Source organism: Leisingera aquaemixtae (genome assembly GCF_019801145.1).
GTDB lineage: Bacteria > Pseudomonadota > Alphaproteobacteria > Rhodobacterales > Rhodobacteraceae > Leisingera > Leisingera aquaemixtae_A.
The window spans coordinates 726,752-837,227 of the sequence record NZ_JAHVJQ010000001.1 but is presented as its reverse complement, the minus strand read 5'-3'; the positions used below and the strand labels follow the sequence as shown (position 1 = coordinate 837,227).

The 110,476-nt window shown below is 64.4% G+C and carries 109 protein-coding genes and 1 tRNA gene (2 of these 110 cut by a window edge); 66 read left to right on the top strand and 44 right to left on the bottom strand.

The genetic code is table 11. The features are described from left to right. From KUW17_RS04090 to KUW17_RS04060, 7 genes are all read left to right on the top strand, one after another. Window positions 1-1,041, top strand: partial view of a Zn-dependent hydrolase gene (locus KUW17_RS04090; RefSeq protein WP_222476114.1) — the 3' portion only. 210 nt of this gene lie to the left of the window's left edge; 1,041 of the gene's 1,251 nt are visible here — the last part of the coding sequence; its start codon lies beyond the left edge, outside the window; it ends in the stop codon at window positions 1,039-1,041. A gap of 108 nt (window positions 1,042-1,149) precedes the next feature. After that, window positions 1,150-2,604, top strand: coding sequence for a dihydropyrimidinase (gene hydA / locus KUW17_RS04085; RefSeq protein ID WP_222476112.1), 1,455 nt, complete (start codon window positions 1,150-1,152; stop codon window positions 2,602-2,604). 60 nt (window positions 2,605-2,664) lie between these two features. Beyond that, window positions 2,665-3,504: an ABC transporter ATP-binding protein gene (locus KUW17_RS04080; RefSeq protein ID WP_222476111.1), complete on the top strand. Its 840-nt coding sequence runs from the start codon at window positions 2,665-2,667 to the stop codon at window positions 3,502-3,504. A 99-nt stretch (window positions 3,505-3,603) separates the two neighbouring features. Next, window positions 3,604-4,521: an ABC transporter permease gene (locus tag KUW17_RS04075; RefSeq protein ID WP_222476110.1), complete on the top strand. Its 918-nt coding sequence runs from the start codon at window positions 3,604-3,606 to the stop codon at window positions 4,519-4,521. Continuing rightward, window positions 4,518-5,363: an ABC transporter permease gene (locus KUW17_RS04070; protein ID WP_222476109.1), complete on the top strand. Its 846-nt coding sequence runs from the start codon at window positions 4,518-4,520 to the stop codon at window positions 5,361-5,363. The genes KUW17_RS04075 and KUW17_RS04070 overlap by 4 nt, the downstream gene beginning before the upstream one ends. A gap of 146 nt (window positions 5,364-5,509) precedes the next feature. Further along, window positions 5,510-6,496 carry an ABC transporter substrate-binding protein gene (locus KUW17_RS04065; RefSeq protein WP_222476106.1) on the top strand — a complete coding sequence of 329 codons (987 nt, stop codon included), beginning with the start codon at window positions 5,510-5,512 and terminating at the stop codon, window positions 6,494-6,496. 328 nt (window positions 6,497-6,824) lie between these two features. Continuing rightward, the gene (locus tag KUW17_RS04060) at window positions 6,825-7,670 is read left to right on the top strand and encodes an ATP-binding protein (protein WP_261396964.1); all 846 of its coding nucleotides are present in this window, start codon (window positions 6,825-6,827) and stop codon (window positions 7,668-7,670) included. Here KUW17_RS04060 and KUW17_RS04055 read toward each other — a convergent pair. The 8 genes from KUW17_RS04055 to acs all read right to left on the bottom strand — a co-directional run bounded on the left by KUW17_RS04055 (window position 7,630) and on the right by acs (window position 17,045). Continuing rightward, window positions 7,630-8,130 (bottom strand): flavin reductase family protein, encoded by a 501-nt coding sequence (locus KUW17_RS04055; protein ID WP_222476103.1) that lies wholly within the window; start codon window positions 8,128-8,130, stop codon window positions 7,630-7,632. The genes KUW17_RS04060 and KUW17_RS04055 overlap by 41 nt on opposite strands. Window positions 8,131-8,190: 60 nt before the next feature. Next, window positions 8,191-9,600: a 3'-5' exonuclease gene (locus KUW17_RS04050; protein WP_222476100.1), complete on the bottom strand. Its 1,410-nt coding sequence runs from the start codon at window positions 9,598-9,600 to the stop codon at window positions 8,191-8,193. Window positions 9,601-9,602: 2 nt separating this feature from the next. Next, on the bottom strand, window positions 9,603-10,121 hold the full coding sequence (locus tag KUW17_RS04045; protein WP_222476097.1) for a hypothetical protein: 519 nt from the start codon (window positions 10,119-10,121) through the stop codon (window positions 9,603-9,605). A gap of 85 nt (window positions 10,122-10,206) precedes the next feature. Further along, window positions 10,207-12,030 (bottom strand): DUF294 nucleotidyltransferase-like domain-containing protein, encoded by a 1,824-nt coding sequence (locus tag KUW17_RS04040; RefSeq protein WP_222476094.1) that lies wholly within the window; start codon window positions 12,028-12,030, stop codon window positions 10,207-10,209. Between the two features lie 106 nt (window positions 12,031-12,136). After that, complete coding sequence (locus tag KUW17_RS04035) at window positions 12,137-13,921, bottom strand: sodium:solute symporter family protein (RefSeq protein WP_222476092.1); 1,785 nt, start codon at window positions 13,919-13,921, stop codon at window positions 12,137-12,139. 1 nt (window position 13,922) lies between these two features. Further along, a complete protein-coding gene (locus tag KUW17_RS04030) occupies window positions 13,923-14,207 on the bottom strand; it encodes a DUF4212 domain-containing protein (protein ID WP_222476310.1) in 285 nt (94 codons plus the stop codon). A 185-nt stretch (window positions 14,208-14,392) separates the two neighbouring features. Next, window positions 14,393-15,076, bottom strand: coding sequence for an adenylate kinase (locus KUW17_RS04025; RefSeq protein ID WP_222476089.1), 684 nt, complete (start codon window positions 15,074-15,076; stop codon window positions 14,393-14,395). A gap of 7 nt (window positions 15,077-15,083) precedes the next feature. Further along, the gene (gene acs / locus KUW17_RS04020; RefSeq protein ID WP_222476086.1) at window positions 15,084-17,045 is read right to left on the bottom strand and encodes an acetate--CoA ligase; all 1,962 of its coding nucleotides are present in this window, start codon (window positions 17,043-17,045) and stop codon (window positions 15,084-15,086) included. Window positions 17,046-17,547: 502 nt separating this feature from the next. Here acs and KUW17_RS04015 point away from each other — a divergent pair. The 7 genes from KUW17_RS04015 (at window position 17,548) to KUW17_RS03985 (ending at window position 24,545) form a co-directional block, all read left to right on the top strand. Further along, window positions 17,548-18,564 (top strand): C4-dicarboxylate TRAP transporter substrate-binding protein, encoded by a 1,017-nt coding sequence (locus KUW17_RS04015; RefSeq protein WP_222476084.1) that lies wholly within the window; start codon window positions 17,548-17,550, stop codon window positions 18,562-18,564. 82 nt (window positions 18,565-18,646) lie between these two features. Then, window positions 18,647-19,297 carry a TRAP transporter small permease subunit gene (locus KUW17_RS04010; RefSeq protein WP_222476081.1) on the top strand — a complete coding sequence of 217 codons (651 nt, stop codon included), beginning with the start codon at window positions 18,647-18,649 and terminating at the stop codon, window positions 19,295-19,297. Between the two features lie 5 nt (window positions 19,298-19,302). Further along, window positions 19,303-20,706 carry a TRAP transporter large permease gene (locus KUW17_RS04005; protein ID WP_222476079.1) on the top strand — a complete coding sequence of 468 codons (1,404 nt, stop codon included), beginning with the start codon at window positions 19,303-19,305 and terminating at the stop codon, window positions 20,704-20,706. 60 nt (window positions 20,707-20,766) lie between these two features. After that, on the top strand, window positions 20,767-21,768 hold the full coding sequence (gene dusA, locus KUW17_RS04000) for a tRNA dihydrouridine(20/20a) synthase DusA (protein WP_222476077.1): 1,002 nt from the start codon (window positions 20,767-20,769) through the stop codon (window positions 21,766-21,768). Between the two features lie 87 nt (window positions 21,769-21,855). Then, window positions 21,856-22,710, top strand: coding sequence for a sulfite exporter TauE/SafE family protein (locus KUW17_RS03995; RefSeq protein WP_222476075.1), 855 nt, complete (start codon window positions 21,856-21,858; stop codon window positions 22,708-22,710). A gap of 9 nt (window positions 22,711-22,719) precedes the next feature. Then, window positions 22,720-23,517, top strand: a complete 798-nt coding sequence (locus KUW17_RS03990; RefSeq protein ID WP_222476073.1) for a hypothetical protein — start codon at window positions 22,720-22,722, stop codon at window positions 23,515-23,517. A gap of 299 nt (window positions 23,518-23,816) precedes the next feature. Continuing rightward, entirely contained in the window at window positions 23,817-24,545 is a 729-nt protein-coding gene (locus KUW17_RS03985; RefSeq protein ID WP_222476071.1) for an STAS/SEC14 domain-containing protein, read from the top strand. Between the two features lie 15 nt (window positions 24,546-24,560). Here KUW17_RS03985 and KUW17_RS03980 read toward each other — a convergent pair whose 3' ends face one another. The 3 genes from KUW17_RS03980 to ccmI are packed head-to-tail and all read right to left on the bottom strand — an operon-like array spanning window position 24,561 to window position 26,506. Beyond that, the gene (locus KUW17_RS03980) at window positions 24,561-24,794 is read right to left on the bottom strand and encodes a DUF1289 domain-containing protein (protein ID WP_222476070.1); all 234 of its coding nucleotides are present in this window, start codon (window positions 24,792-24,794) and stop codon (window positions 24,561-24,563) included. Window positions 24,795-24,797: 3 nt separating this feature from the next. Continuing rightward, window positions 24,798-25,271 (bottom strand): Holliday junction resolvase RuvX, encoded by a 474-nt coding sequence (gene ruvX / locus KUW17_RS03975; protein WP_222476069.1) that lies wholly within the window; start codon window positions 25,269-25,271, stop codon window positions 24,798-24,800. Beyond that, window positions 25,268-26,506, bottom strand: a complete 1,239-nt coding sequence (gene ccmI, locus KUW17_RS03970) for a c-type cytochrome biogenesis protein CcmI (protein WP_222476068.1) — start codon at window positions 26,504-26,506, stop codon at window positions 25,268-25,270. Before ccmI ends, ruvX begins: the two co-directional genes overlap by 4 nt. A gap of 198 nt (window positions 26,507-26,704) precedes the next feature. On the opposite strand from ccmI, the gene KUW17_RS03965 reads away from it, so the two are divergent. From KUW17_RS03965 to rarD, 10 genes are all read left to right on the top strand, one after another. Continuing rightward, on the top strand, window positions 26,705-27,949 hold the full coding sequence (locus KUW17_RS03965; RefSeq protein WP_222476067.1) for a sarcosine oxidase subunit beta family protein: 1,245 nt from the start codon (window positions 26,705-26,707) through the stop codon (window positions 27,947-27,949). Between the two features lie 33 nt (window positions 27,950-27,982). Next, entirely contained in the window at window positions 27,983-28,324 is a 342-nt protein-coding gene (locus tag KUW17_RS03960) for a sarcosine oxidase subunit delta (protein WP_222476064.1), read from the top strand. Window positions 28,325-28,373: 49 nt separating this feature from the next. Then, window positions 28,374-31,406 (top strand): sarcosine oxidase subunit alpha family protein, encoded by a 3,033-nt coding sequence (locus tag KUW17_RS03955; RefSeq protein WP_222476062.1) that lies wholly within the window; start codon window positions 28,374-28,376, stop codon window positions 31,404-31,406. After that, window positions 31,399-31,965 carry a sarcosine oxidase subunit gamma gene (locus tag KUW17_RS03950; protein WP_222476060.1) on the top strand — a complete coding sequence of 189 codons (567 nt, stop codon included), beginning with the start codon at window positions 31,399-31,401 and terminating at the stop codon, window positions 31,963-31,965. Before KUW17_RS03955 ends, KUW17_RS03950 begins: the two co-directional genes overlap by 8 nt. Window positions 31,966-32,176: 211 nt before the next feature. Continuing rightward, window positions 32,177-32,611, top strand: coding sequence for a hypothetical protein (locus KUW17_RS03945; RefSeq protein ID WP_261396962.1), 435 nt, complete (start codon window positions 32,177-32,179; stop codon window positions 32,609-32,611). A 202-nt stretch (window positions 32,612-32,813) separates the two neighbouring features. Beyond that, window positions 32,814-33,248 carry a hypothetical protein gene (locus tag KUW17_RS03940; RefSeq protein WP_222476058.1) on the top strand — a complete coding sequence of 145 codons (435 nt, stop codon included), beginning with the start codon at window positions 32,814-32,816 and terminating at the stop codon, window positions 33,246-33,248. Between the two features lie 198 nt (window positions 33,249-33,446). Then, window positions 33,447-34,046 carry a superoxide dismutase gene (locus tag KUW17_RS03935; RefSeq protein WP_222476057.1) on the top strand — a complete coding sequence of 200 codons (600 nt, stop codon included), beginning with the start codon at window positions 33,447-33,449 and terminating at the stop codon, window positions 34,044-34,046. 146 nt (window positions 34,047-34,192) lie between these two features. After that, entirely contained in the window at window positions 34,193-34,393 is a 201-nt protein-coding gene (locus tag KUW17_RS03930; protein ID WP_222476056.1) for a hypothetical protein, read from the top strand. Next, the gene (locus KUW17_RS03925; protein ID WP_222476055.1) at window positions 34,393-34,848 is read left to right on the top strand and encodes a host attachment family protein; all 456 of its coding nucleotides are present in this window, start codon (window positions 34,393-34,395) and stop codon (window positions 34,846-34,848) included. Before KUW17_RS03930 ends, KUW17_RS03925 begins: the two co-directional genes overlap by 1 nt. 61 nt (window positions 34,849-34,909) lie before the next feature. Then, the gene (rarD, locus tag KUW17_RS03920) at window positions 34,910-35,821 is read left to right on the top strand and encodes an EamA family transporter RarD (RefSeq protein WP_222476054.1); all 912 of its coding nucleotides are present in this window, start codon (window positions 34,910-34,912) and stop codon (window positions 35,819-35,821) included. Here rarD and KUW17_RS03915 read toward each other — a convergent pair. Further along, entirely contained in the window at window positions 35,758-36,309 is a 552-nt protein-coding gene (locus KUW17_RS03915; RefSeq protein ID WP_222476053.1) for a TIGR00730 family Rossman fold protein, read from the bottom strand. The two genes, rarD and KUW17_RS03915, sit on opposite strands and share 64 nt — an antisense overlap. Window positions 36,310-36,433: 124 nt before the next feature. Here KUW17_RS03915 and KUW17_RS03910 point away from each other — a divergent pair, with 124 nt between their 5' ends. Together KUW17_RS03910 and KUW17_RS03905 are read left to right on the top strand one after the other, a co-directional pair. Next, entirely contained in the window at window positions 36,434-38,044 is a 1,611-nt protein-coding gene (locus tag KUW17_RS03910) for a LysM peptidoglycan-binding domain-containing protein (protein WP_222476052.1), read from the top strand. Between the two features lie 96 nt (window positions 38,045-38,140). Next, window positions 38,141-39,970: an ABCB family ABC transporter ATP-binding protein/permease gene (locus KUW17_RS03905; protein WP_222476051.1), complete on the top strand. Its 1,830-nt coding sequence runs from the start codon at window positions 38,141-38,143 to the stop codon at window positions 39,968-39,970. A 64-nt stretch (window positions 39,971-40,034) separates the two neighbouring features. Here the strand turns inward: KUW17_RS03905 and KUW17_RS03900 are convergent, their stop codons facing one another. After that, a complete protein-coding gene (locus KUW17_RS03900; RefSeq protein WP_222476050.1) occupies window positions 40,035-42,206 on the bottom strand; it encodes a methyl-accepting chemotaxis protein in 2,172 nt (723 codons plus the stop codon). A gap of 565 nt (window positions 42,207-42,771) precedes the next feature. Between KUW17_RS03900 and KUW17_RS03895 the strand changes: the two genes are divergently transcribed. Beyond that, window positions 42,772-43,101: a hypothetical protein gene (locus KUW17_RS03895; protein ID WP_222476049.1), complete on the top strand. Its 330-nt coding sequence runs from the start codon at window positions 42,772-42,774 to the stop codon at window positions 43,099-43,101. Window positions 43,102-43,177: 76 nt separating this feature from the next. Here the strand turns inward: KUW17_RS03895 and KUW17_RS03890 are convergent, their stop codons facing one another. Both KUW17_RS03890 and KUW17_RS03885 read right to left on the bottom strand, forming a co-directional pair. Next, on the bottom strand, window positions 43,178-47,008 hold the full coding sequence (locus KUW17_RS03890) for an efflux RND transporter permease subunit (protein ID WP_222476048.1): 3,831 nt from the start codon (window positions 47,006-47,008) through the stop codon (window positions 43,178-43,180). Further along, window positions 47,005-48,120 (bottom strand): efflux RND transporter periplasmic adaptor subunit, encoded by a 1,116-nt coding sequence (locus tag KUW17_RS03885; RefSeq protein ID WP_222476047.1) that lies wholly within the window; start codon window positions 48,118-48,120, stop codon window positions 47,005-47,007. The genes KUW17_RS03890 and KUW17_RS03885 overlap by 4 nt, the downstream gene beginning before the upstream one ends. 288 nt (window positions 48,121-48,408) lie before the next feature. Here KUW17_RS03885 and KUW17_RS03880 point away from each other — a divergent pair, with 288 nt between their 5' ends. The 5 genes from KUW17_RS03880 (at window position 48,409) to KUW17_RS03860 (ending at window position 53,827) form a co-directional block, all read left to right on the top strand. Then, entirely contained in the window at window positions 48,409-49,080 is a 672-nt protein-coding gene (locus KUW17_RS03880) for a hypothetical protein (RefSeq protein WP_222476046.1), read from the top strand. 53 nt (window positions 49,081-49,133) lie between these two features. Further along, on the top strand, window positions 49,134-50,456 hold the full coding sequence (locus KUW17_RS03875) for a PQQ-like beta-propeller repeat protein (RefSeq protein WP_222476045.1): 1,323 nt from the start codon (window positions 49,134-49,136) through the stop codon (window positions 50,454-50,456). An 86-nt stretch (window positions 50,457-50,542) separates the two neighbouring features. Continuing rightward, window positions 50,543-52,006 (top strand): ribosome biogenesis GTPase Der, encoded by a 1,464-nt coding sequence (der, locus tag KUW17_RS03870; RefSeq protein WP_222476044.1) that lies wholly within the window; start codon window positions 50,543-50,545, stop codon window positions 52,004-52,006. A 319-nt stretch (window positions 52,007-52,325) separates the two neighbouring features. Continuing rightward, window positions 52,326-53,279: a fatty acid desaturase gene (locus KUW17_RS03865; RefSeq protein WP_222476043.1), complete on the top strand. Its 954-nt coding sequence runs from the start codon at window positions 52,326-52,328 to the stop codon at window positions 53,277-53,279. A 65-nt stretch (window positions 53,280-53,344) separates the two neighbouring features. Next, window positions 53,345-53,827: a helix-hairpin-helix domain-containing protein gene (locus KUW17_RS03860; RefSeq protein WP_222476041.1), complete on the top strand. Its 483-nt coding sequence runs from the start codon at window positions 53,345-53,347 to the stop codon at window positions 53,825-53,827. Window positions 53,828-53,900: 73 nt separating this feature from the next. Here KUW17_RS03860 and serS read toward each other — a convergent pair whose 3' ends face one another. Further along, window positions 53,901-55,193 (bottom strand): serine--tRNA ligase, encoded by a 1,293-nt coding sequence (serS, locus tag KUW17_RS03855; RefSeq protein WP_222476039.1) that lies wholly within the window; start codon window positions 55,191-55,193, stop codon window positions 53,901-53,903. Window positions 55,194-55,365: 172 nt separating this feature from the next. Further along, window positions 55,366-55,782 (bottom strand): SET domain-containing protein, encoded by a 417-nt coding sequence (locus KUW17_RS03850; protein ID WP_222476037.1) that lies wholly within the window; start codon window positions 55,780-55,782, stop codon window positions 55,366-55,368. 312 nt (window positions 55,783-56,094) lie between these two features. On the opposite strand from KUW17_RS03850, the gene yajC reads away from it, so the two are divergent. The 10 genes from yajC to KUW17_RS03800 all read left to right on the top strand — a co-directional run bounded on the left by yajC (window position 56,095) and on the right by KUW17_RS03800 (window position 62,985). Beyond that, window positions 56,095-56,379, top strand: coding sequence for a preprotein translocase subunit YajC (gene yajC / locus KUW17_RS03845; protein WP_222476035.1), 285 nt, complete (start codon window positions 56,095-56,097; stop codon window positions 56,377-56,379). A gap of 33 nt (window positions 56,380-56,412) precedes the next feature. Continuing rightward, window positions 56,413-58,074, top strand: a complete 1,662-nt coding sequence (gene secD / locus KUW17_RS03840; RefSeq protein ID WP_222476034.1) for a protein translocase subunit SecD — start codon at window positions 56,413-56,415, stop codon at window positions 58,072-58,074. A gap of 1 nt (window position 58,075) precedes the next feature. Continuing rightward, window positions 58,076-59,044 (top strand): protein translocase subunit SecF, encoded by a 969-nt coding sequence (secF, locus tag KUW17_RS03835; protein WP_222476033.1) that lies wholly within the window; start codon window positions 58,076-58,078, stop codon window positions 59,042-59,044. After that, window positions 59,037-59,789 (top strand): TSUP family transporter, encoded by a 753-nt coding sequence (locus KUW17_RS03830; protein ID WP_222476032.1) that lies wholly within the window; start codon window positions 59,037-59,039, stop codon window positions 59,787-59,789. Before secF ends, KUW17_RS03830 begins: the two co-directional genes overlap by 8 nt. Window positions 59,790-59,801: 12 nt before the next feature. Beyond that, entirely contained in the window at window positions 59,802-60,155 is a 354-nt protein-coding gene (locus tag KUW17_RS03825; RefSeq protein WP_222476031.1) for an Mth938-like domain-containing protein, read from the top strand. An 87-nt stretch (window positions 60,156-60,242) separates the two neighbouring features. Further along, entirely contained in the window at window positions 60,243-60,857 is a 615-nt protein-coding gene (gene ccmA, locus KUW17_RS03820; protein ID WP_222476030.1) for a heme ABC exporter ATP-binding protein CcmA, read from the top strand. Continuing rightward, on the top strand, window positions 60,854-61,510 hold the full coding sequence (ccmB, locus tag KUW17_RS03815; protein ID WP_222476028.1) for a heme exporter protein CcmB: 657 nt from the start codon (window positions 60,854-60,856) through the stop codon (window positions 61,508-61,510). Before ccmA ends, ccmB begins: the two co-directional genes overlap by 4 nt. A gap of 56 nt (window positions 61,511-61,566) precedes the next feature. Further along, entirely contained in the window at window positions 61,567-62,298 is a 732-nt protein-coding gene (locus tag KUW17_RS03810) for a heme ABC transporter permease (RefSeq protein ID WP_222476027.1), read from the top strand. After that, window positions 62,298-62,453 (top strand): heme exporter protein CcmD, encoded by a 156-nt coding sequence (gene ccmD, locus KUW17_RS03805; RefSeq protein ID WP_222476026.1) that lies wholly within the window; start codon window positions 62,298-62,300, stop codon window positions 62,451-62,453. Before KUW17_RS03810 ends, ccmD begins: the two co-directional genes overlap by 1 nt. Beyond that, complete coding sequence (locus tag KUW17_RS03800) at window positions 62,446-62,985, top strand: DsbE family thiol:disulfide interchange protein (protein WP_222476025.1); 540 nt, start codon at window positions 62,446-62,448, stop codon at window positions 62,983-62,985. Before ccmD ends, KUW17_RS03800 begins: the two co-directional genes overlap by 8 nt. Before the next feature lie 13 nt (window positions 62,986-62,998). Here the strand turns inward: KUW17_RS03800 and KUW17_RS03795 are convergent, their stop codons facing one another. The 4 genes from KUW17_RS03795 to acnA form a co-directional block, all read right to left on the bottom strand. Continuing rightward, complete coding sequence (locus KUW17_RS03795; RefSeq protein WP_222476023.1) at window positions 62,999-63,292, bottom strand: putative quinol monooxygenase; 294 nt, start codon at window positions 63,290-63,292, stop codon at window positions 62,999-63,001. Between the two features lie 74 nt (window positions 63,293-63,366). Beyond that, window positions 63,367-63,705, bottom strand: a complete 339-nt coding sequence (locus KUW17_RS03790; RefSeq protein WP_222476022.1) for a DOPA 4,5-dioxygenase family protein — start codon at window positions 63,703-63,705, stop codon at window positions 63,367-63,369. 74 nt (window positions 63,706-63,779) lie between these two features. Continuing rightward, on the bottom strand, window positions 63,780-64,064 hold the full coding sequence (locus KUW17_RS03785) for an antibiotic biosynthesis monooxygenase (protein WP_222476021.1): 285 nt from the start codon (window positions 64,062-64,064) through the stop codon (window positions 63,780-63,782). A 249-nt stretch (window positions 64,065-64,313) separates the two neighbouring features. Further along, window positions 64,314-67,001 (bottom strand): aconitate hydratase AcnA, encoded by a 2,688-nt coding sequence (acnA, locus tag KUW17_RS03780; protein WP_222476019.1) that lies wholly within the window; start codon window positions 66,999-67,001, stop codon window positions 64,314-64,316. Window positions 67,002-67,224: 223 nt separating this feature from the next. Here acnA and KUW17_RS03775 point away from each other — a divergent pair, with 223 nt between their 5' ends. After that, window positions 67,225-67,926, top strand: a complete 702-nt coding sequence (locus KUW17_RS03775) for a DUF1223 domain-containing protein (protein ID WP_222476017.1) — start codon at window positions 67,225-67,227, stop codon at window positions 67,924-67,926. 3 nt (window positions 67,927-67,929) lie between these two features. Here KUW17_RS03775 and KUW17_RS03770 read toward each other — a convergent pair whose 3' ends face one another. From KUW17_RS03770 to purB, 4 genes are all read right to left on the bottom strand, one after another. Beyond that, window positions 67,930-68,868, bottom strand: a complete 939-nt coding sequence (locus KUW17_RS03770) for a lysophospholipid acyltransferase family protein (RefSeq protein WP_222476015.1) — start codon at window positions 68,866-68,868, stop codon at window positions 67,930-67,932. Window positions 68,869-69,016: 148 nt separating this feature from the next. Further along, a complete protein-coding gene (locus KUW17_RS03765) occupies window positions 69,017-70,189 on the bottom strand; it encodes a flagellar motor switch protein FliG (protein ID WP_222476013.1) in 1,173 nt (390 codons plus the stop codon). A gap of 75 nt (window positions 70,190-70,264) precedes the next feature. Further along, a complete protein-coding gene (locus KUW17_RS03760) occupies window positions 70,265-70,798 on the bottom strand; it encodes a tetratricopeptide repeat protein (protein WP_222476011.1) in 534 nt (177 codons plus the stop codon). Window positions 70,799-70,947: 149 nt separating this feature from the next. Next, window positions 70,948-72,252 carry an adenylosuccinate lyase gene (gene purB / locus KUW17_RS03755; RefSeq protein WP_222476008.1) on the bottom strand — a complete coding sequence of 435 codons (1,305 nt, stop codon included), beginning with the start codon at window positions 72,250-72,252 and terminating at the stop codon, window positions 70,948-70,950. Between the two features lie 86 nt (window positions 72,253-72,338). On the opposite strand from purB, the gene KUW17_RS03750 reads away from it, so the two are divergent. Further along, window positions 72,339-72,686 carry a hypothetical protein gene (locus KUW17_RS03750; RefSeq protein WP_222476005.1) on the top strand — a complete coding sequence of 116 codons (348 nt, stop codon included), beginning with the start codon at window positions 72,339-72,341 and terminating at the stop codon, window positions 72,684-72,686. A 73-nt stretch (window positions 72,687-72,759) separates the two neighbouring features. Here the strand turns inward: KUW17_RS03750 and KUW17_RS03745 are convergent, their stop codons facing one another. Together KUW17_RS03745 and KUW17_RS03740 are read right to left on the bottom strand one after the other, a co-directional pair. Further along, on the bottom strand, window positions 72,760-73,017 hold the full coding sequence (locus KUW17_RS03745) for a DUF6455 family protein (protein ID WP_222476003.1): 258 nt from the start codon (window positions 73,015-73,017) through the stop codon (window positions 72,760-72,762). A gap of 152 nt (window positions 73,018-73,169) precedes the next feature. Next, window positions 73,170-74,402 carry a bifunctional alpha/beta hydrolase/OsmC family protein gene (locus tag KUW17_RS03740; protein ID WP_222476002.1) on the bottom strand — a complete coding sequence of 411 codons (1,233 nt, stop codon included), beginning with the start codon at window positions 74,400-74,402 and terminating at the stop codon, window positions 73,170-73,172. Between the two features lie 95 nt (window positions 74,403-74,497). On the opposite strand from KUW17_RS03740, the gene KUW17_RS03735 reads away from it, so the two are divergent. Continuing rightward, window positions 74,498-75,046, top strand: a complete 549-nt coding sequence (locus KUW17_RS03735) for an NUDIX hydrolase (RefSeq protein ID WP_222476001.1) — start codon at window positions 74,498-74,500, stop codon at window positions 75,044-75,046. A 67-nt stretch (window positions 75,047-75,113) separates the two neighbouring features. Here the strand turns inward: KUW17_RS03735 and dddP are convergent, their stop codons facing one another. Beyond that, the gene (gene dddP / locus KUW17_RS03730; RefSeq protein WP_222476000.1) at window positions 75,114-76,457 is read right to left on the bottom strand and encodes a dimethylsulfonioproprionate lyase DddP; all 1,344 of its coding nucleotides are present in this window, start codon (window positions 76,455-76,457) and stop codon (window positions 75,114-75,116) included. A gap of 149 nt (window positions 76,458-76,606) precedes the next feature. Between dddP and KUW17_RS03725 the strand changes: the two genes are divergently transcribed. Next, window positions 76,607-77,395, top strand: coding sequence for a heme-dependent oxidative N-demethylase family protein (locus tag KUW17_RS03725; RefSeq protein ID WP_222475999.1), 789 nt, complete (start codon window positions 76,607-76,609; stop codon window positions 77,393-77,395). Here KUW17_RS03725 and KUW17_RS03720 read toward each other — a convergent pair. The 3 genes from KUW17_RS03720 to KUW17_RS03710 all read right to left on the bottom strand — a co-directional run bounded on the left by KUW17_RS03720 (window position 77,392) and on the right by KUW17_RS03710 (window position 80,704). Continuing rightward, entirely contained in the window at window positions 77,392-78,228 is an 837-nt protein-coding gene (locus KUW17_RS03720) for a hypothetical protein (protein WP_222475997.1), read from the bottom strand. The two genes, KUW17_RS03725 and KUW17_RS03720, sit on opposite strands and share 4 nt — an antisense overlap. A gap of 340 nt (window positions 78,229-78,568) precedes the next feature. Further along, complete coding sequence (locus tag KUW17_RS03715; protein WP_222475996.1) at window positions 78,569-79,363, bottom strand: lytic transglycosylase domain-containing protein; 795 nt, start codon at window positions 79,361-79,363, stop codon at window positions 78,569-78,571. A 93-nt stretch (window positions 79,364-79,456) separates the two neighbouring features. Then, window positions 79,457-80,704 (bottom strand): Hsp70 family protein, encoded by a 1,248-nt coding sequence (locus KUW17_RS03710; protein ID WP_222475995.1) that lies wholly within the window; start codon window positions 80,702-80,704, stop codon window positions 79,457-79,459. Between the two features lie 220 nt (window positions 80,705-80,924). Here KUW17_RS03710 and KUW17_RS03705 point away from each other — a divergent pair, with 220 nt between their 5' ends. Then, window positions 80,925-81,350 (top strand): nuclear transport factor 2 family protein, encoded by a 426-nt coding sequence (locus KUW17_RS03705; protein ID WP_222475994.1) that lies wholly within the window; start codon window positions 80,925-80,927, stop codon window positions 81,348-81,350. Window positions 81,351-81,506: 156 nt separating this feature from the next. Here KUW17_RS03705 and glnA read toward each other — a convergent pair whose 3' ends face one another. Together glnA and KUW17_RS03695 are read right to left on the bottom strand one after the other, a co-directional pair. Then, a complete protein-coding gene (gene glnA / locus KUW17_RS03700) occupies window positions 81,507-82,913 on the bottom strand; it encodes a type I glutamate--ammonia ligase (RefSeq protein ID WP_222475992.1) in 1,407 nt (468 codons plus the stop codon). 47 nt (window positions 82,914-82,960) lie between these two features. Further along, window positions 82,961-83,299: a P-II family nitrogen regulator gene (locus KUW17_RS03695; protein WP_008554830.1), complete on the bottom strand. Its 339-nt coding sequence runs from the start codon at window positions 83,297-83,299 to the stop codon at window positions 82,961-82,963. Window positions 83,300-83,470: 171 nt separating this feature from the next. Between KUW17_RS03695 and KUW17_RS03690 the strand changes: the two genes are divergently transcribed. After that, window positions 83,471-85,162 (top strand): NAD(P)H-hydrate dehydratase, encoded by a 1,692-nt coding sequence (locus KUW17_RS03690; RefSeq protein WP_222475990.1) that lies wholly within the window; start codon window positions 83,471-83,473, stop codon window positions 85,160-85,162. Between the two features lie 6 nt (window positions 85,163-85,168). Here KUW17_RS03690 and KUW17_RS03685 read toward each other — a convergent pair whose 3' ends face one another. Then, complete coding sequence (locus KUW17_RS03685; RefSeq protein ID WP_222475988.1) at window positions 85,169-85,696, bottom strand: Hint domain-containing protein; 528 nt, start codon at window positions 85,694-85,696, stop codon at window positions 85,169-85,171. A gap of 221 nt (window positions 85,697-85,917) precedes the next feature. Here KUW17_RS03685 and KUW17_RS03680 point away from each other — a divergent pair. The 4 genes from KUW17_RS03680 (at window position 85,918) to tig (ending at window position 90,303) form a co-directional block, all read left to right on the top strand. Beyond that, window positions 85,918-86,002: transfer RNA gene (locus tag KUW17_RS03680), tRNA-Leu, on the top strand. A gap of 176 nt (window positions 86,003-86,178) precedes the next feature. Beyond that, a complete protein-coding gene (locus KUW17_RS03675) occupies window positions 86,179-87,306 on the top strand; it encodes a porin (protein ID WP_222475986.1) in 1,128 nt (375 codons plus the stop codon). A gap of 350 nt (window positions 87,307-87,656) precedes the next feature. Then, complete coding sequence (locus tag KUW17_RS03670) at window positions 87,657-88,775, top strand: porin (RefSeq protein ID WP_222475985.1); 1,119 nt, start codon at window positions 87,657-87,659, stop codon at window positions 88,773-88,775. Between the two features lie 196 nt (window positions 88,776-88,971). Then, the gene (tig, locus tag KUW17_RS03665; RefSeq protein WP_222475983.1) at window positions 88,972-90,303 is read left to right on the top strand and encodes a trigger factor; all 1,332 of its coding nucleotides are present in this window, start codon (window positions 88,972-88,974) and stop codon (window positions 90,301-90,303) included. Between the two features lie 93 nt (window positions 90,304-90,396). On the opposite strand, the gene KUW17_RS03660 is transcribed toward tig, so the two are convergent. The 6 genes from KUW17_RS03660 to rpsF form a co-directional block, all read right to left on the bottom strand. Next, the gene (locus tag KUW17_RS03660) at window positions 90,397-90,840 is read right to left on the bottom strand and encodes a hypothetical protein (protein WP_261396956.1); all 444 of its coding nucleotides are present in this window, start codon (window positions 90,838-90,840) and stop codon (window positions 90,397-90,399) included. 244 nt (window positions 90,841-91,084) lie between these two features. Then, window positions 91,085-91,570, bottom strand: a complete 486-nt coding sequence (locus KUW17_RS03655) for a lytic transglycosylase domain-containing protein (protein ID WP_222475981.1) — start codon at window positions 91,568-91,570, stop codon at window positions 91,085-91,087. A gap of 440 nt (window positions 91,571-92,010) precedes the next feature. Then, window positions 92,011-92,202, bottom strand: coding sequence for a hypothetical protein (locus KUW17_RS03650; protein WP_222475979.1), 192 nt, complete (start codon window positions 92,200-92,202; stop codon window positions 92,011-92,013). Between the two features lie 181 nt (window positions 92,203-92,383). Continuing rightward, entirely contained in the window at window positions 92,384-92,995 is a 612-nt protein-coding gene (gene rplI, locus KUW17_RS03645; RefSeq protein WP_222475977.1) for a 50S ribosomal protein L9, read from the bottom strand. Between the two features lie 12 nt (window positions 92,996-93,007). Beyond that, window positions 93,008-93,235, bottom strand: a complete 228-nt coding sequence (gene rpsR, locus KUW17_RS03640) for a 30S ribosomal protein S18 (RefSeq protein WP_005608650.1) — start codon at window positions 93,233-93,235, stop codon at window positions 93,008-93,010. Between the two features lie 28 nt (window positions 93,236-93,263). After that, window positions 93,264-93,617 (bottom strand): 30S ribosomal protein S6, encoded by a 354-nt coding sequence (gene rpsF, locus KUW17_RS03635; protein WP_222475974.1) that lies wholly within the window; start codon window positions 93,615-93,617, stop codon window positions 93,264-93,266. Between the two features lie 302 nt (window positions 93,618-93,919). On the opposite strand from rpsF, the gene KUW17_RS03630 reads away from it, so the two are divergent. From KUW17_RS03630 to KUW17_RS03615, 4 genes are all read left to right on the top strand, one after another. Next, a complete protein-coding gene (locus KUW17_RS03630; protein WP_261396955.1) occupies window positions 93,920-94,453 on the top strand; it encodes a hypothetical protein in 534 nt (177 codons plus the stop codon). Between the two features lie 153 nt (window positions 94,454-94,606). After that, window positions 94,607-95,191: a YceI family protein gene (locus tag KUW17_RS03625; RefSeq protein ID WP_222475972.1), complete on the top strand. Its 585-nt coding sequence runs from the start codon at window positions 94,607-94,609 to the stop codon at window positions 95,189-95,191. A 170-nt stretch (window positions 95,192-95,361) separates the two neighbouring features. Continuing rightward, the gene (locus KUW17_RS03620; protein WP_222475970.1) at window positions 95,362-95,697 is read left to right on the top strand and encodes a hypothetical protein; all 336 of its coding nucleotides are present in this window, start codon (window positions 95,362-95,364) and stop codon (window positions 95,695-95,697) included. A 264-nt stretch (window positions 95,698-95,961) separates the two neighbouring features. Further along, window positions 95,962-96,312 carry a GNAT family N-acetyltransferase gene (locus KUW17_RS03615; protein WP_222475969.1) on the top strand — a complete coding sequence of 117 codons (351 nt, stop codon included), beginning with the start codon at window positions 95,962-95,964 and terminating at the stop codon, window positions 96,310-96,312. A gap of 84 nt (window positions 96,313-96,396) precedes the next feature. On the opposite strand, the gene KUW17_RS03610 is transcribed toward KUW17_RS03615, so the two are convergent. Beyond that, window positions 96,397-97,644, bottom strand: a complete 1,248-nt coding sequence (locus KUW17_RS03610; RefSeq protein WP_222475966.1) for a cytochrome b/b6 domain-containing protein — start codon at window positions 97,642-97,644, stop codon at window positions 96,397-96,399. Between the two features lie 167 nt (window positions 97,645-97,811). Between KUW17_RS03610 and fabD the strand changes: the two genes are divergently transcribed. The 5 genes from fabD (at window position 97,812) to KUW17_RS03585 (ending at window position 101,761) form a co-directional block, all read left to right on the top strand. Continuing rightward, window positions 97,812-98,744 (top strand): ACP S-malonyltransferase, encoded by a 933-nt coding sequence (fabD, locus tag KUW17_RS03605; protein ID WP_222475964.1) that lies wholly within the window; start codon window positions 97,812-97,814, stop codon window positions 98,742-98,744. A gap of 3 nt (window positions 98,745-98,747) precedes the next feature. After that, on the top strand, window positions 98,748-99,338 hold the full coding sequence (locus tag KUW17_RS03600; protein WP_222475962.1) for an alpha/beta hydrolase: 591 nt from the start codon (window positions 98,748-98,750) through the stop codon (window positions 99,336-99,338). A 22-nt stretch (window positions 99,339-99,360) separates the two neighbouring features. Then, window positions 99,361-100,098, top strand: coding sequence for a 3-oxoacyl-ACP reductase FabG (fabG, locus tag KUW17_RS03595; protein ID WP_222475960.1), 738 nt, complete (start codon window positions 99,361-99,363; stop codon window positions 100,096-100,098). A gap of 420 nt (window positions 100,099-100,518) precedes the next feature. Beyond that, on the top strand, window positions 100,519-100,752 hold the full coding sequence (locus tag KUW17_RS03590) for an acyl carrier protein (protein ID WP_005982462.1): 234 nt from the start codon (window positions 100,519-100,521) through the stop codon (window positions 100,750-100,752). A gap of 265 nt (window positions 100,753-101,017) precedes the next feature. Next, window positions 101,018-101,761 carry a HisA/HisF-related TIM barrel protein gene (locus tag KUW17_RS03585; protein ID WP_222475958.1) on the top strand — a complete coding sequence of 248 codons (744 nt, stop codon included), beginning with the start codon at window positions 101,018-101,020 and terminating at the stop codon, window positions 101,759-101,761. A gap of 131 nt (window positions 101,762-101,892) precedes the next feature. Here the strand turns inward: KUW17_RS03585 and KUW17_RS03580 are convergent, their stop codons facing one another. Continuing rightward, window positions 101,893-102,792, bottom strand: coding sequence for a PilZ domain-containing protein (locus tag KUW17_RS03580; protein WP_222475957.1), 900 nt, complete (start codon window positions 102,790-102,792; stop codon window positions 101,893-101,895). Between the two features lie 329 nt (window positions 102,793-103,121). After that, entirely contained in the window at window positions 103,122-103,994 is an 873-nt protein-coding gene (locus KUW17_RS03575; RefSeq protein WP_222475956.1) for a PilZ domain-containing protein, read from the bottom strand. Between the two features lie 524 nt (window positions 103,995-104,518). Here KUW17_RS03575 and fabF point away from each other — a divergent pair. Together fabF and mltG are read left to right on the top strand one after the other, a co-directional pair. Beyond that, entirely contained in the window at window positions 104,519-105,784 is a 1,266-nt protein-coding gene (gene fabF, locus KUW17_RS03570; RefSeq protein ID WP_222475955.1) for a beta-ketoacyl-ACP synthase II, read from the top strand. Then, entirely contained in the window at window positions 105,784-106,938 is a 1,155-nt protein-coding gene (gene mltG / locus KUW17_RS03565) for an endolytic transglycosylase MltG (RefSeq protein WP_222476304.1), read from the top strand. Before fabF ends, mltG begins: the two co-directional genes overlap by 1 nt. Before the next feature lie 83 nt (window positions 106,939-107,021). On the opposite strand, the gene KUW17_RS03560 is transcribed toward mltG, so the two are convergent. Further along, entirely contained in the window at window positions 107,022-107,795 is a 774-nt protein-coding gene (locus KUW17_RS03560; protein WP_222475954.1) for a TIGR01458 family HAD-type hydrolase, read from the bottom strand. Window positions 107,796-108,015: 220 nt separating this feature from the next. On the opposite strand from KUW17_RS03560, the gene KUW17_RS03555 reads away from it, so the two are divergent. The 3 genes from KUW17_RS03555 to KUW17_RS03545 form a co-directional block, all read left to right on the top strand. Then, window positions 108,016-108,384 (top strand): hypothetical protein, encoded by a 369-nt coding sequence (locus KUW17_RS03555; protein WP_222475953.1) that lies wholly within the window; start codon window positions 108,016-108,018, stop codon window positions 108,382-108,384. Next, the gene (locus tag KUW17_RS03550; RefSeq protein WP_222476303.1) at window positions 108,377-109,663 is read left to right on the top strand and encodes a DNA-packaging protein; all 1,287 of its coding nucleotides are present in this window, start codon (window positions 108,377-108,379) and stop codon (window positions 109,661-109,663) included. The genes KUW17_RS03555 and KUW17_RS03550 overlap by 8 nt, the downstream gene beginning before the upstream one ends. Before the next feature lie 322 nt (window positions 109,664-109,985). Then, a protein-coding gene (locus KUW17_RS03545) for a phage portal protein (protein ID WP_222475951.1) crosses the window boundary here: on the top strand, window positions 109,986-110,476 show its beginning. The gene runs 739 nt beyond the window's last position; only the first 491 of its 1,230 coding nucleotides appear in the window; its start codon is at window positions 109,986-109,988; its stop codon lies beyond the right edge, outside the window.

Genomic DNA, 110,476 nt, shown 5'->3' with positions numbered 1-110,476 from the left:
ATGCGCGAAGGCACCGACCCGGACGCGCTGCCGGTCTATGTCGGCTCGCATCTGGACACCCAGCCCACCGGCGGCAAATACGACGGGGTGCTGGGGGTGCTTGCGGGGCTGGAGCTGATCCGCTCGCTCAACGACATGAACATCAAAACCAAGCACCCGATCGTGGCCACCAACTTCACCAACGAGGAAGGCACCCGCTATGCGCCGGCCATGCTGTCGTCGGGCGTGTTTGCCGGCGTGCATACCCAAGACTGGGCCTACGACCGGGAAGACGCCGAGGGCAAGAAATTCGGCGATGAGCTGAAGCGCATCGGCTGGCGCGGCGAGGAGGAAACCGGCGCCCGCAAGATGCACGCCTTTTTCGAGCTGCACATCGAGCAGGGGCCGATCCTGGAGGCCGAGGGCAAGGACATCGGCGTCGTTACCCACGGCCAGGGCCTCAGCTGGACCCAGGTGACCATTACCGGCAAGGACGCCCATACCGGCTCCACGCCGATGCCGATGCGCCGCAATGCGGGCCTTGCGATGGCGCGGATCCTGGAGGAGGTGGACGGCATCGCCTGGAGCCATGCGCCCCATGCGGTCGGTGCCGCGGGCCATATCGATGTCTATCCGAATTCGCGCAACGTGATCCCGGGCAAGGTTGTCTTCACCGTCGATTTCCGCAGCCCGGAACTCGACGTGATCACCGACATGGAAAACCGCCTGCGCGAGAAGGGCACCCAGATTGCCGAGGCAATGGGGGTGGGGATCGAGTTCGAGAAGGTGGGCGGCTTTGACCCGGTGGCCTTTGATGAGGGCTGCGTCAGCGCAGTGCGCAATGCGGCGGACCGGCTGGGCTATTCGCATCTCGATATCATCTCCGGCGCGGGGCATGACGCCTGCTGGATCAACCGTGTGGCGCCCACGGCGATGGTGATGTGCCCCTGCGTTGACGGCCTCAGCCACAACGAGGCCGAGGAGATCAGCAAGGAATGGGCCGAGGCCGGCGCCAATGTGCTGTTCCACGCGGTGGTCGAAACAGCGGAGATCGTTGAATAGGGGGCGCTGCCCCCGCGGAGTATTCCGGGAAAGATGAAAAAGCTGCGAAAGGCAGCATCGAGACAAAAGGAGGCGTGAAAATGCGCCCCGATTCAGGGAGTTGTAACCATGAGTAAAGTCATCAGAAACGGCACCATCGTGACCGCCGATCTGACCTATAAGGCCGATGTGCTGATCGAAAACGGGGTCATCACCCAGATCGGCCCGAATCTGAAAGGCGACGAGGAGCTGGACGCCACCGGCTGCTACGTGATGCCGGGCGGGATCGACCCGCACACCCATCTGGAGATGCCCTTCATGGGCACATACAGTTCGGACGACTTCGAGAGCGGCACCCGCGCGGGGCTGGCGGGCGGCACCACCATGGTGGTGGATTTTGCGCTGCCCAATCCGGGCGAGAGCCTGCTGGACGCGCTGAAGCGCTGGGACAACAAGTCGACCCGCGCCAACTGTGACTATTCCTTCCACATGGCGGTCACCTGGTGGGGCGAGCAGGTCTTTGACGACATCAAGACCGTGATCCAGGAGCGCGGCATCAACACCTTCAAGCACTTCATGGCCTACAAGGGCGCGTTGATGGTGAATGATGACGAGCTTTATGCGTCCTTCAAGCGCCTGGCCGAACTGGGCGGCACCGCTCTGGTACATGCAGAAAACGGCGATGTGGTTGCCGAATTGCAATCCAAGCTGATGGCGGAGGGCAACACTGGCCCCGAAGCCCACGCCTATTCCCGCCCGCCGCAGGTGGAGGGCGAGGCGACCAACCGCGCGATCATGATTGCCGACATGGCGGGCGTGCCGCTGTATGTTGTGCATACCTCCTGCGAGGACAGCCACGAGGCCATCCGCCGCGCCCGGATGCAGGGCAAGCGCGTCTGGGGCGAGCCGTTGATCCAGCATCTGACCCTGGATGAGAGCGAATATTTCAACAAGGACTGGGACCACGCCGCCCGCCGTGTGATGTCGCCGCCGTTCCGCAATAAGCAGCATCAGGACTCCTTGTGGGCTGGTCTGCAGTCGGGGTCGCTGTCGGTGGTGGCGACGGACCATTGCGCCTTTACGACCGAGCAAAAGCGCTATGGCGTCGGCGATTTCACCAAGATCCCGAACGGCACCGGCGGCCTTGAGGACCGGATGCCGATGCTGTGGACCCACGGCGTTGAAACCGGCCGCCTGACCCCGAACGAGTTTGTGGCCGTTACGTCAACAAATATTGCCAAGATCCTGAATTGCTACCCGAAAAAGGGCGCGGTTCTGGTTGGCGCCGATGCCGACCTGGTGGTCTGGGACCCGGAAAAGCGCAAGACGATTTCCGCCGCCAGCCAGCAGTCCTCGATCGACTACAACGTGTTCGAAGGGCATGAGGTGAAGGGCCTGCCGCGCTTTACCCTGACCCGCGGCCATGTGGCGGTGCACGATGGGGAGATCCGCTGCCAGGAGGGCCACGGCGAATTCGTTGCCCGGGAGCCCAACACCACGGTGAACAAGGCGCTGTCGACCTGGAAGGAACTGACGGCGCCGCGCCCGGTGGAGCGCACCGGCATCCCGGCAACAGGCGTGTAAATCAGGAGCGGGCGGCCGGTATCGGCGGCCCGTTTTCCTGTGTGAAATCAAGGCGAAGATATGAATATGGAACCGACCACCCAGGCAATTCGACCCGAGGCCGCCGCTTCCGCTCCTGTCCCCGCGAACTGCGTGATCGAGGCCCGGAACCTGGACCTGACCTTCCAGACGAACGACGGCCCGGTGCATGCGCTGAAGGACGTGAGCCTGGAGATCAACAAGGGCGACTTTGTCTCCTTCATCGGCCCCTCAGGCTGCGGCAAGACCACCTTTCTGCGCTGTATCGCGGCGCTGGAAACACCGACCGGCGGCAGCCTGTCCGTCAACGGCATGACCCCGGATGAGGCGCGGCGCAACCGGGCTTATGGCTATGTGTTTCAGGCCGCGGGGCTGTACCCGTGGCGCACCATTTCCAAGAACATCAAACTGCCGCTGGAAATCATGGGATATTCCAAGGCGGAGCAGGAAAAACGCGTTAACCAAGTCTTGGAACTTGTTGAATTGTCAGGCTTTGGCGGTAAGTTTCCCTGGCAGCTGTCCGGCGGCATGCAGCAGCGGGCCAGCATCGCGCGGGCGCTGGCGTTTGATGCCGACATCCTCTTGATGGATGAACCCTTCGGGGCGCTGGATGAGATCGTGCGCGACCACCTGAACGAGCAGCTGCTGAAGCTCTGGGCGCGGACCAACAAGACCATCGGCTTTGTCACCCATTCGATCCCTGAGGCGGTGTATCTGTCCACCAAGATCGTGGTGATGTCGCCGCGGCCGGGCCGCATTCACGATGTGATTGACAGCACCTTGCCCAAAGAACGGCCGCTGGATATCCGCGACAGCCCGGAGTTCATCGAGATCGCTCACCGGGTGCGCGAGGGCCTGCGGGCGGGGCATGGCGATGACTGATATTGCCAGCACGACCCGCCGGAGCAGGGGGGTGTCCTGCGTGCACCCCTTGTGCACCGCCTGTGCACCGGGCGGCAGCCAAATGGGGAGGGCGCGGTCATGAAAAGCCTTGTTGCCGTCCTCACCGTGCTCGCCGCCATCATCGCCTTCTGGTACGCGGCCTGCGTGCCGATGAACATCAAGGGCGTGCTGGACCAGGCAGAGCGGGCGGGCATTGAAGTCACCCCCGCCACCGCCAAGGAACGCCGGGACAGGGGCGAGATCGGGCTGGTGGTGAACAACACATTTGCCATTGGCGAGACCTGGGTGCAGGAGCGCCCGCGGTTGCCCGCGCCGCATCAGGTGGCGGTGGAGCTGTGGGAGACCACGGTGGAGAAGAAAATCACCTCCAAGCGCAGCCTGATCTATCACGGTCAGGTGACGCTGAGCGCAACGCTGTTGGGGTTTGCCATCGGCACCGGGCTTGGCATTCTGCTGGCGGTTGGGATTGTGCATTCTCGCGTCATGGACATGTCGGTGATGCCCTGGGCGATTGTCAGCCAGACCATCCCGATCATTGCGCTGGCGCCGATGATCATCGTGGTGCTATATTCCATCGGGGTTCAGGGGATCATTCCAAAGGCGGTGATCTCGGCCTACCTCAGCTTCTTCCCGGTGATTGTCGGCATGGTGAAGGGGCTGCGGGCGCCGGATGCGATGCAGCTGGATTTGCTGAAAACCTACAACGCCAACACGAACCAGGGGTTCTGGAAGCTGCGGCTGCCGTCCTCGATGCCTTATCTGTTCGCGTCGCTGAAGATCGGCATCGCCGCCTCGCTGGTGGGGGCCATCGTCGGTGAGCTGCCGACCGGTGCGGTTGCGGGCCTTGGTGCGCGGCTGCTGGCGGGCAGCTATTACGGGCAGACCGTGCAGATCTGGTCGGCGCTGTTTGCCGCGGCCATTCTGGCGGCGGCACTGGTGGCGCTGTTGGGGCTGATTGAAAAGCTGGTGCTGAGCCGGATGGGGGTGCGGGCATGATACTGGTGATCCTTGCAATCCTTGTCTGGTGTCTGGGCTGGTGGCTGAACAGTCGGCTGGCGAACAGCCCGGCCTCGAAAACCCGCGCGGTGCAGCTGCTGGTGCCTGCGATCTTCGGCATCACTGTGCTGGTGGTCTGGGAGCTGCTGGTGCGCGGGCTGGAGGTTTCGCTGGTGATCCTGCCGGCACCGTCGGTGATCGCGGCGCGCTTTGCGTCCAGCCTTCCCATCCTGTGGGAGGACTTTGCCCAGACCATCCTGAAAGGCGCGCTTGGCGGCTATTTGATTGGCTGCGGCGCGGCCTTCCTGACCGCGATTCTGGTCGACCGCAGCGATTTCCTGCGCCGCGGGCTGCTGCCGGTGGGAAACTTCGTCGCGGCGCTGCCGATTGTCGGCACCGCACCGATCCTGGTGATGTGGTTCGGCTTCGACTGGCAGTCCAAGGCCGCGGTTGTCGTGGTCATGGTGTTCTTTCCGATGCTGGTGAACACTGTGGCGGGCCTGCGCGAGACCAGCCAGATGCAGCGCGACCTGATGAAGACCTATGCGGCGGGCTATTGGCAAAGCTTCTTCAAGCTGCGCCTGCCGGCGGCGCTGCCGTTTGTGTTCAACGGTCTCAAGATCTCCACCACCCTGGCGCTTATTGGCGCGATCGTGGCGGAGTTCTTTGGTTCGCCCACCGTCGGCATGGGGTTCCGCATTTCCACCAGCGTCGGCCAGCTGGCGCTGGATATGGTCTGGGCGGAAATCGTGGTGGCGGCGCTGGCCGGGTCGGCCTTCTACGGGCTGGTGGCGCTGATCGAGAAGAGCTTTACCTTCTGGCATCCGTCGCAGCGGGGCTGAGGGCTGTGCCGTCCCGCCATGCGGGGCGGTTTTTGCGGAAATCTTGCGCGGGGCGCCGTCAAAGGCAGGCCTCATAAAGAAAAAACTTTGAACGAATGGTCAAACCCGGGCAAGCTTCACATCATAATCAACAGGGAGAATAACACATGAAACAACTGATGACGGCGGCAGCGCTGGCGCTGGGGGCCGCAGGGGCGGCGCAGGCGGCGGATGACGTGACCCTGCAGCTGAAGTGGGTGACCCAGGCGCAGTTCGCGGGCTATTACGTGGCGCTGGACAAGGGGTTCTATGAGGAAGAGGACCTGAATGTCACCATCCTGCCGGGCGGCCCCGACATTGCGCCGACCCAGGTGATTGCAGGCGGCGGCGCCGATGTGACGGTGGAATGGATGCCGGCGGCGCTGGCGGCGCGCGAGAAGGGCCTGCCGCTGGTCAATATCGCGCAGCCGTTCAAATCCTCCGGTATGATGCTGACCTGCTGGAAGGATGCCGGCATCGAGAGCCCCGAGGATCTGAAGAACCGCACTCTGGGGGTCTGGTTCTTCGGCAACGAGTTCCCCTTCATGAGCTGGATGAGCCAGTTGGGCATCGACACCGATGGCAAGGACGAAAACGGTGTCGAGGTGCTGAAGCAGGGGTTCAACGTCGACCCGCTGCTGCAGCGGCAGGCGGACTGCATTTCGACCATGACCTACAACGAATACTGGCAGGTCATCGACGCGGGCGTCAGCCCGGATGAGCTGGTTACCTTCAAGTATGAGGACCAGGGCGTCGCGACGCTGGAGGACGGCCTGTACGTGCTGGAGGAAAACCTGGGCGACGAGGCTTTCGCGGACAAGATGCAGCGCTTTGTGCGCGCCTCGATGAAGGGCTGGAAATACGCGGAAGAGAACCCGGATGAGGCGGCGGAAATCGTGCTGGACAACGATGCCTCCGGTGCCCAGACCGAAGAGCACCAGAAGCGGATGATGGGCGAGATCGCCAAGCTGACCGCAGGCAGCAACGGCGCGCTGGATCCGGCGGATTACCAGCGCACGGTGTCCACCCTGATGGGCGGCGGCTCGGATCCGGTGATCACCAAGGAGCCGGAGGGCGCCTGGACCCACGCCATCACGGATGCGGCGCTGAAGTAAGACGGCCCCTGCCGAGGGTTGCCCCTGGAAGCCCGCCGGGTGATTGCCCCGGCGGGCTTTTGCGTGAAACCTCAGTGGATTGGTTAAAACTGCAACAAAAGGACGGTCTACAGAACAAACACGCTAAAGTTGTTTAAAAATGTGTTAACGTGACCTCATGGGAGAGGCATGCGGACATATCCTCGAACGGCAACAGCTGGCAGCCAGCCAGCCGCAGCAGCTGTGCCTTTGCCCTCCGCAGGAAGCCGAAGAATGCCGGTCCCGGTTTGCGGTCAAGGGGCGGCCGGCACTGCTGGACGTTGCCAGCAGAAGCAGCGCGCTGCCGCTGATGGCCCTGTGCCGGGAAGCGCATGAGCGCAAGTTTGAAACCGGCCGGGCGCAGATCCTGACGCTGTTCGAGATCGAGCCCGCCGGGCTGGCCGGGGCGGGAGCTCCGGGCAGCGACGTTGTTCCGGTTTCGGTCTGCAGCCTGGAGAAGATCACCCATGCGGACCTGCTGCATGCGCTGGCCTGCGGTTTCGATGTCATTTACCTGCAGGCCAGTCCCGGGCCGCAGGGGCGGGAGCAACAGCGTCAGGAGGTGGAGCTGGTGCGCGCCCTGGGCGGGCTGGGGCGTGTGCTGCTGTTTGATGGCGCAACAGGGCTGGACCGGCGGCTGGCAGCGCGGCTGCTGCCGTTCCCCTCGGTCGCGCCGGAGGTGCTGGCAATGGGCAGCCGCAGGGATACCGCACGCGCCAGCGCGGCGGCGCTGCTGCCGTCCGATACCAGCCAGGTGCCGCTGCCGGAGCAGGCGCCATACGGCTCTGTCAGCCTGGACGAAAGCCTGTGCAACAGCTGCAGCAGCTGCGTCTGGGTCTGCCCGTCGGATGCGCTGAGCCTGACCGAAAACGGCGGCGCGCTGAGCTTTGTGGAATCCCTTTGCACCCAGTGCGGCCTGTGCGTTTCGATCTGCCCGCAAAGGGCTCTCAGCATGACCCCCGGCATGGATCTGACCGCTTATGCGGTGCTGCCGTATCTGCTGGCCGGGCAGGGCGGGAATGCCGTCCCGGCACCGGGCAGTTTTGACGATGCCGGTGCCGTGGCTGATCCGTATCAGGATGCCGAGGCGGGGTTGCCCTTTGCAGAGGCCGTCATCAGCCCTGCTCCAGAAACCCGCCATACTGGCCGCGCTTGAAGATCAGCCCCTTGCCCGGACGGGTGGTGACGCGGGCCACTTCGCCGATGACGATGGTGTGGTCGCCTGCCGGATGCGAGGCATAGCGGCGGCAGTCGAAGCGGGCGATCACGCCCTCCAGCGCGGGCGCGCCCAGCTCGTTGGGCTGCCAGGCTGCGGTGCTGAAATCCTCGCCGAAGGCGGCGAAATGCTTGGCCAGGGGCAGCTGGTCTTCCGCCATCACGTGAATCGCGAAATTCTCAGCCGCAACAAAGGCATCATGGCGCAGCGAGGCCTTGGCCGGGCACCACAGCATCAGGGGCGGGTCCAGAGAAACGGAGGTGAAGCTGTTGACGGTAATGGCCAGCGGGCCGCGCGGCGTACCGGTCGTGACAACCGTCACCCCGGTGCCAAAGCAGCCAAGCGCATCGCGGTAGGCCCGGGCGGTCTCCGGCCCGGGAATAAAGCTGGTGTCGGCCATTTCGCGCGCCTTCTGTTCGTTCCGGGCAGTGACCTGCCACGCATGGCCCCGATTGTCTACCTAGTTCATGTCTTCAATGAGGCGGCTGTGCTTGCGGGTCTCCTGCAGCACCGCGCCAAAGGTGCCAATGCCGCGCGCTTCCAGCATCGGCAGCATCTTGCAGAACACCTCGGCTGTAGCGCGGGCGTCGCCCATGGCGGTATGGCGCAGCGCAGGCGGGATGGTGACATCCAGCCGTTCGCACAAGGCGTCCAGCGTGTGGCTCTGCGAGGCGCCGAACAGCACCGCGCTCAGCAGCACGGTATCCAGCACCGGCTGGTCCCAGATGACCCCGGTGCGTTTGGCGTGGCGGTGCAGGAAGGCCATGTCAAAGGGCGCGTTATGGGCCACGATCACCGCGTCGGACGCAAAGCGGTGGAAGTGGCGCGCGGCCTCGGTAATTTGCGGTGCGCCCTGCACCATGGCATCGCTGACCCCGTGCACCTTGGTAGAGGCTGCGGGGATCGGGCATCCCGGGTCGACCAGGGTTTCGAAAGTCTCGCTTTCGATGATCCGGCCGCGCACCACCCGCAGGGCGCCGATCTGCACGATCTCGTCCTTGTGCGGCAAAAGGCCGGTGGTCTCGGTGTCGAACACCACATAGCTGTGGCCGGCGAGATTGCGGTTCTCCAGCTCGGCGTGCTCTGCGTGCAGCAGGGCAAAGTCATAGACCAGCGGGCGGGCGTCGCCGGGGGCCAGGCCTGCGTGGCTGCCCTCGAACAGGATGATATAGCCGGGCGCGCCGCCCAGCGGTTTCAGGCGCAGGTCGTATACCTGGGCGCCGCTGGCGCTTTTCACCTCAGCCTGCACCTCCATGCCGGTGCGGATCAGGCGGCCGTAAGCGGCCTCCAGCCCGGTCAGGTCCAGGTAATCGGACAGCGGGGCGTTCAGACGCGGCGGCGCCTCCTCGGCCAGAACTGCGGCGGCCTGGCCGTCGTAAAGCACGATCTGGTGGGCGGGGCTGGCCATGACGGTTGCAATGGGGATGTCGGTCAGCAGTGCCGCCAGCCGCGCCTTCTCCGCCTCCAGATGCTCGGTCTCGCGGGCGATGGCCTCGGCCGCCGACAGCGCCGAGGCGCCCAGCTGCCCGGCCAGCCCCTGGGCGGCCGCGGCAAGGTCGCCGAGGTAGCGGGCGCCGTGGGTGTCCAGTTCCTTGTTCACCCCGGCATGGGCGCGGGCGCGCATGCCTGCCGCCAGCCGCTCGATCGGCTTGGCGACGTTTTCGTCAAACAGCAGCCAGATGCCGGCGCAAAGGCCCAGCATGGCAAACCCGCTCAGCAGGCCGGAAAACAGGAAAGCATCCGTCAGTTCCGGGTGGCCAGAGCGGCTGTAGCCGAGCCAGAGCGCACCGGTGGTGACGGCAATGCCGCCGAGGGCCAGCAGGCAGAAGAACAGAAAGATGCGGAGCCGCAGCGAAAGCCGTGTGTGCATGGCTACCCCTCGCAGGCTGCGGTCAGGAGGGCGTCGTCCGCTTCACCGGCGACCCAGTCCAATCCCTGGGGCAGGCCGCTGCCGGAAAACGCTGCGGTGCCGGTCGCCAGGGCCCGGCGCCATTTGCCGCAATCCAGCACTGCTGGCTGCTTGCTGACCGGCGCCCAGCGGCCGAAGAAATAGATGTCGGCCAGATAGACCTGAGGATGCGCCGCGTGGCTTTTCATCGTTGCGGTGTCAACAGCGGCAAAACGGTCCACATAAGGCACAACCTGCGTCCAGGGCCGGTAGAAGCTGCGGTTCTCGACGGTTTCCGCAACCACCAGCCCCTCGGGCAGGGCGGCCTTGGTGCGGCTGTACCAGCCGTACTCGGAGGCGATGGTGACACCGATCATCGCCAGCCCGGCCGCCACCGGCGCGAACCAGCGTGGCAGCCGGCCCTTGAGCGTCCGGTTCAGCAGCATCACCACGCCGGCCGCGGCAATGCCCGCAAAAATCACCGCAATCAGTTCCAGAAACATATGCTCTCCCCGCAGGCTTTCGGCCTGTTCATCTTTCTCAAAATACTCCCGCCGGAGGCTTCCGCATTCCCGGCAAGCGCAGCCGTCAGCTCAGCATGCCTTTGCCGTGGCCAACCGCCGATTGCATCGTCTTTACCACAACAAATGCGTCGCGCAGATGACTTCGCTCAAAATCAGACAGGTCCGAAGGCGCCAGGTAGTTGTCCGGCGCCTGGGTGCTGCGGATCTGTGCCGCCTGATGCTCCAGCCGGGTCTGGGCGATCAGGTCGTAGGCATCCAGCAGGTCCCGCGCGCCGGTGTGGCTGAGAACGCCCGCGGCCTCGGCCGCTTCCAGCCGCGCGCGGGTGTTCACCTCCGCCAGCTGCCCCTGCAAGGCGTAGATGCGGCCCAGGTCCACCACCGGCACCACGCCGTTATGCTTCATGTCCAGCGTGTTGCGGTGCTCGCCAGAGCGGATGGTGGCCAGCCCGCGCAACAGGCCCAGGGGCGGCGTGTGCTTCAGCGAGTTGGCGATCATATGGGCGGTGAAGATCGAATTGGCGCTGGCCGCACTCAGGGTCTCCTGCTGCAGGTCCGCAAACAGCGCGGTGTCGCCGCCGATCGGGCGCAGGTCGAACATCACAGAGGCTAGCATCTGCGCCTCCGGGTTCGGCTTGGCGATCCAGCCGCGGAAATAGTCGCGCCAGACGTGCAGCGGCTGCCGCCAGCGCGGGTTGGAGGCCATCATGTCGCCGGGGCAATAGACATAGCCGCAGGTGTTGAGCCCGTCGCAGACGAACCTTGCGAGCTGTTCGAAATAGGCCTCGTCGCCGGGGGCCAGATCGTCGGACAGGATCAGGCAGTTGTCCTGGTCGGACACCCCCGTCTGCTCGCGCCGCCCCTGCGAGCCGCAGGCCAGCCACAGGTATGGGACGGGCGGGGCGCCCAGCTGCTCCTCGGCCAAGGCCAGCAGGCGGCGGGTCGCGGTGTCGGCAATGTCGGTGATCAGTCGCGTGACCACCTCGTGGCGGTTGCCGCCCGCGGTCAGCTGCACCAGCAGGCGGGGAATTTCGGCGGTGACCTGGGCCATGTCTTTGGCGGATCCGGCGCGTGCGATGCTCGACACCATCTCGCCCGAGCTGACGGCCTGAAAGCGGGTGAGGTCGGTCTGGGTGACGATGCCGGCCAGTTTTCCGCCCTCGATCACCGGGATGTGGCCGATGCCGTGCTCCATCATCATGTGCAGCACGTCGGAGCCGATGGCGGCGGGCGCCAGGGTCAGCGGGTCCGGGGTCATCACCGCGCCAACCGGGGTGGAGATCGGTTTGCCCGCGGCGAGGATCTTGCCGGTCAGGTCGCGGTTGGTGAGAATGCCCTGCAGCGCATCTCCGTCGGTCACGCAGATCGACGAGATGCGGCGGTCCCGCATCAGCTGCGCCGCGCCCTGGCAGGTGAGGCCGCTGGAGCAGGTGACGGGATCGCGCGCCATGATGGTTGCCACCCGGGTGGTGGCAAGGCTGGAGGTGTCCTGGCTGCCGGGGCGGCGCCGGTCGAAGAATTTGGCCACCTTCGGCTGGCTTGCCATCAGGGTGCGGAATTCGGCCTTGGGCAGCAGCAGCAGCAGCGTGTCCTTGACTGCCCGGGCAGAGGTCAGCGCGCGGCCGCCGCGGGTCAGTCCGCGCTCGCCAAAGGAATTGCGGGGGCCGAGGATGGAGACCGGGATGCCGTTCTCGTCCGTTACCTCAACCTCGCCGGTGTGGACCAGATAGAGCCCTTCCAGCTCCTCGTTCAGCGCATAGACGGGATCGCCTGCGGCTGCGTCGATCAGGCGGAACTTCGGAGCCAGCTCCTGCAGCAGCGCCGGGTCAAGGCTGTCGTAAGGATGGACAGAGGTCAGAAACCGGAGCAGCGCAGCGTCAGATAAGGGCATGGGTATACCTGGGTGAAATCAGAAAAAAATGGTCCCGCCGATTGTGCACCGTGCGGGACCATGAGGAAAGAGGCGGGCTGCTGGGAGGCAGCCCGCCCAGGGGAGGTTAGTGGTCCTGTGCCGCTCCGGCGCCGCGCGGGATGCGGACGCTTTCCACCAGCTCTTCGATCTCGGCCGGGATGGCTTCGCTCGATTTCGACACCAGGAAGGCCACCGCAAAGTTCACCATCGCGCCAACCGCACCGAAGGAGGTGGATTTGATGGTGCCCAGCAGCGGGTCCGCATCGGTGAAGGAGTTGGTGCCCGGGATGAACAGCCAGCCCTTGTGCAGGAAGATGTAGACCAGGGTCACGATCAGGCCTGCCAGCATGCCGGCCACGGCGCCTTTGTTGTTCACCTTGGTGAAGATGCCCATCATCAGCGCCGGGAAGATCGAGGCAGCAGCCAGGCCGAAGGCCAGCGCCACGGTCTGCGCGGCAAAGCCCGGCGGGTTCAGACCCAGGTAGGTTGCCACACCGATGGCCACGGCCATGGCGATACGGGCCGACAGCAGCTCGCCTTTTTCCGAGATGTTCGGGTTGATCGAGCCCTTGATCAGGTCGTGCGACACAGCCGAGGAGATCGCCAGCAGCAGGCCCGCCGCGGTGGACAGGGCAGCCGCCAGGCCGCCTGCCGCCACCAGGCCGATCACCCAGCCCGGCAGGTTGGCGATTTCCGGGTTGGCCAGAACCAGGATGTCGCGGTTGAAGTTGGTCAGCTCATTGCCGGCCCAGCCGTTGGCTTCGGCCACGGCCTGCAGATCGGCGTTCTTGTCGTTGTAGTACTGGATCGCACCGTCGCCGTTCTTGTCTTCCCAGCCCAGGAGGCCGGTCTGCTGCCAGGTCGCCATCCAGTCGTACTGCGGATCGTTTTCGATCTGCTGCACGGTCACGGCGCCGCCTTCGATGCCGCCGTTCGGCCACATCATTTCGGTGATGTTCAGGCGGGCCATGGCGCCAACAGCCGGAGCGGTCAGATACAGCAGCGCGATGAACACCAGCGCCCAGCCGGCCGACCAGCGGGCATCAGCCACTTTCGGCACGGTGAAGAAGCGCATGATCACGTGCGGCAGGCCCGCGGTGCCGATCATCAGCGACAGGGTGAACAGCACCATGTTGAAGGTGTCGGCGTGATGCGCGGTGTACTCGTTGAAGCCCAGTTCGGTCACGATGGCGTCCAGCTTGGCCAGCAGCGGCTCGCCGGAGGCGGCGTGGTCGCCGAACAGGCCCAGGGCCGGGATCGGGTTGCCGGTCAGCTGCAGCGAGATGAAGATGGCCGGGATGGTGTAGGCCATGATCAGCACGCAGTACTGCGCCACCTGGGTGTAGGTCACGCCCTTCATGCCGCCGAACACGGCGTAGGCGAACACCACACAGGCGCCGATCAGCAGGCCCGCGGTGTTGGAGACCTCGAGGAAGCGGCCGAAGGCCACGCCGACGCCGGTCATCTGGCCGATCACGTAAGTGGTCGACGCCACGATCAGGCAGATCACCGCCACCACGCGCGCGGTCGGGGAGTAGAACCGGTCGCCGATGAACTCGGAGACGGTGAACTTGCCGAACTTGCGCAGGTAGGGGGCCAGCAGCAGCGCCAGCAGCACGTAGCCGCCGGTCCAGCCCATCAGGAAGGTGGAGTTGTCATAGCCGGTAAAGGCGATAAGGCCCGCCATCGAGATGAAGGAGGCCGCCGACATCCAGTCGGCCGCGGTGGCCATGCCGTTGGTCACGGGGTGAACGCCCCGGCCTGCGGCATAAAATTCAGATGTGGAGCCCGCGCGGGCCCAGATCGCGATGCCGATGTACAGCGCGAAAGATGCGCCCACAAACAGCAGGTTGATGGTAAACTGGTCCATCTTATTCTTCCTCCACGCCGTATTCGCGGTCCAGCTTGTTCATCCGGAACGCGTAGAAAAAGATCAGCCCCAGGAACACCAGGATCGAGCCTTGCTGGGCGAACCAGAAGCCCAGATCGCTGCCGCCGACCTTGATGCCCGAAAGCAGCGGGCGCAGCAGGATGCCGAAGCCGAATGAAACAACAGCCCAGATCACCAGGCTGACTAGAATGATGCGCACGTTCGCCGCCCAATAGCCCTTATCGGCTTCGGCGGTTTTTGCCGCATTTGTGGAATGGTCCGCCATCGCGGCTCCTCCTTTTTCCTCCATGTCTGCCTTGCGGGGGTGCATGGCAGACCTCCTCCGTTTGCCTGCTGCCGGGGGTGCGGCGCAGGCATGACTCCTCCGGTCTGCCAGGGCAGGTCCGATGGGCATTCCAATGTCCGGGGACGGGGTCCTGCCGGGTCAGGGCAGGCCCCGTTTCTTGGTTGTTAGCTGGTGGCCTTGGTCACAATGGCCGCCATATCCCGGGCGATGTCGTCGATACCGCCCATGGCATCTGTGGTCTGCAGCACACCCTTGCCGCCGTAGTAGGCGATCAGCGGCGCGGTCTGCGCGTGATAAGCCTCCAGCCGGCTGGCAACGGTTTCTGCGTTATCGTCGGCGCGGCGCTTCATCTCGGTGCCGCCGCATTTGTCGCATTTGCCTGCCTCGGCAGGCTGTTTGAAGCTGTCGTGGTAGCCCTCGCCGCAGCCTCCGCAGGTGTAACGGCCGGAGATCCGCTCGACCATCGCCGCGTCGTCCACCTCGAGGCTGATCGCGGCGTTGATCTTCTGGCCGGTTTCCGCCAGCAGGCCGTCCAGCGCCTCGGCCTGCACGGTGGTGCGGGGGAAGCCGTCGAGGATCACGCCCTTGGCGCAGTCCGGCTCTGCCAGCCGGTCGCGCAGGATGTTGATCACGATCTCGTCGCTGACCAGCTGGCCTGCTTCCATCACCGCCTTGGCCGCAAGGCCTGCAGGGGTGCCTGCGGTAACCGCCTCGCGCAGCAGGTCGCCGGTCGAGAGCTGCACATAGCCGAACTTCTCTTCCAGCATCCGTGCCTGGGTGCCCTTGCCGGCGCCGGGCGGGCCAAGCAGGATCAGAACGGCGGGGCGGGTCATTGTGTCCGTCGTCATCGCTCAATCACCCCTTGTTCGCACGGTTTTCGATCAGGTCTTCGACCACCGACGGATCGGCCAGCGTCGAGGTGTCGCCCAGGGAGCCGAAGTCGTTTTCGGCGATCTTGCGCAGGATGCGGCGCATGATCTTGCCGGAGCGGGTTTTCGGCAGGCCCGGCGCCCACTGGATCACGTCCGGCGAGGCAATCGGTCCGATCTCGGTGCGGACCCACTGGCGCAGCTCCTTCAGCAGCTCATCCGACGGCTCCCGGTCGTTCATCAGGGTCACGTAGCAATAGATGCCCTGGCCCTTGATCTCATGCGGGTAGCCGACCACGGCGGCCTCGGCCACGGCGGCATGGGCCACCAGCGCGCTTTCGACCTCGGCCGTGCCCATGCGGTGGCCGGAGACGTTGATCACGTCATCGACGCGGCCGGTGATCCAGTAATCTCCGTCCTCGTCGCGGCGGCAGCCGTCGCCGGTGAAGTAATAGCCCTTGTAGTCGGAGAAATAGGTTTTCTCGAAGCGCTCGTGGTCGCCCCAGACGGTGCGCATTTGGCCCGGCCAGCTGTCCTTGATGCACAGCACGCCTTCGACGCCGTTGCCCTCGATCTCGACGCCGGACTGCGGGTCCAGAACAACCGGCTGGATGCCGAAGAAGGGTTTCATCGCGGCGCCGGGTTTGAGCGTGTGCGCGCCCGGCAGCGGGGTCATCAGATGGCCGCCGGTTTCGGTCTGCCACCAGGTGTCGACGATTGGCACAGTGCCTTTGCCGATCACGTTGTGATACCACTCCCAGGCTTCCGGGTTGATCGGCTCACCCACGGTGCCCAGCACCTTGAGATCGCTCAGATCGCATTTCTCGACCCAGGAATCGCCCTGACCCATCAGTGCGCGCAGCGCGGTGGGGGCGGTGTAGAACTGGTTTACTTTATGCTTTTCGCAGACCTGCCAGAAGCGCGAGGCATCGGGGTAGGTCGGCACGCCTTCGAACATCAGCGTGGTGGCGCCATTGGCCAGCGGGCCGTAGACGATATAGCTGTGGCCGGTCACCCAGCCCACGTCCGCGGTGCACCAGTAGATGTCGCCGTCGTGGTAATCAAAGGTGATCTCATGGGTCATTGCGGCATAGGTCAGGTAGCCGCCGGTGGTGTGCACCACGCCCTTGGGCTGGCCGGTGGAACCGGAGGTGTAAAGGATGAACAGCGGATCCTCGGCGTTCATTTCCGCCGGGGCACAGTAGTCATCCGCTTCCAGCGCCATCTCGTTGTAGTCGTAGTCGCGGCCGTCCACCCAGGTGGTCTGGCCGCCGGTGCGCTTGACCACCAGGCATTTCACGCTGTCCTTGGTGTGCAGCAGGGCGGCGTCGGCGTTCGACTTCAGCGGGGTCTTGCGGCCGCCGCGGGGGGCCTCATCCGCGGTGATGATCACCTTGGCATCGCAGCCGTTGATCCGGGCCGCCAGTGCGTCGGGGGAGAAGCCGGCAAACACGATGGAATGAATGGCGCCGATGCGGGCGCAGGCCAGCATGGCATAGGCCGCTTCGGGGATCATCGGCAGGTAGATCACCACCCGGTCGCCCTTGCGCACGCCCATCGACTCCAGGATGTTGGCCATCCGGCAGGTGCGGCGGTGCAGCTCCTTGTAGGTGATGTGCTGGGCGTCCTCGTTCGGATCATCCGGTTCCCAGATGATCGCGGTCTGGTCGCCGCGGGTGTCCAGATGGCGGTCGATGCAGTTGGCGGAAACGTTCAGGGTGCCGTCGGCAAACCAATTGATCGAAACGTTGCCGAAGTTGTAGTTCACGTCCTTCACCTGGGTGAAGGGCTTGATCCAGTCGATGCGCTTGCCCTGTTCGCCCCAGAACCCTTCCGGATCCTTCAGCGAGGCCTCGTACATCTCCTGGTATTTGGCGGCATTCACATGCGCGCGGGCAACGGTTTCGTCCGACGGCGGATAGACAGCGTCTGCGTGCAGCGCGTTCATTCAGTTTCCTCCCAGAATTTTATTGGCAAGACAAACGACAACGCTGTGCCGTGGCTGTCAAACCGTTTCCTCCTGGGCACTGATAATACTGCAGGCTGAAAATTTGTGAATAACTGACGGGTTTTTAAGCATTTGCTTGTGAACGAATTTCCGGTCGTCTGTAAAATTTGTAAACATATAGGAATTTCCTATCTTCAGAGCAGGCAAAAACAAGGACTTGCCTGTAAACGGTTTTACACGGGTTTTGCCGGGGGTTTCAGCCTGCAGGGCGGCGCTGCGGCGCTGTTGGCGAAAACATGCTGCCGCAGCGCTGCGGCATATTGTGCCAGCCTGCGGGCCGGGCCGAATTTCAGCCCCGGTTGCGCGCCGGGCGCGAGTCGCTGCGTAACACTTCGGCCGCAGGGGTTGGCAGGGCGCGGGCAAGCGGCTAGCCTGACCGCCAAGCGCACCTCTCCGGTCCAATGCCGGGGCAAAAAGGGGCGCAATCCGGGAGAGTTACATCATGAAAAAAATTCTGACTGCCGCCGTGGCGGCTGCCGCTGGCTTTGCAATCGCCGGGGAGGCTGCGGCCACCGAGTGGAACGTGTCCCTGTGGGGCAAGCGCCGCGCCTTTACCGAGCATGTGGAGAAACTGGCCGAGCTTGTGAGCGAGAAAACCGGTGGCGAGTTCACCCTGAATATCAGCTATGGCGGTCTCAGCAAGAACAAGGAAAACCTCGACGGGATTTCCATCGGCGCCTTTGAGATGGCGCAGTTCTGCGCCGGCTACCACCGCGACAAAAACCCCTCGATCACCGTGCTGGAACTGCCGTTCCTGGGCGTGAACACGCTGGAGGAGGAAGTCGCTGTCAGCCACGCCGTCTATGGCCATCCGGCAGTGCAGGCGGATCTGGCGCGCTGGAACGCCAAGCTGCTGATGACCTCGCCGATGCCGCAGTACAATATCGTCGGCACCGGCGAGCCGCGGGATGAGCTGGCAGAGTTCAAGGACATGCGGGTGCGCGCCACCGGCGGCATCGGCCAGGCGTTTTCTGCCGTGGGCGCAGTGCCGACCTCGGTAACCGCAACCGAAGCCTACAACGCGATGGAGTCCGGTGTCGTGGACACCGTCGCTTTTGCCCAGCACGCGCATCTCAGCTTTGGCACCATCAACAAGGCCGACTGGTGGACCGCCAACCTGAACCCCGGCACCGTGAACTGCCCGGTGGTGGTCAACACCGATGCCTATGACGCGCTGAGCGATGCCGAGCGCGAGGCGCTGGACAGCTCGGTGGATGAAGCGATTGCCCATTACCTGGAGAACTACGGCGCGCTGCTGACCAAATGGGACGGTGTGCTGGAAGAGAAGGGCGTCGAGAAGGTGATGATCTCCGACGACCAGCTGGCCGAATTCCGCAAGGTGGCTGCCGATCCGATCCGCGAACAGTGGATCAAGGACATGAGCGCCCAGGGCCTGCCCGCGCAGGAGCTCTATGACCTGGTGCAGAAAACCCTGAGCGACGTGCGCTCGGGCAGCTGAGGCTGATAGAACTGGAAAGGGTCGGGCAGGATAGCACCGGCCCTTTCTGTCTTTGGCGATACGGAAATGACGGGGGCAGGGCATGGCAGGCAGCGCGGCGGTGCTGGAGGATGGCAGCCTGATCAGCAGGCTGGACAGGGGATTGCTGAAGGCGGAGCTGTTGCTGGCGCTGCTGAGCGGCATTGCGGTGTTCTCGCTGATGATCCTGGCGGTGGTCTCGGTTGGCGGGCGCAACGCGATCAACGCGCCCTTGCCCGGCTATGTCGACTGGATCGAACAGATCATGCCACTGATCGCCTTCATGGGCATTGCCTATGTGCAGCGCGTGGGCGGCCATATCCGCATGGATATCTTTATTGGCGCCCTGCGCGGCCGGGCGCTGTGGCTGTTCGAACTGGTTTCGGTTGTGCTGATCCTTCTTTTGATCCTGGCGCTGGTCTGGGGCAGCTGGTCGCATTTCCTGCGCTCCTTCGACTTCGCCGCGCCGCTGTGGAGCCGCGACAGCTCCATCGACATCGGCCTACCGATCTGGCCCGCCAAGCTGCTGGCGCCGGTGGCCTTTGCGGTGCTCGCCCTGCGGCTGCTGCTGCAGGTCTGGGGCTACGGCCGGGCGCTGGTGCTGGGGCTGGAAGCTCCGGTGGCGGTGCCGCTGATCCAGAGCGCGGCAGAACAGGCGGCGGCTGAAGCGGAACAGATGCAAGGCCATGACACAAATGGCAGCGGGCAGGGGTAAGGCAGATGGAACCGATTGAAATCGGCCTGTGGGTCACGGGCGGCCTGCTGGCCATGGTGGTCTTGGGGATGCGGGTGGCCTTTGCGGCCGGGCTTGCGGGGCTTGCGGGCCTCATCTGGATCTTCTGGGCCAAGTTCGGCTATGACCCGGCCCGGTTCGGCAAGGCGCTGACCATCGCGGTCAAGACCGCGGGGCAGGTGCCGCATTCCAAGGTTTCCAGCCAGGCGCTGAGCCTCATCCCGACCTTCATCCTGATCGGCTATCTCGCCTATTACGCAGGGCTGACCCGTGCGCTGTTCGTGGCCGCCAAGCGCTGGATCGCCTGGCTGCCGGGCGGGCTGGCGGTGTCTACCGTCTTTGCCACCGCGGGATTTGCCGCGGTTTCGGGGGCCTCCGTGGCCACCTCCGCCGTCTTTGCCCGCATCGCCATCCCGGAAATGCTGGAGATCGGCTATGACAAGCGCTTTGCCGCCGGGGTTGTTGCCGCCGGCGGCACGCTGGCGTCGCTGATCCCGCCCTCGGCCATTCTGGTGATCTATGCCATTATCGTTGAGCAGGACGTGGGCAAGCTGCTGCTGGCGGGTTTCATCCCGGGCGCCTTTTCGGCGGTGATCTATGGCCTGTTGATCGTTGGCATCGCGGTGGTCTTCAAAACCGTCGGCCCGCCGGTCAAGGGTTTCACCTGGGGGCAGCGGTTCGCCGCGCTGCCGGGTGCGCTGCCCATCGTGCTGGTGGTCGTGATCATCATCTGCTTTGTCTACAACCCCTTTGGCGGCGATGCCTGGGGCACCCCGACCGAAGGCGGTGCAATCGGCGCCTTCATCGTGTTCCTCTATGCGTTGAAGGAGGGCATGAAATGGGCGGAGCTGAAATCGGCGCTGCTGGAAACAGCCAAGCTGACGGTGATGATCTTCACCATCATCTGGGGTGTCCTGATCTATGTGCGGTTCCTCGGCTTTGCCGATCTGCCGGGGGCGTTCTCGGATTGGATCACCTCGCTGGAGATGAGCCCGATGCTGATCCTGATCTGCATCCTCTTGGCCTATGCGGTGCTGGGCATGTTCATGGATGCCATCGGCATGCTGCTGTTGACCCTGCCGGTGGTCTACCCGGCGGTGATGGCGCTGAACGGTGGTGAGAGCGTTGCCGCGGCGGACAGCGCCTTTGGCATGAGCGGCACCATGTGCGCGATCTGGTTTGGCATCCTGGTGGTGAAAATGGCCGAGTTCTGCCTGATCACCCCGCCGATCGGGCTGAACTGTTTCGTCGTCGCAGGCGTGCGCCCTGACCTGAGCGTGCAGGACGTGTTCCGCGGCGTGACGCCGTTCTTCATTGCCGATGCGGTGACAATCGCGTTGCTGGTCGCGTTCCCGGGGATCGTCCTTTACCTGCCTTCTCTGGCCGGCTAGCGGCGGGGAGCTGTGCGCTGCGGCTTGGCAGGCGGCGGCGCGTGGCCTATATGGCGCGGCATGACTGATTTCTCCCCCCTGCACCAGGCCGCGCGGTTGAGCGTTGCGCCGATGATAGATTGGACCGACCGGCACTGCCGCTATCTGCACCGGCTCTTGAGCCGGGAGGTGCTGCTGTACACCGAGATGGTGACGGCGCCGGCGCTGGTGCGCGGCGGGGCGTTGCATTTGCTGGAGTTCAATCCGCAAGAGCACCCGGTGGCGCTGCAGCTTGGCGGCTCCGATCCGCAGGAGCTGGCGGAGGCCGCGCGGCTGGGCGCCGAGGCAGGCTATGACGAGATCAATCTCAACTGCGGCTGTCCCAGCGACCGGGTGCAATCCGGTGCCTTTGGCGCGGTGCTGATGCAAACGCCGGAACTGGTGGCCGATTGTGTGGCTGCCATGCGCGAAGCGGTGGATGTGGAAGTCACCGTCAAATGCCGTATCGGCGTCGATGAGCAGGAGCCGCAACAGGTGCTGCCGGATTTCCTGGAGAAGATCCGCGCGGCGGGCTGCAAGCGGGTCACCATCCACGCGCGCAAGGCCTGGCTGCAGGGGCTGTCGCCCAAGGAGAACCGGGACATCCCGCCGCTCGATTACGATCTGGTGCACCGGATGAAGGCGGCGTTTCCGGACTTTCATGTCTCGATCAACGGCGGCATTGCAACGCTGGCTGAGGCCAAGGCGCATCTGGCGCGGGGCCTGGACGGGGTGATGGTGGGGCGTGCGGCCTATCACCAGCCTGCGGATGTTCTCTGTGCCGCCGATCCTGAGATTTACGGCACCGGCGCGGTGAGCGATGCGGGCGAGGCGGTGCGGCAGATGCTGCCCTATATCGAGGCGCGTCTGAGCGAAGGGGCCAAGCTGAACCAGATCACCCGGCATATGCTGGGTCTATTTGCGGGCAAGCCCGGGGCGCGGCAGTGGCGGCGGATGCTGTCCGAGGGCGCTTGCCGGGCAGGCGCCGGGCCGGACCTGGTGCTGAAAGCCCTGGCGCAGGTGGAGAGCCGCGCGGCGGCGTGACGCGGCGCCTCACGCGCTAGTGCCTTGTGCAAGCCGGGCACCGCGGCTAACCCTTTGCCGCGGACGCAAAAGCCTGAGGTGCCCCTGATGAACGATCCTGCCGTGACCGCTGCCTTGCTGGCGGAGCCTGCGCTGCTGATGCAGATGGCAGGGCTGCTGGTGGTGATTGGTGCTTTTGCGGGCGTGCTGGCCGGTCTTCTGGGGGTTGGCGGCGGCATCGTGCTGGTGCCGGCCTTCTTCTATGCCTTCCAGACCCTTGGCTATGGCGGCGACCAGCTGATGCAGATCTGTCTGGCGACCTCGCTGGCGACAATCATCGTGACCTCGCTGCGCTCTGTCATGAGCCACAACAAGAAGGGCGCGGTGGACTGGGAGATCCTGCGCACCTGGGGGATTGGCATTGCCCTTGGCGCCATTGTCGGCGTGCTGGCGGCCTCCGCCCTGCGCTCCACCGTGCTGCAAGGCGTCTTTGGCGGGCTGGCGCTGGTGATTGGCTGTTATCTGGGGCTGGGCCGGTCCGAGTGGCGGCTGGCTGAGGTGATGCCCAAGGGGGGCAAGCGGATGGCGCTGTCGCCTGCGGTCGGGTTCCTGTCGGTGCTGATGGGCATCGGCGGCGGCAGCTTCGGGGTGCCGCTGATGACGCTGCACGGGGTGGCGGTGCACCGGGCGGTGGCGACCGCCGCCGGGTTTGGCGTGATCATTGCGGTTCCTTCCGTGGCCGGCTTTCTGCTGCTCGAGATAGACCCGGCTGCGAGGCCGCCCTTCACCATCGGCGCGGTCAATCTGGTGGCGTTCTTTATCGTGATCGCCATGACGCTGATCACTGCGCCTTATGGCGTGAGGCTGGCCCATGCGATGGATCCGAAACCGCTGAAACGGGTGTTCGGGGCCTTCCTGGTGCTGGTGGCGCTGAACATGCTGCGCAAGGCTTTCGGTTACTAAGAGGACGACATGCTGGAACAGATCGAACAGTTTCAGGACAGGGGCTGGGTGCGCTTTGCCCAAGACCCGCAGGTCGCCGCCTGGGCGGCGGATGCCTTGCGCCACGGCATCTGGTCGCTGGACGATCCGGCCTGTGCCGAGTGGTTCCAGTGCGAGCGGACCTGGTTCATCGGCGTCGATGCGCTGCCGAATGATGCCTCAGGGCGTTTGCCAGAAGGGCCGCCGCTGGCGGGCGCGCCGGTTGATTTCATCACGCATCATCTTGGCCCCATCCCGGATCTGCACCGGGCGCAGGTGTCCTCGGTCTTCCCCGGCTACCCGCGTCCGCGGCCGGGCGAGGGCGAGGCTGCCTTCCGCTACCGCGTCAAACGCGACGCAGCGCATGTGGACGGGGTCAAGATGTACGGCGAGCACCGCCGCCGCAAGGTGGAGGAGCCGCATGCCTGGGTGCTGGGCATCCCGCTGAATGAAAGCAGCCCCGATGCTTCGCCGCTGGTGATCTGGGAGGGCAGCCACCGGATCATGCGCCGCGCCTTTGCCGCCGCGTTCGAGGGCGTGCCGCAGGCCGGCTGGGCGGATGTGGATGTGACCGATGCCTATAGCGCCGCCCGCGCCGAGGTGTTTGAGACCTGCCCGCGGATCACCGTGCCCGCCAAGCCCGGCGAGTCCTATCTGATGCACCGGCTGTGCCTGCACGGGGTTGCGCCCTGGGGCGAAGGGGCAAGCGCGCCGGAAGAGGGCCGCATGATCGCCTATTTCCGCCCGGAACTGGCGGATTGGACCAAAGGGTGGCTGGCGGAAGGGTAGACGCGCCACCAGCCTTTTTAAGTTTTTCCTTAGGCAGGCTTTAGCCAACGCTTCAAGTAGGATGGCGCACAAGCTGATGCCGCGTTTTGCGAATACGGACCAGGCAGGTAGCCTGCAGCCATAAGGTGATAGGTCAGCATTCAGTCCGCCTGGGGTTCATTTGGTTCCCGCAGCGTGCCGTGGTTGACAGAAGTAGAATGGAAAAGCCGGGCGCATAGCTGCCTTGCTGTCCTTTCCGTGGCCGGCGTCAGCAAATGGGTTTAAGATTCAGCCGTCAATGAGTGCGCGGGGTGATTGAAATGATCCAAGTCGAAACTCAAATGGGCGGCTCTCTGATTGAGGTGCGCCTGACGGGAAAAATCCGAGGCGAAGATTACGAAAAGCTGCTTGTGCCCGCGGTGGAGGCCGCGCTGAAGGAGCACGACCGGATCAGGGTGCTGGCAATTCTGGACCAGGGCTTTGGCGGCTATGACCTGTCCGCGGTGTGGGCCGATACCAAGCTGGGACTGGGGCATTGGAGCGGTTTTGACCGCTGCGCTGTGGCGGCGGATCAGGGGTGGGTGCAAACAGCCATCCGCGTGGCGGCGCCGCTGCTGCCGTGCCCGGTGCAAGTCTTTGGCCTTGATCAGGTGGAGGCGGCCCGTCGCTGGCTGCGGGAGTCCCTTGGCACGGTGCACATCATCGATCTGGGCGGGCCGTGCCTGCAGATCAAGCTGATGGGGCAGGTGGACCCCGAAGCCTACCAGCGGGCAGGGGGCGATCTGGATGCAAGGCTGCGGGAGCGGGAGGGGTTCCGCCTCTTGATCGACCTGACGGAGTTTGACGGCTGGCAAGGCCTGTCGGCCATGGCGGCGCATTTCAATCTGGCGCGGACCCATGTGCCGCTGCTGGACCGCGCAGCCGTGGTTGGTGACAAGGCTTGGCAGCACATGGCGCAACGGGTTGCGGCCCGGATTCTGAAGGCGGAAACCCGGTTCTTCCCAAGCGAAGAGATTGAGAATGCAAAAGCCTGGCTGACGGCGGGCTAAGACCGAGGGGCGGCGTCAGCCCCGGTTCAGCCGGGCGCCGCGGCCGCCGCGGCGCTTGACCAGTTTGCTGGCGCGGGCGGGCAGGGCGTTCATGATCTCCGCGCGCTCGTCGTTGGTCATTTTGGACCAGTCGCGGATTTCGTCGATGGAGCGGTAGCAGCCGGTGCAGATGCGGGCCTCAGGGTGGACGACGCAGATCTTGATGCAGGGGGACTGGATCTCGTCCCGTTTCCATACGTCGTCAGTCATCATTCACCCGTTCTTCAAATGCCGCATCCGGTCCAATGCGCCTTGGAGAATATAGGAGGCCGCGACGTGGTCGATAACCTCTGCGCGGCGTTTGCGTGTCGTATCTGCTTCAAGAAGCGCTTTTTCTGCCGCCACGGTGCTGAGGCGCTCGTCCCAGAATGAAATCGGGAGATCGGTCAATTGCATCAGGTTGCGGGCAAAGGCGCGGGTGGACTGGCAGCGCGGGCCCTCGGTGCCGTCCATGTTGCGCGGCAGGCCCAAAAGGATGCCGCTGATGTCGCGCTGCTTGACGATCTCCATGAGCCGCGCGGCGTCTGTTGAGAACTTCTTGCGCTTTACGGTTTCCAGCGGCGTCGCCACCGCGCCGATGCGGTCGGAGACGGCAACGCCGATCGTCTTGGTGCCCAGGTCCAGCCCCATCAGCGCGCTCATTGGCGGCAGGGCGGCGGCGAAATCTTCGAACGCGTCGTGGATCATTCGGCGAGTCCGGACTGGGCGGCGATGGTTTCCAGAAGCTCCAGCGAGTCGGCGTCCGCCTCAAAGGCGCCGCGGGCCTCGTCATAGACCGTGCGGGCGCGCTCGGTTTCGCCCAGAACCGAAAGGGCGCCGATCAGGCGGGCCCATTCCTCGGCCGAGCCGCCTTCGGTTGCCAGCCGGTCCGAGAGCCGGGTGACCATGCCGCGGATCATCTCCTGCTGCTCTTCCGGGCTGAGCTCGCTGGCAGAGGACATCTCCTCGGCGCTGGGGCCGGGCAGGGCGGGGGCTGCGCCGCCGCCGGGCATGACGGGCTGGTGCTTGACGCCGGCGCGGAAGGCCATTTCCTCGATCTGGCCCTCGATGCCGATGACCCAGGGCGAACCGGCGGGGCCGTCGCGCAGGGTTTCGGCCCATTCGCGGTAAGCGAGATCCGGGCGGCCGATCTGGCCCAGCATCAGGCCCCAGTAGTAGCGGGCAGGGCCGTGGCTGGGGTCAATCGCGCGGGCCTTTTGCAGGTCGGCCTGCGCCTCCGGCGAGACATAGCCGCCGGCGGCCATGATCTTGAGTTCCGCCAGCTCGGAGAAGTCGTTGGCGTTGACCATGCCCTCTGCGAGGCGGATGTAGTTGGCCTTGGCCTCATAGGCGGCTTTGAAATTGCCGAGATTTGCCTCGTGCTGCGCCAGCAGCGCCTGGCCGTTGGCATCGTCCTTGCGCTCGCCGGCGGTCTTGCGCAGCTGATCCACCAGCTTGGTGTAGCCCTCCTCGACCTGCGGCGGCGCCATGGGCTTAACCTCGGCTTCGGCCTCCGCCTGCGAGGGGCGGCTTTCGGCACGCTCGCCGGCCAGGCGGATGCGGTCCTGAAGGCCAAGGTCGCCGTACCCCGGGGCGCCCAGCTGCCAGTAGAGGCCCAGGGTGCCGCCAGTAATCAGCACTGCTGCGGCAACAGCGAAGCCAAGCGATAGGCCGCGCGGCTGGGAGCGGCCGGACTTGCGCTTTTGCAGCTGAGCGTCGGCGGCCAGGATGCGGCGGGAGATCTCGGTGCGGATACGCTCGGCGTCGGTGCCGTTGATGACGCCGCGGGCCAGATCCTTGTCCACTTCGCGCAGCTGCTGGCGGTAGACGCGCAGGTCGTAGGCCGCGGCTGGTTCGCCTTGCTCACGGGCGCGGATGATGATTATTGCCAGCAGCAGCGCTGCCGAAAATGCGATGAGGGCGGTGACTGTCCAGAAAACCATGATGTCTCCGAAGTTTGGTTTTCATCTATATGCGGGGAGCGGCGAACAAAAGAGCCAAACTGCCGCGCCATCCAGAGAGATGCTGCAATGCGTCATTGGGATATGTCGCAATAACGCAGAAACAGGGCGATAAACGGCACTGGTCAGCCATGCGTTTCGGGCATACCCGCTATCAGACACGAACCATCGGATTCGCTCATGAAACGCTATTCAGTCTTTGCTGTTGCGCGGGAAGCCCTGCGCTATCACACCGGATGGGAGCGCGCCTGGCGCTCGCCGGAACCCAAACGCCACTACGATGTCGTCATCGTCGGGGCGGGCGGGCATGGCCTCGCCACTGCCTACTACCTGGGTAAGAACTTCGGCATTACCAATGTCGCAATTATCGAGAAAGGCTGGCTGGGTGGCGGCAATACGGGCCGGAACACCACCATCATCCGCTCGAACTACCTGCAGGATCCCTCGGCTGCGATCTATGAAAAGGCGCGCAGCCTGTATGAGACCATGTCGCAGGACCTGAACTACAACGTCATGTTCAGCCCGCGCGGTGTGATCATGCTGGCCCAGACCGAGCATGAGATCCGCGGCTACAAGCGCACCGCGCATGCCAACCAGCAGCAGGGCGTTCAGACCGAGTGGATCACCCCGGAGCGGGTGAAAGAGATTGTGCCGATCATCAACCTGCACGGCCCCCGCTACCCGGTGCTGGGCGGCCTGTGGCAGGAACGCGGCGGCACCGCCCGCCACGACGCTGTGGCCTGGGCCTATGCCCGCGCGTGCTCCGACATGGGCATGGACATCATCCAGAAATGCGAAGTCACTGGCGTGCGCACCGAGAACGGCCGCACCGTGGGCGTCGACACCACCAAGGGTCCGATTGACTGCGACAAGATCGGCATGATCGTTGCGGGCAACGCCTCTGTGCTGTCGGAAATGGCGGGTTTCCGTCTGCCGATGGAATCGGTTGCGCTGCAGGCGATGGTATCCGAGCCGATCAAACCCTGCATGGACGTGGTTGTGATGGCCAACACCGTGCACGGCTACATGTCGCAGTCCGACAAGGGCGAGATGGTGATCGGCGGCGGTACCGACGGGTTCAACAACTACACCCAGCGCGGTTCGTTCCACCATATCGAGGAAACCGTCCGCGCCCTGGTCGAAACCTTCCCGATGGTCAGCCGCCTGAAGATGCTGCGCCAGTGGGGCGGCATCGTGGATGTGACCGGCGACCGTTCGCCGATCATCTCCAAGACCCCGGTGCAGAACTGCTTCATCAACTGCGGCTGGGGCACCGGCGGCTTTAAGTCGATCCCGGGTTCGGGCTGGGCGATGGCGGAACTGATGGCCACCGGCCACTCGCCGCTGACCGAGGAGTTCTCGATCAATCGCTTCAAAGAAGGCAAGTTCATCGACGAGAGCGTCGCCGCCGGTGTGGCGCACTAACGCCGCAAAATTCAATACTGTGGAGCAAGCACAATGCTGATCCTTGAATGCCCCTATTGCGGCGTCAAAGCCGAAGAAACCGAACTGGCCGCGGGCGGCGAAGCGCATCTGAAGCGCTACGGCCCCGGCTCCTCGGATGATGAGTTCCATGACTACCTGTTCATGCGCGAAAACCCCAAAGGCGTTCACTTCGAACGCTGGCGCCATGCTAACGGCTGCGGCAAGTGGTTCCACGCCGCCCGCTGCACCATGACGCTGGAGGTGTTCGGCACCTACACGGCACAGACCTCTGTGCCGACGCAGGAGATCCTGGACAAGATCGCTGCCAAACGCCCGGGCTGGACCTGGCGCGAATTTTCGGACGGTCAGAAATGATCCGCCGCCTGACTGAAACATCCGCTTTTCTCTTGAAAGGTCTGCGCACATGAGCACGCGTCTTGCCAAGCACGGCCGGCTGATCGACCGCTCCAAACAGATCGCCTTCACTTTCAACGGCAAGTCCATGAAGGGTTTCGCCGGTGATACGCTCGCATCCGCACTGCTGGCCAACGGCCAGGTGATGATGGGCCGCTCGTTCAAATACCACCGCCCGCGCGGCGTTGTCGCATCCGGCTCCGAAGAGCCCAACGCGCTGATGCAGCTGGGTGTGGGCGACCGTTACGAGCCGAACCAGCGCGCCACCACCACCGAGCTGTTCTCGGGCCTGACCGCGCAGTCGCAGAACCACTGGCCGAGCCTGGAGTTCGACGTTCTGGCGGTGAACAACAAGCTGAGCCGGTTCCTGACCGCCGGCTTCTACTACAAGATGTTCATCCACCCGCGCCCGCTGTGGAAACACGTCTATGAGCCGATCATCCGGAAGTCCGCAGGTCTGGGCGCAGCCCCCGACAAGGAACTGAAGGATGCCGACACTTACGAGCACTTCTACTTCTTCGCGGATGTGCTGGTCATCGGCGGCGGTGTTGCCGGCCTGCAGGCCGCCAAGGCAGCTGCAGCCTCCGGCGCCAAGGTTCTGGTGCTGGAGCAGAACAGCCACTGGGGCGGCCGCGCTCCGGTCGACGGCGGCACCATCGACGGCGAAGCGCCCGAGGTCTGGATCGAAAAGACCCTCGAAGAGCTGCGCGGCATGGACAACGTTACGCTCCGCGACCGCTGCATGGGCTCCGGCGTCTATGACCACGGCTATGCCCTGGGCTATGAGCGCCTGACCGACCACGCACCGGGCCAGGGCGGCCCGCGCCACCGTCTGTGGCGGATCCGTGCGAGCCAGATCGTCACCGCAACCGGTGCGATCGAGCGTCCGCTGTCCTTTGCAGGCAACGATGTTCCCGGCGTGATGCTGGCGGCCTCGATGCGCGACTATGTGGTGAACTGGGGCATCAACCCGGGCCAGAAGGTCGTGGTTGCCACCAACAACGACGATGCCTACCGCACCGCGCTGGTGCTGCATGACGCAGGCGTCGAAGTGGTCCGCGTGGTCGACACCCGCGAAACCGGCGGCGGCGCGCTGATGGAAGCGGTCCGCGAAAAGGGCATCCGGGTCGAACTGGGCCGCGCCATCGCCAAGGTGAAGGACGGCAAATGTGTGACCGAGGTCGCCATCTGCGCCCAGAACGGCGAAGGCGGTGCCCGCGAGACCGTGCAGGCTGACGCGGTTGCCATGTCCGGCGGCTGGTCGCCGGTGGTCCACCTGTGGTCCCACTGCGGCGGCAAGCTGATCTGGGACGAGGTGAACGCCAATTTCCGCCCCGATGCCTCCCGTCCGCCGCTGGGCCACGACGGCAACGGCTTTGTGGTTCCGGCAGGTGCCGCAAACGGCGAGTTCGGCCTGGGTGCGCTGCTGGAAGACGCAGCCGCGGCTGGTGCAAAAGCAGCCGAAGCGGCCGGCTTCCCGGCGAAATCCGTTGCGGCTGCCAAAGGCGAGTCCGAGGCGGAAGCGCAGATGGAAGCAGTGTGGCTGATGCCTGCCAAGGCGGACATCAAGCTGCGCATGAAGTCCTGGCTGGACTACCAGAACGACGTGAAAGTGTCGGACGTGCAGCTGGCTGCGCGCGAAGGCTACGAAAGCGTCGAGCACACCAAGCGTTACACCACGCTGGGCATGGCCACCGACCAGGGCAAACTCTCGAACATCAACGGCCTGGCCATTCTGGCCGACAGCCTGAACTCCGAAATCCCGCAGGTGGGCACCACCACCTTCCGTCCGCCGTACCATCCGATCTCGCTGGGCGCGATCGCTGGCGAGGCACGGGCCGAGATCTTCCAGCCGGTGCGCAAGACACCGATCTACGACTGGTTCGACAAGAACGGCGCGGATTGGGAACCGGTTGGCCAGTGGCGCCGTCCGTTTTCCATCAACAAACCGGGCGAGGACCGTCATGCCGCGGTGAACCGCGAAGTGAAGAACACCCGCGAGAACCTCGGCCTGCTGGACGCCTCGACGCTGGGCAAGCTGATCGTCAAAGGTCCCGACGCCGGCAAATTCCTGGACATGCTGTACACCAACATGATGTCCACGCTGAAGCCGGGCAAATGCCGCTACGGCTTGATGTGCACCGAGAACGGCTTCCTGATGGACGACGGCGTGGTTGCCCGCATCGACGAGGACACCTTCCTGTGCCATACCACCACCGGCGGTGCCGAGCGCATCCACGGCTGGATGGAAGAGTGGCTGCAGACCGAATGGTGGGACATGAAGGTCTACGTCGCCAACGTGACTGAGCAGTATGCCCAGATCGCCGTTGTCGGCCCCAACGCCCGCAAGGTGCTGGAAAAGCTGAACGCGGCCGCTGGCGGCGGCATGGATGTCTCGAAAGAGGCGCTGCCGTTCATGGAATGGCGTGACGGCAAGATCGGCGGGTTTGACGCCCGGGCTTACCGGATCTCCTTCTCGGGCGAACTGTCCTACGAGATCGCGGTTGCGGCCTCCGAAGGCCAGGCGTTCTGGGATGCCCTGATGGACGCAGGCAAGGAATTCGGCGTCATGCCTTACGGCACCGAGACCCTGCACATCCTGCGGGCCGAGAAGGGCTTCATCATGATCGGCGACGAGACCGACGGCACCGTGATCCCGCAGGATCTGGGGCTGCACTGGGCACTGTCCAAGAAGAAGGAAGACTATCTGGGCAAGCGCGCGCAGCAGCGTTCGCACATGGTCGATCCGGACCGCTGGCAGCTGGTTGGCCTGGAAACGGTCGACGGTTCGGTGCTGCCCGACGGCGCCTATGCGGTGGGTGAAGGCGTCAACGCCAACGGCCAGCGCAACATGATCGGCCGGGTGACCTCGACCTACCACTCCGCAACCCTGGGCCGCGGCATCGCCATGGGCCTGGTCAAGCACGGCCCCAAGCGGATGGGCGAAGTGATCGAGTTCCCGGGCACTGACGGCAAGACCTACAAAGCCAAGATCGTTGACCCGGTCTTCTACGATAAGGATGGAGAGAAGCAGAATGTCTAAGGCTGTTTCCGTACTGAACGGCGCCCGATTCTCGGGTCTGGCCACCGTCGAGGATGCCGGTCTGCAGGGCATGATCACCCTGCGCGGCGATCTGGGGTCCAAAGCGCTGAAGGCGGCTGTCAAAGCCGCCACCGGCGCCGAGGTTCCGGCACAGGGCTCCATCTCGGTTGCCGAAAACGGCGCCGCGGCCTGGATGTCCCCGGACGAACTGCTGCTGCTGGTTCCCTATGAGGACGCAGTTGCCAAGACCGCAGAAGTGTCTGAGGCGCTGAAGGGCGAGCACGCGCTGGCAGTGAACGTCTCCGACGCCCGTGCCTTCTTCCGCCTGTCGGGCGAGGGTGCGCGCGAGGTGCTGGGCAAGGTGAGCCCGGTGGACTTCGATGCCGCGGCCTTCAAGCCGGGCCAGTTCCGCCGCTCGCGGCTGGCGCAGGTGGCCGGCGCCTTCTGGTTGAACGACGACGGCAGCTTCTGCATCGTCTGCTTCCGCTCCGTCGGCGAGTATGTGTTCAAATTGCTAAGCGCAGCAGGGCATCCTCAAAGTAAAGTGGGTGTTTACTAAAATTTTTGCTCGCTTTCTGCTTGTGACGCCTTTACGCGTCATTTACGGTGCCCTGGAGACCCTCCGGGGCACCTGTTTTTTTAGGCCCCGTTCCTGGTTTCACCTTTTGCATTAAGTGCAAGTGGTTGAATTAAGGCTGTTTCCTGTGGGGGAGGTAGTGTTGTGAAGTTGTTTCAGGGAGCGGCTGATGAGTTTGCCGAAATGCGGAGCCTTGGCTTTTGTTTTTATGGTCGCCGGGGCCGCGGCCCTGGCCGGGACCACCTTTCACTGCAGCTTGAAACCGATTTCCGGCTCGGCCTGGATTCCCAGCCGGATCACCCTGCATTTCACTGATAACTTCCGCACCGCGCAGGTCACCGACCTGACGTTTGGCGTGGCGGTGCCGGCCAAGGTGGTGCAGCACAGCAAGACCTCTTACGCGCTGAGCTGGGCACTGACGGGCCTGGCCGTTTATTCCGAACCGGGAATTGCACGCCCGCGTTTCCGCGCGGTGCTGAACACGGCGAACCAGAAGATGAGCCTGCAGGCGGCCAAGAAAGGCGGCAATGCAAAACTGCCGCGCGGCAGGGGGTTTTGCGAAACGGAGAACAGCCTGTCGCTGCTGGCGCAGAACGAGGGAGATCTGCCGCAGCCAGCTGAATGGTGACAGACTAACCGTTTGCCAGAAATGTCTCGGTATCACCGCCGTTTGGGTTCCTGTGTCCAAGTTCTAATCGTTAGTCTCTCCTTCGATGTGGTTGCACATGATTGCTTATCCGTGAGGTTGAATTTTTTTCTCTCGCAGAAATTGAAGTCGCTGGCGGGTTCAAGTTAGAGCGGCAAGAAACTACTTAACAGAGTTTGGAACAATGAACATAAATCGACGGTCGGCAGCACTGGCATTTTGCGGTGCCGCTATCCTTTCTTTGCCTACTGCCGCCTTTGCTGCGCAGCCCGTTCAGAAGTATTTGTGCGATATTAGAACGTATGGGCAAGGTGGCTGGGTTCCGGAGGAAACGCTTCTGACGTTTCTCGATGATGGTAAGACGGTCGAAGTACTGGACCCTTTTATCTGGCATGTGGAAAGAGAGGCAGTTGTTACCAGCTACAAGGCGCTGAAGAATGGTAAGGAGCGCTTCAGCTGGGACATGACCTTGCCGGCACAAAGCGGCGTGAAATACCAGGCGACCTACCGGATTGATTTTACAGAAGCTGACCTTTCGGGTCGGATCAAGGCCAATATTTCAGGTATCCGAAACGGCCGTATGGGCGGCTTATTGAAATGCCGAAAGGAGCCTGACTAAACGTTATGAACAGGGCGAGAGCAGGCCTGGCCCTGATGGTGCACAGACCCGTGCGGCCTGACTAGGAACTTATCGGCGGCTGCCTGGTTTTCTACACACATACCTTGCGCGGAAATGCGGCGGTGGCCTCTTGACCTGATAGCGCGCACACCGCATGTATCTGCGCAGGAACGCAAACTTATTTCACAGGGGGCCCAGATGGCTTTTGAACTTCCCGATCTTCCTTATGCACATGACGCGCTGGCCGGCAAAGGCATGTCGGCTGAAACCCTGGAATACCACCACGACCTGCACCACAAGGCTTATGTCGACAACGGCAACAAGCTGATCGCCGGCACCGAGTGGGACGGCAAGTCGCTGGAAGAGATCATCAAGGGCACCTACGACGCGAGCGCAGTGGCCCAGAACGGCATCTTCAACAACATCTCCCAGCTGTGGAACCACAACCAGTTCTGGGAAATGATGGGGCCGGGCGAAAGCAAGATGCCGGGCGAGCTGGAAAAGGCGCTGGTGGACAGCTTCGGTTCCGTCGAAAAGTTCAAGGAAGAGTTCTCTGCCGCGGGCGCCGGCCAGTTCGGCTCCGGCTGGGCCTGGCTGGTCAAGGACACCGACGGCGGCCTGAAAGTCACCAAGACCGAGAACGGCGTGAACCCGCTGTGCTTCGGCCAGACCGCACTGCTGGGCTGCGACGTATGGGAGCACTCCTACTACATCGACTTCCGCAACAAGCGTCCGGCCTACCTGTCGAACTTCCTCGACAACCTGGTGAACTGGGAAAACGTCGCTTCGCGCATGTAAGGCGAGAGCCGCATATTGGCTTGCACGGGCCCGCCGGAGTTTTCCGGCGGGCTTTTTCGTGCGGCACGAATGCTGTTCTGCCGCGTTTCGCACGGAACGCCGGGCGGGATTCTGGCGTTGGTTCTGTGTACGAAAGGAGGACCACCATGGCTGAACGCAAGAGGTCCAAGGACGGACACCGCGAAACCAAGGACATTCTGGGCGAGGAGGGCAGTGCCGCACACGGCGGGCGCACTGGCGGCAGGCTGGCGCGGGAGATTGGCAGCGAGGATGAGGAAAAGCGCGCCAAGGAACGCCCGGCAGGTGCCACCCGGGTTCGAAAATCCAATGAGCAGGAGGTGAAGTGATGACCCGGCTTTCCCACGGCACCTATGTCCTGGTGGCTGACAGCGAAAAGGCGCTGTTTCTGGAGAACACCGTCGACGGGGACGATCCGTATCTGCAGGTGCGCCGCAAGGATGAGCAGGACAACCCGCCGGACCGGGAGCAGTCCGCCAACCGGCCAGGGCGGTTCAACGACGGCCCGAGCGTCCACCGGTCCGCTGTCGACGACACCGACTGGCACCAATTGGCCAAGGAGCGGTTTGCCAAGGACCTGTCGGACAAACTGTATGAGATGGCCCACCGCGGTGAATTCGAGAAACTGGTTCTGGTCGCCGCGCCGGAGGTCCTGGGGGAACTGCGCAAGACCCTCCGCAAGGAAGTCTCCGACCTCGTGGTCGCGGAGATCAGCAAGAACCTGACCGGTCACGAAATCACCAGGATCGAAGAATTGGTCAAAGACGCGCTGCGTCACGGCTGACCAGGGTTGACCTGCGCTTCTGCCCGGTGTCTGTGAAACGAAAGCCGGGCAGGAGCATGTTATGGGCGAGGCACAAAAAGGCGTTCTGGCACTTTGTGCCTCCTGCACCGTTTGGGGGCTTTCCGGCATATATTACAAGGCGCTGTCGCATGTTCCGCCGGAGCAGGTTCTGTCGCACCGGGCGCTGTGGTCATTTGTGTTTTTTGCCATCGTGCTGTTGTGCCAGGGCCGCATCGCCGAGCTGGGGGCGGCGCTTTCCACCCGCCGCAGCGCGCTCTTGCTGGCGTTTGCCTCGGCGATGATTTCGCTCAACTGGTTCATCTTCATTTCGGCTGTTCAACTGGGCTACGCGACTGAGGCAAGCCTTGGCTATTACGTCTTTCCGCTGCTGAGCGTGCTGCTGGGACGGCTCGCATTTGGCGAGCGGCTGGCAGCGGCGCAGGGCGTGGCGGTATGCCTGGCGGGCCTTGCCGTGGCGGTGCTGTCGTTCGGGCTGGGGGCCGCGCCCTGGATTCCGCTGGCGCTGAGCTTCAGCTTCGCGCTTTACGGTGTTGTTAAGAAACAATTGCCGCTGGGGCCGGTGGTTTCCGTCACGGCCGAGGTTGCGCTGCTGTTGCCGGTTGCGCTGACGATCATCTGGATGACCGGCGGCGCCGGTTTCCTGGGCGGCGTTGGCGATGCGCTGATGCTGATGTTTTCCGGCATCCTGACCGGCCTGCCGCTGATCCTGTTCGCCTACGCCGCCCGCAGGGTGCGGCTGGGCACCGTGGGCGTGCTGCAATACCTGAACCCGACGCTGCAGTTCCTGGTGGCGGTGCTGGTCTTTGCCGAGCCATTCACCCCCTGGCACGGCACCGCCTTTGCGCTGATCTGGAGCGCGGTTGCGGTGTTTTCCTTCTCGGCGCTGCGTCAGGAACGGGCATCGCGCAGGGCGGCGATGGCGGCCACAGGCGTGTCGGCCCAGATCAGGTAATCCGGGGTTTCCTGACTGGCGAAGCCCTGGCTCACCACTTGGTCCAGCAGGTCACGCAGCTTGTCCCAGTAGCCTTCGGTGTTGAGGATCACAATCGGATTGGAGTGCAGCCCCAGCTGGCGCCAGGTCAGCGCCTCGAACAGCTCATCCAGCGATCCGGCGCCGCCGGGCAGCACAACCACTGCATCGGCGTTCCACAGCATCACCTTCTTGCGTTCGTGCATGGTTTCCGTAACCACATAGGTGGTGAGGTCGGATTTCCCCACCTCGCGCCGCTCCAGGTGGCTGGGGATCACCCCGAAGGTTTCGCCGCCAGCCTTTTGCGCGGCGCGGGCAACTTCGCCCATCAGCCCGACATCGCCGGCGCCGTAAACCAGCCGCATCCCGTTTTCCGCCAGCGCGGTGCCGAAGGCGCGCGCCGCCTCGGCATAGGCGGGCAGCACCCCGGCGCGGGATCCGCAGTAGACACAGACGGATTTGATGCTCATCGGCCAGCCTTTCCGTGGAATATCAAGGTGAAAACCAATTGGTGTTTTGACCCGTGATAGCGGGGTTGTTAGATTCCCTCAACTAAGCGGAAGGTCACATTCCGCAAATGCCGAAGGGAATGAAATGGCGGAAGCATCTGGAAGCGGGGGTCTTGGGGCCCTCACACTTGGCGGTATTGCCGGCGTGGCCGTGGTCGTGGGCGGCGTGGTGCTGTACCAGCTCGGGGTGTTTGGCACGGTCGCGCCCGAAGGCGTGGTGGTGAGCGAAGAGACGGCAGGGCAGGCGGCAAACAGCAACAGCGCGTTTTCCGGAGAAGGCGGGGAGTCCGGCCAGCCGCTGCAAAACCGCGCAGCGCGGGACGCCGGAAGTGAACAGGCTGAAACGGCGGACGCCGGTCAGCAGGAGGACGTTGAGGCTCCGGAAACAACTGCCGGTGGGGAAGCCGCGGCTGAAGATCAAAGTCAGGCTGTAACTGCTGAAAATATAACAGAAGTAACCGCTGATGACACGGCCTCCGGCAGTGCCGTCGAAGTAGATCAGGAAGCAGGGGAAGGCACTGAGCTGGCGGCCCTGGAAGCGCCTGCGGATGCGGCGGCGGAGCCGCAGCCGGAACCGGAAACCGAAGCGCCGAAACAGGATATTTTTGTTCTGCAGGCGCCGGAGTTGGATCTGGTCCGTGTGGACAGCGATGGCGCCGCGGTGATTGCCGGCCGGGCGCAAGAGGGCGTGCAGATCACTGTGCTGCTGGACGGCGAAGTGCTGGAGCAGCTGGAGGTGCCTGCCGGGGGTGAATTCGTTTCGCTGACGTCCATTGCGCCCAGTGCGGATGCCCGGGTGGTGTCATTGCTGGCAGAGCATGACGGTGAACAGAGCGCATCCGGCGCGTCCTTCATCCTGGCGCCGGTCAGCCCGGTCGCCGCCGCGCCGGCGCAGAAGGCTGAAGAAATTGCAGAGGGGGCAGAGGACCAGGTTGCTGCACTTCCGGCCGGCGAGGCGCAGGAGGCCGCTCAGACACAAGCGGATGCCTCTGCGCCCGAGCCGGATGCTGCCAGCGGGGCAGCGCAGGCAGCAGATGCCGTTCAAGGAACGCAGGTTGAGGAAATAACCGCGGCAGCTGAGCCTGCGGCTGAAGACCCGGCGCCTGCCGCGGAGCCTGCCGCGCCGCAGCCGCAAGGCCAGTCCGTTGCGGTGCTCCGGGCCGATCAGGACGGGATCGAGGTGGTGCAGCCTGCTGTGCCTTCCGACCCGGAGCTGAGCGAAGAGGTGGCACTGGATTCCATCAGCTACAATGGCTCCGGCGGGGTGGACCTGTCAGGCCGGGCGCGCCCGCAATCGCGGGTGCGGATCTATGTCGACAACCGGCCGGTGGCCGAACTGGACGCCGCCCAGGACGGCCGCTGGACCGGGCGGCTGGCGGACGTGGCGCCGGGTGTCTACACCCTGCGGCTGGATGAGATCGAACCGGCCTCCGGCAGGGTGGTGAGCCGCCTGGAAACCCCGTTCAAGCGCGAAGCGCCGGAGCTGCTGCCCAAGCCGGAGCGCGATGCGGACCCGGATCAGCCGGTGCCGCTGGTGCGGGCGGTGACCGTGCAGAAGGGCGATACGCTCTGGGCAATTTCGCAGGACAAATACGGCAGCGGGTTCCTGTATGTGCGGGTGTTCGAAGCCAACAGGGGCGCAATCCGCAACCCGGACCTGATCTATCCGGGGCAGGTCTTCACCATTCCCGAATGACCATGGAAAACGCGCCCTTGCGGCGCGTTTTTTCTGTGCACCCCTCGCAAAACCGTGAACAGGTGAATATCTGGAGGTGTCTAGCCAGGAACCGCCATGACCCAGACAGACCAGGCCGCCGCGCCGCCGCAAGCAGACATCGCCCAGGACGAACGCCGCTCCGGCCTGCGCACGCTGCGCAAGGTTGGCCCGTATCTGTGGCCCGAGGGAAACCGCGGGGTGAAAGTCCGGGTGGTGCTGGCATTGGCGGTGCTGGTGCTGGCCAAGCTGATCGCGGTCTATACGCCGATGCTGTACAAGGGCGCGGTCGACAGCCTGGCGGGCGAGGGCGTGCCGCCGCTGGCGCTTGGCGCTGTGGGGCTGACGGTGGCCTACGGCATGGCGCGGATCCTCACCACCGGGTTCCAGCAACTGCGTGATGCGATCTTTGCCCCCGTCGGGCAGCGGGCGCTGCGGCGGCTGGCGCTGGAGACCTTCACCCATATCCACCGCCTGTCGATGCGCTATCACATCACCCGCAAGACAGGCGGTCTCAGCCGGATCATCGAGCGCGGGGTGAAGGGGGTCGAATTCCTGCTGCGCTTCATGCTGTTCTCGATCGGGCCGCTGATCCTGGAGCTGACGCTGGTTGCGGTGATCCTGACGGTGCTGTTCGACGCCTGGTACCTGGTTGTCGTGGCGGTCACCATCGGGCTTTACGTCTGGTTCACCTTTGCGGTCACCGAATGGCGGGTGAAGCTGCGCCGGGAGATGAACAAGCAGGACACCGATGCCAACCAGAAGGCCATCGACAGCCTGCTGAACTTCGAAACCGTCAAGTATTTCGTTGCCGAGGAGCGCGAGGCGGAACGCTATGACGGCGCCATGCGGGGCTATGCGCAGGCGGCGCTCAAGACCGCCTATTCGCTGGCGGCGCTGAATTTCGGCCAGAGCGTGATCATCACCGCGGGTCTGGTCGGGGTGATGGTGATGGCCGCCATCGGGGTGGAGCAGGGCAATCTGACCGTCGGCGACTTTGTCATGGTCAATGCCTACATGATCCAGATCACCGTGCCCTTGAACTTCCTGGGCACCGTCTACCGGGAGATCCGCCAGAGCCTGGTGGACATGGGAGAGATGTTCGACCTGCTGGAACAGCCAGCCGATGTGAGCGACAGGCCAGGCGCTGGCAAGCTGCAAGTCAATGGCGGCCGCATCACGCTGGAGAATGTGCGGTTCTCATACGATGCGGGGCGTGAGATCCTGAAGGGCATCTCGTTGGAGGCGGAGCCGGGCCAGACCGTGGCCATCGTCGGCTCCACCGGGTCAGGAAAATCGACCATCGGGCGGCTCTTGTTCCGGTTCTACGACGTCACCGGCGGGGCGCTGAAGATCGACGGCCAGGACGTGCGCGGCGTAACCCAGCAAAGCCTGCATCACGCCATCGGCGTGGTGCCGCAGGACACCGTGCTGTTCAACGACACCATCCGCTACAACATCGCCTATGGCCGCGACGGGGCCACGCAGGAAGAGGTGGAGCAGGCGGCCCGCGATGCCCAGATCCATGATTTCATCATGGCGCTGCCCGAAGGCTATGACACCCAGGTGGGTGAGCGCGGGCTGAAACTGTCGGGGGGCGAGAAGCAGCGGGTGGGGATTGCCCGGACGCTGTTGAAGAACCCGCCGGTGCTCTTGCTGGACGAGGCGACCTCGGCGCTGGACACCGACACCGAACAGGAAATCAAGGAGGCACTGGCGCGGGCCGGCCAGGGGCGTACGGTGATCACCATCGCCCACCGTCTGTCCACCATTGCCGAGGCTGACCGGGTCGTGGTGCTGGAACAGGGCGAGATTGCCGAGACCGGCACCCATGAGGAGCTGCTGGCCAAGGACGGCCGTTATGCCCGGCTGTGGCAGCGCCAACAGGCTGATCAGGACGCAGCCTGATCAGCCCAACAGAAAAGGCCGGCCACAGCGGGCCGGCCTTTGGTTCATTGATCCGGGGCAGGGTTCAGAAATCCTGCCAGGCGCCGCCGTTGGCGGCCTTGGCGGCCAGCGGCACGGCGATTGCAGGCTCGATGCCCGGTCCATGCGCACTGGGCACCGGAGGCTGCACGGCGCGGGGCGGCCGGGGCGCGGAGGCCTGGCTGCCGGAGATTTTGAATTCTCCCATCAGCTCCGCCAGCTTGCCGGCGTCGGAATGCAGCATATGCCCGGCGGCGGTCGCCTGTTCCACCATGGCGGCGTTCTGCTGCGTGACCTGATCCAGCTGCGTGACCCCGGTGTTGATCTCGCTCAGGCCGGTGGATTGCTCTGCCGCGCCGCTGGCGATGTCGGACACCAGTTTGGAGATGTGATTGACGCGGCCGACGATGCTCGCCAGCGCCTCGCCGGTTTCGCCAACCAGGTCGACGCCCTGGCTCACCTGCTTGGAGCTGTCGCCGATCAGCGCCTTGATCTCGGTCGCGGCATCGGCGGAACGCTGCGCCAGGGCGCGCACTTCGCTGGCGACCACGGCAAAGCCCTTGCCGGCCTCGCCGGCGCGGGCGGCCTCCACCCCGGCATTCAGCGCCAGCAGGTTGGTCTGGAAGGCGATGTCGTCGATCACGCCGATGATCTGCGAAATCTTGTTGGACGACTGTTCGATCCCGTTCATGGCTGCCACCGCCTTGCGCACCACTTCGCCGCTGGTTTCGGCTTCCTGGCGGGCTTCCTCCATAGTTTGCTCAACGTTATGCGCGCCTTCGGCAGCGGACCGCACCGAGGCCGTCAGCTGTTCCAGCGCGGCGGCGGTTTCTTCCAGCGTGGCGGCCTGGCTTTCGGTGCGGTTTGACAGATCGTCAGAGGCCTGGCTGATCTCGGTCGCACCGTTGTGGATGCTGCCGGCGGCTGAGATCACCTGCTCGATGGTGTCTTTCAGCGTCTGGACGGTTGCATTGAAGCTTTGGCGCAGCTCCTCGTATTCCTCGGGGAAGGCCTCTTCGATGGTGCAGTCCAGATCGCGCTGCGACAGCCGGGCCAGCTGCGCGTCCAGCTTGCCCACCACGGCACCGCGGTCAGCAATCCGGTTCGCTTCAATCGCAGCCAGCTTCTCCTCGGCCTCTTCCAGCGCTGCGCGGGTCTGTTCCATCGCCCGGCTGAGATGTCCGATCTCCGCCTTGGAGTCGAGATTTGCCGGTTTGAAGCTGAATTCCTTGCGGGCCAGTTTTTCCAGATCAGCCTGCAGGGCGCCGAACTGGCGGGTGAAGGCGGTGATCAGGCGCAGCCCGATGGCGGCGCTGACGGCGAGAGACAGGACAACTGCTGACAGAGTGATGATCAGCGCCTGCTGTGCCTGGGCCTGCTCATGGGTGGCCAGGCCGGTCATCGCGTCCGTCACGGTGATTTCCGCATCCCGCAGCGAACTGACCCACTGGGTTGCCCGGCCGAACCAGTCCGCGGCCTGGTATTCCGGCGCGGGATCGCCGGGGCGGGTTTCCAGAACCTGCTTGCGGATGGCGGGCAGCCCTGTGGGGGTCAGCCCCTTGCGCAGGTCCAGTCCAGGCTGCATCTGTGTGAAAGAAAGACCGGCAATGTCCAGCAGCTGATCTTCGATGGCGCCGGTGCGGGCAAACCAGCCAAAGATGTTCTGGCTGAAGCTGCCTTGGCCAAATCCCGTGGCGCCCGCGGCGCGCTGCTGGCCCGCGGCTTCCTTGGCGTAGGCGAGGCTTACGAGGCCTGAACTGAGCTGGGCAAGTTCGGCGTTCTTCTGATGCAGGAGCCGGGTGCTGACGTCCTCCAGGATACTGGCGATCGCGCCTGAATACCGCGCACCCATCTGGCCGGGCTTTATCTCCAGACCGCTGACCAGGCCGCGCGTGGCAGCCAGCTGATCCAGATGTGCCAGGGCGCCTGCCGCGGCAGGGGGCACCTCAGCGATGGCCGCGTCGACCTTTGCCCTTTCACCGTCGAGTTCTGCCGCGCCGGAAGCGCCGCCGGAAGACAGGAACACGGCGGACAGTCCGCGTTCGACCTGCAAGTGGTGGACCACCTTGGTCAAGGCAACGGAGGCCGCGGTTTCCGCCTGCGTTATCTTTGCATCTTTATACCGGTCCCAGTCATCCAGGGCCTTGAGACCGCCAATGCCCGACAGGGCTACGAAGGGGATCGCGATCAGAGTGAGGATTTGCGATCTTAGTGACATGATATTTTTCCCAACCAGAGAACACGTATAGCGGGATGTTTTCCGCTATCATCTCCCCTTTGCATGCAAGGAATAACATTCTGTGAACGTTGCCGGGCTTGGGCAGGCCGCGTCCGGAGGGGGCAAAAACCGGGCCGCGCCGGATGCGTCAGTTTCTCAGGGCCTTTGCCGCATTTGGGGGAAAAGATGAGTGAATCCTGCCAGTATTTGATGTTTCAAAATTCGAGTGATGGATTGAAAAGAGAAATAAAAACAATGGGTAATGCGCTGAAGTTGCGTGCGGGTCGGGATGGGGGTGCCGAGGGCGGTAAACCTAAAATGCGATGGATTAAACCGCGCAAAAACCGCTGCCTGCTTTGGTGTAGCGGGGCTGCGTCCGGCCGGCCGGTTGGTATCCGAACCAGAACTTCCGGCAAGAAAGGCGCAGGATTGCTGCGTGCGGATGGGCAGCAGGGGAAAACGCCGATTGCATTCCCATTGCAAGGCAGAGCGCGATACTTGTAGTACGCCCGCTCAGGGGCGTAGCGGCATTGGCGCCGGCTGGCCCGCACATAAGGATAAGTTTATGAAAACCATTTTCACCGCCGTCGCTGCTGCAGTTGCATTGCTGGCTGTTCAGGCACCGGCTTTTGCAGAGGATCTCGAGTTTCTGCTGGTCAATGAAAGCAGCGCCAATCTGGTTGAATTCAATGTGTCGCCTGCCTCTTCCGGGAATTGGGAAGAGAACCTGCTGGATGGCGGTGTTCTGGAATCCGGATATGAGGTCGGCGTTCTGATTGCGGACGGCGCAACCACCTGCGTCTATGACATCCGCGGCGGCTTTGCCGACGGTTCCGAAGCAGAGGACTACGGGCTCGACCTGTGTGAGCTGGGCGAATACTCTTTTATCGACTGATCCTGCAGGCCGCCGGGTGATCCGGCCAGCCGCAAAGAAAAAGCCCCGCCAATGCGGGGCTTTTTTGTTGGCCGGCCTATTCTGCGGCACGCAGCCTGCCGCGCGGGGCGGGCGGTTGCGGCTCGTCCTCGTCGGCTTCGGTTTCGCCGCTTTCGGGCGTCTCGTCTTCGACCCATTGGATTTCGGTGGTCGGCAGCTGCCGCGCTTTCTTGAACAGCTTGGAATCCTGCGCGATGCGGCTGGAGCGGCCGCGGGTGATCCGCGACAGCATCCGGCCCAGGGCCCGCATGTAGGTGGAGAACCAGACCCGGATCGACAAGAGCGAGGGTGTCACCACCAGGGTCAGCACGGTGGCGATGCCCAGGCCAAAGACCACGGCGGTTGCCAGCTGTTTCCACCACAGCGCGGTGGGGCTGTCGATGGAGTAGCCGCCGTTGATGAAGTCCAGGCTGACGCCGAACATCATCGGGGTGAGGCCGGCCATCGTGGTGATGGTGGTCAGCAGCACCGGGCGGATACGCGCCTCGGCGGTGCGGATGATCGCCTCGATCCGCGGCATCTGCTGGCTGAACTCCTGATAGGTGTCGATCAGCACGATGTTGTTGTTCACCACGATGCCCGCCAGCGCCACGATGCCGGTGCCGGTCATGATGATCGAGAACGGCTGCTGCATCACCATCATGCCAATCAGCACGCCAGTGGTGGACAGCACCACCGCCAGCAGCACCAGTACCGAGTTGTAGAAACTGTTGAACTGGGCCAGCAGGATCACGAACATCAGCGCCAGCGCGCCGGCAAAGGCCTTGGACAGGAAGGCGCCGGATTCCTCCTGCTCCTCCTGGTCGCCGGTCCATTCCCAGCTGATGCTGCGCGGCAGCGGGTCGCTCTCCAGCCACTCGGTGAGGACGGCAATCCGCTCGTTCGGGTTCACCGGGCTGATCTTGGCGCCATTGTCCAGCGCAGCCAGCACCGCGTCAAAGCTCTCGGCGCCGGTGAGCGCGGCCAGCTGCATCACCCGGCCGTTCGGTGCGGTGAGGGTTTCGCCGTTCGCCTCAGTGCCTTCCGGGACTTCCTTCAGCAGGGCGAGGCGGGTCATTTCCCCGCTGTCCGCATCCTCGATCAGCACCTTGTTCAGACCCGGCTCCACGTCGGCCTTGACGTCATAGAAGCGTTCCTGGCCGATGCGGTTGATCTGGGCGAGCTTCGGCACCGGCTGGCGGGTCACGAAGTTCGACAGAGGCACCAGCCCGTCCGAAGTGCGGACCTTGAGGTTGTCGAGTGTCGACAGCACCCGGTCCTGTTCCGGCAGGCGGACGCGGATCTCGATCTCCTCGTCGGAGCTGTCGACCCGCATGGTGTCCAGCAGGATGCCGCGGGTGACCAGCTGCACCATTGCGCCCACGGTCGCCACATCGGCGCCGTAGCGGCCGGCCTTCTCGACATCGACGTTGATCTGCCAGTCGATACCGGGCAGCGGCAGGCTGTCCTCGATCAGGATCAGCCCGGGGGTGTTTTCGAACTGCTCCCGCGCGGCCAGGGTCGCGGTTGTCAGATCCTCCCAGCCGTCGCCGCGCAGGCGCAGATGCACCGGCTTGCCGGAGGCGGGGCCTTGCGCCAGAGCGCGGACCTCGACCTCGAAACCGGGCAGCTTGCCGAGAATGGCGTTCAGCTCGTCAATCACGGTGTTGCCGTCGTATTCCTCGGCGATCACCTTCTTCTCAAAGCCGAGGTATTTGCTCAGCAGCCCGCCGAACCAGCCGTTCAGCGGCTCGCTCTCGGTGGGGCGCTCCTCCCACGGGATGATTTCGAACTGGACCTGGCCGATAGTGTCCGGCGGCAACTGCGCGCCGGAACTGTCGGTGTTGAGGCCGCCGTCGCCGGCAAAGGAGAACACGTTGATCACCGCGTGGTGGTCCAGGATGACCTCCTCGGCCGCGCGCACCATCTCGTCCTTTTCTTGCAGCGAAATGTTGCCGCGGGCGCGGATATAGGCGGTGGCCTGTTCCGGTTCCGAGTCGACGAAGAATTCGACGCCGTAGTTGTTTTCGCTGAACATCGAGAAGACGGTCATGATGGCGAAACCTACGGCGGCAATGGTCACCACCGGCATCACCGGGTTGCCCGCGATGAACTTGATCACATGGCCGAACGGGGTGTGGTGGTAGCCGGGGGCGACTTCCTGCTCTTCGCGCAGGGCCTTGACCGAGCTGAGCGTGATCGAGGCCGCAAAGGAGGCGAGGGTGAAGACCAGCCCGCCGAACAGCACGCCCGCCATCGGGGCGGTGCCCTCTGCCAGCAGGTAGGAGGGGTTCAGCATCTGCATGGCGCCCGCGAACATGCCCCACATGGAGACCGGCACCAGCACCGCACGCAGCCACCACGGCGCAATCATCCGCAGCGCGCGCGAGGCGCCTTCGAAGGTGCGGCTGATGCGGCCGGTGACGCCGCCCATGACGGGCAGGTAGATCAGCGCCACCACCAGCGAGGCCGACAGCACGAAGATCAGGGTCACGGGCAGCATGCCCATGAATTCACCCGGGACGCCGGGCCAGAACAGCATCGGCAGGAAGGCGCAGAGCGTGGTCGCAGTCGACGACACGATCGGCCAGAACATCCGCTGCGCCGCCTCGACATAGGCGTGCATGGGGCCGGTGCCTTCCTTGATCCGCTTGTCGGCGTATTCCACCACCACGATGGCGCCATCGACCAGCATCCCCACGGCGAGGATCAGGCCGAACATCACGATGTTGGAGATCGAGATGCCCATCAGCGCCAGCAGCGCAAAACACAGAAGGAACGACGTCGGGATCGCAAAACCCACCAGCAGCGCCGCCCGGCTGCCGAGCGCCGACAGCACCACGATCATCACCAGCGCGATGGCGGTCAGCACCGAGCCTTCCAGCTGGCTGACCATCGAGCCGACAACCCGGCTCTGGTCGTTGGAGGTGCCGACCTCGACCGCAGCCTGCAATTCCGCGGGCCATTTCGACTTGGACACCTCCAGGGTCTCTTTCACCAGGTTCACGGTGTCGATCAGGTTGTAGCCCTTGCGCTTCACCACCTGCAGGGCAACCGTGTCTTCGCCGTTGAAGCGGGCGGTGCCCTCGCGGTCCTCGAAGGTGAAGTTGATCTGTGCCAGCTCGCCCAGTTTGACCACCCGGTCTCCGTTGGTCTTGATCGGCAGCTGGTAGATGTCCTTCACATCGTCAAAGGAAGAGGGGATCTTGACCGAGAACGCGCCCTGGCTGGTTTCGACCTCACCGGCCGCAATCAGCTGGTTGTTGTTCTGCACGACATTGATCAGCTCCAGCGCGGTGACGTTGTAGGCTTCCAGCCTCAAGGGGTCGATCAGCACTTCGACCATTTCGTCGCGGTTGCCGGCGATCCCGGCCTCCAGAACCGCATCCAGCGCCTCAAGGTCGTCCTGCAAGTCCTTGGCGATACGCGCCATTGTCCGTTCCGGAACGGCGCCGGTCAGGTTCACGATGACAATCGGGAATTCGGAGAAGTTGATCTCGGTGATCGAGTATTTCTCGGCGCCTTCCGGGAATTCGGCCTCGGCCTTGTCCATGGCGTCGCGCACGTCGGCCATGATGGCGGTCTTGTCCCAGCCGAATTCGAACTCCAGCGCCACCCCGGCATAGCCCTCGGCGGCAGTGGAGGTCATCTTGTCGAGCCCGTCGAGGTCGGCAAGCTCGGTCTCCATCACCTTGACCATCAGGGATTCGGCGTCCTCGGCGGAGATGCCGGGGAAGGGGACAGAGATGAAGAGGGCCGGAATCTCGATGTCCGGCTCGCCCTCCTTGGGCAGCATCGAATAGGCGAAGCCGCCGACAAGCAGCGAAATTGCGATGAAGGCGAGGACCATCCGGGCGCGGCCGGCGGCCCAATCGACGATGCCAATCACTGTTCAGTCTCCCGGTAGGTGGCCGCCACGGCGACGCCTTCGGTCACGAAATCCTGTCCCACCACGATCACATCCGCGGTTTCGGGCAGGCCGCCCAGCCAGACGCCGTCCGCCTCATCCCGCAGAAGCTGCACGGGGTAGAATACCACGGTGCTGTCGGAACCGACAACGCGCACGCCCAGCCGGCCCTCGTTGTTCAGGGTCAGCGCCGATTGCGGCAGCCGGTGCGCCAGCGCGCCGGCCGAGGAAATGGCGATGTCCGCCGTCTGGCCGTCGCGGATGCTGAGATCCGGGTTCGGCACCGTGATCTCCACCTCGAAGGTGCGGGTGGTGGGGTCGGCAGACCGGCTGAGGAAGGTGACCTCGCCCTGGACCTGCTGGCCGGTGGACAGTTCCGCCTGCGCAATGGCGCCCAGGGCAACCTTGTTGACCTCGGCCTCCGGCACATAGCCGACCAGCTTGATGGTATTGAGCTGGATCACCGTGCCGCACAGGCTGCCGGGCTGCAGCAGGCTGCCGAGTTCCGCGGTGTCGCTCTCCAGAAGCCCGTCAAACGGCGCGGTGATGGTCAGATGCCCGATTTCCCGTTCCGCGGCCGCCACTGCGGCCTGCGCGGACCGCTCCGCAGCCTCGGCAGCCGCCAGGCGGGTTTCAGAAGCATAACCGCCTTCCGACAGTTTGGCGGCGGCGGTCAGGTTGATCTTGGCTTCCTTCAGCTGCGCCTGCGCCTGCAGCAGCGAAGCGTTGCGGGTGCCGGGATCCAGTTCGCACAGCAGGTCGCCCTTCTTGACATGGGCGCCCTTGCGCAGCGGTTCGGAAATCACAGTCGAGGTGGTTTCGGCCCGCACCTCCACCTGGCGGATGGCCTGGGTCTGGCCGCGCAGGATCACCGCGTTGCCGATGGTGCGCGCCTTGCTTTGAATGGCCACCACGCCAACACGTGCTTCTTCAGCCTGGGCCAGTTTTTCTCCAGCGGCGGGCGCGGCGCCTGCTTCGGCAGCTTCCGACGCATCCTCGCCGCGGGCAAAGGCCATCAGATCGTCGCGCTCGATAACCACCATATAAAGGCTGGCTGTCACCGCCACTGCGGTCAGTATCGGTACAATGCGCATGTCGGGCCTTTCCTGTTTTCTGTCTTTTCCACGTGCACAATACCCTTGTCCGTCGGCCGGCCGGTCCTGTTCACAGCGGAGTCGCGCGTATGTGATAGGCCTGATATAGGATATGTCCATTCTAAACTAAGTGGTTTAGTTCACATTTCTTGCTTTTCTGCCCTGAATGCATGTGTTTCTGGTGCAAACGGGCCACTTGGCTTGGCCATTGAGCCGGGGTAAGAGGGGCGCGACGCATTCAATACCGGCACCGGCGGAAGCCCGCGCCGCGCATATCAGGGGCTTTTCATGAGCGATACCGACAGCTTTATCGACGAAGTGACCGAAGAGGTCCGCCGCGACCGGCTTTTCCTGATGCTGAAACGCTATGGCTGGATCGGCGGCGTGGCTGTGGCGCTGATCGTCGGCGGCGCAGCGTTCCGCGAATACAGCAAGGCGCAGGAGCAGGCCGCTGCCGAGGCCCTGGGCGACGCGATCACCGCGGCGCTGGAAACCGACGGCAGCGAAAAGCAGGCCGAGGCGCTGGCGGCTGTGTCCTCCGAAGGCGCCGGGGGCGCGGCGATTGCCAAGATGCTGGAAGCGGGCGCATTGGCCGAGGCCGGCAAGACCGCTGAGGCTGTGGCCCGGCTGGAGGCCGTTACCGTCAATGGCGAGCTGCCGCTGATCTACCGCCATATTGCCAGCTTCAAGGCGCTGGCGCTGCAGACCGGGACGCTCAGCGCCGCGGACCGCCGCCTTCAGTACGAGGCGCTGGCGCAGCCCGGCGCGCCGCTGGCACTGCTGGCATCTGAACAACTGGCGCTGCTGGACGTTGAAGAGGGCAACAGCGAGGCGGCAATTGCCCGTCTGCGGGACATCGTTGCGGACGCAACTGTCAGTGCAGACTTGAAAGACCGCGCGTCTCAGGTGATTGTGGCGCTCGGCGGATCCCTGGACGGGGATGCCGCGCCTGAGGGGTAAGGCGCTCCGCGGATGGGAACTTGCGGAACGATAACGGCAGACAGGGCAGGGCAATGACAATAAACAATACTTTCTCCCGGGCACGGGTTCTTCTTTGCACAACTGCAGCCGCGGCTGTGCTGGCGGCCTGCGCTGAGCCGGAGGTCATTCTGCGCGGCGAGCGCGAGGACATCCGGCCCGACGCCGAAGTGGAGATCGTGAACCAGTCCCGCCCGATTTCCCTGCCGCAGCAGGTTGCCAATGCGAACTGGGCACAAGGCCATGGCGCCGAGGCGGGCCGCACCGCGCACCCGGCGCTGGCCGCCGCGCCGCAGCGCATCTGGTCCGCTTCGATCGGCGCCGGCGACAGCCGCCGCCAGCGGATCACCGCAACTCCGGTTGTCGGCGACGGACGCATCTACACGCTGGACAGTGCCGCGCGGGTTTCCGCGGTTTCGCCGCAGGGCCAGGTCCTGTGGCAAAGCGAACTGATCCCGGCCACCGATGACGAGGGCCAGGCCACCGGCGGCGGTTTGGCCTATAACGACGGCGTCCTTTATATCTCCTCCGGCTTTGGCGTGCTGACGGCGCTGAATGCAGCGGACGGCAGCCAGATCTGGCGGCAGGAACTGGGCGCCACCGGCTCCGGCCAGCCGCGCGTGAGCGGCGGGCTGGTTTATCTGGTTGCGGGCGACGACACCGGCTGGGCTGTAAACGCCAAAGACGGCCGCATTGCCTGGCAGATTGAAGCTTCGCCGTCGCCGGCCAATGTCCTGGGCGCGCCTGCGCCGGTGGTGACAAACGATCTGGCGGTCTTTGCCTTCGGCTCCGGCGACCTGATTGCAACCTTCCGCCGCGGCGGCCTGCGCCGCTGGAGCGCCTCTGTTGCTGGCCAGCGCACCGGCCGGACCCTGTCGCGGATCGGCGATGTGACCGGCGCGCCGGTGGTGTCGGGCGGGCGCCTTTACGCGGGCAACAACTCCGGCCGCACCGTGGCGATCGACCTGGAAACCGGCGACCGGCTGTGGACTGCGCACGAGGGCGCGGCGGGCACGGCCTGGCCTGCGGGCGGCAGCCTGTTCCAGGTCAGCGATCTAAACCAGCTGCTGCGCCTGGATGCCGGCAGCGGCGAGGTGATCTGGGCGGTGGACCTGCCCGGCTACCTCAAGGACAAACCCAGGAAGCGCGGCCAGATCCACGTCCATCACGGCCCGGTGCTGGCCGGCGGGCAGGTGGTTGTCGCCTCCAGCGACGGGCTGTTGCGTTTCTTCAACCCGCAGGACGGCAGCCTGGCCCGCACGGTGGAGGTGCCCGGCGGTGCCACCACGGCGCCGGTCGTCGCCGGGCGCACGCTGTATGTGGTTTCCACCAAGGGCGATTTGCTGGCCTACCGCTAGGGTCAAAGGCCCTGTCAGTGTTTCCGGGTGGCACAAGCCGCGCGGATGCGCTATGAGCCGCGTCTGAATCGCAGAAAGCTGGTCTGATGTCCTTTACCCTCGCCATTGTGGGCCGTCCCAATGTGGGCAAGTCCACCCTGTTCAACCGCCTTGTGGGCAAGAAGCTGGCCCTGGTCGACGACCAGCCGGGCGTGACACGCGACCTGCGCGAAGGCGCGGCGCGGCTGGGCGATCTGCGCTTCACGGTGATTGACACCGCGGGTCTGGAGGACGCCACCGACAACTCGCTGGAAGGCCGCATGCGCCGCCTGACCGAGCGGGCGGTGGACATGGCCGACATCTGCCTGTTCATGATCGACGCCCGAACCGGCGTGACCCCGACCGACGAGATCTTTGCCGACATCCTTCGCCGCAAGTCCGCGCATGTGATCCTGGCCGCCAACAAGGCCGAGGGCAATGCCGCCGAGGCCGGCGTGCTGGAAGCCTACGGCCTCGGCCTGGGCGAGCCGCTGCGGCTGTCCGGCGAGCACGGCGAGGGGATGCCCGACCTCTACGGCATCCTGCAGCCGCTGGCGGAGAAATTCGAAGCCGCGGCCGAAGAGCATGCGCCGGTCACCGATGTCGAGGTCTATGAAGAGATCGGCGAGGACGAGGAAGAGATCATTCCGGTCCCGACCGATGCCAAGCCCTTGCAGGTGGCCGTTGTGGGCCGCCCGAACGCGGGCAAATCCACCCTGATCAACAAGATCCTGGGCGAGGATCGGCTGCTGACCGGGCCTGAGGCCGGGATCACCCGCGATGCGATCTCGCTCAAGATCAACTGGAAAGACACGCCGATGCGCGTGTTCGACACCGCCGGCATGCGCAAGAAGGCCAAGGTGCAGGAGAAGCTGGAGAAGCTTTCTGTCTCCGACGGTCTGCGCGCAGTGAAATTCGCCGAGGTCGTGGTGGTGCTGCTGGATGCCAGCATCCCGTTTGAGCAGCAGGACCTGCGGATTGCCGACCTGGCCGAGCGCGAGGGCCGCGCGGTTGTGGTGGCGGTCAACAAATGGGACGCCGAGGAGTACAAGCAGGAAAAGCTGCGCGACCTCAAGGAAGCCTTCGGCCGCCTGCTGCCGCAACTGCGCGGCGCGCCGCTGGTCACCGTTTCGGCCAAGACCGGCAAGGGGCTGGACCGGCTGCATGAGGCGATCATGCGGGCCTATGGCACCTGGAACCGGCGTGTGCCGACCGCGGCGCTGAACCGCTGGCTGGTCGGCATGCTGGAACAGCACCCGCCGCCAGCACCGCAGGGCAAGCGGATCAAGCTGCGCTACATGACCCAGGCCAAGAGCCGCCCGCCGGGATTCGTGGTGATGTGCTCGCACCCCGACAAGCTGCCGGAAAGCTATACCCGCTATCTGGTCAACGGGTTGCGCGAGGATTTCGATATGCCCGGCACCCCGATCCGCCTTTATATGCGCGGGCAAGGCGACAAGAACCCCTACAAGGGCAAGCGGGCCAAGAACGCAGGCGCGCTGGAAAAGCACCTGAAGAAACGCGGCAGCTGACCGGCCAGGGGCGGATACTCCCGCCCGGCCACGCGGCATTCAGAGAATACCTTGGCCCGTTGGGCTTGGCGCCGCCCCAAGGGGCGGCGCTTTTCTGTTGCGCTCAGCCCTGCCGCCGCAAATCCGGCGGGCTTTTGCCGCGCGGTGCTGTCCGCAACGGGCCTATTCCATCAAGAGTGGCAGGGTGGTATCCCTAGGGTTGAGGCGCCTGGCCGCCGCCGCCTTGCCTTTGGCCAGGCCGGAATTATCTGAGGTATATGTTGGGCGGGCTGCGCCTTTCTTCGCATGCCTGTCACATCGCGTATTTATGGAAGAATTCATGGATCTGAGGGCACACACGCGCAAGTTCACCGAAAAAGACAACCGGCTGGCATCGCTCAGCTATTTCGGAACATTTGCGGTTTACTTCCTGTCGCTCTATCTGGCCATCGCCCACGCGGACCGCTGGTATGTGATGCTGCCCGCCGGCGTGGTCTTTGCCTTCGCTGCGGTGCGCCTATACGTGCTGCAGCACGACACCGGCCACCACTCGCTGTTTGAGACCCGCCTGCAGAACGAGATTGCCGGCCATGTGCTGTCGCCCTTCACATTTGCACCGTTTGAGGTGATGAAGCAGAACCACAACCTGCATCACTCCAACATTGGCAATCTGGAGCACCGAGAGACCGGCGAAATCCACACCATGACGGTGCGGGAGTGGAAAGCGGCCGGGTTCTGGGAGCGGCTGGGCTACCGGCTCTACCGCAACCCGTTTGTGCTGGTGCCGCTGGGCTCGGCCTTCACCTATTTCATCCGCTACCGGTGGCCCAAGAACACGGTGCGCTTCGGCGCTGCCGGCGTGGTCCTGCATAATTTGGTGATCGTGGTTATGCTGGGGCTGCTATACTGGGCCGGAGGGATGACCGGCATCTGGGTCTGGCTGGTGTTTTCCTTCCTGGGCGGCATGATCGGGGTGTTTCTTGTCTACCTGCAGCACAATTTCGAAGATACCTACTGGGACCGCCGGCCGGAGCTGAACCCGCAGGTGGCGGCGCTGCAGGGGTCGTCCTGCCTCGACTTCGGCTGGTTCTTCGACATGGCGGTCGCGAACATCACCCTGCATGACATCCACCATTACAACGCGCGCATTCCATCCTACCGGCTGCGGCAGTGCCACTACAGCCTGCCGCCGGAAATGGGGCTGCGCCGGATTAAGTTTCCCGAGGCGGTCCGGGCGCTGACGCTGAAGCTGTGGGACGAGGACAAAAAATGCCTGGTGCCCTTTCCGGCCTGAGGGTTTCCTGTAATGCTTGCGCGTCAAGTGATTGAAAAGAATGAAGTAAGGAGGCGGTTTTCTGGATGACGGCCATATCACAATTGAACGGCGTGGGGCCGGCACTGGCAAAGACGCTAGAGGAAAACGGTATTCAAACGGTTGAGGAGCTGGCGGGGGCCGGAGAGCAGAGGCTGCTCAGCATTCCCGGCGTTGGCACCAGCCGGGCGAACCTGCTGATGGAAGCTGCCAAGGACCATGTGGCGGCGGATGCGGGTGAAGCGGATGCGGGCGAAGAGGAACTGAACGCCAGGCTGGCAGCCGCAGAGGCCGCCCGGCTGGCCGCAGAAGAGAAGGCCGCCAAGGCGCAGGCCAAGGCGAAGAAGGCCAAGCGGCAGGCGGCGCAGTTGGCGGAGGAGTTTGCCGAAGCCAAGGTCAAGGCCAAGCGAAAGGCCAAGAAGGTCAAGGCCAAGGCGAAGAAGGCCATCGAGAAGGAAAAGGCCAAAGCCAAGGCCATTCTGGAAGGCAATACCGCTGAAAAGAAGAAAAAGAAGAAGTCGAAGAAGTGACTTCAAGCCTTTGCAGTTAAAAGAAAACCGGCGCAATTGGCGCCGGTTTCTAATTTATGGGATGCGGTCAGGCTCAGACCAGCTTGCCCTCGGCGGTCAGGGTCAGCTTGCCGCCCAGGTAAGGCGCCAGCGCCTCCGGCAGTTTGACTGAGCCATCCGCCTGCTGGCCGTTTTCCAGCACCGCGATCAGGCAGCGGCCGACGGCCAGGCCGGAGCCGTTCAGCGTGTGCACGAACTGCGGCTTGCCGCCATCCGCGGGTTTGAAGCGCGCATTCATCCGGCGGGCCTGGAAGTCGCCGCAGACCGAGACCGAGGAGATCTCGCGGTAGGTGTTCTGGCCCGGCACCCAGACCTCGATGTCGTGGGTCTTGCGGGCGCCAAAGCCCATGTCGCCGGTGCACAGCACGATGGTGCGGTAGGGCAGGCCCAGGCGTTCTAGAATGTCCTCTGCGCAGCGGGTCATGCGCTCATGCTCTTCCAGGCTGTTGTCCGGGTGGGTGACCGAGACCATCTCGACCTTTTCGAACTGGTGCTGGCGCAGCATGCCGGCGGTGTCTTTGCCGGCCGAGCCTGCCTCGGAGCGGAAGCACTGGGTGTGCGCCACATAGCGGCGCGGCAGATAGCCTTCCTCGACCACCAGGCCGTTGACGATGTTGGTCAGCGTCACCTCGGCGGTCGGCACCAGCCACCAGCCGTTGGTGGTCTTGTAGCTGTCCTCGCCGAACTTGGGCAGCTGGCCGGTGCCATACATCATCTCTTCGCGCACCAGCACCGGGGTCCAGGTTTCCGTCAGCCCGTTCTCGTCCACATGGGTGTTGATCATGAACTGCGCCAGCGCCCGGTGGATGCGGGCCACCGCGCCGGACAGCACCACGAAACGGCTGCCCGAGAGCTTGGCCGCAACTTCGAAATCCATGCCCGGCTTCACGCCTTCGATTTCGAAATGCTCCTTGGGCTCGAAGTCGAACGGCTTCGGCTCGCCCCAGCGGCGGATTTCGACGTTGTCGTCCTCATCCTCGCCCAGCGGCACCTCCTCGAACGCCAGGTTCGGGATGGTGGCCAGCATGTCATTCAGCTGCTGGTCCAATTCCTTGGCCTCGGTGTTCATGGCGGCCACTTCGGCCTTCTTCTCGGCCACCAGCGCGCGCAGGCGCTCGAACTCGGCCTCGTCGCCGCGGGCCTTGGCAGCGCCGACTTCCTTGGAAGCCTTGTTCTGCTCCGCCTGGGCGGTCTCCGCGGCCAGGATCTTGGCCCGGCGCGCCTCATCCAGCGCCAGGATCTCGGATGACACGCCCGCATCCCCGCGCCGCGCCACAGCGGCGTCGAATGCGGCAGGATTTTCGCGGATTGCGCGGATGTCATGCATGAGAGTTTCTCCTAGCGTTGCAAGATGGTTTGAATCAGTAGCCCCATCCTATGACGCAAGGGTGAACAAAGGGGAAGGGGGGCGGGCGGTCTATGTGCAAGCGGGTTAATCGGCCACAGCCCGCCGGCAGCAGAATAGAAAAGGCCGGGTGCTGGACCCGGCCCTTTGGTTCTCATTCCGCGGCCAACGCCATCATGTGCACCTGGTGCCGCGGCGGCTGCATGCGGATCTCGCCGGTCAGGAAATCGGCATAGTCGAAGGTGAGCTCCGTGCCTGCCGGAATACTGGCCAGCGCCCGGCCCCAGACCCCGTCGGAAAAATCGAGGTTCGGATACATGGAGTGGTTCAGGAAACGCCCTTCGTCGCATTGCAGGATCAGGTAGCCCGGGCGGCAGGGATCCGGGAAGCTGTAGCGCTCCAGAAACTCCTTCATGTGGGGTTCGACATTGTCCAGCTTGCTCTCGGGAAAGGTGGTGTCGAGCATCCTGTCATGACGCCAGACAATATCCCCCTTGGTGATGTTGTCATGGCAGAAAACGCCCAGCCCTTCGATGGCCGAGGGGGCGAGATAGCAGCGCACCATCATCATGCGCCTGTTCCTTCTTTCAGGAATGGCCGGGCCGCCATCCGGACCGGAAAGAGGGGGCAAATGCCCCGCGCCTGGCGGCTTGCGCAGGGGAAAGCAAAGCGCCGAATCGTGCTGTTTTGCAATCAAATTCTGCACGGCGGCAGGGCGTGTCTGTGCTTTCTTCAGCCGCCTGCCGCACGGCCAGCCGCCGCGGCCTGCAATCCGCCCCTCCGGGACTGCAGCGTTCCCTTGCAAACCCCCGGTCCAGCGCATAGGTTCCGCTGCAAATTTCCGGCGCTAACTCCAGCGCTGCTTTTACAGAAGGAATATCCCATGGACGGTGGCGCAGTCGCCCAATTTCTCCCGCTTATCCTGATCTTCGCGATCATGTACTTCCTGCTGATCCGCCCGCAGCAGAAAAAGATGAAACAGCATCAGGCGATGGTGGACGGCCTGCGCCGCGGTGACCAGGTGGTGACCCAGGGCGGCGTGATCGGCAAGGTGGCCAAGGTCAAAGAAGACGGCGAGGTCGAGGTCGAGATCGCTGATGGCGTCAAGGTGCGCGTGGTCAAGGCGACCATTGCCCAGGTTCTGAACAAGACCGAGCCGGCAGCGTAAGCGCCCTACGCAACTATCTGAAAAGGCAGGGCAATGCTGCAAATCGATCTCTGGAAGAGGGTGCTGATCTGGCTGGTCTGTGCGGCGGGCCTGCTGCTTGCCCTGCCAAACGGATTTTACACCCGCGTCGAACAGGCCAATGACGCGGCGGCGGATATCATCGCCAAGGGCGAAACGCCGGAACGGCTGGAAACCGCAGGCCAGTGGCCGTCTTTCCTGCCGTCGGGCCTGGTGAACCTGGGCCTCGACCTGCGGGGCGGCGCGCATCTTTTGGCCGAGGTGCAGGTTGACGACGTTTACGAGGCGCGGATGGATGCGCTGTGGCCGGAGGTGCGCGATGCGCTGCGGCCCGAGCGCTCCACTGTCGGCACTTTCCGCCGCCAGCCCGGCCCTGCGGACCAGATTCGCTTGAAGATATCCAAACCGGATGGCATGTCCCGCGCGCTGGAAGTGGTGCGCGGCCTGGCCAACCCGGTGACCAGCCTGACCGGCGCCGGCGCAACCGACATTGAAGTCTCCGCCGAAGGCGACATCCTGGTGGTGCAGCTGAGCGAGGCGGAAAAGCTCGCCTCCGACGACCGCACCGTGCGCCAGTCGCTCGAAATCGTGCGCCGCCGCATCGACGAGGTCGGCACCCGCGAGCCGACCATCCAGCGCCAGGGCGCCGACCGTATTCTGATCCAGGTGCCTGGCATCGGCTCTGCCTCGGAGCTGAAAGCGATCATCGGCACCACTGCGCAGCTGACCTTCAACCCGGTTGTGGGCCGCGGAAGCGATGCGGACGCGGCGCCGGGTGTCGGCAACAAGGTGATCCCCTCGCTGGATGAAGAGGGCACCTATTACACTGTTGAAGCCGCCGCAGTTGTGACCGGCGAGGACCTGGTGGATGCGCAGCCGTCGTTCGACCAGAACGGCCGGCCTGCGGTGACGTTCCGCTTCAACACCTCCGGCGCCCGCCGGTTCGGCGACTACACCGCCGAGAACATCGGCTCCCCCTTTGCGATTGTGCTCGATGACGAGGTGGTCTCTGCCCCGGTGATCCAGTCGCACATTCCGGGCGGCTCCGGCATCATCACCGGCAACTTCACCATCGAGGAAAGCACCAACCTTGCCGTGCTGCTGCGCGCAGGCGCGCTGCCCGCGGGGCTGGAGTTCCTGGAAGAGCGCACCATCGGTCCGGAACTGGGCCAGGACAGCATCGACGCGGGCAAGGTGGCAACTGCCGTCGCCTTTGTCGCGGTGCTGGCGTTCATGGGGCTCAGCTATGGCCTGTTCGGGCTGTTTGCCAATGTGGCGCTGATCCTGAACATCGCGCTGATCTTCGGCATGCTCAGCCTCATTGGCGGCACCCTGACGCTGCCGGGCATCGCCGGTATCGTGCTGACGGTCGGCATGGCGGTGGACGCCAACGTGCTGATCTTCGAGCGCATCCGAGAGGAGCTGAAAGCGGGCCGCGGCCCGGCCAAGGCCATCGACGAAGGCTACTCCAAGGCGCTGAGCGCCATCCTTGACGCCAATATCACCACTTTCATCACCGCGGTGATCCTGTTCGCCATGGGCTCCGGCCCGGTGCGCGGCTTTGCGATCACCCTGGGGCTGGGCATCATGACCTCGGTATTCACCGCGATCTTTGTGACCCGCCTGATGATCATCATGTGGTTCGAACGGCGCCGTCCGAAAACGATTGAGGTGTGATATGCGGCTGAGACTTGTTCCCCAGGAAACCTCATTCGACTTCTTCAAGCGCGCCAAGCTGTGGCTGGGCATCTCCGCGCTGATGATGGTGGTGGGGTTTGCCTCCTTCCTGTTCCAGGGGCTGAACTTCGGCATCGACTTCCGCGGCGGCACCACCATCCGCACCGAGGCTACCGAGTCCGTGGACGTGGGTGCCTACCGCGACGCGCTGGCGGCGCATCAGCTGGGCGATGTGTCGATCACCGAGGTGTTCGATCCGGCCTTCGAGGAGGACCAGCACGTCGCCATGATCCGCATCCAGGCGCAGGACGACGGCGAGGCGATCTCCGGCGAGATGATCGAAACGCTGAAGGCCTCGCTGGACGCAGTGGCGCCGGGCATCAAGTTCGTCTCGGTCGAATCCGTTGGCCCCAAGGTTTCGGGCGAGCTGATCCAGACCGCGGTGATTGCCGTCGTGCTCGCCATCGCGGCGGTGCTGGTCTACATCTGGCTGCGCTTCGAATGGCAGTTCGCGCTCGGCGCGGTGGCGGCGCTGGTGCATGACGTGGTGCTGACCATCGGCGTGTTCTCGGAACTGCAGATCCGCTTTGACCTGGCCATCATTGCCGCCCTTCTGACCATCGTCGGCTACTCGCTGAATGACACCGTGGTGGTTTTTGACCGGGTGCGCGAGAACCTGCGCCGCTACAAGCAGAAGGATCTGGCAGAGGTTCTGAACCTGTCCATCAACGAGACCCTCAGCCGGACCATGATGACCTCTGTCACCACGCTGCTGGCGCTGATATCGCTCTATGTGCTGGGCGGCGACGTGATCCGCGGCTTCGTGTTTGCGATGATCTGGGGCGTTGTGGTGGGGACCTATTCGTCGGTCTTCGTTGCCTCCACCATCCTCTTGAAACTGGGGGTGAAGCGCGACTGGTCGAAGCAGTCTAACACCACCGGCAACCAGTTCTCGAACATCGATGCTTGAGGCGTTTCAGGCAGCCCTGCAGACGCCGGGGCTGTTCTGGCTTTTCCTGACCATTGGAGCCGCGGGCCTTGTCCGCGGCTTCACTGGTTTTGGCACCGCGATGATCTTTGTTCCGGTCGGCGCCCAGTTCCTGCCGTCCGCGGATGTGGTGTTCCTGATGGTGCTGATGGGGGTGTTTTCCACCGTCACCCTGTTCCCGCAGGCCTGGAGCAAGGCGGACAGGGCAGAAGTCGGAGCCTTGTCCATGGCCGCCGCGGTCACGGTTCCGGCCGGGCTGTGGCTGATGGCGCAGATGGACCCGCTGACCCTGCGCTGGGTTGCCGCCGGGGTGATCGGCGTGACACTGGCGGCCGTGGTCTCCGGCTGGCGCTGGCAGGGGCGGCTGGGCTGGCCGGGGCGGTTTGCCATCGGCGGTGCGGCCGGCATCGTTGGCGGCATGACCGGCCTCACCGGGCCGGTGGTCATCGTTTTCTACCTGGCCAACGTGCGCGACGTTTCACGGGTGCGGGCCAACACCATCGTGTTCCTGGCGGCGCTTGACGTGGTGATCGCGGCCAATCTGATCTTTGGCGGCATGGCCAGCCTCAAGGCGGTGATCCTGGCCTGCCTGCTGGGCATCCCCTATGTGATCACCACCCTCACCGGCAAGGCGCTGTTTGACCCCAAGCTTGAGAAGCTCTACCGCTTTGCCTCCTATTCCGTGATTGCGCTGGCCGTGGTATCCAGCCTCCCGGTATTTGACTGAAAGGAAGCTCCTATGCGCCTGAACGAAGTGACTTATTCCGACGCGCAGCCGGTGGACGGCTATGGCGAGGGGTTCTTCCGTATCGGCGGGCAGGTGCATCAGGGCGCGGTGCTGACCTCGGCTGCCGGAACCGCAGCCTGGGGCGGGCTTGATAATGCCGCGCCTCTGCTGGCGCTGGCCGGGGAAGTCGACGTGCTGTTCATCGGCACCGGCAGCGAGATCGCCCATATCCCGGCGGATCTGCGCAAGGCGCTGGAGGAGGCCGGCCTGGGGGTGGAGGCGATGAGCTCCCCCGCGGCCTGCCGCACCTACAATGTGCTCTTGTCCGAGGGCCGCCGGATTGCCTTGGCCGCGCTGCCTGTCTGATTTTCTGAAGATTCATTTGACCTGCCGCAAAGCGGGCGATTTGAAAACAGGCTTTTGATGCCCGGAGAAATAGGACTAGCGAACTTCATGACATTGACTGTAACGGATCTGGGCGTGGCCCGCGGCGGCATACCGGTGCTGGAAGGCCTGAGCTTTGCGCTGGCGCCCGGCAAGGCGCTGATCCTGCGCGGCCCCAACGGCATCGGCAAGACCACGCTGCTGCGCACCGTCGCGGGCCTGCAGCCGCCGCTGAAGGGCCGGGTTGAAGGGGCTGAGGACCAGATTGCCTACGCCGCGCATTCCGACGGTCTGAAGCCGACGCTGACAGTGGCGGAGAACCTGACCTTCTGGGCCAGTGTCTTTGGCCGCAACGGCATTGAACAGGCGCTGGACGGTTTTGATCTGCAAACCCTGCGCGACCGGCAGGCGGGTGCGCTGTCGGCGGGCCAGAAACGCCGCCTGGGCCTCAGCCGGATGCTGGTCACGGGGCGCCCGGTCTGGATCATGGACGAGCCGACTGTCAGCCTCGACACCACCTCTGTCGCCATGTTCGCGGATGCCGTGCGGGCGCATCTGGGGCAGGGCGGTTCTGCCCTGATTGCCACCCATATCGATCTGGGGCTGGAGGCGGAGGTGCTGGATGTCGGCCCCTACAAGGCCAAGCCGCCAGAGATTGACGATTTTGACGGAGGCTTCCTGTGATTGCGCTTCTTCTGCGGGATCTGAAGCTCGCCTTCCGCGCGGGCGGCGGTTTTGGCCTCGGCCTTGCGTTCTTTCTTATCGTGACCGTGATGGTGCCGTTCTCCGTCGGTCCGCAGTCCGAACTGCTGGCCCGCATCGCCCCGGGCGTGCTGTGGCTGGGGGCGCTGCTTGCTTGCCTGCTGTCGCTTGACCGACTGCTGGCGCTGGATTGGGAGGACGGCTCGCTCGACCTCCTGGCCACTGCGCCGCTGCCGCTGGAAAGCACCGTCACGATCAAGGCGCTGGCCCACTGGATCACCACCGGCCTTCCGCTGGTGCTGGCGGCACCGGTGCTGGGCGTGCTGCTGAACCTGCCGGTGCTGGGCTTCCAGTGGCTGGTGGTCTCCCTGCTGCTGGGCACGCCTGCGCTGTCCGTCATCGGCACCTTCGGCGCCGCGCTGACCGTGGGGCTGAAACGCGGCGGCCTGCTGATGTCGCTGCTGGTGATGCCGCTTTACGTGCCGACGCTGATCTTCGGATCGGAGGTCGCCCGCCGCGGCGCCGAGGGCATGGCGGTACAGACGCCGCTCTTGCTGCTGGCAGGGATCTCCGCCGCCTCCATCGCCCTTCTGCCCTTTGCCAGCGCTGCTGTCCTGCGCGTCAATTTGCGATAGGACATTTGCCGGAGCTGTGAATTGAGAAACCCGAGAACAAGAGCTAAATAGCCACCATGTCGATCTGGGAATACGCCAACCCGAAGAAGTTTCTGGCCACCACCGAGAAGGTGATGCCGGCCCTGTGGGTCAGCTCCGCGGTGCTGATTTCCGTGGGCCTCATCTGGGGCTTCTTCTTCACGCCGGACGACTACCGGCAGGGTTCCACCGTCAAGATCATCTTCCTGCATGTGCCGTCGGCGCTGATGGCGATCAACGCCTGGTTCATGATGCTGGTCACCTCGCTGGTCTGGGTGGTCCGGCGCCACCATGTCAGTGCCCTGGCCGCCCGCGCCGCCGCGCCTGTCGGCGTGATCATGACGGTGATTGCACTTATCACCGGCGCGATCTGGGGCCAGCCGATGTGGGGCACTTGGTGGGCCTGGGACCCGCGCCTGACGTCCTTCCTGGTGCTGTTCCTGTTCTACCTTGGCTACATCGCCCTGTGGGAGGCGATCGACAACCCAGACACCGCCGCGGACCTCACCGCGATCCTGTGCCTGGTGGGCTCTGTTTTTGCCGTGCTCAGCCGCTATGCAGTGAACTTCTGGAACCAGGGGCTGCACCAGGGCGCGTCGCTGTCGCTCGATGAGAAGGAAAACGTGGCCGATGCGTTTTCCAATCCGCTTTATGTCTGCATGGCAGGGTTTGTGCTCCTGTTCATCGCGTTGGTGTTCTACCGCACCGGAACTGAAATCCGCGCCCGCCGCATCAAGGCACTGATGGCGCGCGAACGGCTGGAGGCGTGATGCCTGATCTTGGAAAATACGCCGACACGGTGCTGTCGGCCTATGGCGCCTCTCTGCTGCTGCTGGTGGCGCTGGTGGTGGTGACAATCCTGCGCGGCCGCAAGGTGCGCCGGGAGATGGAAACCCTGGAAACCCGGATGAAGCGCAATGGCTAAGATTTCACCCCTGATGGCGGTGCCCGGTGTGGTGTTTGCAGGCTTTGTCGGCCTGGCGCTGGTGGGCATGTTCCGCGAGGACCCGAACAGCCTGCCGTCCGCCCGCGAAGGCCAGCCGGCGCCGCCGGTGGTGCTGGATGAGTTTCCGGGCAAGGAGATGTTCTCTGACGAGACCCTGCGCGACGGAAACGTGAAGCTGGTGAACTACTGGGCAAGCTGGTGCGCGCCCTGCCGGGTCGAGCATCCGAACCTAGAGGCGCTGTCCGAGGAAGGCATCCCGATCTACGGCATCAACTACAAGGACCAGCTGGCCAATGCGGAGTCGTTCCTGAACGAACTGGGCGATCCTTACACCGCGATGGGGCGCGACGAGAAGGGCCGCATGGCGATCGACTGGGGCCTTTATGGCGTGCCGGAAACCTATGTGGTCGACGGTCAAGGCAAGATCATCCTGCGCTTTGCCGGCCCGATCACCCAGCGGGTGATCGACAGCACCCTGCGCCCGGCGATGGAGAAGGCAGCGGGGCAGTAACCACCCCCCTGCATCAGCCCGGTTCACACAGGGTAAAGCTGCTCAGATCGGGCTCCGCCGCCGACAACTCATAGACGCGGTCCAGATGATCCTGTTTGGACCGCCAGATCAGATACTCGCTGAAAGCCTCCGGGTTTTGCCATCTCTGGAATACGGATATTTCATCTCTGTCCGGGGCCAGCAGGATGTCAGCCTGCAAACACCCAGCGTGCCTGCGAACCTCTTTCACCATCTGTTGGACAAGCGCCGTCAGCTCGCTGAACTTTCCGGGCCGGGGGTGCAATCCTATGATCACCGCTTCGGTCATTGAAGTCTCCGGGATTTGTGAGTGCTGACATGTTCCCGGCGACTTGGAAACTTCTGGTAAATTTGCGGTTCGGGTTAGCCGAAAATGCTGAGATCCAGTTCAAGCCCGGTGCCCAGCCAAATCCCGTGATCGCGGTGATCGGCCAGCGCGTCGCCGGTCTCCGGGTGGGCGAAGACAACCAGCCCGTTCCTGTTCAGCGCCAGCCACGGCAGCAGCTGCGCGAACTGATCCGGCGTCGCCGCCAGCTGGCAGGACCACATGGGGTGGGGCCCGACGTTCTTTTCATGGACCCGGCCCATCTCGACGGAGAACCGCTGCGCCGCTTGCTGGCACAGGCTGCGGGCCTGATCCACGGTGGCGGCGTCGAAGTAGATATGAGCGTGGTAGCCGGTGATGCTGTCTGTCTGTGTCATGCCGCCAGTGTCACCCGGAGGCGCCGCATCTGCAATGCGGTGATTGCGAACAGGCCCTGTGCGGCGCGGCCGGCTCAGGGCACCGAAAAGGTTCGGAAGTCCTGTTCCCGCCGCATTGTGGCACTGCGGGCGTCCAAGTCACCGCGTTCTGCGCGCCAGTCCAGATACCGGTTGAGATGTTCCGGCGTTTCCCAAAGGTGGAAGACTGCGATTTCGAAACGGTCCCGGTTGATGCCCACATGCGCCTCGATGCAGCCTGGAAAGGACCGCGTGTCCGGTACCATCGCCAGGACGGCTTCCACATGCGCGTCGAAAGTGCCGATGTCAGGGTAAACAACTGCAAAAACGGCTTCTTTCATGCTTGGGCGTCCAGCCTTTCAATGGGTTTCGCAGCGTTTATAAGGTGTATTTGAGAAGCACATTTGCACAAGCAGTTTGGGCCGTACAGCCGGTAAAGGCGCCGCTGATTACGCGTTTAAATTGTATCCAGGATACGGGCGTTGGGCAAGACTGCTGTCGACGGCCCCGGACGGCTTCGGGAAAGTTCAGGACACAAAAAAACATGCACCCCGCAGGGTGCATGTTCAAAAGCTTCGGTCTGGCAGGCCTTACGACTTGGCCAGGTTGCGCAGCACGTAGTGCAGAACGCCGCCGTGCTCGATGTATTCGATTTCCGGTGCGGTATCGATCCGGCACTTCAGCGTGATGGTCTTGGTGGTGCCATCGGCATAGGTGATGTCGCAGGGCACTTCCTGCAGCGGCTGGATGGTGTCCAGGCCGCGGATCGACACGGTTTCCTCGCCGGTCAGGCCCAGCGTCTTGCGGGTGTCGCCAGCGGTGAATTCGAACGGGATCACGCCCATGCCAACCAGGTTGGAACGGTGGATACGCTCGAAGTTCTCGGCGATCACGGCCTTGACGCCCAGGAGCGCGGTGCCCTTGGCCGCCCAGTCGCGCGAGGAGCCTGCGCCGTACTGCTCGCCGCCGAACACCACCAGCGGGGTGCCGTTGGCCTGATGCGCCATCGAGGCCTCGTAGATCGAGGTCTGCTCACCGTCGGGGCCCTTGGTGTAGCCGCCCTCGACGCCGTCCAGCATCTCGTTCTTGATGCGGATGTTGGCAAAGGTGCCGCGCATCATGATCTCGTGGTTGCCGCGGCGCGAGCCGTAGGAGTTGAACTCGCGCGGCTGTACCTGGCGCTCCAGCAGGTACTGGCCTGCAGGGGTGGTGGTGGCAAAGGAACCGGCGGGCGAGATGTGGTCGGTGGTGACCATATCGCCCAGGATTGCCAGAACCTTGGCGCCCTCGATGTTCTCGATGGTGCCCGGCTCGGTGCCCATGCCCTGGAAGTAGGGCGGGTTCTGGATGTAGGTCGAGGTTGCGGGCCAGTCATAGGTTTCCGCATCGGTAGTCTCGACCGCCTGCCACTTCTCGTCGCCTTTGAAGACGTCGGCGTATTTCGACTGGAACGCCTCGCGGGTGACGGTCTGCTCGACCAGTTCCGCAACTTCCTGGGTCGATGGCCAGATGTCCTTCAGGTAGACGTCGTTGCCGTCCTTGTCCTGCGCGATCACGTCGGTTGCCAGGTCGATGTCCATGGTGCCGGCCAGCGCATAGGCGACAACCAGCGGCGGCGAGGCCAGGTAGTTGGCGCGCACATCGGGGCTGATGCGGCCTTCGAAGTTGCGGTTGCCCGACAGCACCGAGGTCGCCACCAGGTCGCCTTCGGCAATCGCCTCGGAGATCTCCTGCTGGATCGGGCCGGAGTTGCCGATACAGGTGGTGCAGCCGTAGCCCACCAGGTTGAAGCCGACCTTGTCCAGGTCCTCCTGCAGGCCCGCGGCCTCCAGATAGGCGGACACCACCTGCGAACCCGGTGCCAGCGAGGTCTTGACCCAGGGCTTGCGGTCGAGGCCCAGGGCGGCAGCCTTGCGCGCGACCAGGCCTGCGCCGATCATCACATAGGGGTTGGAAGTGTTGGTGCAGGAGGTGATCGAGGCGATCACGACCTTGCCCGATTCCATGGTGTAGTCTTCGCCCTTGACGGCGACTTCCTTGCCCATCGGACGCTTGAAGGTTTCTTCCATCTCCTGGCGGAAGGCGGCCTTGGCGTTGGTCAGCGGCACATAGTCCTGCGGGCGTTTCGGGCCGGAGATGGCCGGAACGATGCTGCTCATGTCCAGCGACAGGGTGTCGGTGTAGACCGGTGCATAATCCGCGCCGCGCCAGAAACCGTTTTCCTTGGCGTAGGCTTCGACCAGCGCGATGCGGTCTTCGTCGCGGCCGGTGTTGCGCAGGTAGCGCAGGGTTTCGTCGTCGATCGGGAAGAAGCCGCAGGTGGCGCCGTATTCCGGGGCCATGTTGGCGATGGTCGCGCGGTCTGCCAGCGGCAGGCGGTCCAGGCCGGTCCCGTAGAATTCGACGAACTTGCCGACCACGCCCTTGGCGCGCAGCATTTCCACCACCTTCAGAACCAGGTCGGTGCCGGTGGTGCCTTCGACCATCTCGCCGGTCAGCTCAAAGCCGATGACCTCGGGGATCAGCATGGAGATCGGCTGGCCCAGCATCGCCGCTTCGGCCTCGATGCCGCCAACGCCCCAGCCCAGCACCGCGGCGCCGTTGACCATGGTGGTGTGCGAGTCGGTGCCGACCAGGGTGTCCGGATAGGCGACTTCCTCGCCGTTCTGGTCGGTGTCGGTCCAGACGGTCTGCGCCAGGTATTCCAGGTTCACCTGGTGGCAGATGCCGGTGCCCGGCGGCACGACGCGGAAGTTGTTGAACGCGTTCTGGCCCCATTTCAGGAACTGGTAGCGCTCCATGTTGCGCTCGTACTCGCGGTCGACGTTCATCTGGAACGCGCGCGGGTTGCCGAACTCGTCGATCATCACCGAGTGGTCGATCACCAGGTCAACGGGGACCAGCGGGTTGATCTTGGCGGCAGAGCCTTTCAGGCCGACGATGCCGTCGCGCATGGCGGCCAGGTCGACAACGGCGGGAACGCCAGTGAAATCCTGCATCAGCACGCGGGCAGGGCGGTAGGCAATCTCACGCGGGTTCTTGCCGCCTTTTTCGGCCCATTCGCCGAAGGCCTTGATGTCGTCGGTGGAGACGGAAAAGCCGCCATCCTCGAACCGCAGCATGTTTTCCAGCACCACTTTCAGGGCGGCGGGCAGCTTGGAGAAGTCGCCAAAGCCAGCTTCGGTGGCTGCGGGGATGGAGTAGTAGGAGATCGACTTGCCGTTGACGCTGAGCGTTTTGCGCGTCTTGGCATTGTCCTGTCCGACGGTAATAGGCATGGTTGGCCTCCCTCAAGAATTTGAAACCGGGGAATTCGCTGCCTGCTAAATGCATGAGGAAGATAGAGCATTCAATAGCCCAAACGCCGCAGGGGCCACTTTTGTATGCGATTGTACACATTTTTTCGCAGCCAGTGCCTGCAACAGCTCTCAAAAATGATTGATTGGCCAATTCCGGGGCACTTCCTTTAGACCTAATGCCTAGCAACAAAGAAGGCGATTCATGAGATTCCTGGCGTCGATTGCGGCCGTCGCGGCCCTGGCCCTGCCGGTATACGGCCAATCCGCAGCAGAGCCGGTGGTGGTCGAGCTCTACACCTCGCAGGGGTGTTCGTCCTGCCCGCCAGCCGACGCGCTGCTGCACGAACTGGCCGCGCGCCCGGATGTGCTGCCGCTGGCGCTGCATGTGGACTACTGGGATTACATCGGCTGGAAAGACAAATTCGCCAGGCCCGCCCACGCCAAGCGGCAAAAGGGATATGCCCATGCGGGCGGCCGCCGGATGATCTATACGCCGCAGATGATCATCATGGGGCAGGAGGATGTGGTGGGTGCCGATGCGGTCCAGGTGGAAGAGGCCATCGGCAAGCACAGCAAACAGCCGCGTCCGGTGGCGCTGATGGTCAGCCGCCAGGGGGAAGAGCTGCAGATCCGGCTGCAGGCGCGCGGGCAGATGCCTGCAGGCAAGCTGCTGGTGCAACTGGTGCGCTTTACTCCGGAACGCACCGTCAGCATCACCCGTGGCGAATTGGCCGGCAGGACGTTCACCTACGCCAATGTGGTCGAGGACTGGAAAGTTGCGGCCGAATGGGACGGCACGCAGGAGCTGGAAGTGTTGGTTCCCGCACCCGGCGGCCTGCCCGCGGCAGTGCTGGTTCAGGCTGCCCCCTTTGGCCGCATTGTTGCGGCCGCGCGCGTGGACTGACCGTCAGGCCGTATCGGAGGCCTGCTTCGCCCGCTGGCCGGATTTGGACTTGCGCTTGCGGAATTTCCAACGGCGGTGAATCCAGAACCACTGCCCGGCATGCTTGCGCACAATCGATTCCAGATCCGCGCTCAGCGCCTTGGTCATCGTCAGCGGATCGGAGGGCGCGATCTCTGCGTTCATGATGATTTCGAAGTCCAGACCGTTGTCCTGGCGGACCGCATAGACCGGGATCAGCGCGGCGCCGAATTTCAGCGCCAGTTCGGCCGGCACGGTTGAGGTCACCGCAGGCTTGCCGAAAAAGTCGATCGGCTTTCCGCCCTGGGCGTGCAGATCGGTGACGATGGCGGCAATGCCGCCCTTCTTCAGATGCCGGACCAGCTCCACCATGCCGCGCTTGCCCTGTTCGAACATCGGCTCGCCGTTCTTCTTGATAGCCTCGACATAATGCTCATTGAAATAGGGGTTCGCCATGCGCCGGTAAAGCGCCCCCATTTCGTGTCCGCGCGCCACCAGGGCGGCCCGGGCAGCGTCGTAATTGCCGAAATGCGCGGTGGCCAGCAGCACCGGGCGGCCTGCCGCGCGGGCGTCCTCCAGGGCCTGCAGGCCGGGGCCGGTGATCGGCGCTGCCTTGGCGCGGTCATGAAACGGCTTGCCTGCGTAGATTTCCGCGATCATCCGCCCCGCATTGTCGCTGACGTCCCGGTACAGCGCGCTCGGGTCCAGGTCCGACAGCTCCGGGCTGACCAGCTTGAGGTTGTCGCGGACCCGCTTGTCGAACCCCGCCAGACGCCCCATGGCAGTGACCAGCCGGCCCATCATCGGGACCCGCAGACGGTAGGGAACCAGCCCGGCCGCCAGCAGCAGACCGCGCAGAAACAGGTTGCTGCCAAAGTATCTGGCATGGCTCAGGGCGGAGAGCTCGGAAGGATCTGCGGGCATGGCGTCTGGATAGCTGCGGCGCAGAAATGCGCCCGGAAGTCTGCATCATACGCAGCGGCGGCAGCAGGCACAAGCAGCTCTGCGGCGGCGCCTGCAGCTGTCTGCCGCCGCAATGCTGCGCGGCGGATGGAGCCGGGCGCGCCGGGGCTCAGCTGTCTTCGTCCTCTTCTTCGGATTTCAGCTCGATCTCGCCGGTTGCCACCAGGTCGCGCATGGCGGAAATCACTAGGCCAAAGGCGGTTTCGCCGTCGCTGCGCTTGACCTTGCCGCGCTCGGCCACTTCGTCGCGGATGTTGTCGGCCATCCGGCTGGACATGTTCTTGAGCAGGAATTCGCTGGTTGCAACGTCCTCCTCGTCGGTGGCAAAGGCCATGGCCGTAACCAGATCGGCCTGCGACAGCACCTTCATCAGCTTGGGCACATCCAGCGGCTTCATCCGTTCGCCGATCAGCGCATAGGTGAAGATCGCCTTGCGCACCTTGATGGCAAATTCCTCGTCCTGTTCGTCCAGCGCGGTCAGCACCTCGTCGCGCTTGGCCGCAGCGGCTTCGGTCAGGATGCCGCCAAGCCGCTGGCCCGGGGTCTGATCGAACGCAAGATCGGGCCGTGCCTCCACCTGGGCGGCCAGCGACAGGCCGATGCGGTCGACCGTGTCCGGCGTGACATTGGCGGTCTGGCTGACGGCATAGGTGATGCGGCGGGCAACCGGGCCGGGAAGATGGATCAGCATCTGCGCAGCCTTGGCGGTGTCGAGCTTGGACAGCAGCACCGCGGCCACCTCGGTGCTTTCCGCCTCGGCCAGCTGCGCCAGGTCTTCCGGCGGCAGCTGCTTCAGCCGTTCCCAAGGGTCGCCGAACTGGCGCACGCCGGCTTCCTTGCGCAGGCGGTTGTGGGTGTAGCGGCTGATCTTACCTTCCATCGCGCTCAGCGCCCCGGCCAGGCCGTTGGGGAAATGCAGGCCGACATTGTCCAGCATATCGGCGAATTCGCCCGCCACCGCATTGAGCGTGGCACGATCGACAATGCTCATCCGGCCCATCTGCTGGGTCAGTTCCAGCTGCAGGTCATCCGGCAGTTCTTCAAGAGGAATTTCGGCGCCTTCATTCAGCAGCAGCCGGACGATGATGGCCGCCTTGGCCTTGCCGCTGAGGCCGGAGGCCGCGGCCGGTGCTGCCGCCGCGCCGCCGCCCATTCCGCCGCCGAGGCCGCCAGCATCCAGGCCGCCCAACGGTGCCGGAGCGGCGAAATCGCCCATATCCATTCCGCCCATTCCGCCCCCGCCCAAATCCATCGGAAGCGCCAGCATATCGTCTTGAGGCATTCTCGCACCCTAGAAAAGATTCTTCTCAATCGTCGGGGGCAGATTACGCGGCAAGCCGTAAAGAAAGCCTGAAGCCTAGTGGTCGTAGGTCTTGCCTGTTCTCAGCGCGCTGCGCAGCGAGGCCTCGGCCCAGCTGCCAGCGCCGCCGCGTGCCTTGATCTCTTTCAATTGCGCCTTGGCTGCGCCGTATTTTCCCTGTTCCACAAAGGCTTGGCCCATGTAGGAGCGGGCCAGGACATTGTCCGGATCCTGCACAAGCGCCTGATCGTAAAAACTCTGGGCCAGCTCCTGATTGCCCAGCCTGCGGTGGGTGAAACCCCAGTAGGTCAGCACCATGGTGTCCTTCTGATCGGCAATCGCGCTCAGCACCGCTTGCGCATCCTGCTGCCGCCCGGCATAGGCCAGCTCCCGCGCCGCCTCCAGCAGCCCCTGCTGGTTCAGGGAGGACTTCCGGGGCCGGACGCAGCGTTTCTTGTCATCGTCCCAAACCCGCTTTCCCTTGCAGATCTTGGTGGTCTCGGTGGGTTTCGGCGGGTTCCAGTCATTGCCGCTTGCGGCAAATCCCGTCACCGGCAGGGACAGCGCGGCGGCCAAGGCAAGAATACGCATCTCAAGAACTCCAAATGCAATGTTTGGCCTATTCTATCCTTCGAACCAGGGCTTGGGTCTGTATTTTTGTTCACAAAGGCGTTTGCCCGGCGGAAAAGAAAACGCCCCGCCGGAGGGCGGGGCGTCGTTTGCTTCATACTAAGGCCGGCTTACTCGCCGAACACCCGGCGGAAGATCGTGTCGACATGCTTGGTGTGGTAGCCCATGTCGAATTTCTCGTTGATCGCCTCTTCGCCGAGGGCCGCAACCACGTCCGCATCCGCCAGCAGCAGCTCACGGAAATCGACGCGCTCTTCCCAGACCTTCAGGGCGTTGCGCTGCACCATGGAATAGGCGTCCTCGCGGCTGACGCCTGCCTGGGTCAGCGCCAGCAGCACCCGCTGCGACATCACCAGGCCAGGGAATTTGTTCATGTTGTCCAGCATGTTCTCCGGGAACACCAGCATCTTGTCGACAACGCCGGCCAGGCGGTGCAGGGCAAAATCCAGGGTGATGGTCGCATCCGGGCCGATGCCGCGCTCGACGGAGGAATGCGAGATATCGCGCTCATGCCACAGCGCCACGTTCTCCATCGCCGGGATCACCGCCATGCGCACCAGGCGGGCGAGGCCGGTGAGGTTCTCGGTCAGAACCGGGTTCTTCTTGTGCGGCATCGCCGAGGAGCCCTTCTGGCCCATCGAGAAAAACTCCGCGCCTTCCAGCACCTCGGTGCGCTGCATGTGGCGGATCTCAACGGCGACGTTCTCGATCGAGGACGCGATGACGCCCAAGGTGGCAAAGAACATTGCGTGGCGGTCGCGCGGGATCACTTGGGTCGAGATCGGCTCCGGGCGCAGGCCCAGCTGCTCGCAGACGTGCTCTTCAACCGCCGGATCGATGTTGGCAAAGGTGCCGACCGCGCCGGAGATTGCGCCGGTGGCGACTTCCCAGCGGGCCTTTTCCAGGCGGTTCTTGTTGCGGTCCATCTCCGCATAGAAGCGGGCAAAGGTCAGGCCCATGGTGGTCGGCTCGGCGTGGATGCCGTGGCTGCGGCCGACGCGCACGGTGTTCTTGTGCTCCAGCGCGCGTTTCTTCAGCGCCGCCAGTACCTTGTCCATGCCATCGAGCAGAATGTCGGCTGCACGCACCAGCTGCACGTTCAGGCAGGTGTCCAGCACGTCCGACGAAGTCATGCCCTGGTGCACGAAACGTGCTTCTTCGGAGCCCACATGCTCCGCCAGGTGGGTGAGGAAGGCGATCACGTCATGCTTGGTCACCGCTTCGATCTCGTCAATGCGGGCGACGTCGAATTCCACGTCCTTGGCTTTCCACACCGCGTCGGCGTTTTCGCGCGGGATCACCCCCAGATTGGCCATGGCTTCGCAGGCGTGGGCCTCGATCTCGTACCAGATCTTGAATTTGGTCTCGGGCGACCAGATTGCGACCATCTCGGGGCGGGAATAGCGGGGGATCATGGGCGAAGGCACCTTTATGTGATTGCGCAGCAGATGCCCGGCCTCTTAGATCAGCAAAGGCAGGACAGCAAGGCTGGGAGGCAGGGATGAGGCAGATTGCCCTGATGATTGCGTTATCATGTGTGGTTTCGCCGGTTTGGGGCGGCGAATGGCGCAGCTTGAGCGGCGAAAAAGTGCGGGCGGCTTTGGAGGGTAAGCGGCTGGTCTACACCAGCGGCGCCTGGCAGGAGTTCCGCGCCTCGGGCCGGACGCTCTATAATGCGGGCCATGACAGCTGGGGCTACTGGGATGTGCGGGACGGCAAATACTGCTCCGCCTGGCCGCCTTCGGACCTGTGGGCCTGTTACACGCTGGAAAGCGACGGCGAGGCCCTGCGGTTTGTCGGTGAGAGCGGCGAGGCCACCACGGGGCGTTACGCTGAGACGGAAGAGTGAGCAGCCGTAAAAGCCCTGTGCGCCGCAAGCCGGTTTGACTTGCAGCGGACGCAGACACCGGGGAAGGCGGCGGTCAGCTCTCCCGCATATGCGCCAGCAACTGCGCGTTGCGGCAGTAGGATGGCGCCTCGGCCAGCTCGGTCACCTCTTGCTGCAATTCACTGCAACCGTCCTGATTGCGGCAGGTGCTGCAGCGCAGGACCGCGCGCATGTATTTCTGGCCCTGCGCCTGCGGGTCCGCGGCGACGATGCCGCCATAATCGATGCCCAGACGGCTGGCCATGCCCTGCACCAGATCGCTGCTACGCCCGAGTTTTGCGAAAAGTCCCATGTCTCTCCTCCCATGCCCGGCGGCGGCCGGGCGTGGACACAGCATGATCGGGATTGTGTGGCGGGACTTTGATGTGGCGCAAATTCCGCAGCAGTCGGGTTCTCACGACTGCACTGTCCGAGCGCGGGAGCACTGCCGGTTTTAGCGGGGTGTCAGGCCTCGGCGTGCTCCGTTGTCTCCAGCCGGGTCACCACCTTGGCGCCGCTTTCCAGCGTCCGGTGCACCGGGCATTTGTCGGCGATTTCCAGAAGCCGCGCGCGCTGTTCCCCGCTCAAGGGGCCGCAGAGCCGCACCACCCGGGTGAACTGGTCGATCTTGGCAGGCCCCGAGGGCAGCGCGTCCTGCGCATGCACCTTGTCGTGGCTCACATCGACGCTGATCCCCTCCAGCGGCCAGCCCTTGCGGCGCGCATACATCCTGAGCGTCATCGAGGTGCAGGCGCCCAGACCCGCGGCGACAAACCCGTATGGAGACATGCCGCGGTTGGTGCCGCCATAGGCCAGCGGTTCATCGGCAAATGCGTGGTGATAGGGGCCGGACTGCACGTCCTGCAAAAAGCCCGACGGATCCGCCTCCGTCACCCGCAGGATGCCTTCCGGCGCGCCGGGCGGCGGCGCGGGCGGGGTCATTTTGACATAGCGCCCGGCCCAGGCGGCGATGACCTCGGCGGCGTACTCGGCGTCTGCCGCGCGGGAGATCAGGTGGTCGGCGTCATCCAGGGTGACAAAGCTCTTGGGGTGTTTCGCGGCGGTGAAGATCGACGCGGCATTGTCGATGCTCACGGTCTCATCGCGCGGCGCATGCAGCACCAGCAGCGCCGCCTTCAGGTCCGCAATCGCAGGCGCCAGCGCCTCGGCATGGATGTCGTCGACAAACTCCTTGCCGATCACAAACGGCCTGCCGCCCAGGCACACCTCGGCGCGGCCATTGGCCTCGATTTCCGGCAGGGCGGCATCGAAATGATGAGAGACATGGCCCGGATCAAACGGCGCCCCCAGCGTCACCACCCCCTTGACCGACGGGATGCCCGCGCGGGCTCGCAGCACCGCAGCACCGCCCAGCGAATGGCCGATCAGCAGTGCTGGCGCCATGTTGCGCGCCGCGAGATACTGCGCCGCCTTGATCAGGTCCGCCACGTTGGAGCTGAAGGTGGTGTTCTCGAACTCCCCCTCGGAATGCCCTAGCCCGGTGAAATCAAACCGCAGGACCGCTATTCCCATCGCCGCCAGCCGCCCGGCGATCCGCCGCGCTGCCGGAATGTCCTTGGAGCAGGTGAAGCAATGGGCAAACAGCGCTGTGGCCAGCACCGGCCCCTCGGGCAGGTCGAGGCGGGCAGCGAGGGTGTTTCCGGCGTGGCCGGTGAAGGAAATCCGTTCCGTGGGCATGGGCGTGGCCTTTGTTGCGTGTTCCGCATAGATTGAGCGCTCATTTGGCCCTGAACAAGGCAACGGGCCGGAACGTAACGGGAAGGTGAAGGCAGATGAGCAGCAGCGCCCTGAGAGGCATTGGATGTTACAGCCCGCAAACCGCGCGGGACCGCGGCATGTGGCAGCGCCTGACGGAATTCTGCGCGGGGGAGCCGCAGGCCTTTGGCCGCAACCCGGAAACCGGCCATGTCACCGGCTCCGCCTTTGTGCTGTCACCGGACATGCAATGCGTGCTGCTGACCCATCACAAGAAGCTCAATCGCTGGTTCCAGCTGGGCGGCCATTGCGACGGCATTGCCGATGTGCCGTTTGCGGCGCTGAAGGAAGCTTACGAGGAAAGCGGACTCAAGCGGATCAGGCCGCTGTCGGCGCAGGTGTTCGATGTCGATATTCACGAAATCCCGGCCAATGCCCGGGATTGCGCGCATTTGCATTACGACGTGCGCTACCTGTTTCAGGCGGAGGCGCGGGAGATTGCCCCCAGCGATGAATCCCACGCCCTGGCCTGGGTTCCGCTGAAGCAGCTGGAGGAAGTGACCGACTCGCCCGGCGTGCTGGTGCTGCGCGACAAGCTGGCGCCGTTCCTCAAGCTCCATTGTTAATCGGAAGCGCCCGGCGCCGCCGCAGGCCGTCCCGGCCCCTTCGTGCGGAAGGGGCCGGCTGCAGTGCTCAGGCCTCGCCCAGCAGCGCCTTGTCAAAGGGATAGCTGGTCAGGTTCTCATAACCGTCCTCGGTGATCAGCACCTGGTCCTCCAGCTTGATCGAGAAATCGCCGCCTTCCGGAGAAACCAGCGCCTCGACGCAGAGCACCATGCCCGGCTCCAGTTCATAGTCGAAGGCGCCCTCGACCATGGCGTCCGGATAGGCAACCAGCGGCCACTCGTCGCACAGGCCGACGCCGTGCATCATGCAGCCGTATTTCTGCTTTTGGAACTGGTCGTCCAGAACATGGCAGCCGCGCGACAGCTCCTGGATGTTCACGCCCGGTCTCAGCATTTCCATGTTGTGCCGGATGTGCTCCAGCCCGTGCTGCATGGCATAGATCATATCGGGGCGCGGCTTTTCATCGCCAATCCACCAGCTGCGGGAGATGTCGATGCAGATCCCGTAAGAGCCGACCAGATCGGTGTCGAAGCTGATCATTTCGTTGTTCTGGATGATACGGGGGCCGCATTCCTGGAACCACGGGTTGGTGCGCGGTCCTGAGGCCAAGAGCCGGGTTTCGATCCATTCACCGCCGCGGCGGATGTTCTCCGCGTGCAGCACTGCCCAGACGTCGTCTTCAGAGATATTGCCGCCGGGCACCTGTTCGCGGGCGTATTTCTCCATCGCCGCCACCGCGGTTTCGCAGGCGTGATGGGCGCAGCGCATCGCCAGGATCTCGTCCGGGCCTTTCACCGCGCGGCATTTCTCGGTCAGCTCCTCGCCGGGGAAAATCTCCAGCCCCTGCGCCTCAAGTGCGCGCAGCCCGTGCAGCATCACCTTGTCCACTGCCAGCCGCTTGTTGCTGCCGCTGTGCTCCTCCAGCAGGATGCGCACCTCGTTGGAAAACTTGTCGGCAGCCACGTCGATCTTGTCGCCGCGGTCGAAGTAGAACAGGTCGGCACCGGCGCGCTGCTCCCGCACCAGCGGGTTGAACTCGCTGAGGAACGGCGACTGCTTGTAATCCCACAGCACCATGTAGCCGTCGGCGCAGATCAGGAGCGCCCGGAACGGGTTGTGGGTGTTCCATAGCTGCATGTTGGTGGAATCGGTCGCATAGCGGATGTTGAGGGGATCAAACACCAAGAGGCCGCCATAGCCGCGGTCGTTGATGAAACGTGTCAGCCGTTCCCAGCGGAAGCTGCGCAGCGCCTGCAGGTCAGGCAGTTGCAGCCCGGCCTCAGCCCATTCGGCAAAGGCCAGCTGGGTCGGGCCGATCTCGACCCGGTTATTGTCGTTAGGGGTGTTGTCGCCCAGTCTGGCGCCGCGGGTCGGGTCAATCTTGCGGATGTCGCGGTAATGCTCGTTCATGCCGGGAAGTCCTTGCTGCACAGTCCTGTCCAATGTGGCTCTGCTGGCGCCGGGAATCGCTGCCGAAAACGACGGATTCGGCTGTCGTTTCTGACCCGTGATGCGGCGTCGCGGCTGGATTCCCCTGCGCAGCGTGCTACCGCTGGGGCATGACCGCGATTCTGCAGAAAACCGTCCCCTACAATCCGCTCGCGGAGGTAAAGCTCCCCGGCATCCAGCCGCTTCCGGCTGAGGGCTGGCTGGCGGCGGACGACGCCTTTGCAGGCCAGATGGCCGAACGCGAGCACCTCCTGTCCGCCCGGCGGGAGGCGGTCCTGCAGCTGGCCCCAGGCGCGATTGCTGCAGCGCAGGAACTGCTGGAGGTGGCTTTGAACGGCATTGATCCCGGCGCCGGCGCCTTTGCGGTGCGGGCTGACGGGCAGAGAGTTGCAGTCGACCGGCAGGATCCGCTGGGCACCCTGGGGCGCCTCACCCAGCAGGATTTCTGCCTGCTGCAGAAACCGGAAGGCGCGGCAGAGCATGTACTGACCGGTGCGGTTCTGTGCTTTCCGGCAAGCTGGACGCTGGCGGAGAAGTTCATGCGCCCGCTGACCGGCATCCACCAGCCGGTGGACAGCTACGGCAGCGACGTGGCCGCCCGCGTCCAGCGGCTGTTTGACGGGGTGCAGGCGGGGCGGCCGCTGTGGCGGTTCAATGCCCTGTGGTACCAGGATCCCGCGCTGTTCCAGCCGCGCAGCCAGTTTGCGCCGCGGGACAAATCGCACGGCAGCCGCGCCGGGTATCTGCGCACCGAAAAGCAGATGATTCTGCGGCTGCCTCAAACCCGCGCGGTGGTGTTTGCCATCCACACCCGCGTGGTCGCGCGCGCAGACGTGCTGCGCCAATGGGGCGCCCCGGACGGGATGCAGACCGGGGTGCCGGCCGGAACTCCGGCCTAGGGGATCAGCGGCCGGGCGGCCTGCACCATGCCGGCGCTCTCCAGATACAGAACCAGGGCCGTCAGCAGCAGCAGATGGCTGATGAACCGCAGACGCCGCGGGCCGGTCAGGCTGAACGCGGCCAGTGCCGAGGCCCGCAGCTGGCCGCCCCAGCCGCGGTTCGGGGGTCCGGCCATCAATTGGCTGCCGGCGCGTGTGCGGGCCGCAGCTGAGTCTGCGGCTGCGGCGGCCTTGCGGGCCTGGGCCGCCTGAAAGGCGCGGTCGCAATGGGCGTCAAGCACCATTGCGGTCTGATCGACCGGCGTGAAGCAATCCCGGCCGCGCGGCTTGGGGGCTGCGGTGCGCTCCAGCTGGCGGGCAACGGTGGCAGAGGCCGCAGCCGCCGGCTGTTCCGCGATGCGGTCCTCGGGGGCGAAGACGCTCAGGAACTGCTCGCAGGTCAGTGCGACACCGCAGTCCAACCACTCGACCGAGGTTGCCTCGAGCGAAGCCAGCAGGCGCCGCAGGGTTTCGGCCAGCAGCAGTTCAGAGATTTCCTGGTCGCAGTAGCCGGGGAAGACAGGCGACAGCGTGAGCTCCAGCAGGGCTGCCGGCTGCATGACGCTGCTGGGCAGTTTGCTGGCCCGCCGCAGCGGCACCCGGCGCAGGCGTACCGTCACCAGGTAATGATCGCATTGCAGCCTGGCGGTATTCTCCGCGCGCGCCTCGATCTTCTCTGCCGGATGGCCGAAATCGTCGAGCGTGTCCACAACCGCGTTCACCGCCGCGGAAAGGGTCCCGGCCTCGCGGCTTTCCAGCCCCAGTCTGCCTGTATACTGCACATTCTCTGCCACTGTCCGGATCCTCCATTCAGGGTGCCGATAGAGAAACAATAAAATTTGAAGTAGTTGAAAGTTGGGCGGGGAGGACCAATTGCAAAGACAGTGCCGCGATTACCCGCCGCGAAATGTGGCGGCGGATAACTTGATGAAATTCAACTGAATTATCTGGTTGAGGTCTCAATTTCCCGGGTCGAATGCGGCTCAACTGTGGCGGCCTTCGGACACATTGATGCCCCAAGGCCTACAATGCCGCGTGAATCGCGCCGACTGTTTTTGGCACGGTTCTGCCAGGGCAAACGCCCGCCGCAGGGGCGGGCGCGGAACTTTCTGAACAGGGCGGTGCGGCGCCGGTTCAGCCGTCGATCTGGCGGCCCATGATGGCCAGCGACTGCTGATAGACGCTGGCCGCGTTCCATTCCTTCAGTACGCGGTAGTTGGGTTCGCCCGGCTGGTAGCCCTTGCCGGGTTTCCAACCCTTTTGGCGCAGGTAATTGGCGGTGGAAGCCAGCGCATCCCCCATGTTGTAGAAATCCACCCGGCCGTTGCCGTCCCAGTCCTGGCCGTAGGCCAGCGCGTTGCCCGGCAGAAACTGGGTGTGCCCCAGCTCGCCGTGCTTGGCGCCCAGCGTGGCCGGAGTGATGGCGCCCTGATCCACCAGTTTCAGCGCCCCCAGCGCGTGCGGGCGGAAGAAATCGGAGCGGCGGCAGTCATAGGTCAGCGTCACGATGGCTGAGACCACCTGGCTGTCGCCCATGTAATTGCCAAAGGCGGTTTCCATCCCGTGGATGGCGATCAGCACCCCCGCGGGCACGCCGTACTTGCGCTCCAGCGAGGCATAGAAATCCGGATTGCGCGCCTTGCGCTTGCGGCCCTGCGCCACGATGGTGGCAGAGCCGCGGATCTGCATGAACTTCTCCAGCGAGTATTTGAAGCTCTTCTGGTTGCGGTCGGCGGAAATGGTGCGGCGGGCATACTGCGCATTGGCCAGTGCCTGCAGACCCGCCTTGCGGACGCCCGCGCGCTTGGCCTCGGCGCTGAATGCCTGCTTCCAGGCATCGAACCCGGCAGAGCTGTTGCCGCAATTGGCGGCAAGGGCAGGGGAGGCAAGCAGGGCGGAAATCAGGGCAGGGGCAATCAGCCGGCGCATGAAGAAAACTCTCGAAATGTGACTCGTGGCTTTCAGCCTAACGTGCTTGCGCCCCTTGTCTAACGGGAAAAGCTTTCATTGGTTCCCATTTCCTCAGGCAAAGGCGGTGCCCGCGGCCAGCGTCAGCCCGTCTGCAACCGCGGTCATGGCATTTCCCGTTTCCAGCCGGGCATTTGGGCACAGCGCACGCATTTCCGCCTGCACCGCCGCCAGCAGCGAAGAGCCGCCGACCAGGACAATCCGCTCGACCCGGCCCGCCGCAATCCCGGCCTGCGCCAGGGTCTCTGCCGCGCAGGCGCCGATGGCGGCGGTCTGCTCCGCCAGCGTCTGCGTCATGCCTGCCGCGTCCAGCGGCACCGACAGCCCGCGCTCCAGCAGCTTGAGGTCGATCAGCGCCGCGCCATCGCTTGCGTTGGCGCGGATCTTGCCGTGCTCCACGGCAAAGGCCAGCTCATGGCCCAGCTCATCCTCCAGCACCGCCACTAGCCGCGCCAGCTTTTCCGGCTCCACCGCGTTGGCGGCCAGGTCCCGCGCCGCGCGGCGGCTTTCAGGCGCATAAAGAAATGGGATCATCTGCCAGGTCGCCAGATCGTTGAACAGCCGGTTCGGCGCGGGCAGGGTGCCGCCGCCAAAGCTGTTGCGGATCTGGCTGCCCCGGCCCAGCAAAGGCATCACATGGCGGATGCTCAACTGCCGGTCGAAATCGGTGCCGCCCAGCCGCACCCCGTGCGAGGCCAGGATGCGGGTTGCCCCGCCGGCATCCTGCTCAAAGGCGGTGAAGTCGGAGGTACCGCCGCCGATATCGACAATCAGCCCCAGGCCCGGCGCCGGCGCGGCGGCGCGCAGGGCGGCCTCGGGTTCATACATGAACAGCACATCCTGAAACCCCGCCTCCAGGTAGCAGGCGCGCAGGTCCCGTTCGGCCTGGGCATTACGGTCCTCGTCCTTGGAATGGAACCGCACCGGCCGCCCTGACAGGGCATGGGTGAACTGCATATGCGTTGCCGCCTCGGCGCGGGCCTTCATTTCTGCCAGGAAGCGCGCGATGAGGGTGGCAAAGCTCAGCCGCTCTCCGCCCAGCCGCCGCTCTTCCTGCAGCAGCGGCGTGCCCAGCAGGCTTTTCAGCGCCCGCATGAACCGGCCCTCGTCGCCATTGATCAGGGCCCTCGCGGCGCTGTGGCCGATCCGCATGTTGCGGCTGCCTTCCTCAAAGAACACCGCGGTGGGCAGGGTCTGCTCGCCCGGCTCCATCTCCACCAGCCAGGGACGGCCTGCGACCGCAATCCCGGCCGCCGAGTTGGAGGTGCCGAAGTCGATGCCAAGGGTATTGGGGGCGGTCATGGGAAGGCTCCTGTCAGCAGCGGGAGCGCGCCGGGATACAGCAGGGGCCATCCTGAGACAAGAGGCGATCCACGCCCCGCTTCCGGTGGAAGGGCTATAACAGGTTGCGTGTACGCAAAATGCGGGACTCGCCTGAATGTGGTATACTCTTAAGGGCAAGGGGGCTCCGCCACTGCTCGCGGCGCCGCCTGTAGTTTTGTGACGAGTGGGGGAGATGGAAATGGCGGACGAAACCAAATCAAATGCGGAATTGCTCTATGAGGCTTGGGGCAAGTGGAATGAGAGCAAGGGGAGCGACCCGGCGATGTGGCGGGATTATGTGAATGAGGATTTCAAGCTTTTCTCCTTGGCGAACGGGCAGCATGGCGTTCCGTTCACCGCCCAATGCGAGTGCTACGAGGACTTCGAACGCTATCTGAACGGGCTGCTGAGCACCTTTGAAATGCTGGAATGGGAGGTCAGCGAAACAGTGTCCGAAGGGGACACCGTTGTTGGCCTTGGGCGCACCCGCTGGAAGCACAGGGAAACAAAGAAAGAATTCGACACGCCCGTTGCTTTTGTCACCCGCTGGGCAGATGGCCGCATGTATGAGTACCGCGAGTTCTACGATACCGCGATGGTGCAGGGCACAACCCAGGCGCCCTGACGGCTTGCCGCGCGCCTCAGCGGATTTTCGGTGCTTCCGCGGACGCGCCCGGTCCTGTCCGGACTGAGCGATCAGCGGCCAGGGCCATCCTCGCTAAACGCTGAAACAGAAAAAGGGCGCCCCGAAGGACGCCCTTTCTGTGTCTGGCCTATCAGCTTAGCAGCTGTAGTACATGCCGAATTCCACCGGGTGCGGGGTGTGCTCGTACTTGTGGACCTCTTCCATCTTCAGCTCGATGTAGCCGTCGATCTGGTCCTTGGTGAACACGTCGCCCTGCAGCAGGAAGTCGTGGTCGGCCGCCAGCGCGTCCAGTGCTTCGCGCAGCGAGCCGCAGACGGTCGGGATGCCTTCCAGCTCTTCGGCCGGCAGGTCGTACAGGTTCTTGTCCATGGCTTCGCCCGGATCGATCTTGTTCTTGATGCCGTCCAGGCCGGCCATCAGCAGCGCGGCAAAGCACAGGTAGGGGTTTGCGCTCGGATCGGGGAAGCGGGCCTCGACGCGCTTGGCTTTCGGGCTTTCGGTCCACGGAATACGCACGCAGCCGGAGCGGTTGCGGGCGGAGTAGGCGCGCAGAACCGGAGCCTCGAAGCCCGGGATCAGGCGCTTGTAGGAGTTGGTGCCCGGGTTGGTGAAGGCGTTCAGGGTCTTGGCGTGCTTCAGGACGCCGCCGATGAAATACAGCGCTTCCTGGCTGAGGTCAGCATACTTGTCGCCTGCAAACAGCGGCTTGCCGTCTTTCCAGATCGACATGTTGACGTGCATGCCGGAGCCGTTGTCGCCATAGATCGGCTTCGGCATGAAGGTTGCCGACTTGCCATAGGCGTGGGCCACGTTGTGGATCACGTATTTGTACTTCTGCAGCTCGTCGGCCTGCTTGGTCAGGCTGTCGAAGATCAGGCCCAGCTCGTGCTGGCAGGAGGCCACTTCGTGGTGGTGCTTGTCGACCTTCATGCCCAGGCGCTTCATGGTCGACAGCATTTCCGAACGCAGGTCCTGCGCTTCGTCGGTCGGGTTCACCGGGAAGTAGCCGCCCTTCAGGCCCGGGCGGTGGCCCATGTTGCCCATTTCGAACTCGGCGTCGGTGTTCCAGGAGCCGTCGGTTGCGTCAACTTCGTAAGACACCTTGTTGATGGTGTTGGAGTAACGCACGTCGTCGAACAGGAAGAATTCCGCTTCCGGGCCCATGTAGGCGACGTCGCCGATGCCGGAGGATTTCAGGTAGGCTTCGGCCTTCTGTGCGGTGCCGCGCGGGTCGCGCTCGTAGCTCTCGCCGGTGTCGGGCTCAACGATGGAGCAATGGATGCAGAGGGTTTTCTCGGCGTAGAACGGATCGATATAGGCCGAGGTGGTGTCCGGCATCAGTTTCATGTCGGAGTTTTCGATCGACTTCCAGCCGGCGATCGAGGAGCCGTCGAACATGAAGCCTTCTTCCAGGAAGTCTTCGTCCACCAGGTCCACGTCCACGGTCACGTGCTGCAGCTTGCCGCGCACGTCGGTGAAACGGATGTCGACATAGGCGACGTCTTCGTCTTTGAGTTGCTTGAGAACTGCGTCTGCGCTCATTCCCTCGGTCCTTCTGATTTAGATGTCAGGATATTCGTTGAATTCGGTTACAGTGCGTCCGGGCCGGTCTCGCCGGTACGGATGCGGATCGCTTGCTCGACGGGCGAGACAAAGATCTTGCCGTCGCCGATCTTGTCGGTCTTGGCGGCATCGACAATGGCCTCGATCGCCTGGTCGACCTGATCGTCGTCCAGCACCACCTCGACCTTCACCTTGGGCAGGAAGTCGACCACGTATTCGGCGCCGCGGTACAGCTCGGTGTGGCCCTTCTGGCGGCCAAAGCCCTTGACCTCGATCACCGAAAGGCCCTGGACGCCGACGTCCTGCAACGCTTCCTTCACCTCATCGAGTTTAAAAGGCTTGATGATGGCTTCGATCTTTTTCATCGGCTTTGGCTCCTCGCAAGCTTGTTGGGGGTGTCATTTCACTTCTAAATGAAGGCAGCAATGCAGAGCTGTGCGGCTGCGGCAATTGTGGGCAGGATTTGATCGCGGCTGCCTAAAAATTAAGCACTGCGCCTGGAAAATGCGCAGAATTGAATCGGGGAAGGGCAAAACATGACCGAACTGCTGACCGCAGCCCAGATGCGGGCCATCGAACAGGCCGCCATCACGTCCGGCGAGGTGACCGGGCTGGAACTGATGGAGCGGGCCGGGCAGGGGGTGGTCGATGCCATCTTCGAGGAGTGGCCGGAACTGGCAGAAGGGCGAGGGGCCGGCTGCTCGTCGTCCATTGGTCGCTCGGACCAATGGCGCAACCAAGAACGCCCCCCGGAGAATTTGGGGAAAGATGAAACGCCGCGCCGGGCGGTGGTCCTGTGCGGGCCGGGCAACAACGGCGGCGACGGCTTTGTGGTGGCGCGGCTCTTGAAGGAGCGCGGCTGGGAGGTGGAGGTGTTCCTTTATGGAGACCCGGACAAGCTGCCGCCGGATGCGAAGGCGAATTACGAGCGATTGGGTGCAGGCGCAGTGAAGCCCTGGAGCAAAACCGCCGTTGGCAACGCGGAGGGCCGCCTTTTCGTGGACGCAATCTTTGGTGCCGGGTTATCGCGTGCGCCGGACAGCGACATTCTTGAGCCGCTGACCAAACTGTACACCGAAGGCAGAACATTTGGCCGGATGGTCGCGGTTGATGCGCCGACAGGCCTTTGCATGAACAGCGGACGCGCCCTTTGCCAGGAATACGGCGGTAATTGGAGCTGGCTTACAGTCACCTTTCACAGACCTCGCATCGGGCATTTCGTTGATGAAGGGCCGGCGTACTGCGGGAACTTGCGAACCGTGGATATTGGGCTGGGCGGGGTGAAAACTGGCAATGTGATCCGGCCCTGGCATGGTGATTTCCCAGGTTTGGATGAAGGCGGGAAGGACGGTGAGGGTTTTGTTACGCTCGTTGATGACCGCCAGCGGACAACGTCGCTGCCGAAAAACCGGGAAGACCACAAATACGCCCACGGCCACGCCCTCGTCCTCTCAGGTGGCCACGGCAAAACAGGCGCGGCGCGGCTGGCGGCCCGCGGTGCCCTGCGGATCGGGGCTGGTCTGGTCACCGTCGGCTCGCCGCGCTCGGCGATGTTCGAAAACGCGGCCAATCTGACCGCGATCATGCTGCGCCAGATCGACGGGGCGCACGGGGTCAGCGAACTGCTGGAGGATGAACGCTTCAACGCGGTCTGCCTTGGCCCGGGCCTTGGGCGCGGCGCGGACACCCAGGCGGTAGTGATGGCGGTGCTGAAGGAAAAACGCGCCACCGTGCTGGACGCCGACGCGCTCACCCGGTTCGAGCTGAAGCCGGAAGCGCTGTTCGACCTTCTGCACGAGAATTGCGTGCTCACCCCGCATGGCGGCGAATTTGCCAAGCTGTTCCCGGACTTGGCCGCGAAACTGAACGCTCCCGCAACCACCGGCCCTGCCTATTCCAAGGTGGATGCCACCCGAGAGGCGGCCAAACGCGCAGGCTGCGTAGTGCTGTTCAAGGGGCCGGACACTGTGATCGCCGCACCGGACGGGCGCTGCTCGGTCAATTCCGCCCATTACGAGCGCTCCGCGCCCTGGCTCGCCACGGCCGGATCAGGCGACGTGCTGGCAGGGTTCATCACCGGGCTGATGGCGCGCGGGTTTACTCCGATGCAGGCGGCGGAAACTGCTGCCTATATCCACGTCGAATGCGCGCTGAACTTCGGCCCCGGCCTGATCGCCGAGGACCTGCCGGAGCAGATCCCGGCGGTGTTCCGCAAGCTGGGAATGTAAGCCGCCTCAGGCCGCCGGGCGCAGGTCCTCCTGCGGCGCGGCGGCCGCAGACAGCTCCAGACCGCCTGCATAGATCACATGCGGGCGGGAGAACTCCAGCACCGTCAGCTCCATCATCTGCAGGCCCAGGTCGCGGATGAATTCGCCGTCCACCAGCTCATAGGCCGGCACCACCGCCTGCGGCTGGCCGAACATTGCCTTGGCGCGCCAGTCGCGCACCAGGATGCGCTGGTCCCAGGGCACGGTCAGATCGCCCTCGCCGAGGGTGTCGCCAAGCGAGCCGGCGGCAAAGCACACCGCCTGCAGCATCGCGCGGCGGGTCCGCACCGCCTCTACCTGGGCCATGCCTTGCGTGCGGGTGATCAGGCTGTCGCCTGCCTTGATATCCTCGGCGGCGCGCTCGCCCTCGCGGGTCAGCACGATGGTGCCGCGCAAGAGGCTGATGTTCTGGCTGCCTTGAAACAGCCGCCGGGGCTGTGCCTGGCCGCGCATCGCCATTTGCGCGCGCAGGGCCGCATTTCCAAACGGTTTCATGTTGTTGCTCGCTTTGTCTGCCTCAGACTTTTTTTGCCAAACTACGGCACAACCGGATTCCAGGCCCAGCCTTTTTGCGCGAAAAACCGCTCATTGTTGCGATATTCCGGACGGATTGTTGCCGTTTTGCACAATGGCCTGCGGGGCGCGATTTCCGCTCGCATCCCCCGCCAAGCTTTGCTATTGAGCGCGTCACACGAGGGGCACGCCTTTCGTGCCGTGCGGGTGTGGCGGAATTGGTAGACGCACCAGATTTAGGTTCTGGCGCCGCAAGGCGTGGGGGTTCAAGTCCCTTCACCCGCACCATTTTCCAGCGTATTTGCATAGGTGGCTTCAGCTCCAGGTCGCGGCAGCCGATGGCCGGTTTAACCCTGAGGCCGGATAGATTTTCCGCTTTGGCCGCGCCTGTGCTATACTTCGCCCCGGCCGATTGCGAACAGCGGCCGACACAAATGTTCATCAGTATATTGTTACTAAGGGGGATGGCCGTGAAACGTCTTCTGAAAACATCCACCGCGGCGGGCGCCGCTTTGTGCGTCCTGGGACAGCCGGCCCTGGCTGAGCTGAAATACGAAAACAACTCCGGCGGCTATGTTGAAATCTATGGCCAGTTCAACCCCGCCATCATCTCGGTCGACGATGGCGAACAGACCGAAACCAACCTGCTCGACAATGACCTGTCCCGCTCCCGCGTCGGCTTGCGGCTGATTCAGCCGATCGGGGCCAATACTTTCGGCTTCCGGTTCGAAACCGGATTGGGCTTCCCGAACTCGACCGAAGTGAACCAGTTCGGCTCGGACTACAGCGGCTGGACCCGCGCCGACCTGCGCCACGTGGACTTCTGGCTGGAAGGAGGCTGGGGCAAGTTCTCCGCCGGGCAGGGCAGCATGGTGGCGGACGGCGCCGCTGAAACCGACCTCTCCTATGTCGGCACGGCGCTCTATTCCTATCCCGCGGACGCCAACGCGGGCTTCCTGTTCCGGGACACGGCGGGCGCGCTGAGCGGGCCTGCGGTTGCCTCTGCCTTTGATAACCTCGACGGCTCCCGCCGCGGCCGCATCCGTTATGACACCCCGGATCTGAACGGCTTCTCTGCCGGCATCGCCTGGGGCCAGAACATCCTGTCGTCCGGAGACGACGCCGACTACTATGACATTGGCTTGCGCTACGGGCAGGAGTTCGGTTCCACCAATTTCGCCGCCTCGCTGGCCTACCAGGTGCGCGACGATGCCGGCGATGAACGCTCCGACGTGATCGGTTCTGCCTCGGTGCTGCTGGACAGCGGCATCAGCTTCACCGTTGCAGGCGGCAGCCGGGACAACGATGCGGCGGGGGCCAGCGATCCCAGCTATTACTACGCCAAGATCGGCTATGAGACCGACAATTGGCTGCCCTGGGGCAAGACCGGGCTCGGGGTGCATTACTACGACGGCGAGGACTTCAATGTCACCGGCTCCAGCGCCAAGGGCTGGGGCGTCGGCGTGGCCCAGAAGGTCGACAGCATAAATACCGATATCTACCTGACCTATCAGGAGTATGAATATGAGGATGCCGCTGCGACCTATCAGGATCTGACAACCTGGGTTCTGGGCGCGCGCTGGCGGTTCTGACCTGCAGAGCAAGCTTCGAAACGTCAAAGAGCGCTCCGGGAACCCGGGGCGCTTTTCGTTTGCGGGCTGCCCTGGTCTCCGGCGGCGGCGGACCCGGCTGAAGTCCGGCCCAGGGTTGCGCACGCGGCATAGCTGCTTTGCGTCAGGCGGGGCGCAAACGTAATCGTCTTCACATCTCCCGGTCCGTGCCAGCGCTAGGGTGCAGGTGATTTTTTGCCACGAGCAGATTTTCACAATTGTCGCAGCGGTCATCTGACCCGGACTTCATGCCACGCGCACGGAGGCTCCCTCGGCTCCTGCGCCGGCCTGTGCCGGACAGCGGCCGTAAGCGACGGAACAGGAGACAGAAAATGAAAACCAAGATTGCAGCCCGCGCCGGCGCAGCCTCCCTCGCAGCGGCACTTGCGGCCCCGGCATTTGCAGGCCCCACCTACACCAATGACACCGGCGGCAGCTTCCGCTGGTACGGCCAGTTCAACCCCGCTTACCAGTCCTTTGACGACGGCGAAGAGGACTTCAACCGTCTGGTCGACAACGAGGCGTCGAACTCGCGCGTCGGCTTCGAGCTGGAGCAGGCTTACGGCGAGAACACCCTGCGGTTCCGTTTTGAAACCGCGTTCGGCTTCCGCGGCTCTGACGGTGTCAGCCAGCTGACGACCGGCGACAACCTGAGCTGGGACCGCACCAACATCCGCCATGTCGACTTCCAGTTCGACACCGCGCGCTATGGCCGCTTCTCGGCCGGTCAGGGCTCGATGGCGACCGACGGCATCACCGGCGCTGATTTCTCCGGCACCGGCCTCGGCTCATCCAACTCGGTCGCCGACTCGGCGGGCGGCTATGCCTTCCGCACCGGCGCCGGCGCGCTCAGCAGCGTGGATATCGGCGATGCCTTCACTGATCTGGACGGCGGCCGCCTGGGCCGCGTCCGCTATGATTCGCCGGACCTCGCGGGTTTCACCCTGTCGACCTCCTGGGGCACCGACGTGCTGAAGGACGCCAACGACCGCGAGAGCTATGACGTCGCGGTGCGATGGGCCAATGACGACGCGGCGGGCTTCGCCATCGACACCGGCATCGGCGCCTCCTGGACCGAACAGACCGGTGAGGAAGACTACCGCGACATCTCCGGCTCCTTTGCGGTACTGCACAAGGCCACCGGCCTGTCGCTGAACCTGGCTGCGGGCGAGCGCGACATCGCAGGCTCCTATGCCTATGCCAAGCTGGGCTACACCGCGGACCTGATCTCTGCCGGCTCGACCTCCTTCTCGGTCGACTACTACGACGGCTCCGACATGGTCACCGACGGCGACAGCGCCGAATCCTGGGGCGTGGCCGCGGTCCAGAAGATCGACGCGCTGAACGTCGAGACCTACCTAGCCTACCGCGACTATTCCTACGACGACACCAGCGCCACCACCTACCAGGACGCCGATGTGATCCTGGCCGGCGCCCGCTGGAAGTTCTGACGCGTCATTCCCTCGGACGCAGAACCGGAAACACGCCCCTTCGAGGGCGTGTTTTTTCGTTTTCGGGGGCCGGAAATCCGCGGGATTGCCCGGCAATCCGGCAATGCCCCTTGCGCCGGGGCGCCGGGGGAAATAGAAGACCGCAAATTGTCTGGGGGCACCTCCGCAGGGGCCCCGAATCTCTATGGGGAATAGGATGCAGGTCACCGAGACGCTGAACGAAGGTCTGAAACGCGGCTACGCCATCACCGTCACCGCCGCCGAGCTGGACGAGAAGGTCAACGAAAAGCTGGTCGAAGCCCAGCCGGAAATCGAAATGAAGGGTTTCCGCAAGGGCAAGGTGCCGATGGCGCTGCTGAAAAAGCAGTTCGGCCAGCGCCTGATGGGCGAAGCGATGCAGGAATCCATCGACGGCGCCATGAACAAGCATTTCGAGGACAGCGGCGACCGTCCGGCGCTGCAGCCCGAAGTCAAGATGACCAACGAAGACTGGAAAGAAGGCGACGACGTCAACGTCGAGATGTCCTACGAGGCACTGCCGGAAATCCCCGAAGTCGACTTCTCCGGCGTCGAGCTGGAAAAGCTGGTTGTGAAGGCTGAAGAAGAAGCCGTCACCGAGGCGCTGAACAACCTGGCCGAAACCGCCAAGGAATTCGAAGCCCGCGAAGAGGGCGCAGCAGCCGAAGACGGCGACCAGGTCGTGATCGACTTCGTCGGCAAGATCGACGGCGAAGCCTTCGACGGCGGCGCAGGCGACGACTACCCGCTGGTGCTGGGCTCCAACTCCTTCATCCCCGGCTTCGAAGAGCAGCTGGTCGGCACCAAGGCCGGTGAAGAAAAAGACGTGACCGTGTCCTTCCCCGAGGAATACGGCGCAGAGCACCTGGCCGGCAAAGAGGCCGTGTTCTCCTGCACCGTCAAGGAAGTGAAAGCCCCGAAAGCGGCTGAGATCGACGACGAGCTGGCCAAGAAATTCGGCGCCGACGACCTGGACGCGCTGAAGGGCCAGATCTCCGAGCGCCTGGAAGCCGAATACGCCGGTGCCGCCCGCGCGGTGATGAAGCGCGCGCTGCTGGACAAGCTGGACACGCTGGTCTCCTTCGACCTGCCGCCGTCGCTGGTCGACGCCGAAGCCAAGCAGATCGCGCACCAGCTGTGGCACGAGGAAAACCCGGAAGTGCACGGCCACGACCACGGTGAGATCGAAGCCACCGAAGAGCACACCAAGCTGGCCGAGCGCCGCGTCCGCCTGGGCCTGCTGCTGGCCGAGCTGGGCCAGAAAGCCGAGGTCGAAGTGACCGACGCCGAAATGACCCAGGCGATCATGCAGCAAGCCCGCCAGTACCCGGGCCAGGAACGCCAGTTCTTCGAGTTCATCCAGCAGAACGCCCAGATGCAGCAGCAACTGCGCGCGCCGATCTTTGAAGACAAGGTTGTCGACCACATCGTCGAACAGGCCAAAGTCACCGAGAAAGAGATCTCCAAGGACGAGCTGCAGAAAGCCGTTGAGGAGCTGGAAGAGGACTGATCCTTCTTCCTTCCATGACTTACGGAAAGGCCGCCCTTTGGGCGGCCTTTTTCGTTGCGCGGGACGGGCACCGGTCTGCCGGTTCTGCCGTATCTAACGGTGTTCTTCCGGCACCCAGTCCTCGCTCGGGCTGTTCCAGAACCTGTTGGGATTGTCTTCATCCAGCCCCCGGATATGGAGCGTCCGCATGCAGGGTGCCACATAGATCACGGGCTCCTCGTAAGGGTGTGCGGCGTAGATGCTTTCCAGAACCCGTGCGGCCCCGGCGTCATCGCGGGCCAGGAAAAATGACAGCTCCACGCATGGCACCTGAACGGCAGCCTCGGTCGCCCTGTTCCGCCCGCTCCCCAGCGACCGGAAGCTCTGTTTGCCCGCCGCTGCTTGAAAGGTCACGCGATCATAGTCGCCGTATTTCAGGGCTGTGACCGCCAAAACCGCATCAACGATCCTCTGTGCGCGGGTTTCGGGTACCTGGACGGTGATCCGAAAACCGTCTTCGGGGTTAAACCTGCCGGTCTTCAATTCGGGCATTTTCATAAGGGACTCCAGTGTTGATTGGAACTGGATACCCCAGGCAGGCGAAGCTGCGGGAAAGGACGCTTCGCTGCGGGGCGAAGCGTTCGGCCTTGCAGGCAGGCGATGCCAGTCAGGAAAGGACGGGCAGGAAAGACTGGGTCGGGAAAACAGGTGCTCCCGCCCGCCCTTGGCGCCGTCCTGCGGACAGCGCCGCGGCCCGTTGGGCCGGGCAGCGCCCCTGCGGGGCGCTGCTGACGGGCAGGTTTCAGCTGTCAGAAGGCGCCGGGCGCAGGCCGGTTTCCACCAGCATGCCGCGGCGCTTGGCCTCGTAGTAATAGCCGCGCGAGTAATGCTTGACGGCCATATCCTGGCTGCCATCGGCCAGAAGCCAGGCGCCGCGGAGGTATTTCACGGAAAACTGCAGGTTGGTATCGGCATCCAGCAGATCCTGAGGCTCGCCTTTGAAGCCCATCGACCGCGCTGTCGCGGGAAGGATCTGCAGCAGCCCGTAGTAGGGGCGGTTCACCGCCTTGGGCCTGTGGGTGCTCTCGCGGACCGCCAGCCGGTGCACCAGGCTGCGCGGGACCTCGTAGTGGTCTGCCCAGTAGTTGATCTTCTGGCGCAGTTCCGGCGTCTCATTGGGGTAGAGCGGCGGGGCGGCTCTGGACACCTCGGGCGGGGAGGCGGTGCTGGCGCAGGCAGACAGCACTGCGGCGGCAATAAACAAGATCAGAGTGGTGCGGCGCGTCATGCGGCCTCCGAAAGCGGTTTCTCACAACCGGCAGATTAGCCGCATCCCGGCGGGCTGCAACGGCGCCCGTGCCGCGGCTTCGGGAAGCGGCGGGGAACCGCCATCCGCTGCGGGGGATTCCGCCGGTTCCAGCCCCCTTCCAAGGCCGCGCGCCGGGTGGTTCAAACTTTAATGATTAGAGGTTTGTTAAATATGGCGGGCCACTACATATTGGTGTTGCGCATTGAGGCAGAACAACCCTCAGGGCAGTTTGCCCCTCACGCCTGTGGGGCAGCTGACCATGTCGGGCAGAGGGGACCGCGGCTGTTTCCCAAATTTCGCGGTCCCTATAACCACCGGCAGCAGGCACTCAACAGGCGCTGGCGCGGACATCCGCCGGGTTCAGATAAACGGGTTGCAGCCTGCAGCGGTGCAGCCCTTGCAGCAGCCTGAGGGCTGGATCAGGCCGGCTTCTGCTCCGCCGCCTGCGGCCGCTGGAACAGGCTTTCGCCCGGCGCAATCAGCCCCTTCGGCACCAGCTCCGAAATGGTCTCGGCGCGGGCGGCCGTCCGGCCCGGCCCGCTGCCGCGCAGCAGCCGGAACAACAGCCGCCGTCGCAGGGCCAGCTCCTCACTCTCCAATGCGTCCTGCATGGCGCATCCCCCTTTTTCACTCCACTCCCGGATTATTCTGGCCGAATGCGGCAAACAGATGGTTATTCCGGGGCAGGGGATTTGCGCGCAATTTGCCTCAGCTTTTCAAAGGCTGCCCGGCAGAACGAAAAAGGCCGCCCCGGAGGGCGGCCTTTCCCATGTCTCACTGTCCCGAACAGGATCAGTTGGTTTCTTCGCCAGCGGCGTCGGCAACCGGTGCTTCGTCGTCGTCAGACGCGGCAGAGCCGATGTCGTCGAACAGCTCGGAGATTTCGAACTCAGCAGCGGCTTCCTCTTCGGCGGCCAGCTCCTGGATCGATTTGCCCGATGCCTGCAGCTCGGCTTCCTCTTCGGAGCGGGCCACGTTCAGCTTGATTTCGACTTCCACTTCCGGGTGCAGCTTGACGGCGACCGAATGCAGGCCCAGTTCCTTGATCGGTGCGATCAGGGCGACCTGTTTCTTGTCGACCGAGAAACCTGCTTCGGTTGCGGCTTCGGCGGCGTCGCGCGGGGTGACCGAGCCGTACAGCGCGCCCGCGTCCGATGCGGAGCGAATCACGATGAACTGCTGGCCGTCCAGCTTCTCTGCCAGAGCCTCGGCCTCTTTCTTGGTCTCCAGGTTGCGCGCTTCCAGCTGCGCTTTCTGGGCCTCGAAGGCGGCGATGTTGGACTCGGAGGCGGTTTTCGCCTTGCCCTGCGGCAGCAGGAAGTTGCGGGCGAACCCGGGCTTCACGTCAACGACGTCGCCCATCTGGCCCAGCTTTGCAACGCGCTCAAGAAGGATAACTTGCATCTGCTTATCTCCTTACTTCACGGCGTAGGGCAGCAGGGCGAGGAAGCGGGCGCGCTTGATAGCACGGGCCAGCTCACGCTGCTTCTTTGCCGAAACGGCGGTGATGCGCGAAGGCACGATCTTGCCGCGCTCAGAGATGTAGCGCTGCAGCAGACGGGTGTCTTTGTAGTCGATCTTCGGCGCATTTTCACCCGAGAACGGGCAAACCTTGCGGCGGCGGAAAAACGGTTTGGCTGCCATGATTTAGCGTCCTTTTCTCAAGCGTTGATCAGCGGCGCTCGCGACGGCCGTCGCGTTCGTCGCGCTTCTGCATCTGGACCGAAGGGCCCTCGGCGTGCTCGTCGACCTTGATGGTCAGGACGCGCATCACGTCATCATGCAGACGCATCAGGCGCTCCATTTCCTGAACGGCGGCCGACGGTGCGTCGGTCTTCAGGAAGGCATAGTGGCCCTTGCGGTTCTTGTTGATCTTGTAGGCCATGGTCTTGACGCCCCAGTACTCCTGGTCGACCAGCTTGCCGCCGTTGTCGGACAGAACAGCACCGAAGTGTTCGATGAGGCCTTCAGCTTGCGAGTTGGACAGGTCCTGACGCGCAATCATGACATGCTCATAGAGTGGCATGCGAACTCCTGTTTGTGTCTAGGCGCATTTCATAGACGGGGCATGTCACACTTCCGCTGCCCGGTCACGAGAGGCTGCGCGGATCGAAGAAGTCGCGGAAGCAGGGCCTCCTATACAGGCTGGCGCCGAAAGAGCAAGGCAAAAGGGGATTTGCGGCGGCTGCAACAGCCCGCCGCGGCAAAACCGCAAGCCCGCCCCATTGCTGCCCCAATGCAGGTCTTCACTCCTTAACGAAGCCTTAACGCGGACAGAAGCCGCGGGCCGCAAGGGCGGCTTTGGCAGCTTGGGAAAGGAGCAGACGGATGGCAGCGACAGATCAATTCACCGCACGGGCCGGCAGATCCTCCGCAGCCGGCGCCCTGGGCGGCCTGGCCGGCGCGATGCCGCTGCGCCTGCGGCTGCAGGCCAACTGGCGGGTACGGGTTGTCATGGTGCGCCTGCTGGGCGCCGCGATGATCCTCGGCTCTATCGGGCTGTGGCTGGTGCAGGGCGCCGGCGCGGACCCGGAAATGAACCTGATCCGGATCGGCGTGTCGGTTGCCTTCTTGCTGGCCGGGCTGGTGCTGATGACCGCCCATCAGCCGGCGGGCAGCCCGGAAGCCTGCTTTGACCCGGTGCGCCGCGAACTGCGGCTGCTGAAACGCGACGCCCAGGGCCGTCCGCGCACCGTCCTGCGCCGCAGCTACGGCAGCCTCGGCGGGGTGCGGCTCACCGCCTCCTCGGTGCAGATGTACGAAGGCGACGGCAGCCTGCTGATCGAGCTGCCGATCGGCTCCGCCGCGATGCGCAGCCAGCTGCGCGACCAGCTCAGCGGCGCGGTGCGGATCCTGACATAACGCCCATCACATTCCCGCGAGACACAGCCCGGCTGCCCGCAGCCGGGTTTTGTGTTCGCGCGCTCACAGATAGTGTTGGTTTTTGCGGGCTTCCAATCCGCGGGCCAAATGCCACATCTTTTGCACAACATTCATTCAGACGGAGCCTTCCCCATGAAAAAGACCCTGCTTGCCGCCGCCCTGTTCGGCGCGGCTGCCACCAGCGCCTTTGCCGTTCAAGCACCTGAAAAATACGTCCTGGACGCCAGCCACAGCCAGATCCTGTTCAGCTACAACCACCTTGGCTATTCGACCACATGGGGCATGTTCTCGGGTTTCGAGGGTGAGATCCATTTCGACCAGGAAAACCCGGCTGCGTCCAGCGTTGCGGTCTCGATGCCGCTCAATTCGATGTTCACCGGCTGGCAGGCCCGTTTCGACCACTTCATGACCAAGGACTTCTTCGACGCAACCGAGGATGAAACCGTCAGCTTCAAATCCACCGCGATTGAAGTGACCGGCGACACCACCGCCAAGATCACCGGCGACCTGACCCTCAACGGCGTGACCAAGCCGGTGGTGCTGGATGCCAAGCTGAACCAGGTAGGCGAGCACCCGATGGCCAAGAAGCCCTGGGCCGGTTTCGATGCCACCGCCACCGTGCTGCGCTCCGACTACAACCTGGGCCAGTTCGCGCCCTTCGTCAGCGACGAAGTGCAAATCCAGATCTCGGTCGAGGCGATGAAAGCCGACAACTGATCCTGCTGCTGCCCGGGTGCAGTTCCAACCGCCGGCTCCCGATGGGCCGGCGGTTTTCTTTTGCGCCCGCGCACTCCTCCCCAAACTGTGACCGGGGTTCACTGGCGTTTCCAAGGCTGAAGGCGCACACTGAAGGCGGCCCCTCCGGCCACTTCGGAAAGGAGGCACCCATGTTCCGCTTAGGCTATCTCGCTTCAGCCGCTGCGGCCCTGGCCCTCGCAGCCAACCTGGCATTTACCGCGCCGGCTGCCGCTCATGACTCAGGCGGCGATGCGGCCCGCGCCCTCGCCGGGCTGATTGCCCTGGGCATCATCGTCAAGAGCCTGGATGACCGCAAGCACCGCCACTACAGCCACAACAAAGGCTATTACCCGCGCACCTACTATCCGCGCAGCTATTACAAGCCTTACGGCGGCCGCCATCATGCCAAACACCACCGGCACCACTACCGGGGCATCCACCGCCACCGCACCCGCCACGGCGGCTACTACCGGCACAGCCACTGAGTGCTGCGTCTAAATTGCATTTGGCGCACAATATTCACCTCAGGGCTGTTGCCAGCTGCAAGGGAACCATGCAAGAAGCCGGAAGGGCAATACCCGCCCCGGCTTATTGGAGCATGTCTTGAAGTCAGGTAAGGCACAGGGGGGGGGAGCCTCCGCTACCGGCGCTCGCGGCGCGAGGATGCGGCGGCTGTTTTTGATCTGGTCGGCGCTTCGGTCAGCTGCCTGGCGCCTGAACCTTACCCGCAAGAAGTGGTGGACAGCTGGATGGCAGGCCGGGTTCCCGAGGATTACCTGGCGGACTGCGCCAGCGGTGAGGTCTGGATCGCTGAGGCCGGGCAGACACCGGTCGGATTTTCTCATGGCGTCCCGGGAGAGGTCAAACGCCTGTTCGTCGCCGCCGGCTACACGGGCATTGGCGCGGGCGCCGGGCTGATGCAGCGCGCGCTCAAGGACGCTCTGACGGCAGGCAGCGGCCATGTCCGGATCGAAGCGACCCTGAATGCGGTCCCATTCTACAGAAAATGGGGCTTCCAAAAAACCGGCCGCGGCGTGTTTCCCGGCCGGGATGCGGGATTGCCGGACATTGCCGTGGTGATCCTGGAAAAGGACTTCTGAACACATCCGCAAGGCGGCCAGAATGTGCCGGCACCGCCGGGCATCTGCGGGCGCGGGAGCGCCTGCGCCCGCCCCGGGGGCGGGTCACTGCGCCCGCCGGGCCTCCAGCTCCACCGACACGTCCACTGCAAATCCCAGCGAGCTTTCGTCCGGAAGGCTCTTGCCGACGCCGAAGTCCAGCCGGTTCAGGGTCAGCGCGCCGGTCATCTTCGCGGTATCCCCCTCCAGCGCCAGTTCAAAGGGCAGGGTGGCCGGCACCGTCTGATCCTTGATCGTCAGCGTGCCCACCGCCTGGTAGCCCTCTGCCAGCTTTTCGATCTCCGCCGTAAACAGAGCCGTGGGGAAGCTGGCGCTGTCAAAGTAGTCCGCGCCCATTGCCTGCTGTGTCACGCTGCCCAGCTCCAGCGAGGGGATGGCGATGGCCACCTCCACGTCCCCTGCCGGGCCGGGCGCCGCGGGTTCCTCGAAATTGATGACCGCGGTCCACTCTTTGAAGCTGCCGGAAACCGCGCTGCCCATCTGGGTGACGGAAATGCCCAGCGTGCCGGACTGCACCGCCCAGCTGCCTGCTGCGGCTTCAGCCGGGTCCGCGGCAACCACCGGGGCCGCGGTGCCGGTCTCCGCGGGTGTTTTGCCGCCCAGGATGCCAAACACCGCACCGCCGCCCAGCACGCCTGCCCAGACCGCAAGTGCTGCCAGCAGCGGCAGCAGGCTGTGCGCCTGGGCCGGCGGCTGGGGCAGGCGGGCGCGGCCCGGCAGCATCCGCCGCAGGGTGGCATCGCGGTCGATCACATGGTGCTTCAGCGCGCCGGCAATATGCAGCCCCAGCGCCGCCGCCAATGTCCAGACCAGCAGCCAGTGCAACCCGCTGAACAGACCTGCCACCGCTTCCGATTTCGGCACAAACGGCAGGCTCTGCCCGAACGGCCACCAGATCGGCGCATAGCCGGTGGTCGCGGCATGGTGGATCCAGCCCGTGAGCGGCACCGCCACCAGCGAGCCGTACAAGAGCCAATGCACCATCTCCGCCGCCAGCGCCTCGGCCTTGCGGTCCGGATGCAGCAGGCCCGGCTTGGGCTGGCTCAGCGCCCACAGGATCCGCAGCAGCGCGGTAAGGAATACCGCCACCCCGATGGTCTTGTGCAGGGAGAACAGCAGCGTCGCCCGCGCAATCACCGCCTGGCTGCCGTCAAACCCGGGGCTCTGGATCTCATGCGCCAGCTGGTTTGCGAAATAGCCCAGCGGAAAGGCAGAGAAGATCAGCAGCGCGGTCAGCCAGTGAAGGCCTTTGGCGACGCTGCCGTAAGAAGAAAACGTGTTGCCACGGGACATGGGCGTTATTCCTGGTCAAGATCCGGTTGCCCATAACCTAACCACGGCTCCCCCTGTTGCAACGCACGAGTGCTGTCAGCCCGCGCACAGGTTTCGTGCGCCTTTGCTTGTACGTTAGGGAAAGGGCGGGTACATCAGGCAAAACGCTAAAACGGACGAGGTCATCAATGACGATCGCATTTGTGTTCCCCGGGCAGGGCGCCCAGACCATCGGCATGGGCAAGGCGCTGGCCGAGGCCTATCCGGCCGCCAAGGCCATCTTTGACGAGGTGGACAGCGCACTCGGGGAAAGCCTGAGCCAGCTGATCTGGGAGGGCGACATCGAAACCCTGACCCTGACCCAGAACGCCCAGCCCGCCCTGATGGCCACCTCGATGGCCGCGATGCGCGCGCTGGAGGCCGAAGGCGTCACGATTGACAAGGCGTCTTTCGTGGCCGGCCACAGCCTCGGCGAATATTCCGCGCTGGCGGCTGCCGGTGCCCTCACGGTTGCCGACACCGCCCGCCTCCTGCGCACCCGCGGCCTCGCGATGCAAAGCGCGGTGCCGGTGGGCGAGGGCGCCATGGCGGCGATCCTCGGCCTCGACCTCGACGCCGTGCGCGCGGTGGCCGAGGAAGCCGCGCAGGGCGAGGTCTGCCAGGCCGCCAACGACAACGACCCCACCCAGGTGGTGGTCTCCGGCGCCAAGGCCGCGGTGGAACGCGCCGCTGAGATCGCCAAGGAAAAGGGCGCCAAGCGCGCGGTGATGCTGCCGGTGTCCGCCCCCTTCCACTGCGCCCTGATGCAGCCCGCCGCCGACGCGATGGCCGAGGCGCTGGCCAGCGTCGACATCAAATCCCCGGCGGTGCCGCTGATTGCCAACGTGCGCGCCGACGCCGTCACCGGCCCGGACGAAATCCGCCAACTGCTGGTCGAGCAGGTGACCGGCTCCGTGCGCTGGCGCGAAAGCGTGCAGGCGATGGCTGCCAAGGGCGTCACCGAATTCTGGGAGATCGGCGCAGGCAAGGCGCTGTCGGGCATGATCCGCAAGATCGACCGCAACCTGGCCTGCCGCCAGGTCGGCACCCCGGAGGACGCCAAGGCCGCAGCCGGGAATTAAACCTTGCGGAGACGGTTCTCGTTTCTCGCGGCCGGACCCGCCCTTGCCGCAGCCCTGTGGGGCTGCGGGATTGCCGAAAACCTGGTGCAGACCACCCGGTTGGAGCTGCAGGGGCGGGATGTCCTGGTCAACGGCACCCTGAACGCGCGGTCGCTGGCTCAGTTCAGCGCGTTCATGTCCCGCCACCCGGAAGCCGAACGGCTGGTGCTGCTGGACATGCCGGGCTCCGTCGATGACGAGACCAACCTCAGGCTGGGGCATCTGGTGCGCGACCTGGGCCTCGATACCCATGTCACCGCCACCAGTGAAATCTACTCCGGCGCCGTGGACATCTTCCTGGCGGGCCGGGAGCGCACCATGGAGGACGGCGCTATCCTGGGGGTGCACGCCTGGGCCGGCGACAAACCGGCCGGCGCATACCCGCCAAGCCACCCGGAACATGCGCCCTATGTGGCCTATACCACCCGGATGCTGGGCAGCGACGATTTCTACTGGTTCACGATCCAGGCCGCTCCGGCCAGCGACATTCACGAAATGACCGAGGCGGAGGTGAACCGCTACGGTCTCCTGACCAAACCGGTCCTGCGGGACTAAGAAGCCAAGAGGGCAACAATTCATGTTTGATCTTACTGGAAAGAACGCGCTGGTCACCGGCGCCTCGGGCGGCATCGGCGGAGATATCGCCCGCGCCCTGCACGCCGCCGGCGCTACTGTGGCGCTGTCGGGCACCCGCGAGGAGCCGCTCAAGGCGCTGGCCGCGGAACTGGGCGAGCGCGCCCATGTGCTGCCCTGCAACCTCTCCGACGCCGAAGCGGTCGAGGCGCTGCCGAAACAGGCGGCCGAGGCGATGGGCTCTGTCGACATCCTGGTCAACAACGCGGGCATCACCCGCGACAACCTGTTCATGCGGATGAAGGACGAGGAATGGGAGTCCGTTCTGAACGTGAACCTCACCTCCACCATGCGGCTGTGCCGCGGCGTTCTGCGCGGCATGATGAAGGCGCGCTGGGGCCGCATCATCAATATCTCCTCCGTGGTGGGCGCCACCGGCAACCCGGGCCAGGGCAACTATGCCGCCTCCAAGGCCGGCATGATCGGCATGTCCAAATCGCTGGCCTATGAGGTCGCCAACCGCGGCATCACCGTCAACGCGGTTGCGCCGGGCTTCATTTCCACCGCGATGACCGACAAGCTGAACGACAACCAGAAGGACGCGATCCTGACCCAGATCCCGGCGGGCCGCATGGGGGAATCAAAGGAAATCGCCTCCGCCGTGCTGTACCTGGCCAGCCAGGAAGCGGGTTATGTCACCGGCACCACCCTGCATGTGAACGGCGGCATGGCAATGATCTGAGCCGGGCCTGATCCGGTCCTGCAGAATTGCCCCGCAGCCCGGCTGCGGGGCAATTTTCTTGCGCGTCTGCCGCGCCGGGCCCCGCGCCGCCCCATCAGCCTGCGCCGCCAAGCGCTTGAATATCGGCGGAAATGGCAAAAAAAGCCGGTCTTGGGCTTGCAAGCCCTTGATTGCGGCGCCATCTGCACGCTTCATAGGCACGCGATGCGGGCCGCCCCCTGCTGCCGCGACCAAGCGAAACCGTTTGCCTTGGCCGCGGTCTATGCTATAGGCGGCCCATATCCGCTGGTATTTCCTAATGGAAACGCCGCACTGTCCCCGTCCCGCGGGGATCACACCGCCCGCTCCGGGCAAAAACCACGCCGCCCGAACGGGCAAGGGCAGAACCGGGCAGAGTGCCCTGAAAAACGAGGAAGAGACATGAGCGACGTCGCAGATCGCGTTAAAAAGATCGTTGTTGAGCACCTGGGTGTTGAAGAGGACAAGGTCACCGAAAACGCCTCCTTCATCGACGATCTGGGCGCAGACAGCCTGGACACCGTGGAACTGGTGATGGCGTTTGAAGAAGAGTTCGGCATCGAGATCCCGGACGACGCAGCCGAAACCATCCAGACCTTCGGCGACGCGGTCAAGTTCATCTCCGAAGCGTCCTAAGCCACGCTTCCGGATGACCGGAATTCACGGCGCTCTCCTGTGCGGAGGGCGCCGTTTTTTTTTTGCCGGCACCCGCGCCTGCCGCGGCTGCGAATCCCTGATTTCCCAGCGGCCGGCGGCGCAGCGGCAGCTTTCCCGTTTGCGCTATCATCAACGCCCGGGAAACACGCCGCAATTGTTCCATAAATGGTCATGATACGGCGTATCGCGCGGAAAAATCCGTGCTAATCTGAGCGCAAGTGGCGACACACAGGAGACTGGCACCATGATGATCTACCCCACTATGGAAATTCAGAACGGCCGTTGCGTAACCCTCGAAAAAGGCCGCCTGGAGGAACCGCAGATCTGGCATGTGGATCCGGTTGAAACCGCCAAGGGCTTTGCCGCGGCGGGGGCGGAATGGATGCACCTCACCGATTTCAACGCGATTGAAGGCGACAGCAGCAACGAAGAGCTGGTCCTGAAAATCATCCGCGGCGCCGGCATCCCGGTGCAGCTGGGCGGCGGCATGCGTTCGCGCGAACAGGTCGAGCACTGGATCGACAAGGGCGCCGGGCGCATTGTGATCGGCACCCTGGCGGCCCGCGACCCACATCTGGTGCGTGAACTGGCCGAACACCACCCGGACCAGATCGTGCTGGCGGTGGACATCTGGCAGGGCCAGGTGATGACCGACGGCTGGCGCAAGTCAGGTGCGTTCACCCCCGAAGCCTATCTGGAGGCTTTCGAGGGCGCTCCCTTTGCCGGCATCATCATCACCGACATCGATGCTGACGTCGCCGATACCGAGGCGCAGATGGGGCTGATCTCGCACCTCGCGTCCAAGGTGAAGCTGCCGGTGATCGCCAGCGGTGTGGTGCGCAACGCCGATGACATCTCGCGGCTGAAGTACATCCACAACATCGCCGGTGCCCAGGTCGGCCGCGCCCTGTTCCGCAAGACACTCTCGGTCGAGGAAGCGCTGGCGGTGGCCCGCCCGGAACCGGAACCGGTTGCGGAATTCCAGTAACAAAGGCCAGCAGCCAAAGAAAGCGTCTGCGGACTTCTGCCCGCAGACGCTTGCGGACCGCCTCTGGGCTAGGCTGGCTCTGCCGCCAGCAGCAGGACGGCGGAGCCGGCGCCTGGCCGCAGGTCCGGCGGTCAAGCAGGTTTGGCGGCCGCGGCCGGCTGAACGGCGGTCCTCGGCGACCATTGCAGCAAGGCCTGCAAGTCCTCCTGGGACAGGGGCCTGGTGAATTTCAGGCCAACATAGTCGCTGGTCTGCCAGGGAACCTGCGCGGCAACCTCCCCAAGCACCGGCACCATGGCTTTGACCTCGCTTCTCATCGCGGTCAGCGGGGTGCCGCTGCGGTCCCAGATACGCACCTTGGCGCCCAGCCGGCTGATATCGACCAGCTTTGCAGGCAGCCGGTACGGGCCGCATTGCAGGGTGCAGGGCAGCGAGCAGGGATGCCGCCGCCGCCGCCGCCGCTGCCTGCGGGCAATCCGTTCCGCCAGAAAGGCGCCGGCTGCACCCAGCACCACCACCAGAAACGAGCTGGCAATGGCGGTTTCCTGAGAAAGCCCCTTGATACGGCCCATGCCGGCTGCGGTGCTGTCCTTCAGGTTTTCCAGCGGAGTGAAGTCGCAGGGCAGCGGAATGATGCGGCTGGCAAACTCCTCCAGCAGCGCAGCCGCCCCCAGCCGCTCGGCGCTCGCCCCAGCCTTGGCCAGGCCGTGCAGCCGGTAGATTTCCAGCAGGCCTTTCTGCTGGCTGATCAGCTGCATGGTTATCGGCTCAAAACCCTCCATCCCGGTGCGCCGCAACTGCATGCTCAGCGCTACTTCCGGGTGATCGTCCAGCCAGTGCTGCAGCTGGCGCGCCTCGGCCGGGTCGGCGCCTGATTTCAGAAATTCGAGAAAGCCGCGTGCCTCGTGCTGCAGCATCACAAGGTCCGATTGCAGCAAGCAGGTCGGCCTGGCGGCTGCAGCCGCACCGGTGTCGGAGAGGACGGCTGCCGGCGCCGCAAGCGCGGCGAAAATAATAGGCCAGTGTTTCATGCCGGAACTCGCTAGAACAGTCAGTTAGTTATTACAGGCGGCTGAATTCCCTTCAATCTATCATAGGCTGTGTACGCACTTATTAACGCTACTTAAGCGTACAGTTAATTCGCCGTAAAAGCGTCAGGGCCGGACAGGCTGGCATCCTGGCCGGGCGAGAGAGGCAATCGGGAAAGGCAATTGAAACCCGCTGCGGCCGGGCGGCGCAGCGGAAGCGGCGCGATCCGGGTGTTCGGGTGTCAGCGGTGCCGGGCGGCGCCAGCCGCCGTCAGGGGCAGGGGGGCGATGTAAAGGGCGGGCGGCTTACAGGCCGCGCTGCAGGCTGCGCGTCACAGGCCAAGCCGCACTTCTTCGCGCAGGCCGCCATCCTCCATCGGAAAGGCCTCCAGCAGACGGTGCAGCTGCATGAAATTGAACTCCTGCACAAACTGGACGCCGATGTAATCGGCCGTCTTCCAGCGCACCTGAGCATCCACCGTATGGCCGCCAAAGGACAGCCGGACGCGTCCGGAAGCTTGGCAGGGGGTGTCCGGGCGCACCTTGGCGCCGGCCCGGCTGAGATCCACCAGATGCGCCTGCACGGTCCGCCCGCCGGCCTGCAGCACGCAAGGCACCGCGCAGGGGTAGCGTTTGGTGCGGCGGATCTTGCGGATGCCGATCCGGTCCAGGAAATACAGAACGCTGCCGCCCAGCACCAGGAACGATACCCAGGCAATTGCCGCATTGATGATCTGCTGGCGCTGGCGGGCATCATTGGCGTTGATCGCCACCAGCTTGCTGCCATAGCCGTCTTCCTTGAACTGGTCGCAAGGCAGCGCCTCGACCAGCGTGCCATAGGCCGCCTGCAGCTCGAACATGCCCATGTGGCGGGCGCTTTCCAGCGCTGCGGTGCGGCCTTGGCTGGCCAGCATCTGCAGCAGAACAGTATGCTGCTGCATCAGCTTCAGGGTGCCGCCCTCGGCGGACTGGATGCCCACCGCCCGCATCCGCTGCCGCAAGGGCGCAGGCGGATTCGCGCTGAGCCAGCTGCCCAGCTGCTGGACGTGATAGGCGCCCTGGCCGCTGTCCAGGTAAGAAAGGAACCCGGCCGAGGCCCGGTTCAGGTCGGAGAGATCCTGATGCACGGCGCAGGACGCGCCCGCGCGCGCGGGCAGCAGGAAAATTGTCAGCAGAAGTGCAGCTGTCGGCAGCCATTTGCGCATGGCAGGGTCTTCCTTACATCTCTCCGGAGGCAATCCTCGCCTACAGAAACGAATCTGAGGTTAACGCGGAAGCCTGCCATTAAAGATTTCTGTAAAAACTCCGTGTGCTTCGCCCCGCTGGCCGCATCCGGGGCGGGCCAAATCCTGCCGCGGCAGACAACCCTTTCCGGTGCGCACAGGCACGGTACCGCCGTCCCATCACCGGGCCGGACGGCACCGTTCCGGCAATAAGGAAGGGCTTATAGTGAACTTGAAGCAGGGGACGCGCAAAAAAAGAACGGGCTGGAGGCAAAATGGCCCAGAGCTCCAGCCCGCACCGGCGGCACTGAATTCAGCCGCCAAGTTTCTTGGTTCGGATGCTGTCAACCTGAGGGGGAGTAGTTAATGAAGCGTTCACGCAGGGAAAACTTGCTGCAATTTTGCATGTTACGTCCCGTAAAACGGTCTGCGCGCCCGCTCTTGCACCTTCGGGCCATTCCAAGCTATTTGGACAGACGGATTGCCGAGGCAAAGGAGAGCAAGGAATGCGTCGAGTAGTTGTCACCGGACTGGGCCTGGTTACCCCGCTGGCCAGCGGAGTCGAAGAAACCTGGTCCCGGTTGCTGGACGGCCAGTCGGGTGCAGGCCCCATCACCCTGTTTGACGCCGAAGCCAGCGGCGTCACCACCACCTACGCCTGCGAGGTTCCGCGCGGCGACGGCGCGGATGGCACTTTCAACCCGGATGACTGGGTGATCAAGAAAGAGCAGAAGAAGATTGACGACTTCATCCTCTATGGCATCGCTGCCGCCGACATGGCCGTGCGCGACGCCGGCTGGACGCCCGAGGACGAGGAAAGCCGCCTGCGCACCGGCGTGATGATCGGTTCCGGAATCGGCGGCCTCAGCTCGATCGCCGACACCGCGGTGATGATCAAGGAAAAAGGCCCCCGCCGGGTGTCGCCGTTCTTCATTCCTGGCGCGCTGATCAACCTGATCTCCGGCCAGGTCTCGATCCGCTTCGGCTTCAAGGGCCCGAACCACTCCGTCGTGACCGCCTGCTCGACCGGCGCCCACGCCATCGGCGACGCGGCCCGGCTGATCAAATCCGGCGACGCCGACGTGATGATCGCGGGCGGCGCTGAGGCGGCGATCTGCGAGATCGGCATTGCCGGCTTCAACGCCTGCAAGGCGCTGTCCACCAAACGCGCTGACGACCCAACCAAGGCCTCGCGCCCCTATGACGCCGACCGTGACGGCTTTGTCATGGGCGAGGGCGCCGGCATCGTGGTGCTGGAAGACTACGAGCACGCCAAGGCCCGCGGCGCCAAGATCTATGCCGAGGTGCTGGGCTACGGCCTGTCGGGCGACGCCTACCACATCACCGCGCCTTCCGAGGACGGTGAAGGCGGCGAGCGCTCGATGAAGGCGGCTCTGGCCAACGCAGGGCTGGACGCCTCTGCCATCGACTACATCAACGCCCACGGCACCTCGACCATGGCCGACACCATCGAACTGGGCGCGGTTGAGCGGCTGCTGGGCAACCATGCGGCCAATGTCACCATGTCCTCGACCAAATCCGCCACCGGCCACCTGCTGGGCGCCGCCGGCGCGATTGAGGCGATCTTCTCGATCCTGGCGATCCGCGACCAGGTGGCGCCGCCGACCATCAACCTCGACAACCCCGCTGTCGAAACCCCGGTCGACCTGGCGCCCAACGCCAAGCGCGAGCGCAAGATCGACGTGGCGCTGTCGAACTCCTTCGGCTTCGGCGGCACCAACGCTTCGGTGATCTTCGGGAAACCCAAGTGATGTGGCGCAGCCTCGCCTCTAATATGCTGACGGTCCTGATCGCCGCCCTGTTCCTGCTGGGCGGCGTCATCCTGTGGGGCCAGGCGCAGTACACCTCCGAAGGCCCGCTGGACACCGCCATCTGCCTGCGGGTGGAGCGCGGCTCCAACATGGCCCGCGTCAGCCGCGACCTCGAAGCGCAAGGAGCGGTGTCTTCCGCCACCATCTTCCGCCTAGGCGCCAAGTACAGCGAGAAGACCGGCCAGCTGAAGGCCGGCAGCTTCCTGGTGGAGCCGGGCGCCTCGATGGAGCGGATCGTTGACGAGATCACCCATTCCGGCGCCTCCACCTGCGGCACCGAAATCGTCTACCGCGTCGGCGTGACCCGCACCCAGACCCTGGTCCGCGAACTGGACCCGGCCACCAACAAGTTTGAGGACATCGCCGATTTCATCCTCGGCGAGGATGAGGCCCCGTCTGAGTACACCGAAACCCGCCAGGACGCCGACACCCGCTACCGCATCGCGCTGGCCGAAGGTGTGACCAGCTGGCAGGTGGTCGAGGCGCTCAAGGCCATCGACATGCTGGACGGCGAGCCCGGCGAGCGCCCGGCCGAGGGCCTGCTGGCGCCTGACAGCTACGAGGTTACACCGGGCACCGAGCGCGCCGCCGTGCTGGCCGAGATGCAGGAGCGCCAGCAGCTGCGCATCAACGCCGCCTGGGAAGGCCGGTCCGAAAACGCCGCCGTCGCCAGCCCCGAGGAGATGCTGATCCTTGCCTCGATCATCGAGAAGGAAACCGGCGTCGCCGAGGAGCGCGGCCTGGTCGCCTCTGTCTTCACCAACCGCCTCAACCGCGGCATGCGCCTGCAGACCGACCCGACGGTGATCTACGGCGTCACCAAGGGCGAAGGGGTCTTGGGCCGCGGGCTGCGCCAGAGCGAACTGCGCAAGGCCACCCCTTGGAACACCTATGTGATCGAGGGCCTGCCGCCGACGCCCATCGCCAACCCGGGGCTTGCCAGCCTCGAGGCTGCGGTGAACCCGGAGACTACGGACTTCGTGTTCTTCGTTGCCGACGGCACCGGCGGCCACGCCTTTGCCGAGACGCTGGACGAGCACAACAGGAACGTCGCCAAATGGCGCGAGATCGAAGCCCAGCAGCAGAACAACTGAAGCTGAGGCATTGGACAAAGGGAAGGGCGCCGCAGGGCGCCCTTTTTTGTGGCTGGATGGTCCGCCGCCGCAAGGGGCGCAGATCATTCGCCATCCTGCGCCAGCAGGCGGTCCACTGCTTCTTGCACATCCGCAACTGTGGCGGTCGGCGCCGGTTTGCAGCGGTTTTCGTCGCCGTCGCGGTATTTTCCGGTCCGCACCAGATAGCCTGCCGCCAGCCCGGCCGCCAAGGCACCCGCCACATCGCTTTCCGCATCATCGCCGATCATCGCCGCCTGCTGCGGCTCCGCACCGGTGCTGGCCACGGCAGCCCGGAAGAATTCCGGATCGGGTTTGCCGAACAGCTTCGGCTTGGCATCGCCGGCAAATTCCAGCGCCTTGATGAACGGGCCGGCGTCCAGACTTAGCCGCCCGTCCGCGTCCAGGAAAACACGGTTGTCCGCCAGCGCAATCAATGGCGCGCCCTCCAGCAGCACCCGGAAAGCGCGGTTCATGTTGTCATAGCTGAAAGCCTCGCCAGCGTCGCCGATGACCACCGCGGGCGGGCCGCCATGCTTGCAGCCGCGAAACTCTTCCTCAAGCGCCGGATGGACCAGCAAATGCGGGCTGTGGCCGGTGCGCTCCAGCCACGCCAGTGCGGCGGCGACCGGCGTGAAAACCTCCACCGGCTGGATGTCGAATCCGAGTTCCTGAAGCTTGGCCACGATGCGCCGCTTCGGCTGCCGGGTGGAATTGGTGAGGCAGCGCACCTGCCGCCCAGCGGCCCGCAGCCGCAACAGGGCCTGCACGGCCCCTGGAATTGCCCGGCTGCCCTGGTAGAGGACGCCGGACACATCGAGCAATACGGTTTGTGCCATGTCCAGACTCTGCCTGACCCGTATGCCCGCGTCAAATCACCCGCCAGCCCCGTTGCGCAGCCACCGTACGCACCCCTCCCTGCAAACCTTGACTTTTGCAGCAAAATCGCGTATAGGTTGTGGTGCAGCTGGAAGAAACATGGACGGCCCCGGACCCCTCCGCCGGCGGCCGTCCTGTCTTTCTCTTGTGCGGACAAAAACGCATGAGGCTGAGCACATCATGACAGACCAGACACCAGAACAGGACGGTGCCGCCGTCCTGCAGCGGCAGGTGCATTACACCGCCGATCTCCTGCGATCGCTGCAGGAGAGCATGCACCGCCTGCGCAACGCGGCGGAAGAGCTACGGGAGCAGCTTGAAACCACCGGCGGTGATGAGAGCACCGGCGCCAACGCCCAGATCAGCCGCCTCGAGGGCCTGATCCGGGATTGCCAGAAAGTGGAGAAAGTCATTGCAGAACAAAGCACCGAATTCGCCCGCATGCTCAAATCCGAACACGAACTCGATCTCGGCGCGGCGCGCGCAGCTGTCGAGCGCGGACTTTCTCGCCTGCGTGCCGCCCTCGCTCCTGAACTTCTTCTTGAATGAGCTGGACCGCAAATCGCTCTGCGCGCTGCCGCACTTGTTTCACATCTGGGCGCTGGACCACCAGCGCCCGCCGGATGGCGGCTGGCGCGCCTGGGTGATCCTGGGCGGGCGCGGCGCCGGCAAGACGCGGGCAGGGGCCGAATGGGTCCGCTCGCTGGCCGAAGGGGCAAGCCCATACGACCCCGGCACCGCGCGGCGCATCGCGCTGGTGGCGGAAACCTATGACCAGGTGCGCGACGTGATGATCCACGGCGACAGCGGCATCCTGGCCTGCTCGCCGCCCGACCGGCGCCCCAAGTGGAAGGCGTCGGAGCGCAAGCTGATCTGGCCCAACGGCGCCGAGGCGCAGGCGTTTTCCGCCCACGACCATGAAGCCTTGCGCGGTCCCCAGTTCGACGCCGCCTGGGCGGATGAGCTGGCCAAGTGGAAGAAGGGGCAGGAGAGCTGGGACATGCTGCAGTTTGCGCTGCGGCTTGGCCAGGACCCCCGCGTCTGCGTCACCACCACGCCGCGCAACGCCCCCGTGCTGAAACGGCTCCTGGCCTCGCCCAGCACCGTCACCACCCACGCCGCGACAGAGGCCAACCGCGCCAACCTCGCGCCCTCCTTCCTGTCGGAGGTGCGGGCGCGCTACGCAGGCACCCGTCTGGGCCGGCAGGAGCTGGACGGGGTGATGCTGTCGGACATCCAGGGCGCGCTCTGGTCCACTGCAGCACTGGTGGAGGCCCAGGTGGCAGAGGCCCCGCCGCTTGACCGGGTGGTGGTCGCCGTCGATCCGGCGGTGAGCGCAGGCAAGAACTCCGACGCCTGCGGCATCGTGGTGGCGGGGGCCGTCACCCACGGCCCGCCGCAGGACTGGCGCGCCTATGTGCTGGCCGATTGCACCGTGCAGGGGGTTGGCCCCTTGGCCTGGGCTCAGGCGGCGATCGCTGCCCGCGACCGCTCTGGCGCCGAACGGGTGGTGGCAGAGGTCAACCAGGGCGGCGCATTGGTCGAAACCGTGCTGCGCCAGGCCGACCCGCTGGTGCCGTTCCGCGCGCTCCACGCGAAGAAAGGCAAATCCGCCCGCGCCGAACCGGTGGCAGCCCTATACGAGCAAGGCCGGGTGTTTCACCTTCCGGGGCTTGGAGAGCTGGAGGACCAGATGTGCCAGATGACCCCGCAAGGCTACCGCGGCAGCGGCTCGCCCGACCGGGTGGATGCGCTGGTCTGGGCGCTGCATGAGCTGATCATCCAGCCCGCGGCAAACCTCAGGAGACCGCAGGTCAGGGTGCTCTAGGACTTCTCAAAACCAACCGCCTGGCCGCAGGCCGGGCAGCGCCCGTCCGCCCTCCGTCATGCCGGAGGCGTGCTTCCAGCACGATGGGGCGGGCGCTTCGCTTCCATCCCGCCGGGCCGGGCGCCGCCCTCAGTGTGATGCAACACTGTATTGTTTCCTTTATATCCGTTTCATTTCAGAGGCTTGGCTCAAGGTGTTGCGCACCCACCGTACGCACCGCTTGCCAAATCTTCAGGCCTTTCCGGCATCAATGATCCTCAGCAAAGGCGCACCAGCCCCAAGGGGTTCCAGCGCCGGATAGGAACAACCTGAGGAGCGGACAATGGTCTTTGACCTGCTGCGGCGCACAACGCCGGACCCCCGGAAACCGGGCCCCGAAAATCCGGGCCTGGAACAGAAGGCCAGCCAGACCGCCCGCGTGGTCTCCTGGCACGGCGCCGGCCGCATCGCCTGGAGCCCGCGCGACACCGTATCCCTGACCCGCAGCGGCTTTGCCGGCAATCCGGTCACGCACCGGGTGATCCGCCTGATCGCCGAGGCCGCCGCCGCGGTGCCGCTGGTCCTGCAGGACAGCCGCCGGCGCTATGACACCCACCCCTGGCTGGCGCTGCTGGCGCGCCCCAACCCGGCGCAGACCCAGGCCGAACTGCTGGAGGCGCTCTACGGCCACCTGCTGCTGTCCGGCAACGCCTATGTCGAGATGGTCGCGGCAGAGGATGCCGCGCCCGCAGAACTGCATGTGCTGCGTTCCGACCGGATGAACGTGGTGCCGGGCCCTGACGGCTGGCCCGCAGGCTTTGACTATGTGGTGGG

Excerpts from the sequence above, each read along its gene's own strand:
- hydA (WP_222476112.1), top strand. The coding sequence starts at position 1,150 with ATGAGTAAAGTCATCAGAAACGGCACCATCGTGACCGCCGATCTGACC.
- KUW17_RS04080 (WP_222476111.1), top strand. The coding sequence starts at position 2,665 with ATGAATATGGAACCGACCACCCAGGCAATTCGACCCGAGGCCGCCGCT.
- KUW17_RS04075 (WP_222476110.1), top strand. The coding sequence starts at position 3,604 with ATGAAAAGCCTTGTTGCCGTCCTCACCGTGCTCGCCGCCATCATCGCC.
- KUW17_RS04070 (WP_222476109.1), top strand. The coding sequence starts at position 4,518 with ATGATACTGGTGATCCTTGCAATCCTTGTCTGGTGTCTGGGCTGGTGG.
- KUW17_RS04065 (WP_222476106.1), top strand. The coding sequence starts at position 5,510 with ATGAAACAACTGATGACGGCGGCAGCGCTGGCGCTGGGGGCCGCAGGG.
- KUW17_RS04060 (WP_261396964.1), top strand. The coding sequence starts at position 6,825 with ATGGCCCTGTGCCGGGAAGCGCATGAGCGCAAGTTTGAAACCGGCCGG.
- KUW17_RS04055 (WP_222476103.1), bottom strand. The coding sequence starts at position 8,130 with ATGGCCGACACCAGCTTTATTCCCGGGCCGGAGACCGCCCGGGCCTAC.
- KUW17_RS04050 (WP_222476100.1), bottom strand. The coding sequence starts at position 9,600 with ATGCACACACGGCTTTCGCTGCGGCTCCGCATCTTTCTGTTCTTCTGC.
- KUW17_RS04045 (WP_222476097.1), bottom strand. The coding sequence starts at position 10,121 with ATGTTTCTGGAACTGATTGCGGTGATTTTTGCGGGCATTGCCGCGGCC.
- KUW17_RS04040 (WP_222476094.1), bottom strand. The coding sequence starts at position 12,030 with ATGCCCTTATCTGACGCTGCGCTGCTCCGGTTTCTGACCTCTGTCCAT.
- KUW17_RS04035 (WP_222476092.1), bottom strand. The coding sequence starts at position 13,921 with ATGGACCAGTTTACCATCAACCTGCTGTTTGTGGGCGCATCTTTCGCG.
- KUW17_RS04030 (WP_222476310.1), bottom strand. The coding sequence starts at position 14,207 with ATGGCGGACCATTCCACAAATGCGGCAAAAACCGCCGAAGCCGATAAG.
- KUW17_RS04025 (WP_222476089.1), bottom strand. The coding sequence starts at position 15,076 with ATGACGACGGACACAATGACCCGCCCCGCCGTTCTGATCCTGCTTGGC.
- acs (WP_222476086.1), bottom strand. The coding sequence starts at position 17,045 with ATGAACGCGCTGCACGCAGACGCTGTCTATCCGCCGTCGGACGAAACC.
- KUW17_RS04015 (WP_222476084.1), top strand. The coding sequence starts at position 17,548 with ATGAAAAAAATTCTGACTGCCGCCGTGGCGGCTGCCGCTGGCTTTGCA.
- KUW17_RS04010 (WP_222476081.1), top strand. The coding sequence starts at position 18,647 with ATGGCAGGCAGCGCGGCGGTGCTGGAGGATGGCAGCCTGATCAGCAGG.
- KUW17_RS04005 (WP_222476079.1), top strand. The coding sequence starts at position 19,303 with ATGGAACCGATTGAAATCGGCCTGTGGGTCACGGGCGGCCTGCTGGCC.
- dusA (WP_222476077.1), top strand. The coding sequence starts at position 20,767 with ATGACTGATTTCTCCCCCCTGCACCAGGCCGCGCGGTTGAGCGTTGCG.
- KUW17_RS03995 (WP_222476075.1), top strand. The coding sequence starts at position 21,856 with ATGAACGATCCTGCCGTGACCGCTGCCTTGCTGGCGGAGCCTGCGCTG.
- KUW17_RS03990 (WP_222476073.1), top strand. The coding sequence starts at position 22,720 with ATGCTGGAACAGATCGAACAGTTTCAGGACAGGGGCTGGGTGCGCTTT.
- KUW17_RS03985 (WP_222476071.1), top strand. The coding sequence starts at position 23,817 with ATGATCCAAGTCGAAACTCAAATGGGCGGCTCTCTGATTGAGGTGCGC.
- KUW17_RS03980 (WP_222476070.1), bottom strand. The coding sequence starts at position 24,794 with ATGACTGACGACGTATGGAAACGGGACGAGATCCAGTCCCCCTGCATC.
- ruvX (WP_222476069.1), bottom strand. The coding sequence starts at position 25,271 with ATGATCCACGACGCGTTCGAAGATTTCGCCGCCGCCCTGCCGCCAATG.
- ccmI (WP_222476068.1), bottom strand. The coding sequence starts at position 26,506 with ATGGTTTTCTGGACAGTCACCGCCCTCATCGCATTTTCGGCAGCGCTG.
- KUW17_RS03965 (WP_222476067.1), top strand. The coding sequence starts at position 26,705 with ATGAAACGCTATTCAGTCTTTGCTGTTGCGCGGGAAGCCCTGCGCTAT.
- KUW17_RS03960 (WP_222476064.1), top strand. The coding sequence starts at position 27,983 with ATGCTGATCCTTGAATGCCCCTATTGCGGCGTCAAAGCCGAAGAAACC.
- KUW17_RS03955 (WP_222476062.1), top strand. The coding sequence starts at position 28,374 with ATGAGCACGCGTCTTGCCAAGCACGGCCGGCTGATCGACCGCTCCAAA.
- KUW17_RS03950 (WP_222476060.1), top strand. The coding sequence starts at position 31,399 with ATGTCTAAGGCTGTTTCCGTACTGAACGGCGCCCGATTCTCGGGTCTG.
- KUW17_RS03940 (WP_222476058.1), top strand. The coding sequence starts at position 32,814 with ATGAACATAAATCGACGGTCGGCAGCACTGGCATTTTGCGGTGCCGCT.
- KUW17_RS03935 (WP_222476057.1), top strand. The coding sequence starts at position 33,447 with ATGGCTTTTGAACTTCCCGATCTTCCTTATGCACATGACGCGCTGGCC.
- KUW17_RS03930 (WP_222476056.1), top strand. The coding sequence starts at position 34,193 with ATGGCTGAACGCAAGAGGTCCAAGGACGGACACCGCGAAACCAAGGAC.
- KUW17_RS03925 (WP_222476055.1), top strand. The coding sequence starts at position 34,393 with ATGACCCGGCTTTCCCACGGCACCTATGTCCTGGTGGCTGACAGCGAA.
- rarD (WP_222476054.1), top strand. The coding sequence starts at position 34,910 with ATGGGCGAGGCACAAAAAGGCGTTCTGGCACTTTGTGCCTCCTGCACC.
- KUW17_RS03915 (WP_222476053.1), bottom strand. The coding sequence starts at position 36,309 with ATGAGCATCAAATCCGTCTGTGTCTACTGCGGATCCCGCGCCGGGGTG.
- KUW17_RS03910 (WP_222476052.1), top strand. The coding sequence starts at position 36,434 with ATGGCGGAAGCATCTGGAAGCGGGGGTCTTGGGGCCCTCACACTTGGC.
- KUW17_RS03905 (WP_222476051.1), top strand. The coding sequence starts at position 38,141 with ATGACCCAGACAGACCAGGCCGCCGCGCCGCCGCAAGCAGACATCGCC.
- KUW17_RS03900 (WP_222476050.1), bottom strand. The coding sequence starts at position 42,206 with ATGTCACTAAGATCGCAAATCCTCACTCTGATCGCGATCCCCTTCGTA.
- KUW17_RS03895 (WP_222476049.1), top strand. The coding sequence starts at position 42,772 with ATGAAAACCATTTTCACCGCCGTCGCTGCTGCAGTTGCATTGCTGGCT.
- KUW17_RS03885 (WP_222476047.1), bottom strand. The coding sequence starts at position 48,120 with ATGCGCATTGTACCGATACTGACCGCAGTGGCGGTGACAGCCAGCCTT.
- KUW17_RS03880 (WP_222476046.1), top strand. The coding sequence starts at position 48,409 with ATGAGCGATACCGACAGCTTTATCGACGAAGTGACCGAAGAGGTCCGC.
- KUW17_RS03875 (WP_222476045.1), top strand. The coding sequence starts at position 49,134 with ATGACAATAAACAATACTTTCTCCCGGGCACGGGTTCTTCTTTGCACA.
- der (WP_222476044.1), top strand. The coding sequence starts at position 50,543 with ATGTCCTTTACCCTCGCCATTGTGGGCCGTCCCAATGTGGGCAAGTCC.
- KUW17_RS03865 (WP_222476043.1), top strand. The coding sequence starts at position 52,326 with ATGGATCTGAGGGCACACACGCGCAAGTTCACCGAAAAAGACAACCGG.
- KUW17_RS03860 (WP_222476041.1), top strand. The coding sequence starts at position 53,345 with ATGACGGCCATATCACAATTGAACGGCGTGGGGCCGGCACTGGCAAAG.
- serS (WP_222476039.1), bottom strand. The coding sequence starts at position 55,193 with ATGCATGACATCCGCGCAATCCGCGAAAATCCTGCCGCATTCGACGCC.
- KUW17_RS03850 (WP_222476037.1), bottom strand. The coding sequence starts at position 55,782 with ATGATGATGGTGCGCTGCTATCTCGCCCCCTCGGCCATCGAAGGGCTG.
- yajC (WP_222476035.1), top strand. The coding sequence starts at position 56,095 with ATGGACGGTGGCGCAGTCGCCCAATTTCTCCCGCTTATCCTGATCTTC.
- secD (WP_222476034.1), top strand. The coding sequence starts at position 56,413 with ATGCTGCAAATCGATCTCTGGAAGAGGGTGCTGATCTGGCTGGTCTGT.
- secF (WP_222476033.1), top strand. The coding sequence starts at position 58,076 with ATGCGGCTGAGACTTGTTCCCCAGGAAACCTCATTCGACTTCTTCAAG.
- KUW17_RS03830 (WP_222476032.1), top strand. The coding sequence starts at position 59,037 with ATGCTTGAGGCGTTTCAGGCAGCCCTGCAGACGCCGGGGCTGTTCTGG.
- KUW17_RS03825 (WP_222476031.1), top strand. The coding sequence starts at position 59,802 with ATGCGCCTGAACGAAGTGACTTATTCCGACGCGCAGCCGGTGGACGGC.
- ccmA (WP_222476030.1), top strand. The coding sequence starts at position 60,243 with ATGACATTGACTGTAACGGATCTGGGCGTGGCCCGCGGCGGCATACCG.
- KUW17_RS03810 (WP_222476027.1), top strand. The coding sequence starts at position 61,567 with ATGTCGATCTGGGAATACGCCAACCCGAAGAAGTTTCTGGCCACCACC.
- ccmD (WP_222476026.1), top strand. The coding sequence starts at position 62,298 with ATGCCTGATCTTGGAAAATACGCCGACACGGTGCTGTCGGCCTATGGC.
- KUW17_RS03800 (WP_222476025.1), top strand. The coding sequence starts at position 62,446 with ATGGCTAAGATTTCACCCCTGATGGCGGTGCCCGGTGTGGTGTTTGCA.
- KUW17_RS03795 (WP_222476023.1), bottom strand. The coding sequence starts at position 63,292 with ATGACCGAAGCGGTGATCATAGGATTGCACCCCCGGCCCGGAAAGTTC.
- KUW17_RS03790 (WP_222476022.1), bottom strand. The coding sequence starts at position 63,705 with ATGACACAGACAGACAGCATCACCGGCTACCACGCTCATATCTACTTC.
- KUW17_RS03785 (WP_222476021.1), bottom strand. The coding sequence starts at position 64,064 with ATGAAAGAAGCCGTTTTTGCAGTTGTTTACCCTGACATCGGCACTTTC.
- acnA (WP_222476019.1), bottom strand. The coding sequence starts at position 67,001 with ATGCCTATTACCGTCGGACAGGACAATGCCAAGACGCGCAAAACGCTC.
- KUW17_RS03775 (WP_222476017.1), top strand. The coding sequence starts at position 67,225 with ATGAGATTCCTGGCGTCGATTGCGGCCGTCGCGGCCCTGGCCCTGCCG.
- KUW17_RS03770 (WP_222476015.1), bottom strand. The coding sequence starts at position 68,868 with ATGCCCGCAGATCCTTCCGAGCTCTCCGCCCTGAGCCATGCCAGATAC.
- KUW17_RS03765 (WP_222476013.1), bottom strand. The coding sequence starts at position 70,189 with ATGCCTCAAGACGATATGCTGGCGCTTCCGATGGATTTGGGCGGGGGC.
- KUW17_RS03760 (WP_222476011.1), bottom strand. The coding sequence starts at position 70,798 with ATGCGTATTCTTGCCTTGGCCGCCGCGCTGTCCCTGCCGGTGACGGGA.
- purB (WP_222476008.1), bottom strand. The coding sequence starts at position 72,252 with ATGATCCCCCGCTATTCCCGCCCCGAGATGGTCGCAATCTGGTCGCCC.
- KUW17_RS03750 (WP_222476005.1), top strand. The coding sequence starts at position 72,339 with ATGAGGCAGATTGCCCTGATGATTGCGTTATCATGTGTGGTTTCGCCG.
- KUW17_RS03745 (WP_222476003.1), bottom strand. The coding sequence starts at position 73,017 with ATGGGACTTTTCGCAAAACTCGGGCGTAGCAGCGATCTGGTGCAGGGC.
- KUW17_RS03740 (WP_222476002.1), bottom strand. The coding sequence starts at position 74,402 with ATGCCCACGGAACGGATTTCCTTCACCGGCCACGCCGGAAACACCCTC.
- KUW17_RS03735 (WP_222476001.1), top strand. The coding sequence starts at position 74,498 with ATGAGCAGCAGCGCCCTGAGAGGCATTGGATGTTACAGCCCGCAAACC.
- dddP (WP_222476000.1), bottom strand. The coding sequence starts at position 76,457 with ATGAACGAGCATTACCGCGACATCCGCAAGATTGACCCGACCCGCGGC.
- KUW17_RS03725 (WP_222475999.1), top strand. The coding sequence starts at position 76,607 with ATGACCGCGATTCTGCAGAAAACCGTCCCCTACAATCCGCTCGCGGAG.
- KUW17_RS03715 (WP_222475996.1), bottom strand. The coding sequence starts at position 79,363 with ATGCGCCGGCTGATTGCCCCTGCCCTGATTTCCGCCCTGCTTGCCTCC.
- KUW17_RS03710 (WP_222475995.1), bottom strand. The coding sequence starts at position 80,704 with ATGACCGCCCCCAATACCCTTGGCATCGACTTCGGCACCTCCAACTCG.
- KUW17_RS03705 (WP_222475994.1), top strand. The coding sequence starts at position 80,925 with ATGGCGGACGAAACCAAATCAAATGCGGAATTGCTCTATGAGGCTTGG.
- glnA (WP_222475992.1), bottom strand. The coding sequence starts at position 82,913 with ATGAGCGCAGACGCAGTTCTCAAGCAACTCAAAGACGAAGACGTCGCC.
- KUW17_RS03695 (WP_008554830.1), bottom strand. The coding sequence starts at position 83,299 with ATGAAAAAGATCGAAGCCATCATCAAGCCTTTTAAACTCGATGAGGTG.
- KUW17_RS03690 (WP_222475990.1), top strand. The coding sequence starts at position 83,471 with ATGACCGAACTGCTGACCGCAGCCCAGATGCGGGCCATCGAACAGGCC.
- KUW17_RS03685 (WP_222475988.1), bottom strand. The coding sequence starts at position 85,696 with ATGAAACCGTTTGGAAATGCGGCCCTGCGCGCGCAAATGGCGATGCGC.
- KUW17_RS03675 (WP_222475986.1), top strand. The coding sequence starts at position 86,179 with ATGGCCGTGAAACGTCTTCTGAAAACATCCACCGCGGCGGGCGCCGCT.
- KUW17_RS03670 (WP_222475985.1), top strand. The coding sequence starts at position 87,657 with ATGAAAACCAAGATTGCAGCCCGCGCCGGCGCAGCCTCCCTCGCAGCG.
- tig (WP_222475983.1), top strand. The coding sequence starts at position 88,972 with ATGCAGGTCACCGAGACGCTGAACGAAGGTCTGAAACGCGGCTACGCC.
- KUW17_RS03660 (WP_261396956.1), bottom strand. The coding sequence starts at position 90,840 with ATGAAAATGCCCGAATTGAAGACCGGCAGGTTTAACCCCGAAGACGGT.
- KUW17_RS03655 (WP_222475981.1), bottom strand. The coding sequence starts at position 91,570 with ATGACGCGCCGCACCACTCTGATCTTGTTTATTGCCGCCGCAGTGCTG.
- KUW17_RS03650 (WP_222475979.1), bottom strand. The coding sequence starts at position 92,202 with ATGCAGGACGCATTGGAGAGTGAGGAGCTGGCCCTGCGACGGCGGCTG.
- rplI (WP_222475977.1), bottom strand. The coding sequence starts at position 92,995 with ATGCAAGTTATCCTTCTTGAGCGCGTTGCAAAGCTGGGCCAGATGGGC.
- rpsR (WP_005608650.1), bottom strand. The coding sequence starts at position 93,235 with ATGGCAGCCAAACCGTTTTTCCGCCGCCGCAAGGTTTGCCCGTTCTCG.
- rpsF (WP_222475974.1), bottom strand. The coding sequence starts at position 93,617 with ATGCCACTCTATGAGCATGTCATGATTGCGCGTCAGGACCTGTCCAAC.
- KUW17_RS03630 (WP_261396955.1), top strand. The coding sequence starts at position 93,920 with ATGGCAGCGACAGATCAATTCACCGCACGGGCCGGCAGATCCTCCGCA.
- KUW17_RS03625 (WP_222475972.1), top strand. The coding sequence starts at position 94,607 with ATGAAAAAGACCCTGCTTGCCGCCGCCCTGTTCGGCGCGGCTGCCACC.
- KUW17_RS03620 (WP_222475970.1), top strand. The coding sequence starts at position 95,362 with ATGTTCCGCTTAGGCTATCTCGCTTCAGCCGCTGCGGCCCTGGCCCTC.
- KUW17_RS03615 (WP_222475969.1), top strand. The coding sequence starts at position 95,962 with ATGGCAGGCCGGGTTCCCGAGGATTACCTGGCGGACTGCGCCAGCGGT.
- KUW17_RS03610 (WP_222475966.1), bottom strand. The coding sequence starts at position 97,644 with ATGTCCCGTGGCAACACGTTTTCTTCTTACGGCAGCGTCGCCAAAGGC.
- fabD (WP_222475964.1), top strand. The coding sequence starts at position 97,812 with ATGACGATCGCATTTGTGTTCCCCGGGCAGGGCGCCCAGACCATCGGC.
- fabG (WP_222475960.1), top strand. The coding sequence starts at position 99,361 with ATGTTTGATCTTACTGGAAAGAACGCGCTGGTCACCGGCGCCTCGGGC.
- KUW17_RS03590 (WP_005982462.1), top strand. The coding sequence starts at position 100,519 with ATGAGCGACGTCGCAGATCGCGTTAAAAAGATCGTTGTTGAGCACCTG.
- KUW17_RS03585 (WP_222475958.1), top strand. The coding sequence starts at position 101,018 with ATGATGATCTACCCCACTATGGAAATTCAGAACGGCCGTTGCGTAACC.
- KUW17_RS03580 (WP_222475957.1), bottom strand. The coding sequence starts at position 102,792 with ATGAAACACTGGCCTATTATTTTCGCCGCGCTTGCGGCGCCGGCAGCC.
- KUW17_RS03575 (WP_222475956.1), bottom strand. The coding sequence starts at position 103,994 with ATGCGCAAATGGCTGCCGACAGCTGCACTTCTGCTGACAATTTTCCTG.
- fabF (WP_222475955.1), top strand. The coding sequence starts at position 104,519 with ATGCGTCGAGTAGTTGTCACCGGACTGGGCCTGGTTACCCCGCTGGCC.
- mltG (WP_222476304.1), top strand. The coding sequence starts at position 105,784 with ATGTGGCGCAGCCTCGCCTCTAATATGCTGACGGTCCTGATCGCCGCC.
- KUW17_RS03560 (WP_222475954.1), bottom strand. The coding sequence starts at position 107,795 with ATGGCACAAACCGTATTGCTCGATGTGTCCGGCGTCCTCTACCAGGGC.
- KUW17_RS03555 (WP_222475953.1), top strand. The coding sequence starts at position 108,016 with ATGACAGACCAGACACCAGAACAGGACGGTGCCGCCGTCCTGCAGCGG.